Here is a 115,343-nt window from a genome sequence, read left to right on the forward strand (position 1 = left end):
TGGTAAAGGCCAGTCTTACCGGTTCCATCATCGGTAATCTGCTGCTGGTGCTCGGAGCAAGTCTGTTCGCTGGCGGTTTGAAGTACAAAGTGCAAAATTTCAATGTATCGCTGGCTGGATTAAGTGGTTCTCTGATGATTGTGGCTGTTATTGCCTTGTTCGTTCCAGCTGTCTTTCTGAACACACACGTTATCACAGATAGCGAATCAGATACGCTCAGCCTGATTGTCGCAGGCACGCTCATTGTCGCGTATATTGCGTGGCTTATTTTTTCTATGATTACGCATAAGGACTATTTAGCTGACGTGACCGAACAAAAAGATGAAGAATTGCCACATGAGCATGCCCCTGTGTGGTCCAGAAACAAATCCATTGCCTATTTGGTACTCGCTACCGTCATGGTCGCTTTTGTCAGCGAATGGCTGGTAGGTACACTTGAGGTGTTTACGACCCAATTTGGGCTCAGCGAATTGTTCGTAGGTGCCTTCCTCGTCGCTATTATTGGTAATGCAGCCGAACATAGCGCTGCTATTTTACTGGCGATGAAAAACAAAATTGGTGCATCGGTCGAAATAGCTGTCGGCAGCAGTTTGCAAATTGCACTATTTGTTGCCCCTGTGCTGATTTTTGTCAGTTACTTTATGGGAAACACGATGAATATTGTTTTCACCACTATTGAGTTGGTCGCCATTGCTGTCGCTGTATTTATCGCCAAATCCATCACCCAGGACGGCTCAACCAACTGGTATGAGGGACTCATGCTACTGGTAGTGTATGTATTGTTAGGTGTATCCTTCTTCCTTGTGTAGCTTTTAAGGTTTAAAATGTGCATTAGGATGGTCGAAGGGCGAGGCGCTTTTGCCATCCTAAAGGAACTTTTTTTAAAAAAAGGCATCAAAAAAAGCATGCTCTCAAACTCCGCATGCTCTCATCAATTCAACCGTCTTCCTAATTGGCCTTATTATTCATGGCCTCATATAGAATAGCCAGATTGCGTTCCAGCTCACTGACCAGCTGTTTACCTACCATTTCCGGAAGTAGTCCAGCGCGAACCGCAAAATCCACTTCCTTGGAAAATCCGTACATCTGAGTATCCAGCACTTCCTCATAGAGAGGGCAATAACGGGTTGCCAGATTCTCCATCTGTACTTCAATAAGCTTCTTTATTTTATCTGCATCTTCCTGAAGCAGATTAATAGCCTTGATATTCAATTGTTCCTGCAAATCAGATGAAGTCATGGATTCTTCCCCCCTATGTCTCAATGTCGCACAAGACGTCCTATCCTTAATATTAGACCAAATTGCAGGCTAATACAAGAACCTGACAAAAAAAGCATCCCTACAGTTACAGGTAGGGATGCTTTTGCTTCAAGAATAAAGTTAGCTGGCTACTGAAATATGAAGTCCGTGCTTCTCGAATACCTCGATGATCGCTTTCTTAGCTTCCTCCGCATCTGGTCCATGAACGTGTAGTTCATAGCTATGGCTGCTGACTAGGGTCGTAAACAAGCCCAGTATACTTTTCACATCAATATACTTATTTTCGGAATGAAGGACGATGGAAGAGGTGAACTTGCTCGCCGTCTGTGCAATTTCAACAACCGCCGCGTTATTATTGGACATAGAGATCCCTCGCTTTACTGAATTGTCATGTATCGTTACTCACCCATAATAATACATTGAAATCGCTTTCTCAGCAAGAACGGATATCGTTATTTTAAATTCTCAGGGTTTAATGGCTCCAGCTCAGGCAGTACAAAGATGCCGTCTTTACGAATCAAAACATCGTCAAAATAAATTTCACCACCGCCATATTCTGGACGCTGAATCAACACCAAATCCCAGTGGATCGATGAACGATTACCGTTATCCGCTGTTTCATAAGCTTGACCCGGTGTAAAATGCAAGCTGCCGGCGATTTTCTCGTCAAACAAAATATCCTTCATTGGATGTAAAATGTGCGGATTAAACCCGATGGCAAACTCGCCAATATAACGTGCTCCCTCGTCAGAATCGAGAATATCATTCAGCCGCTTCGTATCGTTACTCGTCGCTTCCACAATCTTACCATTTTCAAAACGGAATTTAACATTTTCAAAAGTAATACCATTATACAAGGTTTGTGCATTGTAGCTGATAGTTCCGTTAACGGAATCACGTACAGGCGCGCTGTATACTTCGCCATCCGGGATATTGCATTGACCTGAACACTTGATAGCTCCGATTTGCTTAATAGAGAAATTCAAATCCGTACCCGGTCCGCTGATCCGTACCTTGTCCGTCCGATTCATCAGGTCTGCCAATGCATCTTGAGCTTTGTCCATTTTTGCATAATCCAGATTACACACATCGAAATAAAAATCTTCGAACGCTTCTGTGCTGATATTTGCCAATTGAGCCATGCTGTCATTCGGATAACGCAGCACTACCCATTTAGTGTGTTTCACCCGTTGTTCGCTATGTACCGCATGCTGATAAATGGAATTATACATTTTCATTTTATCTTCCGGCACATCTGACAGATCATTTACATTTTCACCTGCACGAATTCCGATGTAGCAGTGCATTTGCTTCATCCGGTTAAGGTCAATCTCAGCCCAAGTCTCCAGCATCTCCTTTGTCGCGTGACGAAGCATAGCGCTCTGTACCTTACGGTCTGTAAGTTGTACAAAAACATTTCCACCTTTTTTACCAACTTCATGAATGATGGCGTTAAGCAAGTCGCGCTCTGTACCAATCATTTCGATCAATACATTTTCTCCAGGCTGCACTTCAACAGAGTAACCGACCAGATTTTCCGCCAGCTTAAGTATTCTAGGATCTTTCATGTAGTGTCTCTCCTTCTCTATTTCATTCTTTTTGAACAATGGTTAATTCAAAATTCATTGTATCACGCCCGCCACGTTACTTGTAGTCCTTAAAAGTAACTCTGGTTATCAAAGCCTCTTGATGCAGTTCTTCATTCGCTCCCTGTCGGGAAATCCTGCATTCCGATGAAAGCTTTAAGGGTAAACCTGTTTGGCGATCTATAGTCAGATGATACACAGTACGCACAATGGATTGCTCCAGCTGGTTGCTCATATCCTCACAACTTTGTGCCCATATTTGGCTCAACTTCTTTTGCAGTTCTCGATTCGTTCCTGTATGCTGCGTTTTTAATATCCCGATTTGAGGGTTTAAAGTATTCATTTCTTTTATTAAACGATCTTTCAACCAGCGCTTTGCCGAAGCAGATTCCGGTTCAATCCTCAACACCCAAGTTCCCCGGGCAGCTCCCGTTTCCATACGAATGCTCTTATTCAGTGTATTTAATTCCTCAAGCTCCTGAATCGGATTGAAGCGATTTAACATACCATTTCCAACCAGAGGGGGATAATCGGATGTCAGCGCAACCCATTTTCCACTCTGACGAAGAAAACGTTCTTGTGTAACATCATGCTCGGACTTACCTTGTTGCAGAGCTGCGTAGCCACCTTGCTTACGAAAAGCCACTGCAGAGCCCCAGTGCATGGTCAATTCATCGTGATTTCTTAGCCTACCGCGATATTCAAACTGCTTATTCGTCGGCAGACCACTGTCAGCTCTAATTGCAGTCCGTCCAGTAAACGTTACCATCTCTTTGCCGGCCATTCCTGCAACAGCTCTCTTAAAAATCTGCTCAGGAGTATATTGTCGATCCAGTGCACAACCACTTAACACACCTATTACAAGGAACACACAAACCTGCATCACCCATTGCTTTCTCCAATGCATCCATCATCCGTCCTATCCTGAACATAACTGTACTCATGAGCAATAAGCCTGCTTCAAAGTAGTTATGCTACCTGGTTCACTTTATCGTGTTTTCCCTATAATTCAATCATACACACGATATAGCTACGTTTAGGATTACCTGTCTGCAATGGGTTATGCAAGACAAAAAGAGAACATTCCCTATGGAATATTCTCTACACATTGGCTACATGATCAACAACTATTCGATTGCGTCCTTCATTTTTCGCTTCGTACAAGGCCATATCAGCCCTATAAAATAAAGATTCAATACTGATCTGCTCATCCAGCCAGTTCCATTCAGCAATCCCGCAAGAAACCGTCACCTGAGGCTCGGTTTCATGCTGCACACGGTAACGTATTTTTTCTGCATATTCGAGCGCCTGCTGAACCCCCAGCTGCGGTAAATAAATGGCAAGCTCCTCGCCGCCCCATCTTGCACATACATCCTCATCGCGAGTCGCCGAACGAACGATATTGCTGACGCTTTTCAAAATTTCGTCACCCGTCTGATGCCCATGCGTATCATTCACCTGTTTGAATTGATCAATATCTACCAAAATAAGAGATCCACAGAAATCCTTTTCCTGATGTTGCTGAATGATTTGGTCCACATAGTGACGTACATACAGACCTGTTAACATATCCATATTAGCCAACCGCCGCACTTCAGCGTGCAGCATAGCATTGGTTACCGCCAATCCGATATGAGGGGCTAGCATTTGCAGCATTTTGTAATTATCGTAAGAGAAAGAGTGTGGAAGCTTGCTGGACAATAGTATAACCCCTTTAGGAGTACCGCTGGTCTTCATAGGTACAGCCATCAAAGACTGGGAGTCTGTCGCATCCATAAAATGAGAGGATATCTTTCCATCCTTTCTATAGTCCGACACAATCACTGGTTCTCCTGTTAAGCGTATCAGCCCAGCAAATCCATCTTCAAGAGGGTAACTTTCCAGTCTTAAACTTTCCACATTACTCGACATGACTTTAAAACAGTTTCCATCCTGATCAAGCTGTACAATACAACAAAAGTCCGCCATGAACATTTTTAATAACTCCTGCACAGCAAATTCAAATATTTCATTTAACTTCAGGCTCTGATTCAAGCGCTGAACCAGTTCATTAATGAGACGCAATTCATGGATAAGTACATTCGATTGCTCAAGCAGCTTCGCATTTTCAAATGCAGTACCAGCCGTATCCGCCATCATGGCAATCAGCTCTACATCCACTTTTTTCATACTGTCCGCACCCGATGGAAGAATCATATGGAAAACACCGTATACACCCTGCTTGCCACGTAATGGGATGGCGATTTCAGTTATTTCATCTTGTGTACCGACAGGCTCGTTCACAGCCATTTGCCCTTTCATAAATGCACGGACGCATACATCTTCATCCCGTTCATGCAGCAGCAAAGGTTTGACCTGCGGATTGCGACTGTGTCGATCCTGACTCATGTACAAGGTGATATCTACATGGGGAAACAAATAGGCGATGCTCCCGAATACCTCATCCAGCACGCCTTCCACGTCAATTTTGTCATGCATCCGTTTTACAATCTGAAATAAAATAGAACGGCGTCTACCTTCACGATCGCTTCGATTCTGCATCCCAAGGATATCTTCCATAAATATGTACTCAAACTTCGAGTAAAAGCAGGATTTAAAATGTAAAGCAGCTACTAACAATGTGTCCTGATTTGAGACAGAATGTTGAGCAGGCCGTGTAAAACGAAGAGCGGCAAAGGGCTCCCTCTTATAATTACGGCATAGTATGGGAACCATATACACAAACGCAAGGCTTCCATCACGAAGTTTGCGCTGGCTCACTTCCACCTCTCTAGATATGCAACAACGTTCGACCAAGTCCAAATCCTCGTCATCATCTTCTTCCCTACCAGCAACACGAACACCTATAAAATTAAAAACAGCAGTATACTCTTCGTTAATCCAGGATATACCATTGCTCTGCTGTAACCAACTCCGATATCCTTGGACAAGAAGCTGATTAATATAGGGGAAATCATAGGGTGTCATATCCATGTTCTGGAGCCAGGCAAAAGACGTATATCCTTTATCATCAAACAGCGGAGCACCGCTAGCCTGGACTGTTTTACTGTCAAGCATTTGCTGATCCGTTGTTGAAAATTCCGACATATTAAGGCGCTCCTTCACAGCAAAGTTAGCTGTACCAAGACAGCGGCTATACACCACTATAGCTCATAATATGATCTATTTTACTCTCAACTTTAGAAATTTGCATCCATTTTTCAGAAATTCGTCCCACTTTTTTAGTTCTAAAGCCCTATCGACAAATTTTGACGTTTTCATTCTTTTTCTCTTCTTGACATTGACCTACTCTTACATATAGTATATATTATTGAAAAAGACTGTACGGCAGAACTATCTACTGTGCGGATCTTAAATTTTGGGCGTAACAGTTTGTGTCACCCTCATCTTTTTTGTTGCTGACAGGACAGCGGCTGAACTTTTCTGTCAGTAGTGCGTCTTACCTTAATAGGTAGCGCCGAACAAATTGGAGCGCAAAGAGAGCCCCAACTCAAATTTTAATTATGAAGGAGTTAACTCTATAATGGCACGTTACACTGGTCCTAAATTTAAATTGAGCCGTCGTCTCGGTATTTCCCTGAGCGGCACAGGTAAAGAATTGAAACGCCCTTTCCCTCCGGGACAACATGGTGCAAACCAACGGAGAAAAATCAGCAACTACGGTATGCAGCTTCAAGAGAAACAAAAGCTGCGTCACATGTACGGCTTGGGTGAAAAACAATTCCGTACCCTGTTCAACAAAGCTCAACACATGCACGGTATCGCTGGTGAAAACTTTATGTTCTTGCTGGAAAGCCGTCTGGACAACCTTGTATTCCGTCTTGGCTTTGCTAATTCCCGTGCAGGCGCACGTCAATTGGTAGCTCACGGTCACGTTACTGTGAACGGTAAAAAAGTTGACATCGCTTCTTACCAAGTAAGCCCTGGCGACGTGATCGGTCTTCGTGAAAGAAGTCGTTCCCTGTCTTCCATCAAAGAAGCTTTGGAAAACCGCAACCACTTGGCAGCTTACCTGGAGTACAATGACGCAGCTCTGGAAGGTAAATTCATTCGTTTGCCTGAGCGTGGCGAATTGTCCCAAGATATCGATGAAAAACAAATCGTCGAATTCTACAACCGCTAATCCTTGCATTAGCACCAAAAAGCACCCGAATTTATTCGGGTGCTTTTTTATATTCTCTGTGCATCGAGCCTGAGGGTTTTTATTCAATGGGGATGTATACCTTCATACTCAAATGATCTGGATAGGAGGAATTCATCACGTCCGTAATTTCAAAATCAGGCCCCTCCCTCCGTTCAAAATTAGAATTAGGAAGCCATGTGCCATAGATAAAGTCTCGTATATTCTGAACCCGTCCATCTGAACCCGAAGCGTCAAACTCAGCATACTTCCCTGCTGGAATCTCCATATATATGAAACCCTCTGCCAGTTCTTTTGACTCTTTTTCAACTGCCTCGCCCACCACAAATGAAAATGCACCGTTGTCTTCAAATTGACAGGCAACCCCATATGACATTCCCGGTGCAATTTTGTTCGGGATACACATAAAATATTCATTTGCTCCAAAGTGTCCATAAAATCCTGGGATTTCTTTATAGTGCTGCTCATTATTCAGATTTGTTTTATATTCATATCCTACAATTTTGACCGTTTCGAGCTGCAATATCACCGGCTTATTCACATCCAAATCCCCCATCGTATTTTTTTGGTAATCCAGAAAATTGATTTTACTTTGCCAAGGAAGCTCAATATCACCGTTACGATACTTCCCAGGGGTGATCCCAAAATTCTTTTCAAAAGCGCGGGTAAAAGCCTCTTGTGAGTTGTACTGATACTCAATAGCAACGTCCAACACTTTTTGATTGGATTGTTTTAGCTGTTCAGCCGCCTCGGACAATCTTCTCCTTCTTATATATTGTTGAACCGTAAAACCCGAAATGGCCTGAAAAACCCGCTGGAAATGAAAAGCTGAAAAGCATGCCTGTGAAGCAATATCGGCAATTTTTAGATCCTCCCGGAGATTCAATTCAATAAACTCAATCGCACACTGAATTCGTTTAAAGTAGTCCATATAATCCTTCCCCGCACTTGTAATTGTTTTGGTTATCGATCCTACACCCAAATTGTGCAACCCACGTTTTCATTATGTATAACTCTTTACCTACATGTTTGATTATTTGTGCTAAGTTTACCATGACTTTTCACTTTGCAGAAATAAAAAAGCAGCGCTGAGATCGATACAATCTCAGCGCTGCTTTTGAATATATTTTCATTATCCAAGCTTGATTTTAGCAAATTTCCGTTTACCTACCTGCACAATGTCGCCTTCCTTCGGCGTGTATGCTTCGTTCACATCCGTCCATTTCTCTTCGTTAATTTTGACCGAACCCTGCTGAATACTGCGCTTGGCTTCACCGTTAGATGCTGCAAAGCCCAGATGAGTCAGCAACTGGATCACACGAATGCCACCTTCTTCTAACTGATCAGCCGTCAAGGTGAACTCTTCAATATCGTCAGGCAGCGCACGTTGCTGGAATACGGTCACAAAATGCTGCTTCGCTGCTTCCTCTGCTTCTTCACCATGGTACATGCGCACTAACGTTCCAGCCAGCTTCATTTTGGCATCACGTGGATGCACTGAGCCGTCCTTAACACCTTTCGCCAGCTCTGACAGCTCCTCGTTGTTGATATCCGTTGCAAGCTCAAAATATTTCAGCATCAGCTCGTCAGGAACGGACATGGACTTCCCGTATATTTCGTTCGGCTCCTCATCAACACCAATGTAGTTCCCCAAACTTTTGCTCATCTTCTGGACGCCATCCAGCCCTTCAAGCAATGGTAATGTAATCGTAGCCTGCGGCTCAACTCCGTATTCTTTTTGCAGGGTTCTGCCCATTAGCAGATTAAACTTCTGATCCGTCCCCCCCAATTCAATATCGCTTTGGAGAGCCACGGAATCCATGCCCTGCATCAGCGGGTAAAAGAACTCATGGATGCTGATCGGCAATCCGTTTTGGTACCTTTTTGTAAAATCATCCCGTTCCAACATACGGGCAACCGTTACTTTGGCCGACAGGGTTACTACATCAGCAAAAGACATTGGCCCTAACCATTCGGAATTGTAGAATACCTTTGTTTTTTCAGGATCGAGAATTTTAAAAATTTGTTCCTTGTACGTTTGAGCATTACGCTGTACATCTTCCTCAGTCAGTTGCTTACGAGTCTCCGATTTACCTGTCGGATCACCAATTCTGCCTGTAAAATCTCCGATAATCAGTTGCACTTGATGGCCTAATTCCTGGAACTGGCGCAGTTTGTGCATAACAACCGTATGTCCGATGTGAATGTCAGGCGCAGATGGATCAAGACCCAGCTTAATTTTGAGTGGCTCGCCGCTAACGACTGATTTGATAACCTTACGCTTCAGCTCATCCTCCGGTACAATTTCCGCCACACCCCGCTGTATCATCTCTAACTGTCGCTCGACCTCTACCTGTTGCTCCGGCTTCAATTCTTCCCACTTCATGCTGTATACCTCCTATTTTTCATCCAAAATATTACATATTAGACAAACCAAAAAGCCCCTTTCATCCCAAGGGACGAGAAGGAGCTGCTCGCGTTACCACCCTAATTAAAGAAACGCATGTCAAAGACAGACATTTCTTTCACTTCATTCCTATAACGGGCCTACACCCGGTACTGGATTACTATGGCAGCTTCGCAAATCTGCAAATGCTTTCCATTCATCCAGACAGCTCCAGACGGTAATTCAAAGGAGGGACGCTACCGATTCACACCACCCATCGGCTCTCTGTACAACGTGAATCCGCCTTCTACTGAAGTCTTTCTCTGCTTTTCACGATATTTACTTTGACCTATTTATAACACACTGCTTTTATGTAGTCAACGACACCAAAAGACAGGCTTTTTAGCATATGGGTTCATTTTGTAATTTTATGCTATAATAATGGCTGTTATAAAGGAGGAAGACTTAATGGTTGAAGAAAAAAACAATGTATCAGAGCCAAAGCCTTCCCGCTTGCGGACAACCATGCGAAGGCTCGGCCGTGTCATAAAGTGGGTCGTCATCATCGGTTTTATGGGGGCACTATTTGCAGGAGGAGCCGCCGCCGGCTATGTTGCTTCTATTGTAAAAAGCGAACCCGTGCGTTCCAGATCCATGATCCTACAGGAAGTAGATAAGAATGCAATCACAGGCTTCGCTTATTTCAATGATGGCTCTCCCATCGGACAACTTCGGACAGAAGAAGATCGAAGACCTGTCACGTTTAAGGAGATTCCACAACTCGTCATTGACGCAGTCATTGCCATTGAAGATAATCATTTTTACGAGCATAAAGGTGTCGATCTGTCGGGAACGCTGCGTGCTGTGAAGCAAAAGGCGCTGCATGAATCCGTACAAACCGGGGGTAGTACCCTCACCCAGCAGCTTGCACGTCGTGTCTTTCTAAATCTCGATCGCACGGATGACCGCAAGGTCAAAGAAATTTTGCTGTCTCTGCGCCTTGAGCGCTTCCTAAGCAAGCAACAAATTATTACGGCCTATCTCAATAAAGTACCTTTTGGTAATGGTTCAAGCGGTTACAACGTCTTTGGCATTAAAGCAGCGGCCAAAGGTATCTTTAATGAGAATGATCTGAACGAGCTTAATATAGCCCAGGCTGCCTATCTAGCAGGTTTGCCACAGCTTCCTTCTTCTTATTCTGCTTTCAACGGTAAGGGTGAGTTTAATGAAGCTGGCTTTAAAAGAGCCATCAACCGCCAGCACCTGGTACTCAGTCGAATGCTGGAGGAGAACAAAATCAATAAAGCACAGTATGATGAAGCGATGGCTTTTGATATTAAAAAATCTCTCGCACCACGCACTGTTAAAGCTTATAACACCTATCCATACCTTATGATGGAAACAGAACGACAAGCTGCGCAGGCACTCATGTCTGTCACCAATCCGGGTCAAGCAGCTAATGCCAGTGCAGATACCAAGACCAAGGATGATAACGATTTACTCAAAGAAGCCGAACAGCAGCTTCGCACAGGCGGTTATATGGTGTACACCACCATTGATAAGAGCGTATACAAATCTATGCGTCAAATTGCAGAAAATAAAGACAACTTCTCTGCCACTAGTAAAACCAAGGGTGACGAACAAGCAGCGGCTATTCTGATTCAGCATAAAACAGGCGCCATTCTTGGAATGATGGAAGGTCGGGACTTCCAAAAGGAGCAGATGAATTATGCCACCCAGATGGTACGTCAGCCGGGTTCGGCAATGAAACCGATTGCTGCCTATCTCCCTGCATTGGACAGCGGTCTTGTGCAGCCTGGTAGTATCGTGGATGATGCCCCTATTATTTTGAAAGATGGCAGTAATGGATATCACATTCCGAAAAATTCTAACAACCGCTATCAAGGATTGGTCACGGCGCGTTATGCACTGAATCAATCGCTAAATACGATAGCACTCAAGCTGTTTAACGAAAAAGTAGGGATTAGCAATGCTTGGGCTTTTGCTAAAAAACTGGGTATCACCACCTTGGAATCCAGTGATAACAACGCCCAAACGGGTGTACTTGGCGGCTTAGCCCACGGGGTGACCGTCGAGGAACTCACGAATGCATATGGAGCCATTCCAAATGGCGGTGTGTTTAATGATGCCTATATGATCGAAAAGATTGTGGATTCGCAAGGCAATATTGTATATAAGCATCAGTCTAATCCTGTGCAGGCCTTCTCACCGCAAACCGCCTACCTGATGACAGATATGTTGCGTACAGCCGTGTCGGAAGGCACAGGCAGACTGGTGAAGCGGAACTTTGATCAATCCGGTAAGATTCCGATTGCCGGCAAGACAGGCACTACGCAATCCTACACTGATGTTTGGTTCGAGGGCTTTACGCCTGACGTCACACTGGGTGTATGGGTTGGTTACAAGCAACCTGTCAATAAGCTTGAAACGAAAGTCCAAAAAGAGCGGGCTCGCCGCTTATGGGCTCTGATCATGAATGAAGTAACAGCTAAAGATGCTCAGCTGTTCCAAACGGACAGCTTCAAGAGACCTGACGGCATTGTAAGCCGTACAGCATCCGCGTATGGTTCGGACATTTATAACAGTAAGTATCCACCTAAAAACAGTGAAAATGGTGTGAGCCGTGCGAAATATATTACCTACCAAGGTGTGAATTATATTCCACGCGATGGTACACCGGATGATATGTTATATGAACGGACCGTTAGAAAACGGGAAAAGTCAATCTCAGAATTGGTTAAAGAGCTTCAGCAAGCCTTTAAGGTGATGAGACGACATAACTCGTTGTCCTATTATCTGCCTCAGGATGCAGATAAGGAAGCTCCTACTCAGATTGATCCACGCAAGGACGATGGAGCAGCCCCTAACGCTCCATCTAGCGTCAACGTAAGCTATAGTGACGGTAAAGCCATAATCAGCTTTAGCCCAAGCGGAAACAGCGACGTCGTAGGATACCGTCTGTATCGTTCTACAGATGGGGGTAGCTTCCAACGGCTTGGCAGGGTCGTTATGGCTGACGGCTCCAAGGTGTTCTCTGACAGCCCTGGAGGCAGCAGCTCCAGCTACTACGTGACTGCCGTTGATGTGGGCGGTCATGAGTCAGGGCCAAGCACGAAAGCAAGCGCAGCACCTGTGGTGCCACCTGCAGATTCTGAGTCTCCAAACGTTCCGGGCGAGGGAGATGGAACAGGTGCGCAGCCTACAGAGGTTCCTACTGCCCCTGGACAGCCTCAAGCTAAAGCCGCTGGCTCATCCGTAGCGCTCCAATGGAGCGCAGGTAAGTCTGCGGACGCTATTACAGGCTATAACGTGTATTACAGCGAAAACGGTGCGGAGCCTTTTACAAACATAGGCTCTACCGCATCTACCAGCTTTGAATATAAGTCGGGGAAAAAGCCAAAAGGCTGGTTTCGTGTCACTTCCATGAATGCCATGGGGGAATCGGCTCCTTCCGGAGCCGTCCGTCCATAACTGAAGACAAAAGCAGAAAGTCATAGGTTGGGTGAAGATGAGATTCGCCCTAACAAAAAGGGAGTTCCCTTAGCCATTAAGGCTTTGGAGACTCCCTTTTTTAATTCTTATATGCAGAGCACTTCAATCCTCTATGGTGGATAAGTCACCTGCAGGAAGGTTAAGCTCCCAGGCTTTCAACACGCGTCTCATAATTTTACCGGAACGGGTTTTGGGTAACCTTTCCTTAAACTCAATTTCGCGTGGAGCAGCATGAGCAGACAGCCCTTCCTTAACGAAGCGATAGATGTCCTGCTTTAAAGCTTCAGACGGTGCATAGCCTTCACGCAGTGCAACAAAAGCTTTGATAATCTCTCCCCGCACGGTATCTGGTTTTCCAATAACTCCGGCTTCCGCTACAGCAGGATGCTCCAGAAGCTTGCTCTCCACCTCAAAAGGGCCGATTCGTTCCCCGGAGGAGTTAATGACATCATCAATCCTACCCTGAAACCAGAAATATCCGTCCTCATCCATGTAAGCTGAATCACCCGATACATACCAACCGGGAAAGCGGAAATATTCCTGAAACTTGTTCGGATTGTTCCATATACGATTCATCATGGATGGCCATGGTGTACGGATCGCCAAGTGGCCCATCCGGTTAGGAGGCAACACCTGCCCTCTGTCGTCCAAAATAGCAGCCTGGATACCTGGGAGTGGCTTTCCCATCGAACCCGGCTTAATCGGCAGCTCAGGGTAATTACAGATCAACTGTGCTCCTGTTTCTGTCATCCACCAAGTATCATGAATGCGCTGTGTATACACTTGCCATCCCCATCGCACCACTTCTGGATTCAGCGGTTCCCCAACGGATAAAACATGCCGCAGACTGCTAAGATCATATTTGGAAACAACCTGCTCCCCTGCGCTCATCAGCATCCGAAACGCTGTAGGAGCACTATACCATATGGTCACTTCGTGACGCTCAATCGTGCGGTACCAGTCTTCCGGGCTGAAACGCCCCCCACGAATGACATTCGTCGCTCCATTTAGCCATGGAGCAAAAATACCGTATGATGTTCCCGTGACCCAGCCAGGATCAGCAGTACACCAATACACATCATCTTCCCGCAAATCCAGCACCATTTTCCCAGTATAGTAATGCTGAATCATTGCATTTTGCACATGATACACGCCTTTGGGCTTGCCTGTTGAGCCTGATGTATAGTGAATAATTAATCCATCTTCACGATTCAACCATTCTGGCTCAAGTTCCTCTGAGGATGTGAGCATTTCTGTCTCAAAATCGATAATTCCCTGCTCGCGTTCATCCATATCACCAACCACAAAAATATGTCGCAGCTCAGGAAGCTCCTCACGTTTTACCCGTGACAGAAGCGCAGGTGTGGTCACTAATGCTACTGCCCCACTATCCTCCAATCGATCCTTAACCGCAGTTTCCATAAACGCCTCAAACAATGGACCGACAACAGCCCCTACCTTTAGAACACCAAGTAAACTAATAACCAGCTCGGGTGAACGCGGCATGAAAATAAACACCCGCTCCCCTTTACCAATACCGTATTTGCGAAGCACATTTCCGAACCTGTTAGAGCTAGCACGAAGCTGAGAGAAGGTGTAGGTTTCATGACGGTTTGCGTCACAATACAATAGTGCCGCTTTCTCCCCTCGTCCTTCCTGTACATGTCGATCAATGGCTTCATGTGCCATATTTACCTTGCCTGTTTCATACCACGTAAAATGACGCTCTGCATCCTCCCACTGAAAGTTGTTGTAAGCTTGTTCATACGGGCCCATGTTGGATGTGGGAACTACAGTCTGGAGTTCTTCAATCTTCATACGTTCAGCCTCCTCACAATGGATTAATGAGAATCACACAGAACAAGATAACGCTTACAAAATCAATAAAGCAGATGAAGTCCTTTGGTTTACTGATTGATTTAAATTGTGAACATTTTATGTCTAAAACAGTATATCATAGGTCAGGATGTGACGACCATCCTTTTCATTTAATTGTTTTTTTGCTATAAGTAGGGGATATGAGGAACGAGCTTATGGCGAACAAGGAGGGCGTACGCATGCAGCATTTAAAACTGTACCACTTGGATACGCTGGATCATAACGGACAAACAATCTATGTAGAAGGCCCCGTATCCGCGGATCAACTGCGTTCATTTCAAATGCACAAGCAATTAGATGCCTTTCGCAAACCAAAGGAACAGTTCGATGCATTAGTGGATATTTCGGAACTGCCAGAAGGCAGAATTATCATTGCCCACAACGGGGAAACTCTCCTGGGATATGTTACTTTTCATTACCCAGATGAGATGGAGCGCTGGTCGGAAGCTGGCATGAAGGATTTACTGGAACTTGGAGCTGTTGAGGTAGCCGATGACTATCGTGGTCTGGGCCTGGGTAGCCGAATGATTCGGATTGCCTTTGAGGACGGCCAGCTTGAATCCTATATTATTTTTACGACCGAATACTATTGGCATTGGGATTTAAAAGGCAGCGGTCTCTCCGTATGGGAATACCGCCGCATGATGGAACGTCTGATGAAAACTGTAGATATGGTCTGGTACGCCACGGATGATCCTGAAATATGCTCACATCCTGCTAACTGTCTGATGGTACGAATGGGAAAGGATGTGCCCCTTGCATCACAAGAGCAGTTTGACCATATCCGGTTTGTCCGAAGATTCATGTATTAAAAAATTATGCCATTAGCCCAAATGCTTGAGCATGAACTCCACAATACGATGCGAACGATGTGAAGCTTCTACCGTAAATTCAGCATAATTAACGTGAGCCGATCCATCAGCCTTATCTGACATAGACCGTAGGACAACATAAGGCACAGCGTTCATATGAGCTGTCTGAGCCACAGCTGCACCTTCCATTTCGGTACAAGCACCGTCCATTTCCTGATGCAATGCAGTCACTAACTCACGACTTGCAACAAATTGATCGCCAGAAAGTACCTTGCCGACAATATAACGATCGCCAAATGATTTGCAGGCTTGCTCAGCTAGACTTACAAGCTCGGGATCAGCCACAAACTCTGAGGTGTCCTGATAAGGAATGACCCCTCTGGCATAACCTAAAGGCGTTACATCCATATCATGCTGCATACATGTTGATGAGATGACAATATCCCCAATGTTTAAATCGGGATGAACGGCACCTGCCACTCCCGTAAATATAATCTGTTCTACACCAAAATGATCAATCAGGATTTGTGTTGTTACCGCAGCATTAACCTTGCCTACACCGGATTTGCAGACAACGACTCTTTGCCCGTGAATGATTCCTGTAGTGTACGTGATTCCAGCCTTGACCGTCTTGCTTGCTTCCGTCATCGCTGCCAGCAGCAATTCAATTTCTTCATCCATAGCACCCATTAATCCGTAAAGTCGGCTCATTACGCATCCCTCTATTCTTGGTTTGATGATGATGTCCATAAGAAGCTTTATATCCGCGAAAAAAGCTCCATCAAAGGAGCTTTCATCGAAGGTATATCCTATTCAGCACTGCGTCTAGTCTAAATAATTAACTGACAACCGCAAAATAGTTTCATGCGGCAAAATAACGCGAGGGTTCTCCACGTTTTCCTTTTTCATCAGCTTGGTCAGCAAACGCATCGCTACCGCACCCAAATCGTACATCGGTTGCGCGACGGTTGTCAGCTGAGGACGAACCATAGAGGCCATACGAATATTGTCGACACTGATTACCGAAAAATCATCAGGAACTTTCAATCCCTCATCCTGAATACTGTGGATCGCACCAATTGCCATTTCATCCGTAGCAGCAAAAATCGCACTTGGCTTCTTCTTTAGGCCGAGAAAATATTTCATTGCTTCGACACCGGATTCATAACGGTAGTTCCCGATTCGCACGAGATCCTCCTGATAATCAATTCCGGCTGTTTCCAGTGCTCTCTTGTAACCTTGGAAACGTGCATAGCCGTTTGCAGGGTCTTGAAGCGTACCACTGATCATTGCGATTTGACGGTGTCCATGGCGGATCAACGTGTTTACTGCATCATAAGCAGCGGCTTCATGGTCGATATCGACCGAAGGATAGCTTCCTTTTTCATCACTCGTTGCACATAGAACAATAGGGACCGCAGCTGTATGGAACGCCTGAATATGCTCGTCCGTTACTGTACCCCCCATGAACAGAAGACCATCCACTTGCTTTTCAAGCAATGTGTTGATGACACGAATCTCTTTTTCTTTTCTTTTGTCGGCATTACACAAAATAATATTATAGTGATACATATTCGCTATATCCTCAATACCGCGCGCAATTTCTGCAAAAATTGAGTTCGATATATCCGGTATAACCACGCCGACGGTCGTTGTCTTCTTGCTGGCCAGACCTCTAGCGACCGCATTTGGACGATATCCCAATTGTTCAATCGCTTCGTACACTTTCTTGCGGGTCTGAGGTTTCACATTAGGATTATTGTTAACTACGCGGGACACTGTGGCCATTGAGACGCCAGCTTCGCGAGCTACATCATAGATCGTTACCGTCACATTCCTTCTCTCCATTGCCAATAAATTTTCAACCGAATCCTAGATCAACTAATTAGAACCATGATACGACAAAATACTACTTTATGCAACGACAGCACACATTCTATCTATGTGAGATGATCGTGGAGTGCACGGGCTGTAATATTCGAATGGGATGTATGCCAAACAGCCTCTCCGTCCTTGATTAAAATGGCCTGCGGGGATTCATGCTTCACCTGAAGCCTGTCCGCGGTTTCATTGGACACCGGCCGATCTTCTACTACATAAATGATACCGTATTCAATATTTTCGTTGGGAGCGCCATGCAAATAGGACTCCACTTCCTGATATGCGCCTGCACTTATCGGACAACGTGTGCTATGTTTAAAGAGAAGCAACGGCTTGTCTGATGACGCTTCCAGAGCCGTATTTAATTGTTGAACAGTAGTCATTTTTGTCATCGTCGCCATTGGATATACATTCCTTTCTGTGTCTTGTCGTATGGCCTATTCTCATCGTAACAAAAAGAACATGTAAAATCCAATGGTGACCATGAAAATTTTCATATTTTTTAGTTTTTTGTATTCGTAAATACCGATTTACTGGTAAAACCGGATAATTGAACCAATTTTTTCTCTACATCATTCATCCAATCTTCGTCTCCCAGACTTCTCGCATATCGATAAAGATCCAATAAGAGATTAATTCGAAGCTCCATCCGCTCCTCCAAAGCAGATTGCCAATCCACATTGGGATTGTCCGCTTCCTCCAGTACAAGCTTGCGAATGATTTCTGCCAGTTCATTGTTGCGAGCAAAAGATATTCTCCGTGCCGTAGGTTTGCTCCCTAGACTTTGTAATAGTGCCTTAATGTCTTTCGTCACATGATGCAAAACCTCACTGGAAAAACATGACGAGCATGAGAATACAGGGACGTGCAAAATTTCAACCTTGCCCGCATAGATTACCTTTCGCAGTTCCAGCCCCATCGGTTTGCCACATTGACATTGCTTATGCATTTAACCACCTCATTACGTAGGATCAAACTATACGAGGACCTCGTCAGAATCCAAATATATCTATCTACTAGTCTAATAAATATTTGTTAACTCCATTAAATCTATCATACCTTAGTTTTATTTCGACTTTGGGACCTCAAATCCTTCCACAGATTGCAGCTATGAACAAATTACCAAAGCTTTGGCGGGTCAGAAAATGACGACAATTGCTGTCAAAAAGCAGACTACTAACATAAGAATCTGCGAAGGAATGGACTTTGGGCGTTCTTTTTCTTAAGATGTAAAAGTACAGATTACAAAACAGAGGTGTCATCATGTGACGCACGAAAGGATGGTTGGATGTCAAGACTTGCCGGAAAAAAGGTTATCGCCCTAGTGGATGAGGAATTCGAGGATCTGGAGCTGTGGTATCCGATTTACCGTGTTCGTGAAGAAGGCGCAGAAGTGCATTTAGGCGGTGCGGAAAAGGGTAAAAAATATATTGGAAAATATGGCGTACCTGCTGAAGCGGAATATGCCTTTGAGGAACTGAATAGCAGCGATTATGACGGGATTCTCGTCCCTGGGGGTTGGGCACCTGATAAACTGCGCCGCTATCCCAAAGTAATTCAACTCGTACAGGAGTTTCATGCTGCTCATAAGCCAATTGGACAAATCTGCCATGCAGGCTGGGTACTGATCTCTGCTAAAATTTTGGATGGTGTTACGGTAACCTCCACACCAGGTATTCGTGATGATATGGAGAATGCAGGAGCTATTTGGAAGGATGAGGCAGTTGTAACGGATGGACATATTGTATCTGCTCGTCGGCCGCCTGATCTTCCACCTTACGGAAAAGCATTCTGCGATTTGTTAGCAGATAACACCCGGAAATAAGAGAATAAGTCCTGACACTCAGGGCTTGAATAACCCAATCTAATGGAATGAGGATAATTGCTAATTATGAATTTTTCATAATCACAAGAGGTTGTCAACAAGATGAAAAAAAGAACCTTCAAAACCATGAATAAAGTGGTGTTGAAGGTTCTTTTTCATCTAAACCATGCTACGCCATTAAGGTTTGCTACGACAAACCTAACAGTACGGAGTTCGGTTCCTCCTGAAGATGTATACGGACATTAGATATTACTGCCGTCCAGGCCCGGCCGGAGTGCAGCTGACATTAGCTGCGGTGAGCTTGTCTTCGATCGCTGCACCAGTGGACATGCCAAAGCAAACCTGAGCGACTGTCTTTGCCTCAGATGCAGTCGTATTCAGCACACGATGTTTGACCCGCAATAAAGATTGGGGAGACATGCTGAGTTGATGTATCCCCAGTTCCAGCCAAAGAGGAACGGACCGTTCATCTCCAGCCATCTCACCACATACACTCACATCAATTCCTGCTTGATGTGCCGCTTGTGCAGTCATGCGCAGCATTCGAAGTACAGCTGGATGGTATGGATGGTACATATGTGCAATCTGCTCATTCATACGGTCTACAGCCAGCACATACTGAACCAGATCATTCGTTCCGATACTAAAAAAATCTGTTTCAGCTGCCAATAGATCAGCGATCATCGCCGCAGCCGGTACCTCAATCATAATTCCTCGCTGAATGTTCGGATTATAGGCAAGCCCTCTTGCATCCAAATCCGCCATAGCCTCCTTCAAAAGAGCATCTGCCTGGCGGACCTCCTCCACGGATGAAATCATCGGATACATTACCTTGATATTTCCCATTGCACTGGCTCGCAAAATTGCAGTCAACTGGGTTTTAAACAATTCCTTCCAATCCAGACTGATCCGTATAGCACGGTAACCTAGAAAAGGATTTTCTTCCTCTGGTAGTTGAAGATAGTCCAACGGCTTATCTCCACCGATATCCAATGTACGGATGACTACGGAGTGGTTTCCTGCCTTTTCCGCTATCAGCCGATATACTTCATACTGTTCCTCTTCATCTGGAGCAGATTTGCGATCCATGTATAAAAATTCCGTGCGGAACAGTCCTACACCTTGAGCGCCATGCTTCAAAGCTGCCTCCAGCTCTTTAATCGAACTAATATTGGCCGCCAGCCTCAGGGTGGTTCCATCCTTGGTCACGGCATCTACAGAAGCAAGTACCTGAAGCTGCTCTTTTCTGCGTCGCTGCTCGTCGCGCAAAATTTTATAATGATCAGTTACCGTTTTTTCCGGATTCACATAAACTTTGCCCAGGTCTCCGTCCACAACCATCATGTCTCCCGTTTGAACGGGCAAATTCAGATTGCTCTCTAGTCCTGAAACAAGTGGAATACCAAGTGCACGGGCCATGATCGCAGAATGCGAAGTTTTACCACCATTCATAGTTACAATCCCTAAAACATAGCTAGGATTCAAGTGTGCCGATTGGGAAGGTGAGAGCTCCTTGGCTACCAGAATATAGGGCTGTGTGTCCTTGGGAAGAGTCACCTCCGGTGCACCCAGCAGATGCTTGAGCAGCCGGTTCCCCACATCTTTGATATCGATTGCCCGCTCCTTCATATATTCATCGTCCAGTAAATCAAACATTGTCACAAAATGATCAATGGCTTCCTTCACGGCCACCTCGGCCGCCTTGTACTGACGCTCAATAATTCCACGAATTTCATTCATGAATTCCGGATCTTCCAATATCGCAAGATGAGCATCAAAGATGCTGGATTCTTCTGGCCCCACCATCTCTCGAAACTCATCCTTAATAAACTGGATTTCACTTTTGGATGTGCGTATCCCTTCATACAAACGTTCAAATTCCTTTGCAAGATCTACCGCATCCATTTTTTGATCAGGTAAATCCCACTCCCAGCTCGGCAGGACAAATGCCTTCCCGATTGCCACACCTGCTGCGGCGCCGATGCCTTCTATCATGTTTCTACCCCTCCAACATTCCTGTCATGCAGCACAACGGACATTACCGAGGCCTGACCTTTTTTCACTGTTTTAAACGGAGCAAAGCTCCACGACTTGACGCGATCCGGATTCGTGATGACCATAGGAGTCACCAGCGATGGAGCTTGCTCTCGCAGCGCCTGCAAATCAAATTTGATCAGCAATTGCCCCGGTTCCACCGTATCGCCTGCTTCTACCATAGCAGTAAAATTCCCTTTTAGCTGTGAAGTATCAATCCCGATGTGAAGTAGAACTTCAAGTCCCTCTCGTGTGGAGATGCCTAAAGCGTGCATAGTCGGATACAAGTGCATCACAGTACCATACACCGGAGAAACAAGTTCACCGCGTTCAGGAACAAAAGCAACACCGTCCCCAACCAGCTTCGTCGCAAAAATTTTGTCAGGCACTTCATGAATCGGTAGCATTTTTCCATGTACAGGAGCGTTGAACAAAATTTGAGGGAGATCACGCTCCATCAGCTTCGCGATTTCCTCACGAATCAGTTCTGAATACGTTCCGAATACAACCTGCAAATTACCCCCACCCAGATTGATAAGCCCGGCCGATCCCAAAGCCTTCATCGCTCCGGTATCAATCAGCCTGTCATTGTGGACGGTCAGCCGCAAACGTGTGATGCAGGCCTCTACCTGCACAATATTTTCCTTCCCGCCAAGTGCTTCCAAAATAAGCGGAGCACTATAAGGAATATTGCCGGCCCAATCCTCCAGAACCGAACCTTCCTCGCGCCCAGGAGTTGGAATACGGAACCGCCGGATAGCCCATCGAAACAGTACATAATACACAAGCCCGTACGCCACCCCCACTGGAATTAACAACCAGGCGTTATGTGAGAGATGAAAATTAAGGACATAATCTATAAAACCCGCCGAATAGGAAAATCCGTGATGAATATCCAGCTCAAAGGTAAGCCACATGGCCAGCCCAGACATAACTGCATGAACGAGGAACAAATAAGGAGCAGCAAACAAAAATGCAAACTCAATCTGTTCCGACACTCCAGTAAAAAAGCAAACAAGCGCAGCTGTCAAAAATGTTTTTTGCACCTTTGGCTTCAAATCTTCACGCGCTTCCTGAATGATCGCTAGCGCAATGGCAGGGATGGCAAACATCATAATGGGGAACAACCCGGACATGAAATAGCCCGCTGTCGGATCGCCAGCAAAAAACCGGGGTAAATCGCCCTGCACAACGTTGCCAGACGGCGTTTTATATGTACCCAGTTGAAACCAAAAAATATTATTAAGCAGATGGTGCAGACCAAAGGCCGCCAGCAACCGGTATAGAATACCGTAGATAAACAGTCCAAAGCCGCCCAAGCTTGATTCCAGACCTACTATAAATTGCAGCCCTCTCTGTATGAGTGGGGCAATAATTAGCATGAGTCCTGCAAACACAGCCGAGAAGAGGCCAATAAGCAGCAGAACAAATCGGGTACCTCCAAAAAATTGAAACACCTCGGGCAATTTGATGCTTTTGAAGCGATTATAGGCCACCCCTGAAATGACCCCCAAAATGATACCAATGAGCGTCGCCGGTTGAATGAGTCCGTTTCCAAATCTCAATGTGACCTGATCGTATATAGCCATACCAGCCAATGCTGCCAGTCCCGCCTGACCTGCCTGATTCGACATACCCAGGGCAACACCAACCGCAAATAAATATGGCAAAAAATAAAAAATCCCGTGTCCAGCCGCATTTGCCATATCAGACACCATAGGGAATCCCCATGTGGACCAAGGAAGGCTGCCGAGACTTAGCAATATTGCAGCGGCTGGTAGCACCATCGTCGGGAGCATGACAGCACGACCGAGCTGTTGTAAGGATCCGAGCCAATTCATGGCATTCCTCTCCTTTCTATCCCTGATGGTAAGCCGAATAAATACTTTTGTCAAAGCAATGATTCCATCTGCCAAAATATTTATTTACGCTACTACAGGTCAAAAAATTTATCATCACAACAGATAACACTATGAATCCGTTTAGAGCAATTTCATTATCAAGACATACATACATTATATGGATTCCTGAAAGTATAATATACTGTACCATATTCCTCGTTTCGCACCAAAAACCTTCAACCCTGTGAAGCAAGGGAAGAAGGTTTTTATTCATCTGCGTATAGCACAGATCACTGATCCATGTTTATCCTTTACGTACAGCTTGGGTCACTGAGTCCTCCACCTTAATGCAACGATCCATAATAACTGTCATTCCATGCTCCTGCGCAATGTCAGCGGCTTCCTGGCTTATAATTCCCTGTTGAAGCCACAAAATCTTAGCTCCAATAGCAGCTGCTTCACGCGCAACCTCTGCACAGTATTCACTGCGGCGGAATACATTGACCAGCTCCACAGGCTCAGGTACTTCAGCAAGACTGGCATAACAAGTCTCCCCAAGAATCGTTTGCCCTGCCACCGCAGGGTTAACCGGAATAATCCGGTATCCCCGCTTCTGCATGGCATAAGAAACCATGTATGAAGTACGGTCTGATTTATCAGACAAACCAACAACCGCAATATTGCCTACTTGTTCCAAAATGCTTTTAATCTCTTCTCTCGACGGATTTTCAAAAGCCATTCTGTTCCCTCCTATTCGCATCTTCGTTTGTTTTTATTTTACCCATTCTACAGAAGCACCAAGCGTCATTAGATGGTCAAAATACTGCGGATACGATTTGGCGACATGATGTGCATCCTTGATTACTAGCGGCTTCTGTGCGCGCAAACCTACAATCGTCAAGGCCATAATAACACGGTGATCAAAGTGCGCGTTAATTTCCACGCCACCTTCGACACCCTCCGGTCTGCCATGTACGATAATTTCTGCTTGACGTTCTTCTACCCGAGCACCAGCCTTGGTCAGCTCATTCAAATAATCGGTAATGCGGTCACATTCCTTATACCGTAAATTCTCCACGTTATAAAAACGGGACGTGCCTTCAGCAAATACAGCCGCAGCCACCATTGCAAGCACAGCGTCTGTTGCAGCATCACCGTCAAACTCAACAGCTTTCAATCGGCCATTGCCCTTCACAACGACGGTATCGTTCTCATGTGTCAGTGGCACTTCCATCATACGCAGCACATCTACGATAGCGCGTTCTCCCTGTTTGCTCTGCTCTTTAAGACGATGGATGGTAACATCGGAATTCGTTACTGCAGCCGCCGCCAGCACCGCTGCACTCCCTGGATAGTCTCCCTGTACCGTATACGTACGTGGCTGGTAGGATTGCCGCCCCGGGACACGGAAAGACATGTAATCATCGCTTGCATGAATGATAATACCAGCCTCTTGCAATACCTCCAGAGTCTGCCCAATGACCACCTTAGATTTCAAATCATGCAGCACTTCGATTTCACTGTCTTCCTCCAGTAAAGGCGTAAGGAATAACAGGGCGCTCAAATATTGTGAGCTAACCGAGCCGGACACCTGAATTTTACCGCCCTTCGCCTGACCACCCTGAATACGAATTGGCAACTTACCTTCACGATGATCTACTTTCACGCCCAGTTGCCCCAGTGCATCGATTAAATCATCATGTGGTCTCTTGCCCAATGAGTCGGGATATGTATTAACAAATGTAACATCCGGACATAGAGATGCAATACCCATCAAAAAACGGAGCACCGCTCCTGCGTTTCCCACATTCAATTCCTTCACAGCTTGAGGATGGCTACCAAAACCTGTAATCACTATTTTTTCATCATCCTCTTCCAGTACTGCACCCAGATCGGCGATACAACGGCGCATAGCATCACTATCTTCACTATGAGCTGGATAATAAATGGTACTTTGTCCTTCAGCAAGTGCCGCAGTGAGCAGATAACGAGTAGTGTAGTTTTTGGAGGACAGGGCCCCAATCTCTCCTTGCAAGGAAGGGGTAGGTCTAACGATAACATCCATAATGTACATGCTCCTTTTCGGTTCAAACCATCCTATTTTACGTTAATTATACAAGTTGTAGCATTCATTTCTCCACCCAAAAAATAAGAAATATTAATCTAAGTCCCTCAAGTTGAATTCCGTCGGTTAATTAATCTTTATCTGCCTTTAGGATTAAGTCGATTGACAGCCTAGAGATAGCTTAGCTATCATACATAGAGTGTGTGTGACATTTTGCACACGTCAAAAACATACGTAGCACCCAATATATATCAGAAAAGAGGTCCGGCCATGACGCAAATCGCCCTGATTGAACCTTCTGAGTTGCGCGCACGTCTGCAAGCAGGAGAGCAATTGCAATTAATCGACGTCCGCGAAGCGGAAGAAGTAGCGGAAGGCATGATTGAAGGTGCCAAGCACATTCCGCTCGGACAGCTTCCGGGTCGTCTTGAAGAAATTGAACGCACCGGTGAAATTATCTTTATTTGCCGGAGCGGTTACCGCAGTGAACGAGCCTGCGAATATCTACAGCAGCTAGGTTATGAAGGCTGTACTAACATGACTGGCGGCATGCTGCAATGGTCACAGGAGCAATAGAAAACCTACTTAACAAAAGAGACGGGAACTTCCCGTCTTTTTTGTTTTGACTCAAAGCTTAGACGCGGTAATGCATTAAAATATTTTGTCCCTATCATACCATAGCCTCAAAAGATTACACAATCCTCTACTGCCATCATAATCGTGTCCATAATTATAAATTAAAAAACGGAAGCTTCTTCTACCCATAGGGCGAAAAAGCTTCCGTTGTATTACATAATGCTATTCATGCATATCCGTCCGTTCATTAGAACCATTGATGATGGAATACGCCTTCTTTGTCCACACGTTTGAACGTATGGGCACCGAAGTAGTCACGTTGTGCTTGCAGCAGATTTGCTGGCAAACGCTCAGTGCGGTAGCTGTCATAGTATGCAAGCGCGCTGGAGAAGCCAGGCACTGGAATACCTTGGGATACAGCCACGGAAATCACTTGACGCCATGCATCTTGATACGTTTCAACTACATTTTTGAAGTAAGAATCCAGCAACAGGTTTTTCAAGGCAGGATCGCGGTCATATGCATCCTTGATGTTTTGCAGGAATTGCGAGCGGATAATGCAACCGCCGCGGAAGATCATAGCGATTTTTCCGTATTTCAAATCCCAATCATATTCATCGGAAGCTGCACGCATTTGAGCGAAACCTTGAGCATAGGACACGATTTTACTTGCAAACAGTGCTTTACGTACACTTTCGATAAATTCTTTTTTGTCGCCGCTGAAGGACTCAGCATTAGGACCGCTCAGCACTTTACTTGCCGCAATGCGCTCGTCTTTCATAGCAGACAAGAAGCGGGAGAATACGGATTCGGTAATCATGGACAATGGCACACCCAGATCCAGCGCGCTTTGGCTTGTCCATTTACCTGTACCTTTTTGACCAGCAGCATCCAAGATAACGTCTACCATTGGCTTGCCTGTTTCAGCATCATACTGGGAAAAAATGTCAGCTGTAATTTCAATCAGGTAGCTGTCCAGTTCCCCTTTATTCCATTCCGTGAAGATTTCATGAAGCTCTTCCGCATTCACATTCAGGACTGATTTCAACAAGTGATACGCTTCACCGATCAATTGCATGTCGCCGTACTCGATACCGTTATGCACCATTTTTACATAGTGACCAGCACCGTCAGGACCGATATATGTACAGCAAGGGTCGCCTTCCACTTTAGCAGAGATTGCCGTTAGAATCGGCTCTACCAGTTTATAGGCACTTTCCTGTCCACCCGGCATGATAGCAGGACCATTCAAGGCACCTTCTTCACCACCGGATACGCCTGTACCAATAAAGCGAAGTCCTTTTTCCTCCAGCTCCTTGCTACGGCGCTGTGTATCAGGGAAGTAGGCATTGCCTCCGTCTATAATAATGTCGCCCTTGTCCAGATGAGGCACAAGCTGTTCAATCGTGGCATCTGTTGCTTTACCAGCTTGAACCATGATCAGGATTTTACGGGGGGATTCCAATGAGTTCACAAATTCTTCAATAGAGAAAGTACCCGTCAGTTTTTTACCTTCTGCTTCTTTGATAAGATCGTGCGTTTTTTCTGGAGAGCGGTTAAAAACCGAGACGGTGAAGCCTCTGCTCTCAATGTTAAGGGCTAAATTCTTACCCATTACCGCCAGGCCGATCACACCAATTTGCTGTTTTGCCATCTGGTTCCTCATCCTTTGCAACATATTTTGTCTTCTATATCGCCGCTTTACCGCATTACACTTTATGTGAATCGGAACACGTGCACTTCTATTTTAACGTTTTTGATGTAAGAAGTGAACCCCTGTCTATTCACAGATCAAAACACCCCATTTACATGAGGTGTTCAGATGTACTACGCTTCCATCATCAGCAGTTGGTGGGATAGCGTTTGCAGGCGTTCATGGCAATTCCCGATTTTAGCCTTATCTCCGTCTGTCATCGCTATGAACAGCTTCTCCAATTCATCGTCCACTTCCATTTTAAGCAGCAGCAGTCGGGTTTCTCCTTCATTGGAAGCGTACATATCCTCCATTTCCTGTGCGGACAGCACCGGTCCCTTCTGATAAATGACACGCTGCTTAAAGCCTGTAACCTCGACCAGACGAATGACCTCACCAAACAAAATATTTTCTACCAAAATATGATGATCCTTGACTCTTTTGACAATGGCATGACCTCGGGTGCTTCCAATCAGCTTCTCCAACCACTCAGCCAGCTTGGCATCGCGGATTACATAATCTCCAGCCAACTTGTAGTGTCCTGTGCGCAGCTGTTGAAAACGGAGCTTCACCAGCTTACGCCCGGTTCTCACCGACAAAACCAGGTACGACTCATCCTCGCTCCAGTACAGCGAATACCCTTCCGATATCAAATCCTTGATCAGATTATGGATATGCCGACGGCTAAACCGGAGCTCTAGATTGCAATATTCTACCTCACAGCCCTTGTTCACGGCATTCCCTCCTTTTTCAAGTCCGATTCAAGAAGTCCGGCTACAGCAAGCCTGCGGCTTTCCCGCTTGATCTTCCCTTGCTCTATTTTATACTTCATTTTATGTAAGGGTACTTGGTTATTTGACCTATTTTTATGAGTAACAGCGAACAATCCTACTTTTGCCTTATATGCTTGTTTCAAACCTAGTCTAAAGTCGGCCAAGCCCGGCGGCATTATGCTATAATTGGACATATTACGCCACACGTTATGGCTTAACCCAGTTACAGGAGGAAAAGGAATGACATTTAGTGGATTTACTGCAAAGGACTTCGATGTTTTTGAAATACCGGGATTGGAGCCTCGTATGGAAGTGCTGATTCAGCAGGTTCGGCCCAAGCTGGAGGCAATTGGCGAGGAATTAGCCCCATTTCTGACGGACTTATGTGGAGAGCCTATGCACGTTCACGTCGCCAAGCATGCACGACGCAAAGTCAATCCCCCCAAAGATACTTGGGTAGCCTGGGCGGCAAATAAGCGCGGGTACAAGGCGCTGCCGCATTTTGAGGTAGGTATGTTCGCTTCCCACCTATTCGTTATTTTTGCAATTATTTATGAAAGTCCTAACAAAGCTACATTTGCCCAGGCACTCGAAGCCAATCTGAGCGATGTGCGCTCTAACCTGCCTGATCATTTTTACTGGTCCATGGATCATATGGCTCCGGAAGGCACAGAACAACAACATATGGATAATGAAGATTTTCAAACGATCATCCATAAGCTGCAACAGGTAAAAAAAGCGGAGGTCATGTGTGGAATCCGTATTGACCGAGAAGATCCACTTGCCAGCGACGGGGCTGCATTATTACAGGCAGTGCGTTCTACCTTTGAGCATTTGCTGCCGCTGTACCGAATGTCTTTCTCGAAAGAGTAGCCCTCGCCGCTTTTCAAGGCGCTGTTCAGGCCTCCACATTCTTCCTGCGTGGATTGCGCGCCAGAGCCAGGTGGCAGCCAAACATGAGCAGCATCACGACCCCACTGATGATAAATGGAGCGGTGTGTCCGACACGGTCCCATAGCACTCCTGAAACGAGCGGGCCTATAACCATGCCGGAGCCTTGAAGTGTTAAAAAAAAGCCCCACACCGTTGCTCGCTCGCTTTCCGGAATCAATCGGGCAAGAAAGGTGTTCCATGCAGGCAAAATGAGCGCATATCCCAAACCAATAAGCGCCACGGATACAAACACCAGCGGAATAGATCGAACGATTGAGAAGAAAAACAGCGTAATTCCGGCTAGCAAAAAGCCAACATGTAGAAAATACTCCGTTCCAAGTCTGTCGACCAACTTGCCACAAGGGATCAGTGCCAGCACAGTCACCCCACCGCCTGCAATCAGAAGCACGCTGTACAGGTTTGGTGAAATCCCGAGGTCCGTCCGAGCGTACAGCGTCAGTACGGGGCTGATCAAACCGATAACAAAAGACTGCAAAAATAGCGCCGGGTAAATTAACGGATTGACGTTAAGCTTTGTTTTGAGCACACCGATCGTCTCCTGGATTCCTTTCAGAATTTGCTGTTTCTGCTTTGTGTACCCATCAGACGACACTAGAGCGCTCTGTTCGAGGTCACCTTTATCAGGAGACCTTTTCGGTCCTGGCAGCATAAGAGCAACCAACAACAATACAATACTGCATCCTATCAAAATCATGAACACCATGCCGTAAGAATGCCCATAGTGGGATATGGCAAAGTTCATAATGAGCGGACCCAATCCCGTTCCACCCATAGACGCAATTTCCAGTGTGCCCATCGCCGCGCCATTGCTGTTATTAGGCCCGGACATTTCGGTCGTTCCGGTCATAACACAAGGCCAGAGCGGAGAAGTACCCAGACCGAGCAGCAGACACGCAACGACGAGCCACACGGGCTCTGTCAATACGCTCAGCATAATAATCGCTACAAGCGTAAACAACAGTGCGGTCGACATCGTTCCACGGTAGCCGAGCCGTTCAGCCATCCAACCCGCCGGTGCCCGAAACGCATTGTCTCCAAAATACTGAAGCGAAAAGGCCAAACCAATAATCCCGGCCGACAAACCAAGCGTTTCTCCCATATATACCGGCAGGATGGATACCAGAAGAGATCCTTTCATAAATTCGACCAGAAATACCAATACCCACAATTTGCTAAAAAAAGGAGTCCACAGCCGCTTTGGAGCTTTTTTTCGTCCATTTTGCCTCATCTAATCCACATCCTCCACCTTCGTTTTTTGGCTGTATAGACCGGGTTCTCAGCCTACTCCACTCTTTCGCAAATAAATGCGCCCTCAATCGCTTGCATTCCTACTTCAAACTGCTATACTCAATTTTGTTCTATTATCACTTGCACAGGATTGTCGAAATCCTGCACGAAAGGTTGTGACAACACTAATGAATCAAAGCAACACCCCGCTTTTTACTGCTTTGAAAAAGCATGCTCAGAGCAACCCGGTTCAATTTCACATCCCAGGTCATAAAAAGGGAGTGGGAGCAGATTCGGAATTTCGCGAATTTATGGGGGATAATGCCTTTTCCATAGATATGATCAACATCGCTCCATTGGACGATCTGCATCAGCCATCAGGCGTCATCGAAGAAGCTCAAAAGCTTGCAGCAGAGGCCTTCGGAGCTGATTATACGTATTACAGTGTACAGGGGACAAGCGGAGCCATCATCACCATGATTATGTCCATTTGCTTGCCAGGTGATAAAATTATTGTACCCAGAAACGTACACAAATCTATAATGTCTGCCATTATCTTTGCTGGTGCAAAACCAGTATTTATTTCTCCAGTCAGTGATGAGAATCTCGGTATTCACCACGGGGTTACAACCAAGTCCGTACGCCGGGCATTGGAACGTCACCCTGACGCCAAGGGCGTCCTTGTTATCAACCCGACATATTACGGTGTGTGCGCCGATTTGAAGGAAATTGTAGATCTCGCTCACAGCTATAATGTGCCGGTCCTGGTCGATGAGGCTCATGGAGTACTGATTCATTTTCACTCTGATCTACCGATGTCCGCCATGGAGGCGGGAGCAGACATGTCAGCTACAAGCGTTCACAAGCTGGGTGGTTCCTTGACTCAAAGCTCAATTCTGAATGTAAATACGAAAAACGGATACGTTAACCCACAGCGTGTACAAACGATTTTCAGTATGCTGACAACAACGTCGACTTCGTATATTCTGCTGGCTTCGTTGGACACATCCCGACGTAATCTAGCCCTTAACGGTCATGAAATAGCACAACGTGCTCTGGAATTGGCTGAATATTGTCGTTCAGAGGTCAACAAGATTGAAGGGCTATATTGCTTTGGCAGCGAAATTCTTGGCACGGAAGCTACCTATGATTATGATCCAACCAAAATTACGGTTCATATCCGCCATTTGGGCCTTACCGGATACGATGTGGAAAATTGGCTGAGAGATCACTACAATATCGAGGTTGAGCTTAGCGATATGTACAATATTCTCTGTTTGGTGACCCCCGGTGATACCAAAGAGGAAATTGAAATTTTGTTGAAAGCTCTGCGTGAGCTGGCTTCTCTGCACTATTCCACAGGTCAGGAGCATGAGCTAGTTGTAAAGATACCGGATATCCCTCAGCTCTCCCTCATTCCAAGAGACGCTTTTTATGGAGATACGGAAATCGTGCCTTTCAAGGAATCTGCAGGTCGCATTATTGCAGAATTCATCTATGTGTATCCACCTGGTATTCCAATCTTACTGCCAGGAGAAGTTATTTCGCAGGACAATATTGATTATATTGTTGATCATGTAGAAGTAGGCCTGCCTGTTAAAGGACCTGAGGACCGAACAGTACATCAGGTGAAGGTTATCGTCGAAACTGACGCTATTTCATAATATTGAACTGTCAATACATGCTTAAAAAACATGTTGATAGTCAAGAAAAAAAGCCCCCATTCGGGGGCTTTTTTTCTTAAAGAGCTATACAGCTGCTACATCCAATTCTATTCGTATTGCGCAACAAGCTCGCTATATGCAGCTTCTACACGTTTCCACTCATCTTCGTCCTCAATATTGTAAAGCACCATTTCTTCGTTTTCTTCTTCCATACGAAGAATAATGCCATCCGCTTCGGGATTGCCTCGCTCAAGCAGAAGAGCATAAATGTGATCCTCTACGTCAAAGGTCTCTACCAGCACCATTTCTACATCTTTACCATTTTCATCAGTTAGCGTAAGAACCATTTCTTCATGTTCGTGGTCATGATCGTGGTTGCAGGCTTCACCGTGTTCATGTTTGTGATCACTCATGGAAATACCTACCTTCAAATTGTTTTATTTTCCCCCGTATCGTAACATGATCAAGGGTGCAGGTCAATTTGTGGTATGCCTAATTTATCGCTGTAATGACTTTTTCGGACACCAAGGTATAGCTGCCGTCTTTGCTCTCTTTAATATAGAAACCAACCCGGTAATTCCCTGCTGTTTTGAAATCATACGTAAAGTCGTTCGTACGGAACCAGAAGTTATCCTTTTGCGCTCCTTTGATATCTTGAGACTGAATATCCTTCACGTTGCCCGAAGGGTCGGTGATCGCTACCTTCACTCCGGAGATATCTGTTTTCAAGGTATCAATTTGACTAAATACATTAAATTTCACTTTATTGCCTTTATTCACGTTACCAAACACAGTATCTCCCTTGAACAGGAACATATGCACGTTCGGCTGGTCGAAAACAACTTTTCCACCGGATGGATCAAAATTGACAAGTCCATTAAAATCACGGATGGGCACATAGGTTTTCCCATCAATGACAACTGCACCATCTTTTGACACTTCTCCATTAATAATCAACTGCACTTGGTCCTTGGCGGATTCCGCCGAAATGGCGGTCCCTCCCATTATTGAAAAGGCCATCATCAGGGCCATCACTCTTCTCCATTTCATAACTACTAATCCCTCCATCGTCATCTGTTTAAAACCTTCTGTCGTACATTTATACCTAGCTCAGCCGCACAAGTTGCGCTGTGTTTCACAAATTGTCCAAAGTTTTTACATAAGGAGCCAAATCTTTAGTTCCGGTAGCATAGGTGATAAAATACGACTGTAGAAGTCCTAGTACACAAAGTCTGGAGGATAAATCCATAATGAGCCTAACGATACAAATGCTTGGCACAGGCAGTGCCTTTGCCAAGCATTATTACAACAACAACGCGCTGCTGGACAGCGGAGAAGGCAAACTGCTGATCGATTGCGGTACAACCGCTTCTTTAGCATTACACCAAATGGGCGTCCCTCTGCCTGATATTGACGCAATTTTAATCACACATATTCACGCAGATCATGTCGGAGGTTTGGAGGAATTCGGTTTTCAAATGAACATTCTTCATCGTCGCAAGCCTCTACTTTATATCGCCGAACCACTAATCTACCCTTTATGGGAGCATACACTCAAGGGCGGAATGTCACAGCAGGGTATGATTGACAAGCTTGAAGATGTATTCGAGGTAAACGTAATAACGCCTGGTGCACCCACTACATTAGTATCCGGTATTCAGGTGGAGCTAATCCCTACAAGGCATATTCCTGGTAAAAACAGTTATTCCATATTCATTAATGACCGCCTTTTTTATAGTGCAGATATGGTTTTTGACCCTGATTTGCTTCATCATCTGGTGCATGAACGAGGATGTCGGAGTATTCTCCATGAGGTTCAATTACAAGGCGCTGGAGAAGTCCATACGACATTGGACGAGCTGCTAAGCTTGGCGCCATCTCTTCAAGAACGGATTCATCTAATGCACTATAGTGATGATATGGAACAGTTCAGGGAGAAGGCAGGGGTCATGTCCTTTCTGGAGCAGCAACGAGTATATCAACTTACAGAGTTGGAACGTGCAGAGTAGCATACTAAATACAGCTTGAACAATTAACAAAAGCCGCCTAGCTTTCCTACAAAGGATAGCCAGGCGGCTTGCTGTTCTTGAATATAATGATGAACTTGCATTCTAATGTTGCGAATTAAGGTCAGAACAATGGCAGTTGATCCAGGTTGTTAGAAGGATCTCCATCGGCATCTCCCCGAATTCGTTTGCTTCCATCCTTGGCCTTGAACACGTTAACGCCTGCAATTGAGCCTGCCTCAATCTCGTTCAATGCTTGGCTATAATCTAAAATCCGACCGGTAGATGTCTGAAAAGACGTAAGGTCGCCATCCCCGTTTTTACGTACTGCTGTAATTTGCTCCCGTTCTGTATTAGCCATGCTGTATCGCTCCTTATCCATAGTATAGTGGAGGAACTTTTACTAGCATGCACATTGTACAGATTTGTATGCACCTTACGCTGTCGACTACAACTTTTTGCGCATACGTACATGCGGTATTCCCGCATCGTCAAAAGGTTCATCAGAGATCGTCTCATAACCGAGCTTTTCGTAAAACTTCTCGGCTTGACATTGGGCATCTAGCAGCGAGTATCTTAGCCCCAATTCACGTGCACGTTCCTCCAGTGCTAGCAGTAATACACGTCCATAGCCTGCGGCACGATGCTCCTTGAGAACGGCAATACGTTGCATTTTAGCTGTATCTTCCTCATAGTATGTCAACCGACCAGTGGCCACCATTTCACCATGTTCACAAATTAGCAAATGATGGGCCGTATCTCCCAGCTTGTCATAATGATCAACTTCTAAATCGAGAGGAACTTTTTGCTCTTCGACAAACACTTTGGTACGGATCGATATTGCCTCCTGTAGCTGCTCCTCTGTTGTTACACTTATAATTTCTGCGGCCATCATCTGTTCCCCCTATCATTAATTCCAGATTGCAAACTCACTAAATTCGAATTATATATATAAATGCTCATGAAGTACAGGCTGACTTCTATTTTTCCACTTTACATATATGGTTAATACATGATATTATCTAGTAACCGCAGGACGGTAGCTCAGCGGGAGAGCATTATCTTGACAGGGTAAGGGTCATGGGTTCGATCCCCATCCGTCCTATTCGTCAAAAGCCTTGATACTCAAGGCTTTTTTGTTTGTCTCGAGATAAATCCAGTTATCCTGTGAAAAGAAAATAGGTTATTGACTAAGATTTAGTCAATAACCTATTTTTCAATCAAAATGATGCCTACTTCTTCAACAAAGCCTTTCACCTTGATCCTTCTATTATATAGAAGAAAAAAAAGCAGAACCTCCAGCACAATACGCATAGAACTCTTAGATTACGATATAAACCTCCCCGCTCTCACTGTCAATCTCCGTGGGGTAAGCAGTCACACATCCAGTATCCGGCTCTTGCACCCGGCCAGTGGAAAGGTCGACTTTCCAGTCATGGAGCGGACAATGGACCGATGAGCCACATATCATTCCTTCGGATAACCGCCCCCCTTTGTGCGGACAACGATTCTCAAGCGCATGCACGCTGCCATCGCTCAGACGGAATACAGCTATCTCTGTATTATGAATGCGAACTGCCCTTGCTCCACGTCGGTCAATTTCGTTCAGATCAGCTATTCTGATTCTGTTGGTTGTCGTATTAGTCTCCATTTTGTCAGCCCCCTATTCCATTACTGGCTTAAGTTCCGGCAGTTGCACAAAATTTTTGCGCAGCTCTTCGTTGTGAATAATTTCGTGCCACGGATCAGTCGTCGTGCTTAACGTCTCCTCAATTCTGGTCACCAGTTGCTTCCTCGTCTCTGCATTCGCGAGTGCGTGTTTGATGGATTCAACTCCGACCCGTTCCACCCAATGGGCTGTGCGTTCGTTCCAATTGGCCTGCTCGCGATAATACTGCAGATAGGCACCGGTCCATTCCATCACTTCATCCTCAGTTTTAACGGTACAAAGCAGTTCAGCTGCCCGAACCTTAATACCGCCGTTACCTCCAACGTAGATCCCCCAGCCACCGTCAATAGCAACGACGCCCAAATCCTTGATCGTCGCTTCAGCGCAGTTACGCGGGCAACCAGATACAGCCAGTTTGACTTTGGATGGCGCATTCAGACGTTCAAATGCCTTTTCCAACCGGATGCCCATACCCATAGCATCCTGAGTGCCAAAGCGACAAAAGGTGTTACCTACGCACGTCTTAACCGTTCGCAGCGTCTTTCCATAGGCATATCCAGAAGGCATATCCAACTCGGCCCAGATCCCCGGCAAATCCTCCTTCTTCACACCAAGCAGGTCAAGACGTTGGCCACCCGTAAATTTCACCAGAGGCACATTGTATTTCTCTGCGACAGCAGCAATTTTCTTCAGGTCGGCAGGTGAAGTAACTCCTCCATAAATGCGGGGCACGACAGAATAGGTGCCATCTTTCTGTATATTGGCATGGTACCGTTCATTCGTGAATCTGGATTCCTTCTCATCCTCATAATCCAGCGGCCATAGCATACCTAGATAATAATTGAGGGCCGGCCGGCATTTGGTACATCCTTCTGTCTCGTTCCAGCCCAGCACATTCATCACTTCTTTGACGCTCTTCAATCCCATCTCCCGAATGCTATCAATGATCGCTTCCCGGTCAAGCGTCGTACAACTACAAATTCCCTCTTTCATCGTTTCTCCGGCTTCTGCGCCTGCGTATAGCTGTAAGAGTCCCTCCACTAATGGCTTGCAGCCGCCACATGATGCCGATGCCTTTGTGCATGCCTTAACCTCCCCGACACTCCGGCAGCCAGCCGCAACCGCCTCTCCAATGTCACCCTTGGATACACCATTACATCCGCATACAATTTCGTCATCAGGCATCTGCTCTAGCATCATGGCGCCACTAGCTTCAGGTTGACCGGGATTGAAGCCTAGTAATAACTCTTTCTCTCGGCCGACCACCGACTCGCCACTTTTGATCAAAGAAAACAGCATGGCTCCGTCAGACGTATCCCCAAACAGAACAGCTCCGATCAGTTTTTCTTCCTTGATCACGATTTTTTTGTAGACGCCGCCAATATCATCCTGATACCGCAGGGAACGTGTTCCCGGTTCATCCTTGTAATCCCCTGCTGAAAACACGTCGACACCCGATACCTTCAACCTTGTCGAGGTAACAGAACCACTGTAGCCGGGAATCTCCATTCCCGCGAGCCGCTGAGCCAGTACACCACCTTGCTCATATAATGGAGCAACCAGCCCGTAAGTGATTCCCCGGTGTTCTGCGCATTCTCCAACGGCGTAGATTCCGGGGATATTCGTTTCCATGTAATCATTTACGATGATGCCGCGGTTTACAGGGATTCCCGCCGACAGCGCCAGTTCAATGTCTGGTTTGATGCCTACCGCCATAACGATCAGATCTGCTTCCAGCTCGCTGCCATCGGCAAATTTCAACCCTTCCACGCGGCGACGCCCCGTAATAGCCGCCGTCCGCTTATTGACCAGAAAAGTCATTCCCTGCTCCTCCAGCTCGCGCCGTAGCATAAGGGAAGCAGCCTCATCCAGCTGCCGATCCATAATATATCCGTTAATATGAATAACCGTGACGTCCATCCCCAAGTTAAGCAGCCCCCTAGCTGCCTCCAGCCCAAGCAATCCGCCGCCGATGACGGCTGCTTTTTTGTGCGTCTTTGCGGTCTCCATCATCGTTTCACAGTCACGAATATCCCGAAAACCGATAACACCTTCCTTGTCGGCTCCTGGAAGCGGCAGAATAAAGGCTTTAGAACCTGTTGCCAACAACAACAAATCATAAGAGATGCATACGCCGGAGCGCGACGTCACCTGCTGCTTTTCCGTATCGATAGCTGTGACAGGATCATCGGTATACAATCGAATATTGTTGTCTTCATACCAACTCCAGTCGTTGATGACAATATCCTGCAAACCAGCCCCTCCCGCCAGAACGGAGGACAGCATAATCCGGTTATAGTTTGGATGGGGCTCTGCCCCGAATACCGTAATTTCATAGCTACCTGGTGCAAGCTTCAGCAAATGTTCGAGAGTGCGTATTCCCGCCATTCCGTTGCCGATCAACACTAACTTTTGGATATCGTTCATCAGGTCACTCCCCTTCCATTTGTATCCTTAAAACATAAAAAGCCTGCTTCACATATGGGGATTCAAAATATCCCTCACATGAGAAAACAGGCTCCATTGCCGTTTCATCGAATACGCCGTTGTATCCATCAGAGTATGGAATTAAAAAGTACTGTAGCTAATATATAATGGTTCAAATGATATGTCAACATTCCTTACGCAATATCTTATAAAAAATTATATTTTATCACCATGTAACATATCTATGACGTATAAAATATCACTCTCCTACAAAATTAGGATTGATTTTCAGACCAAAACACGCCAAAATGGTTTAAAAGTCCGTTTTAATTTGATGATGGTGAAAAAAATAAGCAAACAGATAAAATTTCATGTCATATTTGTTATCAATGAATACCATCCCCATCCCTAACTACCCTTCATGTTACAGAGAGGAGGAGCCCGCTTGCGTTCCTTGTTGGTAATTCACTTACATTCTGACCATGTATCTGAGCAGACACACGCCGTTTCCTCATGGCAGGCAGGACCTGAGTACCTTTTAGAGTCCAACGGATACCTAACTCTGCCCTGCCGCAATGAATCCGAAATCAAACAGCTAATCCTTAATGCAGATGCGGCGGTACTAAACATACCTGTCGGCACTATCAGCATATGGAGTGACAGGCTGGAGCAAGCCAAAGCGGTCCCATTGCTCTGGTGGTGCAGCGCAGAATCAGCGCTATCATCGACAGAGGCTTGTGAAGCTGATGTCACTGTCGATGGCATTCTAACCCCTTCAATGGCAGCCCATGAGCTGAATTGGGCTCTTCATTTTAGTGCCAAACGCTTTTTTGAACGCCAGCATTGGCAAAGTGAACGCAAGCAACTGACCGCTCGACTGGAAGAACGCAAATGGATTGATATGGCCAAAGGAATACTGGGGGAAGTAAACGGCATCCCGGAAGCGGAAGCATACGATGTGCTACGCAAAAAAGCAATGAACGAACGCAAACGTATCGTTGATGTGGCCATCTCCATCGTCAAAGCACAGCAAATGCTAAAAGCATAAATCTGAAAGGGGCCTGAACATGAATATCATTGAAATATTAAAAGAAGTGGGTCGCGGCAAAAGAGGCGCCCGAGATCTGAATTATGCCGAAGCCGAAGCTGCTGCCGAGCTTATTATGACCCAGTCGGCAACCCCTGCTCAAATTGGAGCTTTCTTTGCCGCGGAGCGCATTAAAATGGAGAGCGTTGCCGAGCTGGAAGCATTCGTAAACGTTTGCCGTAAATATACCCATCGCTTCCCGATGCAGGAAGGTATTGATTTTGCCGGTCCGTACGATGGCAGGAAGTCATCGTTTATCGCCACCTTCGCAACAGCCTTCGTACTCGCCTCATGCGGAATACCTGTAACGATGCATGGCAGCGCACCTCTCCCTCCCAAATGGGGGGTTACGCTACCGCTTTTACTGCAGGAAATGGGGGTTACGTCCGGGAACATGACACGCGAAACCGCCATTCATGCCGCGAAGCTGGCTGGTGTACTATTCATAGCCTCCGAACAGTGGTGCGCGCCCCTGCGAGATCTGCGGTCCATTCGCGAAGAGCTGGGGCTTCGCACGGTGCTGAATACTGCCGAGAAACTGGTTGATTACGGTTCATCCCCCTATATTGTATTCGGCGTTTTCCACAATACTGTGTTCGAGAAGACGGCGAAACTCATGCAAAATCTCAATTACCGCAGGGCTCTGATCGTCCAGGGGAGCGAAGGATCCGAGGACCTGTTCATCGATCGGCCGACCCGGACTTACCTGCTTGCTAACGGCGAGGTGTCACTACAGGTTATTGATCCAGAAATGTACGGGCTGGATTCGGTGGTACCAGAGCATAACTGGACCCCCGCTGGACAGCTGCGCATTACGGAGGAAGTGCTACAAGGTACAGCTTCTATAGCCTTTTCGAATCAAGTGTTACTCAACAGTGCGGTCCGACTGTTCGTTGCAGGACGAGTCGACTCCATAGAGGAAGGTTTGTATACCTGCAAACCGCTGCTAGAAAACGGGGACGCCTGGAATTTGTATAAACAATGGCGGGAAGCTATGCTCAGAACAGAAATAAAAACGGGAGCAAACATATCCGAAACCCGATTGCAATTATAATATCGGCCTCACGCAGTCTGTGATTGCAGGCCATTAACTGTCCAACCCAAAAAGGCCAGCCCTCATTCATACAATGAGGGCTGGTCTTTTATGCAAAGAAAAAGTCACTTACTTCGTCCTGCTCTAGAACTCAGACCATTCCCCATTATCTGCACTTGTTGCAACTGCAGCCAGATGAAGGGGACGAATACGTACAGCTGCCGTTTTGAAGCCAGGCATCCGGCAGAACGGATCAAGATCGGGTCGGGTCGCCCGATTTACATTTTGTATCCCACCCCAATGCATGGGTACGAAAAGCGTGTCTTCGCGGATATGTGGTTTGATTCGGCTGCGGACAGTGAAGTTGCCGCGCTGTGATGCTATTTCTACCCACTCCCCGTCCCTGATATGCCAGCGTCTCGCTGTCCGCGGATGAATTTCCACATAATTTTCAATCTCTCGCGCGGCCAGCGACGGACTTCTGCGCGTTTGTGCACCGGTCAAATAATGAGCCAGTACACGGCCGTTCGTCAAAATAAGCGGGTACTCCTCTGATATCTCCTCTCCTGCTCCACAGCTTTCAACCACCGTAAAAACAGCCTTTTGATCGGAATGGGCAAAGGTTTCCCGAAACATCATATCCATACCGGCTCTGTCCGTAGACGGGCATGGCCAATATACTCCTTCTTCACGACGCAGCCTGTCATATGTGATCCCATAATAATCGGCAGGACCGCCCCGGCTGGCGAGCCGCAGTTCTTCAAAGATATGCTCAGCATCCCTGTAAGAGAAATAGGTGCCCTTGTTTAGCTTTGCAGCCAACTGACACAAAATGTTCCAGTCATCTCTAGCCTCGCCCGGTGCGGGCCTCGCCGCTTCCCGTAACAGAACGCGGCCCTCCAGATTGGTCATCGTCCCCGTATTCTCCAAATAAGACGTCACAGGTAAAACAACGTCGGCCATCCGCGCGGTTTCAGTGAGAAACATATCCGCCACAACCAGCAGATTCAGCTTTTTGAGGGCTTCCTCCACCAGCCGGACATTCGGGTTAGATACAACAGGATTAGAGCCCATCACGAACAGAGCTTGGATTTCTCGCTGATGAACAAGCTCCATCATTTCATATGCGGACACCCCTTTTCCCGGCAAACTGCTTGGTTCAACTCCCCACACGGACGCCACATAGAATCGATCTTCTTCATTCTCAATCGATCTGTAGCCAGGAAGCTGGTCAGCCTTTTGGCCGTGCTCTCTCCCCCCTTGCCCGTTTCCTTGTCCTGTGATAGCCCCATAACCACATCCTTCCCTTCCTATCTTGCCAGTGGCCAGCACCAGATTAAGAAATGCACGCACCGCCATATGTCCATCTGTCTGCTGTTCGACACCTCTGGCCGTAAAAACGATGCCAGTCTCCACACTACCAAAGGCACGTGCTGCCTGCCGGATCATTTCTACCTCAATTCCGCACAACGCAGCTGATTCGCTCAGATCCACACCCTTCAAATGAATCAACAGCTGGTCATAGCCGTTGGTCCGCTTGCGGATAAACTCTTCATTCGCAAATCCTTCATCCACGATGACCTTTAGCATGGCATTGGCCAGCACAGCATCCGTACCCGGCTTGATTTGCAGGTGCAAATCGGCGGCCGCCGCCGTTGGTGTCGCGCGCGGGTCAATCACGATGATAAACGCGCCGTTTTCCTTCGCCTCGTGAAAATAAGGCATTAACGTCGGCTGGCATTCAGCGATATTTGTACCTGCGAGTACAATACAACGAGCTAATGGAATATCAGCCAATCTGCAGGTCAGTCCGCGATCAACGCCAAACACTTTACTGCCAGCGGATGCCGCTGCCGACATGCAGAAGCGCCCGTTATAATCGATATATCGCGTACCTACAGCCACTCTTGCAAATTTACCGAGTAAATAGGCCGTTTCATTGGAGAGTGAACCTCCACCGTAAATTCCGATTGCATCGGCACCCTGTGTGGACAGTAGCGTAGAGAAACTGCTACCTATAGTATCCAATGCCTCCTCCCACTTGACGGGAACAAGTTTGCCCTCTTTGCGTATGAGAGGCTGTACCAGCCTTTCCGCATGAGTCGCATGCTGATGCGCATTCATTCCCTTGATGCACAGCCTACCCTGCGAGGCTGCATTAGGCTTCCCTTCCGCCTTATACACTGTACGGATGATACCCGCGAGTGTCTCTGTACCCGTGCTAACGGTCATCTTACATTGCACGCTGCAAAACGGGCACTGCGTATCCATTACTGACGATACATGTAGCCCAGCTTCCGGTTTGCTTTCTCCTGACTGACACATCAAAGTCACCTCCCCTTCGCCATTTTTCGTAATTTTATTGTCTGCACACGCTAGATATATCGCCACAACTCCAACTCAACCCGTCATCCTGTCAGCATTGTGGTCCGTAGGCTGCCTGCCAGTTCACTTCGAAGAGCAGTATCAAGCACACTTTCCCGTAGTGCCATAACACCAGTCCTTTCAATCCACTCCCACATTTTCTCCCCGTACCGGGCACTATGTCGGTATATTCGCAAGCAAACTGCAGCCAGCAGGACTGCTTCTGTCGGGTCCTCCTCCAATCCAAGCAGCTGCCCCTGGCGAACCGGATGCTCAGCATGACCACCGGCATAAACCTCCCAGCCTGCTGGAGATCGGGATATTCCAATATCGTGGACAAGTACACCTCCGGGATACTCCGATCCTGGACAAACAGTAACTGTAACCAACGAGGGCAATGCGAGACTTCCCCATAAAGTTGCCAACCGCTCTCTTAGCCAGGCTACTTCTACAAATGCCTGATCCATCAGGTCCGACTTAACAAAAGCCTGATTCTCGGCATTTAGGTTCGTAAAGCGCAGACCCGCAGAGGGCGCTTCTCCTCCGCACTGCGCGGCGACCTGAACCGCAACGCCAGCGCCTAATGGATTTGTCGCAGATCTGTCTCGCAACCCGAGAGATTCCAAATAATAAAGTACAGCCGGACGACATAATTCACACCCCTGCTGTCTGGTCCAACCGAGACGGGACACTACTTCCTTTGGTGTCTGACAGGCTGCGTCCACCATAGCTGTCTTAAGCGAATCATGATCGTAGTGCGTACATCCACACACAGGGACAACTTCTTGGGCGGTCGGAGTAACTACAGGCCCGGAAACTGTCGATCGGGACAAACTATTTTTGACCAGTGCAGCCACCAGCGGCCGACAGCCCCCACAGGAACCAGATGCTTTGGTCCGGCTTTTCACTTCTTCCACCGTCTTCAGCTTATCCGTAGCAATCGCTCGCAAAATAGCCCCCTTACTTACGCCGTTGCATGCACATACCGTCTCCTCTTCCGGCAGTGCGGCTACCGCATCCTCTGCTCTGCTCTCGCTGTTATCCTGGGATGCAAGCTCTGTAGCCGACGCGCCGCGCCGTACCATACCGAGCAGGGAGTTACTTTCCGCCGTATCTCCGAATAAAATGGCACCAGTGACAGCACCGGCATGCATCATCACTTTTTTGTAAACCTCCTGCATCCCGTTATACTCCATGACCGCTATCTCGCTTCCCTCTTCGCGAATGTCTCCTACGGAAAACAGATGAATCCCTGCTACCTTGAGCTGCGCATACGGAACCGTCCCTTCATAGGGAGCCGTTTCACGACCACAAATAACTTTTGCCAGCACTTTGCCCTGCTCATATAGCGGCGCCACTAGCCCGTATGAAATCCCGCGATGCTCAGCACATTCGCCGACGGCATAAATACCGGGAATACTCGTGCGCATATAATCATCCACGACAATGGCACGGTTTACGGTCAGACCGCTGTCCTGAGCTAATTCGATATTCGGTCGGATACCAACCGCCAGCACAACCAAATCCGTTTCCAACCTGTTCCCGTCCGCAAATATCAATCCTTGCGCCCTGTTTCGGCCTATGATGTTGACCGTTTCCTTCGCCAAATGAAACCTCATGCCCTGTTGTTCCAGCTTTCGCTGCAGAAGCACAGCCGCCGTCCGATCAAGCTGACGGTTCATAAGATACTGCGCATTATGAACAACCTCAGTTTCCATCCCTAGATTCAACAGGCCTTGAGCGGCTTCAAGTCCTAACAGCCCCCCTCCGATAACTGTGGCCTTACGGTATGTTTTGGCATATCTTGCCATGGTTTCACAATCATTCACATCACGAAAAGCGATTACCCCCTGTTTTCGAGCTCCGGGAATGGGCGGCATGAAAGGCAATGAGCCCGTTGCCAATATGAGTATGTCATAAGGTTCTTTGATGCCGGATTCCGTTTCCACCATCCCGGCTGCAACATCAATACGACAGACGCGTTCACCCGCGTACAACTTTACCCCGTTCTCTTCATACCAGTCCCAGTCATGGGTAACGATGTGCTTAAATGAGCTCTCCTCCTGAAGCATTTTGGACAGGAGCACTCGGTTGTACCCGGGACGGGGCTCTGCACCAAATATCGTGATTTGGAACCGCTCTGGCTCCAGATCAAGTATTTCCTCCACACATTTAATGCCTGCCATACCGTTGCCGACGACGACCAGTTTTTTCATCATATTAAACCAGCCCCATTCTCCGAATAAAATAAGACAGAAAAAGCCCTTCTCCATTCAATGGAAAAGGGCACCGTTGCCGTAAATGTCAGCACATCGTTGTGCCGATATGTATCTAAGATTACTGAATTGTGAATGTCATGTCAATATTTAATACATGAAAGCTATATTTTCACCTTATATTTAATTTTTTTACGATTTTGTGTTATGTATATTGACATAAAACAGATCCTTTTTTATAATTTGATTAAAATCACTCCAACGTGATCATACCAAGTCGACTCACAATGAGGTGTGTCAACCACGGCAATGAGGCCGCAAACCGTTTCCTAGATACCATGTAGGGGCGATTTGCGGCTTTTTCATGTTCAAATTACATTTTTCAGACAAAGAACAACAATGAGAACAGGAGAGATGGAGAATGAACAAAAAAAGTTTCTGGAAAAGCGGACACAAGCCCACCCTATTTGGCTCCTTTCTGTATTTTGATATCAGTTTTATGATCTGGGGAATGATCGGCCCATTGGCCGTTGTAATTGCTAATGATTATCCAATGGACCCTGTACAAAAAGCCAATCTTGTCGCCCTACCTATACTTGGTGGTTCCCTGCTGCGGCTCGTGCTCGGATTCATGTCGGATTATATCGGTCCGAAGCTCACGGGACAGATTGGTATGCTTGTCACGATAATCCCTCTCTTGCTCGGCTGGCTGTGGGTTGATTCGCTAGAGCACATGTACGTTGTTGCCCTGCTCCTGGGCGTAGCCGGAGCATCATTTGCAGCTGCGCTGCCGTTGGCCAGTCAATGGTACCCCAAAGAGCATCAAGGCTTGGCTATGGGAATTGCCGGTGCCGGGAATAGCGGTACCGTCCTTGCGACATTGTTCGCCAACCGCATTGCTCAACATTTTGGTAGTTGGGAAGCCGTTTTCGGATTGGCCATCCTCCCCATCTTAACCGTCTTCGTTCTGTTCAGTATTTTTGCCCGCAACAGCCCTCACCGCCCAGCACCAAAAAGTCTGTCGCATTATGCTTCGGTGCTCAAACAGAGGGATGCCTGGGTATTCTGTGCCTTTTACTGCGTGACGTTTGGCGGATTCGTTGGCCTTTCTAATTATTTGACTATTTTCTTCAATACCCAATATGGCCTCTCCGCGGTACATGCCGCCGATTTTGCGACCATTTGTGTGATTGCCGGAAGCTTCTTTCGTCCTGTAGGTGGCTTTTTGTCTGATCGGATTGGTGGTTCACGCATGTTAATGTACTTGTATGCGGGAGCCGGGATTATGCTCGCCGGCATTGCGTTTTTACCGCCACTTGCCGTGGTAGTTGTGCTGCTGTTCGTAGGCATGATGTGCCTTGGCGCTGGCAACGGCTCCGTATTCCAGCTCGTTCCGCAGCGGTTCGGCAACGAAATCGGGCTCATGACCGGTATCGTCGGCGCTGCTGGTGGCATAGGCGGGTACTTCCTTCCCCTTATACTGGGTCATCTGTACAAATCAACGGGTTCCTATATGCCGGGCTTCATCTCTCTGAGCCTAATCACGTTCTGTGCCTTTACCCTCGTCATCATAATGCAATTGAAATGGCGTAACAGCTGGATGCGACGCTCTGCTACAGTTACTGATGAAGCCGTCAAGCGCATCGGAGAATTAAATGCCTGATGTTCATTAAACATAGAGCTGCGAAGCATTGAATTGTCCCTCAGCCATCCCTATAGCCAAAAAAATAGCTTAACTTCGTTTATATAAAATGAAGTTAAGCTATTTTTCATGCACACTCAATCGAATCGCACCTATAAAAACTATGATAATTATCATATCAGATCAATATTTTCCGAAAATATTATGAAAATTAAATGAAATTTTCTTTCGAAAAACATTGAAATTCGCTTTCATTTTCATAATTTTTCTTATGTAAACACTTATATAACCATTTTTCACACAACATACTTGTTCACTTGGTTTAAAATAAGGCGTATACTTGTTCACGAATTGTTCAAGGATTAACAAAATGTAATTTTTTAGAAAGAAGGAATTGAAAATGCGTGCTTTTCATTTTACGGAAGACGGATCTATCGAAACTAAATTAACCGGAAAAGATCTACTTGCCAACCCCCTGCTAAATAAAGGAGTGGCTTTTACCCTGGAAGAACGGAAACAGCTTGGACTTGATGGTCTCCTTCCTCCTACGATATTAACTATTGAGGAGCAGGTTCAGCGGGTTTACGAGCAATTTCAGAGCCAACCGGATAATTTGCGTAAAAATGTTGCGTTAAATGATCTTTTTAATCGGAATACCGTTCTTTATTATCGTTTGCTCTCTGAGCACCTAAGCGAAATGCTCCCGATTGTTTATACACCAACAGTAGGCCAGGCTATACAGGAATACAGTCATGAATATCACAAGCCTGGTGGTATGTATTTATCTATCGATAATCTTGCGGGTATTGGAGAGGCTTTTAAGAATTTGAACCTAGACCCTGATGATATCGACCTGATCGTAGCCACAGATTCCGAGAGTATTTTGGGAATCGGGGACTGGGGAGTCGGAGGTATTAATATCTCTATTGGTAAGCTTGCTGTGTATACAGCTGCTGCTGGTATAGATCCTAGCCGGGTGCTGGCAGTTGTTCTTGATGCAGGTACAAACAACGAGAAGCTATTGGAAGATCCTTTATACATGGGGAATCGTCATAAACGTGTACGTGGAGAACAATATGACCAATTTATTGACACTTATGTTCAAGCTGCACTTTCCTTTTTCCCGAATGCCCTGCTGCACTGGGAAGATCTGGGCAATGTCAACGCACGGAACATTATCAATAAATACGGTAATAGTATTCTGACTTTCAATGACGATATTCAAGGTACTGGAGCGGTTACGCTCGCGGGTGTGATGTCTGGTGTTCAATTGTCCGGAATCCCACTGAGCAAGCATCGGGTGCTAGTCTTTGGTCCAGGAGCTGCCGGAATCGGCAATGCAGACCAAATTAGCGCCGCCATGATGCTGGAAGGACTGTCAGAAGCAGAAGCAAGACGTAACTTCTGGGCTTATGATTACCGCGGCCTGCTCACCAACGAAACAGAAGGACTTTTTCCATTCCAGGTCCCTTATGTGCGTGATGTTGCAGAATGCCGTGACTGGGAACATGCTGAGGATGGCAAAATCCCTTTGCTTGAAGTCATTCGCCGCGTGAAACCGACGATTATGATCGGTACTTCCGGTGTTACTGGGGCATTTAGTGAGGAAATCGTTAAAGAAATGGCCAAACATACAGAACGTCCTATTATTATGCCTATGTCCAACCCGACTCCACTGGCAGAAGCAACTCCGCAAGATTTGATCCACTGGACCGAAGGAAAAGCCCTCATTGCAACAGGAAGTCCTTTTGAGCCAGTGATCTATAACAATATTAAGTTTGAAATTGGGCAATCCAACAATGCTTTCGTATTCCCGGGTCTGGGTCTCGGCGCAATCGTGGTAAAATCCAAAATTATAACAGATAGCATGTTTGCAGCAGCTGCCCATGCAGTAGCTCAAATGGTTGATTTGTCGCAGCCTGGTGCTTCCCTGCTGCCAAAAATCAACGAGCTACGAGAAGTATCTGAAGCGGTAGCCGTGGCTGTAGCTAAGGCAGCAGTTCAGGATGGAGTAGCGCGTCATCAACCGGACGATATCGCACAAGCAGTTCGAGATGCGATGTGGGACTGCAAATATAAACCCATCAAACAATATGGTCAGGAAACGGTTCTGGTTTAAAAAATAGCGAACAACATCAAATGTGTACTTGCATATGCAAAGTGATTATTTAACTGATGTCCGCCATTTTTGGCGGACATCTTCATTGGAGGCGACATCATGGCTACAGGTCATATTTTTATTATCTTAATTCCTATTTTCTTTGTCATTTTAATTGGTTATTTCGCAGGATTGTTTAAGGCCTTTAACCCTGCTTCTTCTAAGGGATTAAATACACTCGTGACGAAGTTTGCTCTACCTGCACACTTGTTTATTGGTATTACGACGACACCCAGAGAGACGTTGATTCAAAAGTGGCCCTTTCTTGTGGCTTTGCTACTTGGTGTAATCGGCTTTTATATTGTATTGCTCATTGTTTATCGCTTAATTGCCAAAAAAGGCCTGACTGAATCCTCCATGTTCGCATTGAATTCGACACAGCCTTCTTTTGCATTCATGGGAATTCCGGTTCTGGGCAGCTTGTTCGGAAGTGCGGCAGTCGCCATCCCGATTGCGATTACTGGGATCGTCGTTAATGCCATTCTTGATCCGCTTGCAAGTATTTTGGGAACGGTCGGTCAGCGCAAAACAACAGAATCCGACGGCACTAAAGGCAACTTATTTAAAGTCACTATGAAATCAGTCCTTCATGGACTCAGCGAGCCGCTTGCCTGCGTACCCTTGTTTGGTGTCGTATTGACTCTATGTGGATTCCACGCTCCGAAACTTTTGCAATCCATGTTTGATCAAATCGGCAATATTACTGCTGGTACAGCCCTATTTGCCATCGGGGTAACCATTGGTATCAAAAAGATTACGTTCAGTCCAAAAGCACTTAGCATCGCTGTGCTGAAAGCCATCGTGATGCCTATGGTTATGCTCGGTATTGCTGTTCTGATAGGACTATCCCATGAAGATGTAACCAAGGCCGTATTGCTTGTCGCTTTTCCCGGCTCGGCTGTGGCCGCTATGATTGCTACCCGTTATGAAACACTGGAAACGGAAGCTGCATCTGCATTTGTTATTAGCTCAGTCTTATCGCTCATTTCACTACCCTTACTCATTTCACTTCTTTTATAGGGACAGAAACTTAAGAACCCTCAATGCAATCCAGGTATTTATAGGTATAAAGTATACCCGTTTGCTCTCATTTATCTTATTTTTTAAATATTGTTTGAACAATAAAGTGATTTAGTAAGAATTGAGTTGGAAAAACAACATAAAATCCAGTTTTGCCGACAAGCGGCGGTCCCATCGTTTCATTTACTAGGGGCCGCCGTTCTTTTTGAATAACCTTCTACTCTCCCTTTTAATAAATACCTAACATTTAGAAAGCAAATTGTCGAAATATATATGGGGTAGGTTGTATATGAAACTAAAATGCTAATTCAAAGGAGAAGAAAACGTGAAAAACTTGAAGTGGAGAACTATGTCCTTTTTTGGTAAAAATCTATTAATCTCTTTTCTTAACATCGTATTAATAGGTGCTATTCTCATCACATCCAGCTATATACTTCAAAAGAACATTCTCACCACGCAGCTGCAAGACCAAGTTAAAGTATTGACTAAAAAATGGGCAGAAGATGTTGACAAAACAAAAGTACAACAAGCATTAAGCGAAAAAGATTATAACGGTTCTGCTCAACAGGATTTACGCAAATTCCTAGATTCTATCCACACATTTTATCCTAATGTTGCCCAAGCTTACATATTTGGCACAGAACTAGCAGAAGGAAATCAAACCTCCATTATTGGCGTTCCTACAAATTTAGTCCAAGCTTTCCAAGACTCAAAGATGAACATTGGGGATATGTATACTCTTCCAGACGAAAATGTACAAGGTGTAAATAAAATGCTTCAATCTAAAGACTCAGCGTTTAGCAGCTTTTATACTGACGATTTTGGCACATGGACGACCATTGTTTACCCAATTACAGATGAAAGCGGTAAAATCACAAGTGCGATATACTTTGACGTAGACGCGAGCTCTGTACCTAACGGACTTCATAAATTGCTTGTATATGGTGTTTCATTGCTCATTCTGTTCCTTGCGATCTTCTTAACGGTCCAATATTTACTGGTAAAACGTACCCTCTCCCCAATTCGTAGCCTGATGAAGGGCATTGAAGAAGTCAGCGAGGGGAATCTGAATGTAAAAATCAAGACAGGTGAGGACGACCTTGGCATTATCAATCAAAAATTTAATTCTATGATCAAACGCCTTAACGATACCATGGTGAAAGTACAGGATACGACGCAAGAAGTTACGGGATCTGCCCAGGAATTGTTAAGCATTAGCGAGAAAAACAGTACGAATACGAACGTCATTAACAGCAATATTCAGGAAATAACCCAGGGGCTTGAAGCTCAGGATCACGCAGCACTTGAAAGCTCCAGAGCTATGAATGAAATGTCGACAGTTATCCAAACGATTGCCGAAAGCTCCTCTTCCGTAGCCGATCAAGCTTATTCTATGGAAAAACGCTCCGTTGAAGGCAATCAGGTAGCCCAAAAGCTTTCCGCTCAAATGGACTCCATCTCCACTACAATGGAAAGTACAGCTGATTCCGTTAATGCGCTGCAGAACCGTTCTAACGAAATCAGCAATATCGTCAGCATCATTACAGGCATTGCCAGTCAAACGAATCTGCTTGCACTGAACGCTTCTATTGAAGCTGCCAGAGTCGGTGAAGAGGGCAAAGGTTTTGCAGTCGTAGCGGGAGAGGTGCGTAATTTGGCTGAACAGTCTCAAGAGTCTGCCAAACAAATTGCAGAGCTTATTGAAGAAATCCAAAAAGAAATTGAGCAGACTGTAAAAGGCATCAGCCTTGGTACAAAAGAAGTTCACATTGGGCTAGAAGTTACGAAGCAAACAGGCGAAATGTTCTCTGAAATTTTAGATGCGTCTAATAAAGTGTCGTCACAAATTCAAGAGGTATCCAGCGCAACGGAGCAGATTTCAGCCAGCACGCAGGAAATGTCAGCTACCTCTGACGAGCTCTCTTCGACAGTTAGCAAAACAGTCGACAGCAGCAAACAAATCGAGCATACCATTGGAGAACAGGCTGAGTCTATGGCTTCTATTGTCCAAGCTTCTGACAAGCTTACATTGATGTCCGGGGAGCTGGAAGAGCTCATTTCGTTCTTCAAGGTGAACCGGGAAGCCTAATTTTATAACCTCCAAGTAACTCAAGATAACAATAAAGAACCTCTAGTCTGCATAGAATGCGAACTAGAGGTTCTTTGATATACTCTTACGTACTTCTTAATTTATAAATCCTTCCAAAGCTGAGGTTGGCTTACCGTCAGCCTGCCAAGCACCTTTGTTATAACCTTGATTATAACCTGGGGTTGCAGCCGGCTCCCAATAAAATACCCCTGTTCCCTTGCCGCCTCCAATGTTCCGAACCTTTGTTTTGATTGCAGAAATAAATGCCTTGGAAGCTGCAGGTTCGTTATATTCCATCCCGATTTCACTGATGACAATGCCTTTACCGTATTTGGCAATTAGGTTATTGGCATTGGTAATCGTCTGATCCACCTTGCCCTGCCAGTCAGTAGGAGACGGATACAAAGACAGCCCGATGAGGTCAAACTGAGCTCCATTATCAATCAGTCCGCCGATATTCCAGTTCAACATGGAACCGTTATCCCCGTTGGCTAAATGTACGATCGTTTTGGTACTGCTGCTTACCGATTTTACAGCATTATTACCTGTATTGACGAGCCAGGCATAGTTTTTCATGTTCACCGAAGCTTTGCCGTCTTCCCAGAGCATTCCATTGTTCGTCTCATTACCGATCTGCACCCAGTCCGGTGTTACCCCCTTGCTTTTCATCGTGTTCATAATATAGACCGTATGAGACCAGACTGCATCCATGAGTTGTGTAAATGTGAAATTGCGCCACGCATAAGGTTTGTTCTGTTGCCCTGGATCTGCCCAGGAATCACTATAATGTAGAGTCAGCATAACGCTCATACCCAATTTTTTAGCTCGCTGCGCCAGTTCTGCTGCCTTTTCGGCATTCATGTATCCGCTTGCATAATCTTTCATGTCAGGGTTTACCCACACACGGATACGTACCGAGTTGATCTGATAGTCATCTCGCAAAATTTGCAGTATATCTCGACGAACACCCTTTTTATCCTTCCAAGTCATACCTTGCGCTTCCATTCCTGCTACCCAGCTTATATCTGCTCCTTTGGCGAAAGCAGGGGCGGCCGAAGCCGCACCCAACCCTACAGAGCCGAACGGATACAATAAGCTGGATAGCAAGATCAACATCGCAAATATCATCGTGCGGTTACCTGTTTTCATAAGTCATCTCCCATCCGAATTGTATACTTCTCATTGCCTCTGACCAATCTACCAGTTCCCTCACTCGGGAAAACGACAGAGATCACACTTTAATATCATGTTCTATTTATTGCGCTCTGTCTTTAAAACCTTAACAGTGTAGGCATCCAATTGAACGCTACCATCTTCTATCGCATGATTTTCAAGCATATCCGTATAAGTTCGTCCATCCAACGTAATCTTTTGCGACTCATGCGTGAAATTTAGTATAAAAATATAATCATGAACCCCATCGGTACGAATCGCCGTATTCACTCCATGAGGCAACTTCACATTGAGTGCTTTACTGATTCCTGCATCATCAATTAAACTTCTGTAAAAATGACTGTGGAACAGTCCGGTGTTGCGTGACGCGATGTAATAAGCCTTTCCTTCTCCCAAACGGTTCACCGTCAAAGCCGGGCGTCCTGCATAAAAGTCTGACCCGTACACAGCCAGTACCTCTGCACCCTCCGTATGAATGAGATCACACAATTCTACAGCTTCATACTCCCCTTGCAGATCCAGCTCATTGCCTTCAACCGGCAAAATGTGATTACGATCATGATCATGCAATCCGTCAATCTCTTCCGACCAGATCCCCAGCGTCTTACGAAGCGGGCCCGGAAAGCCTCCAAGGAAGCACAAATCATGTTCATCTACGATACCAGACCAATAGGTTGCTACGAAAACGCCGCCATTTTCAACAAATTTCTGTATACGCTCCCCCACACCACTGCGGACCATATACAACATCGGAGCTACCAAAAGTTTGTATTTGGAGAAATCTGCATCCATATGAATGACATCTACAGGCACACCCTGCTCCCAAAGTGCCAAATAATGCGCTTCAGCTGTCTCCTCATATTTCACACCTTTGTTCCGCGGTCCCTGTGAATCGTTGATTCCCCAACGGTTCTCCCAGTCAAAAATGACTGCGGCCTCCGCCGGTACAGTTGTACCGATAACCTCCTCCAGTTTTTCCAGCGCATTACCGACATGGGTCACATCCCCGAATACCCGAGTGTGCTCATGTCCGACATGATCGACGACCGCACCGTGCAGCTTTTCACTCGAACCCCGACTTTTCCGCCACTGAAAATATTGAACGGTGTCTGACCCGTGTGCTACAGCCTGTAAAGACGATAGCAGATGCATTCCCGGCCGCTTCAGCTTGCTGACGTCTTGCCAGTTTGTCAAACTCGGCGTACTCTCCATGAGCATCCAAGGCTTGCCTCCCTTGATTGAACGAATAATATCGTGCATCATAGCCACTTTCGCAGCTTGACGGCTATCATCTCCCTCACGGTCATGCCACGTCGGGTAACTATCCCAGGATATAACATCGAGCAGATCAGCAAACTTCCAGTAATTCAATCCTTCAAAAAACTCCATTAAATTGGTTGTGACCGGAATGGCTGGATTTGCAGCCTTGAGCGGCACAATCTCATGTTTGATAAAATCTGCGGTCTGATCGGTCACAAACCGTCTCCAGTCCAAATTCATAGCATGAACCTGTGTCTCACCATGAGGTGCCGGAGACTCAATTTGGCTCCAATCTGTAACTGTATGACTCCAAAAGGTCGTCCACCATGCGTGATTAAGCTTGTCCAGCGTACCATATTTATCCTGGACCCAAGCGCGAAATGCCTCCTGACAATAATCACAGTGGCAATCTCCACCAAATTCATTGGAAATATGCCAGCCAATAACAGCCGGATGGTTAGCATAACGCTCGGCTAGCTTCGTATTCATGATACGTACTTTTTCCCGGTAAACAGGCGACGTAGCACAGTGATTATGGCGAAACCCGTGCAGATTACGGACACGGTTAGCCTCCACACGCAGCACCTCAGGATATTTTTGTGACATCCAGGCTGGTCTTGCTCCACTAGGAGTGGCCAAAAATGCATAGATTCCGTTCTCAGCAAACGAATCCAGAATACGATCCAGCCACTCAAACGTAAATACGCCTTCCTCAGGCTCCAATGAAACCCATGAGAAAATACCGACAGACATCACGTTACATTTGGCTAGTTTCATTAGACGGATATCCTCCGCTAACACCTCAGGGTAATGCTGCCATTGCTCCGGGTTATAGTCCGCTCCATGCAGCATACGTGGAACTCGCTCACTAATGGGAGGGTACTTGATTATGTTTTGCTTCGTCACTACAAATCATCTCCTTCAATTAATTCTGTTACTCTTTGACGGAACCTAGCGTCATACCTTTAACAAAATACTTTTGTAAAAATGGATATACAATGAGAATAGGCGCTGCACCAATGAAAATTTGCGCAGCATTAACCGTCGTTTGAGAAAGTGATTCCATCTCTTTGGGACTCATGCTCATAGAACTCATGTCCTTCTGAATAATTACAGTTTGCAGGAACGTCGCCAGCGGATAGTCCTTTGCATTGCTCAAATAGAGCAGACCGTCAAACCAGGAGTTCCAATGAAATACCATACTAAACAGCGCAATCGTGGCAATGGAAGGCAGGGATATCGGTAAAAAGATACTAAACAATGTCCGAAAATGTCCTGCTCCGTCGATCAATGCGGCCTCTTCCATCTCTTTGGGAATTCCTCTAAAAAAGTTCAACATAAGGATGACCAGAAATGTATTGACCGCTCCTGGCAAAACAAGTACCCAGAAGCTGTCCATAAGATGGATCTTTTGAATAACCATATAGAATGGAACCAGACCACCGTTAAAAATCATGCTGAATACGAACAACCATGAATATACGTTTCTGCTACGGAACACAGATGTTTCCTTTGAAAGTGGATAAGCAGCTAAAAAGGTAATAAGCAGTGTCAAGCCGGTTCCCAATACAGTCCGACAGACAGAAATCCAGATGGAGTGCAGAAAAATCGGGTTATTCATCGTCTTCTTATAGGCTTCTAATGAAAATTGCACCGGCCACAGTCCAACCAGATTGGCATCTGCTGCTGATTTAGCACTAAATGATACCGCCAACACATGAATCAGCGGAACGATACACATGATGGACAAAATCACAAGCAAGCAAATGTTAAACACATTGAAGATGCGATATGGCGTTGTTTTATGATACATGACTCTCCCTCTTTCAGCCTCGTGGAATCAAAATATGCGGTAACCTGCCCATTTGTAAGCAAGTCGATAAGATATCAGAATGAGAATCATGCTGATAACGGATTTGAACAAGCCGATAGCAGTAGCAAAGCCCATTTCTCCATTGATTAACGCTGTCCGGTAGACGAATGTATCAATAATATCGCCTTTTTGGTAAACCAGTGGATTATAAAGGTTGAAAATCTGGTCAAAACCGGCATTCAGTACATTGCCAAGTGCAAGCGTTCCAACAACGACTACCATCGGAATTAACGAAGGTACAGTGATGTGTAGCGTCTGTCTCCAGCGGCTCGCTCCATCCATTTCAGAAGCCTCATACAACGAAGGATTAATTCCCGCCAGTGCGGCAAGAAATACGATGGTGTTGTAGCCGAACTCCTTCCATATATCCGATACAATGACAGTAAACCGAAACCAGTTATTATCTCCCAGAAAAAAGATAGGCTGAATCCCGAAACTACCGAGAATACGGTTCATAAATCCATCTGAAGCCAACAGGTCAATCAGAATTCCGCCCAAGATGACCCACGACAGAAAGTGTGGCAGATAAACCAGTGTCTGAATGGATCGCTGTAGTCCGACCTTACGAATTTCATTCAGCAGTATAGCAAAAACAAACGGAACCACCAGATTGAAAAACATCTTTAACACAGCAATAATCAGCGTATTCCAGACGACTTGTAGACTGTCCTCCCGTTGAAACAAAAAGCGGAAGTTATCCAGTCCAACCCACTCGGAACCAGTTATGCCTAGCCAAGGCTTGTAATTTTGAAAGGCCATCACGATGCCGCCCATCGGAATGTAGCTGAATACAATTAAGAAAATGATGGCTGGCAGCAGCATGATATGAAATGGCCACGTACGTTGCAGACTTCTCATTGCAGTTCCTCCTGTAACTCTCATGGTATACTTCAATTATAAAAGCGTTTTCGCTGTCCCAACAGTTCAAAAAACCAACATACATGGCACAAAAGCAATCATTTTTCAAGCTCGCCAAACGAATAAAACTTTTTTTCAAACACACAATGATAGCGCATTCATTTCCACTCGATACGGGTGAAGCTGTAGTAAAAAGGCTGCCCACCTCGGGACAGCCCTCCTAACTATTACAACATCATGATTTTACTTTTCGACACTTTTATACCATTCGTTTACTTCATTTGTAATTTGTTCGCCACCAGCTGTTTTCCACGTCTGTACAAAGGTATCAAAAGCAGAGATCGGCTGCTTGCCATAAATAATTTCATTGAAGGTCTGACTTTCAATCTTATCCAGATAGTCCTTTTTAGCCTTCATGGTTGGCGTAGTAGGGCCTGTGAACTGATCTTTCATGGAGATATCCTTCTGTTCCATAAGCACTTTGGCAGCTGCGGGAGTATCTTTCCCGTAGTTCACCATTACATCTTTCTCCAGACGGGTCTTCGGTTCTGCGCCGTTAGCTAAACTTAACAAAGCCTTCATTTGGGCATCAGGTATACGCGCACCATCACGAACCAGCAAATAACGAAAAGAGTTTACATAACCGCCTGGTATTTTATCGATAGACATTAGCTTTCCGCCCGCATCCAAATCATAATCGTAGCCCTTAAACAGCCCATTCGACAAATCGCCGTCTTGTTTGGCATTAGCATAATGGTCAAACAAATAATTTTGATAAGTGAAAAAAGCTTCAGGATGCTGCATTTGTTTGTTGATTAATACAACACCATTGGTATATTGCGTTCCGTGACGCATGGCTTTATTGTCAGGACCTGCTGGAATCTTGATCGGCTTCCACACGGCACCCGGCGCATTTTTGACTGTATCCTGAAGCGGCCAGCCGCTCATCCAATATGGTCCAGGAATCATACCGGCTGTTCCTGCGACTGTAGGTTCTGACGTTTTATTTTCATCCCACAATGCTGCTTCCTGAGGAATATATCCCTTTTTGAGCCACTCGCTCAGCTTTTGCAAACCCGGCTTCATGCCAGGCTGCACGGAGCCATATTCCAAACTGCCATTTGTGCCTTTGTTCCACTGCTGAGGTAGAGTGCCATATGCCCCGAAAATCCAGGATGGGTCACCCATCCAAGTGTTCATGGATGTTTTAAAACCGATGCTGAGCGGAATCACTTTGTTCGGAGCCAGTCCGTCCGGATTTTTATTTTTAAAGGCATCCATCACTTTTTCCAGATCATCCATCGTCTCTGGAGCCTTCATACCCAGCTTATCCAACCAATCTTGTCGTACCCACAATACATAATCATGGTTATAGGCGAAATCAAGCACAGGAATACCCATTTTTTTGTCATCTCGGCTATACTGATTCCATACGTTTGTATCCTGATTCATCGCCTGCTTCCAGGAATCCGAAGCGTACTTGTCAAACAACGGACCCACCTCTGCAAACATACCAGAATCGATCATGTCTTGTGCCAGTTGCTCATTCTCCGTCCCCAGTACAACGACGTCCGGCATCTCCTGACCGGAGGACATAGCCAAACGCAGCTTTGTAGCAAATGCGCCATTCGTATCCGTGACGGACCAGAGTGATTTGATATTAATACCGAATTTCTCTTTAGCCCATTTGGTCGCAATGTTATTTTCGATAGATTCACCATTTTTAAATTTTAAGGCGGGATCTACACCCCATACCGTGGAAATTGTGACTTCTGGATTGTATTTTTCTTTGTATACGTTTTCAGTTTTAGCTGTGCTGTCCCCATTTCCATCATTCCCCGTACCTGAGCAGCCCACAAGGCCCACTCCTAATACCATAGTTGCGGCGAGCAACGACAACAGCTTTTTCTTCGAATGAACTCGCATATTGTTCCCCCTCTAAAAATCATTTTCTACTCTTTTATTATAAGAGGGCTTTTCTTCACAGCCTATGTCACAAAATAAATATTTCTGCACCTTTCCCAACTGATCTTTGCTGGTTTCGTCCTTACTGGTCCCGAAATTCATGCGGAGTCATTCCGTAATGCTTTTTGAACATCTTACTGAAATATTGGGGATTCTGGTAGCCTAGTTCCGTCGTAATTTCGTATATTTTTTTGTTGGAATATTTGAGCAAATAAAGAGCCCGCTCCATTCTCATTCGGATAATATAGTCACCCAGACCTTCTCCGGTTTCAGCTTTATAAATTTTAGACAGATAGACTGGATGAAGATAGACCTGATCAGCAATCGTCTTAACAGACAGCTCCTGGCCTCTATCCTGGGAGATGAGCTCCTGAACCTGCTTGACCACATAGCTTTTAGCGCTTTGCTCGCTTGCGGACCATTCAGATTTAAGTTTGTTCATCATGGAAAATATCCACTCTTTGAGGTGGGGGAACGAATGAACCATTTTCTGCGCATGTAACGGATCGAAGCCTACTTGATCCATCTGTGTAATGAAACGTCCTTGTTTGTGCGCTGTATACATAAAGGCGCTCGTCACCGAAATAAACAGCTCATATAAATGCTCGCGTGTATATCCCACCTCTTCCATTTTTCCAAATACACGGCTCACTTTCGCTTCGGCCTCGTCCCATTGCCTGGATTCAAGCAGATGAGTAAGCGTTGGGTGCATATAAAGCCCCTCCAGTGACTTAACTGAGCTGTGTGGCTGTTCTGTCTGCTCTTCTATGAATAGCAGTGTATCCGTCTCCTCCTGATGGTTCCAGTATAAGGATCTAATCGCTTTCTGATATAGCTTAGATAGCTCCTCTGGAAACTTAAACCATCCGGTCAATGCAACGTAAATTTCCCCTTTCAAGTAATTGCTCACATTTTTTCGAAAGGTCTCAATCGCCGCACTCAAAAAACGATTCTGCTCATCCGCGCTCCGTTCAGGGAATGAATTCCAATTCCCTTCTATTAATACAATTAAGCAGTCATGCGGCGCTTTGCAATGCCAAACGTGAAAATCAGGTGCGAACACTTCTTCGGCAATATTTCCAATCGCATACTCAATTAAGGAGACTGAATGATAGTCCATATCAGAAAAATGCTTTCCTAGCTGAATAAGCAGCATACTGGCAGGATGTCCCGTGCGTAGCTTGATTTCGTACTCGGACATTTTGCTCTCTATTTTGGGTACTGGTAAATCACGCCCGAGTAGTAAATCATGCATCAAATGGGTCCGCAGTACACCAAAATCGTTTCTGCGGCTATATTGTAATTGATGAACCTTGTCAAATGCTTCCCATTCTTCCTTTAGCGAATCCATGGCGGCTGACACACATTTGATAAACTCTTCATCATCCACCGGCTTTAAAATGTAATCAAAAGCCTTAAGCTGAAGCGCTTTTTTAGCATATTCAAAATCGGCATAGCCTGTCAGTAACAAACTTCGGATATGCGGCCATCGCTCGTTTACTTCAACAATCAACTCCAGTCCCGTCATACCAGGCATACGAATATCCGTAACCAGAATATCAATATCGTACGCTTCCAGCACATCCACTGCTGCTAATGCGGAAGCCGCTTGATGAACCCTCTCGATGCCTAGCGTCTCCCACGGAATGGTAGCTGCCAGACTTTCTGTTACATAACTCTCATCATCTACTAGTAATATCTGAACCATCTGTTCCCTCCGTTTTAACTATATTCGAATTTGGCGAAGGCTCAATTAAACCATTCGCATGCTCTCCTTCTGTTGAGATCGACCATTTTAAAACTGCACGCAATCCTCCCAATGGAGACAAAGAGAATTCCAGTCCTGCATCTTCCCCAAAATGTAATCGCATGCGTTGATGCACATTCCATAGACCATATCCATGTTCCTCTTCCACTGGCTTGTCAAGCGTTGATGTCAGGGCAGTTATAGCCTCTCTACTCAAACCGAGTCCGTTATCATCCACAATCAGGTACATATACGAGCCAACACGCTCGGTTAAAATATGAATTACACCATCCTCCGCTTGAGGCTCTATCCCATGCAGCACCGCATTTTCCACCAGTGGCTGCACTACAAGCGGCGGAATCAGCAGACTGCTAGCCTGTGAAGAAACATGAATTAAGAACGTTAGCCTTGGCATACGCATCTGCTGTATGTTCAAATAATATTGAACAAATTCGACTTCCTCTGACAATGGAACCAAATCCCGCTCCTGTCTGGTTGTATATCGATAATACCTGGATAAATTATGAGCCATGGCCACGACCGCCTCATGATTGCGCAGCTTCGCCATACTTGTAATAAACGAAAAACAATTATAAAAAAAATGCGGATTGATTTGTGACTGTAGCTGCTTTAGTCGCGCTTCCTTGACATGCAGCTGCTCAACATACACCTTCTCAAATAGCTCCTGAATCTGTTCGACCATCAGATTAAATTGACTAGACAGGAAAGCAAACTCGTGACTCCCTCTTAGACTTAATCGAACAGCATAGTCTCCATCCTTTAGTCTCCGAAATGCCCGCACAAGCTGAAGAATCGGCACTTGTACCTGTGAATGAAGCAAGTAAGCGCCAATCAAGCCTACCAGCAGCGAGCCAACAACAGTTATATAAAACAGTCGATTCGATGAGTAAATCGGAGACATCATATCGGACAAAGGCATATAATCAATCAAATACCACCCCGTCGTTTGCGAAAGAACGGCATGAACCAGGTAGCTTTCTTCTCCAATTTTCACAGTCAGATTATCAACTTCATGGAGCCCCATTTTTTCTAATTTTGAAATCAGCTGTCCAGACAGCTCTTCATTGGCAGTACGATTATAGATCGCTCCTACGCCTTTTTTATAATAAAAAGGCTCCTTTCGACCATCACCTTTGAAGCGGTCAAGCATATCCTGAATATTACTGCTGTCAAATTCAACTTTAATAATCGTGTTAGCGGTTTCTGGATTACCAAGCGAAGAAAACGGGGATAATGTATACAATGAAAATATAAATTGGTCTTTCCCGTATGATCTTTTTTTGGATACCTGCCAGCCGTCTTTTATCAGCTGATTTAGTTTTTTCTGGTCATATAAACCTGCTCCATTCTCCGATACAACCCGTCCAAGCGAAGGAGAATAGATACTCAGCCCGGTTCTCCAATTAGAAGAGCTTTCCTGAAGCCCAAGCTTGGTTTGAATCCGTTTGACAAGGTTAATTCCATCCAGATTGAGAACCTTGTCCTTCAAAAAAATCGCTTGAAAACTGGCTACATCGGGATCATGAATCAGCAGATGCGGCCAGGAGGAAATCATTTCAATATTCGTATTCACCTGGTCTTGAAAAAAAGTCAGCTGATTATAATTAGATTGATTCAGCTCCTCACGTAATACGCCTGTTGTTGTCTGATTAGAATAGACATACAGGATCAGCACAGGTATAAGCAATACGATAACGATGGAAACGATTTTAGTATAAAAATTAAATTTAAACATGAGTTCTACACATCCTCTGCACAAAAAACAGGCATACTTAAATGGTATGCCAGAGCCCTGACCTTCGTTGCCGTCAGTACATACTATACATTATCAATGGTTGGCGGTGATAATATGTTTGATGCTAAGCAAATGGAATGGTTTAACCAACTATCCGCTGAAGACTTGGCCATTTTAGGTGCCGGCTTCAATACACTAGGTGATTTTTTTGATTTTCTGGCGTTGATTAAGGCCAGACAGGAAACAGCCCAAGGTAATAAAAAGTAATAGCACTATTTCACAACAAATTTCACACGAGTTCCATCCTCATACTCATCCAATTGGTGACTGACCCATGATCCTGCCCCACGATTATCCTTAGGGGCTATGTATTTGATATTTGCACCTTTGCCACCTTCTGAGCACATAGCCATCGGCCATTCGTCACGATCGTATCCTTTACGAGTGGGAACACCTGCAAGTGAATGCTTGCGATTTTGCTCGGCTCCTTCACGGTCAATTGTGCATACCGGTGATTTTCCCGCCTGAATGGCTTCCTTAATATGCTGCGCCGTTTCAGGGTAACGACCTGACGGGAATTGCAGCGTAACCTGAGCCGATGAAGGCGGGTTCTCTCCTGTCGTTTTCGTAAGAAGATTGCCTCCTTCAAACCAGTACGCGCCCGCAGCTAGCAGTACTAAAGCTATAAAACTTAGCAATTTTTTCTTCAATTTCCCTCTTCCCTTCAAGCTATTCCAGTAGATGCCTTCAACTAAGGTAATCCCCGGATTTTATTTTTTGTAACCCCTTACTGACTATAAAAAAAGGTTGAATATTCGACGACAAATAGTATAGAGAGGAGGTTGTACGAATGAACGATGAGATCAAACTGGCCGTGAGCCAAATGCAAGCCGTTGTTATCCGGTTACTGAATGGAAGTACCGTAATTGGCTGGCCTAAGCTCCTATCTGACCAAGAAACTCAGCAATTCAAGCTCTATGATGACGAACACGTATATACGATTTCCGTTAATGATGTGGATACAGTCGCAAGAGTTATTGTATAAGATACAGGAAGCGACTTAATGAGACATCCAGTGGACAAGCCCGAACAAAGCACACCACAGGAGAAGACTGATCAGAATCCCCCAAAATAAACCTTTAAAAAGCTTCATACCATACTGACAACCTTTCGACTGGGCTTTTTCCCCATTATAACATGTCAGAAAGACAGCTGTCGCAGCTTGCTCTTATATCATCTTCGTATCATATATATTAAATTTTAAAATCATGACACAAAGGAAATAATGAAATAATTCCGAAAATTATGCCTGATCACCAGTGAAAATGCAATCATGACATAATAAAAGTCACATTTTAATCAAAATTTAATGAAAATTTTCCGAAAATGATGTATAATTATTGACATAACAAAACGCACGAGGTGATCATCATGGCATTATTAAACAGAGTTCATGAATTAAAATTGCAACTGCCTAACGAGCATCATAGCATTTCCCAATACGTGGAGCATGCATTGCATTCGATTGACAGTTTTGTGGAGCAACATCGTCAATTTATAGCCGCTCAGGCTCTATATGGTGAAAAAATTAATGGTACGGAAGAAAGACTGTTCCGAGACACAATTTCTGAGATTAAAGCCCAACTGGTAGCTACTTTGGAAAAGACAGTTGAAGACTTCGCACACAAAGGCGATAAGCACTGGAAAAATCATTATCAGGACGGCGTAGAATAAGCTGAAAATAACCCCCGGTCTTTGGACCGGGGGTTATTTTGTATAAGTGGATGAGGCAATATGCGTAGACTATTTTAACACTCTGGCCGATGTCGCTACAGTCTTACCACCATAGACTACTTTGATACTGGAACTTCCGGTATCAATCGCCTTCACCTGACCGCCAGTAACCTGTACGATCGACGGTTTGGAAGATGTCCATACCGCTGAGCTTGTCACATTGGTAGTTGCACCTGAATCATAAACTGCATTCACACTAAGCACTTGAGAGGAGCCTTTAGGCAATTTCAGGTTTTTATTGCTCAATACCAGTTTGAGCAGCTTAGGTGTGACCTTGATCTCAACGTTAAACGACTTATCCTGATATGTGCCCGTAATCGTTGCGTTTCCAATTCCAACGGCTTTAATGGAAGAGCCTTTTACGATCGCTACGGAAGCATTCGATGTTGTCCATTTCACTTTACTGCTCAGCGTAGCTTTTTTACCATCCGTATATATGCCGATGACTTTGATGGACTTACTTCCTTTCAAATTCATATCAGCACTCGAAAAGCTTGGTGTCAATGTAGAGATGGCTCCTTCCACAATGACAGGTACTTTCACATATTTGTTCATATACATAGCCTTGATTCCAGAGTTACCGCCATTCACCGCTTTTACTTTACCATTTGCTACTGTAACTGCGGCTGTTGTACCTACCCAGCTTACCTGATTGGTAACATCCAGGATTCCACCACCAGCCATGTGTGCTTTTACTGTCGGAATACTTGCTTCTTGGCCTGCAACCAATACATATTTTTTCTCAGAAGCGGTCAGCTTGAGCACTTTGTATTGCACAGTCACTGGAATATCCAGTTTGAGCGCACCTACCGTTGCTGTCAATGTTGCACTGCCTGGGTTCACTGCAACTAGCTTACCATTTGCTATTTTAACTGCACTTTCACTGCTTAAGCTCCATTTTACATCGGATTGAACTGCTTTTTTTGCCCCATTGACCAAATAAGCAGATATACTCGGAAGAGAAGTTTTGCCTCCTGTTTCGAGAGTCAGACTGGCTTTGCTCGAAACCAGTTTTTCAACCGTTGGAAGTACATTAATCTTCAGAGTCTTGCTCAAACCGTGATAGGACGCTGTAATCGTCGAATTGCCTGCATCCATTGGTGTGATTTTACCTTGCTCGACTGTGGCAACCAGCGGATTGGAGGAAGTCCATTCTGCCGTGTTGGTTACATCTGTTTTGCCGCCAGTCAGGTTGACATCGGTTGCACTAACCTGAATTGGGGAGCTACCCAGAAAGACCGATTTGGCCCCAGTTGCACTCAATACTAACGCCTGAGAAGAAGAACGCACATACACAATCGTTTGTGCTTTAAGTTCATCTTTGCTCGCTTTAATGTAAGTCACGCCTTTGGCAAGTGGACGAACAAGACCATCTTCAACGGTAGCAACAGCCGCATTCGAAGAAGTCCATTCGACACCGGATACATTTTCCGTCCCACCTCCAGTAAGTACACCTTGAGCAGTCAATTGCTTTGATTCTCCGCCAATCGTCAAATTAATGGGACTAGACGGATTTAATTGCAGCTTGCTGTAAGGCGATTTTACTGTAATCGTTGTACTTACCGTTTGCTGCTCATATGTGGCAACAACCTTAATCTGCCCTTTTGACACAGGAGTAATGAGCCCCTTATCAACCTTTAAAATGCTTGAATCCCCAGAGATCCATTCTGCCTTTTGGGTAACATCTTCTTTGCCCTTTTCAGTCAATGACCACACTTTTAATTGAGCGGGGCTTCCACCCAGATTCAATGTAGTCGGATTTTGACTGTCCCACTGTACCGTGGAGGTCGTGCTCTCCTCAGCCCGGATCAAACCCGCTGGCCATGCTGCAAATACAAACATCAGCAAAGCAAGTAAGAAGGTACTCCGTTTGCTCATACGTTTCATACGCTCCATTCGTTTCTCTCCCTTAGTTTCATCTCTATAAAATAGGATATAATTAACAATCCCATTACTTTTATCGGTTAGCAGCTTACTAAATTGAACCCTTCATCAAAAAAAGGTGAATAATTACAGTTAAAGTTCTCCACGCAGTGACCTTACCACAAACAAATGCTCTTCTTTAGATAAGGTTTGTCCATCTTCAAGGATTACATTGTGTGCCGAGTGACTAACCAGCTTTACATTATAAGCAATCAGCTGATCTTCTCTCCAAATCGTCACCGCCGACTGAAAATGAATGGCATTATCAAACTGTAACGGAACACTCATTACATAACCGATAGCGTTGAGCTTCGCCGGATGGCGGCTTCTACGCTCACGCCCCGGAGGTAGCATGGTAATATACGTAATATTTTCAAAAGGAATAGCCAGCATTTTCGGGCCTAAAATAACGCACTTTCGTATATCATCCCATTTTTCAAGCGTGCCGCGCACCTTCTGGGTATGATCGTTGTTGCCGTGATATAAAATGACCTGACGTCCCTTCCATTGACGCATGTCCTCACCTCCAGTGCTAGCGGTTAGGAATCTCCCACCGAATCGGCTCCATTCCATGCTCCTGCAAAAATGCATTGGTACGCGAAAAAGGCTTGCTGCCAAAAAAGCCTCTGTGAGCCGCCAATGGACTCGGATGAACGGATTTCAGCACCAAATGCTTGCTGGTATTCACGAAGCTTGCTTTTTTCTGAGCATGGCTCCCCCACAAAATAAACACTGCTGGCTGCTCGCGCTCATTAATCGCTTCAATGACAGCATCCGTGAAACGTTCCCAACCTATTCCCTGGTGAGATTGCGGTTGTCCTTCACGTACGGTTAACACGTTGTTTAGCAGCAGCACGCCTTGCTCAGCCCAAGGAACGAGGTATCCCTGATTCGGAATGGGAGTACCGATATCATCGCGAAGCTCCTTATATATATTTAGTAGAGATGGCGGTGTTCGCACACCAGGTCTAACAGAAAAGCTCAAACCGTGAGCTTGTCCCTCTCCATGATATGGATCCTGTCCCAATATAACCGCTTTGGTCAGATGAAATGGCGTTAATTTAAGTGCGGAAAACAAGTCTTCTTTTGGAGGATATACCTTATGTAACTTGTACTCTCGGGCTAACGTATACCTTAATTCATTAAAGTATGGCTTTTCGACCTCTTCTCGTAGTACATCATCCCAGTCATTCCCAAACATACCCCTGTCTCCTCTCAATATGTAGATCTGTGAAAACGGTAAGCTTTTTGATCCAAAAAAATAAGCTGAACTCCTCATCCGGAGCCAGCTTATTTATTCGTTACCTGTGTTATATGCCGAAGGACCAGGAAAATATCCTTACGGTAATCAGCTACCGCAGGTCTAAATTCGATTTCCTTATTATAACATTAACGATAATGATGTCAAGTAACTGAAAGCTTAATTCCCTCAGAAGAAAAGCTCTTTATTGCTGTATTTATTACGATTTTGTATGAGCATTCAGGTATTCCAATGCATTATATAACATAACAGCAGCTTCGGCACGTGTAATCTCTTTTTTTGGATGAAACTTTTCATTTGCATCCAAGGTATTGACCTTGTAGACTAGCGAGCGTTGAATGCTACCTTGGTAAGAAGGCTCCAGTTCGCTGTCATCCGCAATATTCGCAGGTGCGATTTTAATCATCGGAAGAGCGCCTGCTTTTTCCATGCCCTGAATCAGCATGTGGGTGAACTGTTCCTTAGTCAGAGCTTTGGCAGGATCAATATCCTTTGGAATAACCACACCATTATAATGAGCGTTGATAAAGGCTTCAGCGTACCATGCGGTATCCCTAACATGGGTGAACAGTCCACTGGCCTGTGGCGCTTTATTAAAATCAATCGCGGCCAAACTGAGCTGGAGTCCGCCGGAGATCAACTGAATGCCTTGGGCAGCGGTCACTTTAGATGACGGAAGAAACTGCGTGTCAGAGACACCTTTGAGTAGACCCTGATCTTTAAGGGATATGATTTTTTCTTTGCCGCTTACGTTGTTCAAATCCTTGAATTGACTGTCTGCCGCAGACATTTGACCTCCAATGGAGAAGGACAAAATGGCTACAGTTGTAATGGCTGCGAATGCACTTTTTCTCATACTCATGTTAAGTTCCACCTTGTAGTTGAATTAGGCCGCTTGGCCATTAACAACTTCATTGACGTAGTATAAGCTGGAAAGGTTGCAGGCAGACGCTGTTGCTTCTTATGCTACATGCCTTCCTTTTTAATATAATACCTTCTCCAGACTGCGTGCCAACTCATCATCGGGAAGGGGCTTGCGATGCGTATTCTCTAGGTAGATATATTTCTCTGTTTCTGGCATTAAATATTGTTTGGACCACAGGAACATATCCGGACTGTCTCCCTGAAGACGAAGAAATCTCCGCAAAGTGTCCGCATGAGAAATAGTGTTATCTAGATTGGTTAACCAATCTGCCCGGTAGAAATGCTCCCATCTTCCAGTTCCTGCGAGCGATAAAGCTTCTTTACCCATTCGATAGCTCCAAACGGTATGAGAAGCTTGTATAAATGCTCGTGGATAATCTTTTTCAAGGAACAGCCCATAAGCGCTACATAAGCTTGCCAGTCCACGTGAGCCACTTAGATGCAGTTCAATCTGCACAAGCAGTTGATTATACAGCCTTCGACATTCATCTTTTGACAACTGCTTCATGATTCGTAGACACCGCTCTCGCAGTTCAACCCAGTCCGGGATTACCGACTCGGCTTTTTCCTTGAACCAGCGTACCTGTTCAGGAAAAGCCCTTTCTCCAGTGGCCCAGTACAGTCGTTCATCACTGCCTTCTTTGCCTTGTAGCCAATACCCCATAATCTGCCGAGCCGGATGGTGATAAAACTCCTCCCCTGCCCGATCATCCTTATGCGGGCCATAAACGATCGTATAACGGGAATAATCCCGGTATAAATCGGAAATCTCTTGATGCTGACTACTGTACAGCCGTCCGATAAAATCAGTAAGCTGCTCTTCAGCATCCACTTCACCCTTCGTCCATAAATTTGCTACTAAATCCAGCGTATATACATGTGGCAAAATATTACCTGAATTGACCAGCAGGTACTCGTCCGCCCCTGTAGTAAACGCTGCTGTTAATTCCTCTACAATCAAGCTGGCTGAGGAGGGAAATTGGGTAAGATGGTTTGACGCTTGCAAGTCGTGGAAAGTCACATGGTAATATACTCCATTCTTGCCCCCATCCTGCGCCTCAGGCAATGCTGGTACACGATAATTAAGATTCCCATGGCGCCGAGATACCATTTTACCGTAACCATTGTCCGCCCATATTTTGATCACCCCTTCGGGTACTTCAATATGCCCCTGCTTGTATAACTCGGCAATCTCACCATACATCGCCATGCAGCACACGGGATGCTCCACAAATTCACAGATCATATGGTACTGCTTGCGAACCACATATGAGATTAATTGTCCACGTTTGTCCGGCGTATTAAAGGAAGGATCATCTTCCCAAAAAGGCTTGTCACCCTGCCCGCGAAAAGATAATACCCATACAATCTTCTCTTCCTTTTGCCGTTCAATCGCTTCCTGCCACAGCTGTTCAAACAGCTCGGGATGCTCTCTGTAGCTAGCTTGTTTACCCGGAAAGGCGCGCAAAAACATCTCCGCCCCCAACGGTTCAGCATGATGATGTGTGATCCATAAGCCCATGTCTGCTGCAAGCTTATGATGGATACCTGTGCGTGGTAAATCGGTTCCGGGAATCACCATATTTCCACCACAGCGCAGTAACGCTTCAAAAACGGGCTGCCACACCTGCTCCGTCGGTGGATAATCATCCTTCCAGCCAATCAAGCATACCTCATCATTGACAAACCATCCCCGATATCGGACCTTGGACGGTATACTGTCAACATTCTGACTCGGCAAAACTATGGTATCCCGCTTAGGCGGTAGAATCTCCGCCCAGAACCAGAACGGCTCCACACCCAGAGCGAAACGGCTGTAATGAAGCAGTCCATAAATAATTCCTAATTCATCACGGCCAATAATATGGAGTACCGTTCCCTTGCTACCAGCAACAAAACGCAGACAATAGCCCTCTGGCCAATGCGGACAGCTATCTCCTTCCTGCGCATAACGGATAATGATCGAGGGCTCTACTTCTGTTAGCAATGGCTCGCAGCCAAACACTTGCTTATGATCTCGCACAATCATGTTCCAGGCGTGGGCAATTGGCACACTTTCATCAGTTTGAAGATTGTATCCGCTTTCAGATGAAATAGTCAGAGGTTCACAGGCTTTCATTTATTGTCATCTCCTATTTTTTTCAACTATGAGGATTCTTCTTGTCTTTATTTTATAGGTAGTCAACATACATATAAAGCTGTACCAACGTAAATATTGCTTTTTTTCGGTAAATCATTTGAGAGTTGAAGCTTCATTTGAGAAAGAAAAAAGTAAGGAACAGGAGAGAAATAAGAAAGACTTGACTGCTACACTAAAAATGTTCCAAAAAACAGACTGCTCTTAAAGATTCAAGCGCAGCAAAAAGGAGACTTGATATGAAATTGAAAAAACGATTTGCCTCTTTGTTCCTGTTGGCATTGATGGCATTTATCCCGGTCCAGGCATATGCTTCTGGGTCCGTTCCAACCACTCCCTCTGGAATTCCGATTTCCGAAATCGAAAACAGAACAGATCAAATTATGAAAAAATATATAGGAACAGCGATTCCTGGTGCTGCGGTTTCCATAGTAAAGGACGGAAAAATTGTTTTTTCAAAAGGTTACGGATACGCAAACATCGAGAAACAAACACCCATGAGTACGGAAACAACCTATATGGAGGCCGGTTCCGTATCGAAATTGTTCACCTGGACGGCAGTAATGCAACTGGTTGAGCAAGGAAAGCTGGATTTGAATACGGACATCCGCACATACTTGCCTGACGGCTTTCTCAAGCCTTCTTTTGATAAGCCTATTACCCTGAAATCATTGATGAGCCACACGGCAGGTTTTGAGGAGCGCCTGGAAAAACTTTTGGTTCATGACGCTGCTGATCTTAGGCCTCTCAAGGAGCATATCGCACCCGGAAATCAGCCTCAACAGATTTATGAGCCTGGAACAGTGATTGCTTATTCCAACTATGGGACCAACCTGGCCGGTTATATTATAGAACGTGTATCCGGAATACCTTTTGAAACCTATATTCAGAAACATATATTTGAGCCTCTAGACATGAAACATTCTTACTTTACACAACGGTATGATCTTATCCCAGAGGTTATCGAACATAAAGCAACAGGCTACTCCAAGAAGGATGGAAACTGGGTGGCAAAGCCGAATGTTTTCTTTAATGATGTGCCGGCTGGTGCGTTAAACATTACTTCGGAGGACATGGCTCATTTTATGCTTGCTCATCTGAACATGGACCATTCCTTAAAACATTCGCTGTTCAACAAGAATGAAACCTTGCGAGAAATGCATGAGGCTTCGTATACCCACTATCCCGAGCTTCCGGGGAATGCCCATGGCTTTTGGGAACGGTTCGCGGGAGATTATCGTGTTATCGAGCACGGTGGAAATACAGATTCATTCTCCTCTCTGGTCTCTATCGTGCCGGATCAAAACTTTGGGATCAGTATTCTGACTAATGTGGAAAATGAAATGTCCGGGGCGAGAAGCGAACTCATTGACCTGTTTGTCGGGGGTTCCCACGCTACTCCGCAAGCGGACAGCACGTTGAAGCATAGCGGGGATGTGGCGGGAAAATACCGTTCTGCTCGCGCAGTATCATCTGGTATATTGAAGCTTATACCCGTATTATCCAATGCGGAAGAAGTAGTCACAGCCAACGGCAATGGCGGAATCACTCTGAGTATTCCATCCATGAATATTAATGTTGATTATGTAGAAACCAAACCCTATTTTTTTGAACGCGTGACTCCCGGGAGCACTCCTTATGATCATGCGGGCCTAAATATCAGCCGTCTTTTTTTCTTAACCAATGCCGATGGTAAAGTGACGCAGTTGTCATATGGAGTGATCGATGACCAATTGCCGATATCCTTCCTGCAAACATCCATTTTTAGTTATATTCTGGTCGGGGGATGCGGTATTTGGTTTGCGCTTGGTTCTATTTTCGGTATTATTGGATGGCTGCGGAAGCTCAAGGACGCAAGAAAGCAGAAGAGTACTTCGCGGCTTCCCTTGCCTGACAGTGTAACCGTAATACCATTGCTGGGTCTGCTTGTGATCGTCAATCTCATTGCTTCCAGCATCCAATTGATAGGCGACCCCTTTCAGCCTATGTCCAATTTCAATTTGAATATTATCTTTTTCTGGGTACTGGGGCTTGCCTTTGTACCGGCCACCTATCTTGCTGTAAGAAGATGCAGTGTTACCCAAACTACATTGTTAAGAAAGGTATACACCGCGACGCTGATTCTTTCGTTTCTAGCTATTTCGATTTTCCTGTATTCCTATAATTTCTACTTTTTGGTATAGCTCCACTCGATAAGCCTGCTATACCTTCCAGTGTACCGATGAAGATTGCATAGTGAACAACCCCAATCTGAGCTAAATAAAAAACTCTCCTCTGCATCTAGCAGGGAGAGTTTTTAACACACTCAATGAGATTTAAATACGTGCCGGATTGAGCCTTTGCTTTCAGTATGTTGTTGAATCTGTTTATTCTGTTTCTGGCTGAGTATTTACCAATTTTATATGAACATCTCTCAATTGTTTTTCAGTAACCTCCGAAGGTGCTCCCATTAATAGATCCTGCGCTTTGCTATTCATTGGAAAAGCAATAACCTCGCGGATATTCGATTCATTTGCAATGATCATAACAATCCTATCAATTCCAGGTGCTATACCTGCATGAGGCGGCGGCCCAAATTGAAAAGCATTAAAGAGTGCAGGAAATTTACTCTTGATGTCTCCATATGTATAACCTGCAATCTCAAAGGCTTTTACCATAATCTCCGTATCATGATTCCGGACAGCACCCGAGGACAGTTCAATCCCATTACATACAATATCATATTGGTACGCAAGGATATCAAGAGGATTCATATTCAGTAGCGCATCCATACCACCTTGTGGCATCGAAAAAGGATTATGACTAAACCCAATTTTATGAGTATCAGGATCCAATTCAAACATAGGAAAATCAACTATCCAGCAAAATTTATATATATCCTTTTCCAGCAAATCCAGTCTTTTTCCTAATTGATTTCTGACAGCACCGGCTATTTTTTCGACATTTTTAAGTTGGTCAGCAGCAAAAAACAGTGCATATCCTGAACTAGCTTGCGTAACATGTATTAATTCGTTTTTCACCTCTTCAGAAATGAATTTTGCAATAGAGCCACTAAGAGACATATCATCATTGAACTTAATCCATGAGAGGCCTTTCGCTCCAGCCTCAACAGCAAAGTTTACTATATCGTCATAAAAGCTTCTTTGCTGTGCTCCACAACCAGGAACAGCAATAACTCTTATCGTTTTATTTTTAAATACTTTAAAATCAGTCTCTGTAAACAGCTCTGTAACATCATGGATAATTAATGGATTCCTTAAATCAGGTTTATCGCTCCCGTATTTGAGCATGGCTTCTTGATATGGAATCCTGGTAAAAGGCTTTGAAATTTTAAAATCTGTAAATTCAGAGAAAACTTCATATAGCATATTTTCAACTACATTAAAGACATCTTCCTGTGTTGCAAAAGCCATTTCCAAATCCAGCTGATAAAACTCGCCGGGTGATCTGTCTGCCCTTGCATCCTCATCTCTAAAGCAAGGAGCAATTTGAAAATATTTATCAAAGCCCGAAACCATTAATAATTGTTTAAATTGTTGAGGTGCCTGAGGCAATGCATAAAATTGGCCTGGATGTACTCTACTAGGAACTAGATAGTCTCTGGCGCCCTCTGGAGATGAACTTGTCAGGATAGGTGTCTGGATCTCTAAAAAATTCAAATCGATCATCTTTCTTCTGATACTTTGAATTACTTTAGAACGAAGTATAATATTATTGTGTATTTTTTCATTCCGTAGATCCAAGAAACGATACTTTAATCTTAAATCCTCCCGAGCTTCATTTGCTAAAGATACTTCAAAAGGTAATGGATTCACTACCTTCCCTAAAACTTTTATCTCATTAGCAGCTAACTCAATATGCCCGGTTTTCATAGTGGGACTAATCGTATTTTCAGATCTGTTACATACAGTACCTGTAACAGAAATAGTTGACTCTCTGGTGATCTTTGATACAAAATCTTTCAATTCGTTATTATCAGAAACAACAATCTGCGTTACTCCATAATGATCCCTAAGGTCAATAAAAATAACCCCGCCATGGTCACGCATATTTTTTATCCATCCTGCAATTCTCACTACTTCACCGACATGTTTTTGATCCAATTCTCCACAGTTATGAGTCCTATAACTATGCATGAAAAACCCCACTTTCTTTTTTTCCCTATCATCTTAATGATTTCTATTTTTCTCCACACATATACTCACATTATCGTTAAAGCTTTATACCTCTCATTCAGGTATTCCGCAGTTTCAACCATTATTTTTTGTCCTATTTCGTCAACATGCCTGTTCTTCCAATTCTCAAAGACTGTTCCCTTAACCCATTGGTTAAAAGCGCCGAGTGCTGGTCCGCAGTGTACTTGATAATCAACCTTACTGTGTTTGTCTCCATTCATTGCAAGTCGTGTAGAATAAGTAAAGTACCATCTAAATATCAACGCCATCTTACGTTTAGGAATTCTTTCAGCTTTTTCAATGATCTCAGCCGGGTAATAAGCTTTAATATCTTCATATACTTGTTCAATACTCTTCTTAAAATACTTTTCTTCAATATATTTTTTGGTTCCGCTATCAATTTCATCTATGGAGTTATAATTACGGTAAAGATCATATAATTTATTCGCCCTGGCCGGGAAAAAAACTCCTTTTTTCATAACCTGAATTTTCGCTCCTATTTCAAACATATCCCCTGCAGGAGCGTAGTCTGTATCCTGTATATTTAACTGCTGGAGCAAATCTTTTACATCATCACTTGTCCCTGCTTCAACCGTACATTGGTTGATTGAGCCTGTCATGATAAAATCCGCACCCAGTATAAACGCTGCCGCAGCTGCTTGTGGAGTCCCTATCCCCCCGGCTGCCCCTACCCTTATACTTTTATTGTATTTATACTTAAGTAACGCTTCATCCCTCATTTTAAGCATTAACGGAACCAGTACATATGCAACCGCATGATCCGTATGCCCGCCTGAATCAGCCTCGACGCACAGATCGTCTACCATAGAAATTTCCATCGCCATCCGGGCCTCATCCCGGCTTATCCTATTTTCCTCGAGCAGTTTATTTACGATATTCTGAGGCGCAGGACTTAAGAATGCCTCCACAACCTCGGGTCTTGATACTTTCGCTATAATCCTGTTCTGCGGTGTTACGATACCCTTTTCATTTCGTTTCAAACCTTTCAATCTGTACCTTACCAAAGAAGGCGTTATACTCATAAAAGCAGAGGCTTCAATAGTTCTAACACCGTATTTTATGTACAAATCAACGATGTTATTTTCTATTTCCAGGTGATCGGGAACATGAATAAGATTCATTCCATAGGCTTCGCCTTGGTTCAATTCTTGCTGAATATACTTTATAGCTTCCTCAAGGGCCCCAATCTTGACTCCCCCTGCCCCAAAGAATCCCATCATTCCTGCCTTACCTGCTTTTACGACCATCTCTTTTGAAGATATTCCCTTATACATCGAACCCATAAGATACGCGTATTTAAGTCCATAATATTGTTTGAATTCGCTATGACCAAGAGACTCTGCCGTAAATCGTTGGCCGGATATACTATTCTTCGACTTTACTTCCTGTACCTGCTCGCTACGTTCCTCATCCTCCCTCACAATCAGCGGTTCTGCGTCTCGTTGTATTGCGTTAACCAACCCTGTTATGACTTTTCCAGGCCCAACCTGTATGAACTGGGTTACATTTTTACCCATTAGATATCTTATACTTTCCGACCATTTGACTGGACTTACGATCTGGTTGATCAGCGTACTCCTTACATCTTGCTGCCTGTAGGGTCTGGCATAGATATTTGAAATGACTGGTATTTTCAATTTTGAGAATTCGAACTGTGACGCATAGGCCTCAAATCTCTGTCTGGCATCTTCCAAATACCTGGAGTGAAATGCTCCACTTACATTTAAAATCACATAGTTTGTGGCTCCTGCATCCTCAAAAATTGGCTGCGCCTGCTCAATCATGTCCTTCGGTCCTGAGATGACAATCTGGCTTGGCGAATTAAAATTAGCAACATCAATCTCCCTTAAATTATTTTTCTCGATAACTTCTCTAAATACTTCCTCGTTCAAGCCTATGACCGCTGCCATACCACCACCGGCAGCCTTGACCATCAGTTCTCCTCTTTTTTTAACCAGCTTCAAGCCCGTTTCAAAGTCAAATGCCTCTGCGGCAAATAAGGCATTGTATTCACCTAGGCTATGTCCTGCAACATAATCGGGTTTTCTTCCAGTCTCTTTTAATGTATTAAGATAACTCAAAGCGTTTACGACAAATAGCGCCGGTTGGGTAAAATCCGTTTGTCCTAGTTGATTGGCAGGATCTTCAAGACACAGTTTCTTAATAGAATAACCAAGAATAGCATCCGCTTTTGCAACCAATTCCTGAAATTCGTCAAATAGTCCTACTCCCATGCCTTTGGCTTGAGCCCCTTGTCCAGGGAACAGATATGCGATCATTTGTGTCCTCCTTTTTGCTAGTAAATGCATATTAGTCGAATATTTCAAATAGACGATCCAAATTTTTCATATCGTTTTGAAAAGGTGAAAGAATAGAACAAATACTTGCCATTTTCTTGATACCAAAATTGTACTTCACAAAATTAGCAAGAGTGCCTGAGGGGCCAAGGTCAATATAGATAATCCCTTCCCCGTCTCCCAGACATTTTAAAGCGTTCCGAAAACGGATAGGTTTTCTAGCAACATCCCAAAGAAAACGGTTGTCAAGGGATGTCGCCTTGCCTCCGAACATAGATGAGACCATATTTATGGTCGGATTTCTTAGAGTTTTAAGCTTTAAAAACGCTGTATATTTCAAGGCTATAGGGTCCATTAAGGAAGAGTGAAAAGCAAACTGGACCGGCAGTCTTTGACATATAATCTCATTAGCTATCAAGTAGCGTTCAATTTTTTCCAGTTCCTCACAGCTGCCAGAAATGACAAAATGCGAGTCGTAGTTGATTGATGCTAACTCTGAGCTGGCATTCAATACGGATATTTGGTCATACAAACTGAGGTCGCCAATTACGGCCAGCATGCCACCCTTTGGACAGTAGTTTTCTACCATTTGTGCTTGCTTGACAAGGCATTGAAGAGTATCTTCATAACTCATACAGCCAGCCACAGCAACAGATGCAAATTCACCGAGGCTGGAACCCAAAATATAATCAGGATAAATCCCCTTTTCCAGTAATACCTGTGTGAGGGCATACTCCACCATGAAAATTGCAGGGTGAGTATATAACAGGCTATCAAACACGTCCCCCCTCCCACGGTTGTCGTCGTACAGCATTTTTAATACGGACCTGCCTGTAATATCCGTATGAATCTCATCCAGCTTGGTCATCCATTTCCGAAAAACTGAATTTAACCTATATAATTCTCTTCCCATGCCGTAGTATTGTGAGCCTTGGCCTGAAAACATAAAAATCACAGATCTGTCCATTCTAACCTCCCACAACATACTCATTGATAAAATCCTAATAAAACCATTTAAAATAAATATTTCACAGTAAATTGCGAACTAATTGCATTTGGGAAGGTGTAGGATTGCTTTCGTTAAGAACATTCTCCATATGTTGTCTTATTGCAGGTTTGAATTTCGGCTCTGTTATGATATATAGCTGCCCTTTTTTGATTCCCTCAAACATCTGATTTGCTACATCCTCTGGAAGTATTCCATTCTGGACAGCCTTGCGGGCCAATTGATTAATGACTTGTCTTTCCGGGGGAAGATTTCCTAGTCCGGTCTGCTTACCCAGCTCCGTCGGTCGGTTCCGGTCCGCATCCATAATTTGGGTACGTACGAACCCAGGGCAGACAACCGAAACTCCTACATTGGAACCTATCAATCTGAGTTCTTGGTGTAGCGTTTCAGACAAGCTTAAAACGGCATGTTTTGACGCGCTATATATTCCATTACCGGGGCCGGACAATAGTCCGGCGATGGATGCTGTATTCACAATATGACATGCGGTTTTCTGTTTCAGCATAATAGGAACAAAAACTTCAGTTGCAAAGAGAATCCCCCATATGTTTACGTTTATTACCCACTGCCAATCTGCCACCGTATTTTCCCACAATAAGCAGCCCGTGCCGGCGTCCACCCCTGCATTGTTGAACAAAAGATGCACAGCTCCAAATGTCTGAACCGTTTTTTGCGCTAATGCACGTATATCAGCTTCTTTGGAAATATCCGTCACCACGGATAACGTTTCTGCACCCATGTCTTTCAATTGTTTTTCGGCCCTTAGAAGGGCCTCCTCCTCAATATCCGCGAGGACGACCTTCATACCCTCATTTACACATCGGTCCGCAATAGCACGGCCAATCCCACTGGCGGCTCCCGTAACTACGGCTATCTTATCTTTAAATTCCCTCATGATTTACCTCCAGAATATTTTGTATTTTCCATCTGATAGTGATCGGTTCCCTGTTTATGTTTAAAACTGGGTTATCGGTAGGGGGATCCTGCGGACATCTTTATCCTTATGGAGTGCCTCCCATGAAATCCTGCCCCCCTGGGTCCAATACATCGCTATATTCTCCATGTTTTTCTCCTCTAGCAGCAATTGAGAAACAGTTTCTCCTATTTTCCCTGAGAGAAGCGCACTCGTGTTTGAGTCTTCTGCACTTTCTCCTATAAATAAAGGAATAGATGCCCCTTCGGGCCCGTTGCCGCTATCGGCTATTTCGAGAAGTTCCCTAAGACCCGTGAGTAGATCCTGCCGCGTACTCGCTACGATTGCCGCCCGGCATGTCATCGCTTCCCGGCCTGTCTGAAGTGTAAAGGCAATATCTTGTAAGGCATCATCGCTCTGCTGCTCCAGATATCCCAGTAATTGATTGGCAAGCGCCATCAGTCTCTCACGATTTATGTCCGAGAGAATCACCACTTGGGGCTGATCTGCCACTCGTAAATGAATGTTGTCTTTTTCTGAAGGGATATATTCTTCCAGAATGAAATGCACATTAGAGCCTCCTGCACCAAAGGAGCTTACGGTTGCCCGCAACGGGAACTCCCGTTTTTCTCCCTGCATCTCAATCACAGGCCGCTCCCATTCCTGAACTTCCCGCTGCAAATAAAATGGAGTATTACTGAAATTAATATTAGGGTTAAGCTTCTCGGCCTTAATGGTAGGAACCAGTTTTCGATGCCATAATTGCAATATGACCTTGGTTAGCTGTGATATCCCCGAAGCCGCTTCTGCATGCCCAATATTGGATTTGACTGAGCCAATGGCACAAAATTGCTGCTCGGTCGTGAATTTCTGGAATGCTTTATTCAAAGCAGCGAGTTCAATAGGGTCTCCCAATGTAGACCCATTTGCGGCTGCCTCTACATAACTGATCGTCCGGGGGTCTATACCGGCTTTCAAAAAGTTTTCTTCGACTAGTTGCGCCTGCGCATTGGGGTTAGGGATTGTATATCCATTGCTATGTCCCCCATGATTGGTTGCCGTGGATTTAATAACCGCTAAAATGCAATCTCCATCCTGTACAGCCTTATGAAGCGGTTTTAAGAGTACCGCTCCAACTCCTTCCGCTGGAAGGTACCCATCCCCATCTGCAAAGCTTCTGCTATCTTCATGACTTCCAATCAACTGATTTTGGCTGGATTCAATATATTTTTTGGGACTGGTTAATAGATTCCCCCCGCCAGCTACCGCTATTTGACACTCTCCCCTGATCAGGCTTTCACATGCCATATGGACAGCTACAGCTGAGGAAGAGCTCATCGTATCAATGGATATGCTCGGTCCCTGGAAATTGAAATAATGCGACATGGGGTTTGCGACTGCAACAGACCCAAATGATGTTACCCGTTGAGCAGAGTCCGGTTCGGTATCACAGGAGCAGTATTTGTGATACGTAGCGCCCACATAGACGCCAACCTTGTTCTGGTGTTTCTTCTGTAATGCCTCTCGCGTATATCCTGCACTTTCAAGCAAATTCCATATTATCCCCAGGAAGAGTTGCTCCATCGGGTCCATTAAACTGATCTCATAGGGGGTGAGATGAAAGAATGCTGGCTCTGACAGGCTTATTCGTTCCATGAAACCGCCCCACTTGCAGTAGGTTTTTCCCGGCTTATTTCTCTCCTTGTCAAAATAAAGATCATGCTCCCAACGATCTTTTGGAACTTCGGTAATGCAGTCCTTGCTTTCTTGGAGATTGCTCCAGAACTCCTGAAGATTTTCCGCACTTGGATATTTCCCGGACATCCCGATGACAGCAATGTCCATCGCTCCTGTTTCTTGTTTCTTCTCCTCTGGAGGCTCTCCCTCAGTTGCCGAAAATTGGGGATGACGGAATATCGGAGAAGGGGCTTTTACCTGCTGCATACCAAACCATTCAATTAATTCGCCTCGATGCGATTCCAGGAAATATTCTATTAAACTCTGAATATTCGGATATTCAAAAAGTAAGGTCCTCGATAGCGGTCCGAAGTTTTTTTCCAGCTCATCGGTTAATTCCATTGACTTTATGGAGTCAACACCGTAGTTTTCCAGATTTTTGTCCTCTTCAATGCGGTGTTCCGGCAGTCCAGTGGACGAAGAGAGCAGGCGCTTTAGGTAACTTATCATTTTTTCACGTAGTAGCTCTTCTTCCTGGCTGGACACTGCCTTATTTGTTATAGAAGTTGTGTCGGCTTTTGCACCGGCAGCTGCTGCCTGATCTATACCAAACAAAGCGATCAATTGGTCTCGATAGGCTTCCATAAAATATTCCGTCAAACTCCTAATATCTGGATATTCAAAAAATAGAGTCCTCGACACCTGATCGAATGTTTTCTCCAGTTGGTCGGTCAACTCCATAGACTTTATAGAGTCAACCCCATAATTTTCAAATGGTGTATCCTCTTCGATTCGATATATTGGCAGTTCGATGGACGATGAAAGCAGGGTCTTCAAGTAATGGACTGTCTTTTCACGCAGCAGGTCCTCTGCTCTGCCGGACACTTCCTTGTTTGCTGCAAAGGTTGTGTCAGCTTTCGCGCCTGCCACCGCTACCTGATCTATACCAAACAAAGCAATCAATTGGTCTCGATAGGCTTCTACAAAATATTCCGTTAAACTCCGGATATTCGGATATTCAAAAAATAGAGTCCTCGACACCTGATCGAATGTTTTCTCCAGCTGGTCGGTCAACTCCATAGACTTTATAGAATCAACCCCATAATTTTCAAAAGGTGTATCCTCTTCGATTCGATATACGGGCAGGCCGATGGACGATGAAAGCAGGGTCTTCAAGTAATGGACCGTCTTTTCACGCAACAGGTCTCCTTCACGGCCGGACCCTGTCTTGTTTGCTGTGGAGGAAACGATGTATGCCTCAGCTTCTGATCCGAGCGCCTGATCCCGGGATGCTTTGCCGCTTTCTTCAAGCTGTCCCTCCATGATCATCATGTTGCTGATTAGCTCTACGTCTCCTTCGATCACCATGACCTGATCCGGTATGCAGGCTATGCTTTGGTACAGGGCGCTCATGCCTGTCTCTGTCCTCATTGCATACATACCCACCTTCTGCATGGCCTTCTCCGTCTCTTGGTCAGGGCGCATTCCGCCTTCTTTCCATAACGGCCAATTGATGGACAGCGTTTTGCCTGTACGCTCCATGGAGGATACCAAGGTATTGCGGTACCAGGCATATGCGTCCATAAAAGCATTCGCGGCAGCATAGTCAGACTGACCTGCATTACCACCTACTCCCGAACCTGACGAAAAAAGGATAAAGAAGTCAAGAGCAATGTCCTTACTGGCTTGGTCCAGATTTACCAGTCCCGCAACCTTGGGCGCCAGCACTGCCCTGAATTCCAGGCTAGTCTTTTTAATAATGTAGTTATCCTGGATTATTCCAGCACTGTGTAGGATGCCGTTGATTCCGCCGTATGTCTGTTTGATATCTTCAATTAAGCCAACCACAGCTTCCTTCCGCGTGACATCCACCTGTCTGTATTCCACCCGGGCGCCCAATGCCTTCAATTCCTCCAATGAGGTCTGCTTGTCCTGGTCCAGTAGGGAACGTCCACTAAGAATCAAAGTCGCTTCCTTGGCCTGACGCGCAATATCTTTAGCAAAAATAAGACCTAAACCCTTTGCTCCTCCAGTAATCAAATAAACCCCGCGGTCTTTCCATGGAATATCCGGTGTCTCTGACGGCATTTCTGCTTTACTCCAGACAGGAACCCAACGTTTGCCTTCTGCAAACCGGATGCGGCTATCCGCAGGGTGTCGGCTGCTCGTCTTTAGTATTTCGATGAGCCCTTCCATTTTTTCTGTACCCTCAACTTCAATTAACTGACCATGGATCTTTGGATTTTCCTTTTGCGCAGTTTTGAGTATGCCGCACAGCCCAGCGAAGAGCAGCTTTTCATGTTGAGGCATCGTTACAATCTGCACCAGCACCTTGCCTTTGGGTTTGTCATTCAGGATACTTTTTATTTTTTCAAAAACCTGGACAGCATACATTTCGAAGCGGCGATCGACCTCCTCCATACCGGATTGCAGAGTGATACATTCCACTCCTGCCAAGGAGGACTCGATATCTCCTGCAGCAATGGTATCTATTTCGCAAAGCATTACTACATGTCGTTCGTAAATGGGAACCTCCGTGTCCTCCGCAACAACCGCCTGTTCTTTCCAGAAGGGTTGGAGCATCATTGCACCAGGTGTTTTCTCACATGCGCCCACTACCTTATAGGAGCATCCTTTTATACGCACGCAGACCTGGCCTGCCTCATCACACAAATCAATGTCATACTTCTGCGTATTATGACCAGCCCCGCTTCCTCTGCTATACCGGATCAACGCCCACATTTCACAGGGACATTCCCGAAATATTTCGAGTCCCTCAATGGCAGTCGGCCGTATTTTCTGTAGAGGATCAATGCCTGAAGGCCACATGATATTTTCATCATTCGAAAACAAGTATGCCGGCGGCATTTGCAAAGCAGCGTTTATTATAAAGGGATGCAAAACAAATAAGCCCTCAGTATTCCTAATACCGGAAGGCAACGATAGCTTGGCCAGCACTAACCCCTGTCCTATATGCACTTGTTCATTGGCCTGATGCCCCAGACTGTCGTCGGCTCCCATGTCCCACACTGCTTCGTCGTCTATCCCAGGCGAAACATGCTGAAAGCATTCCATCTGCAAAGCCTGTATATCCCACGTTTCCGCTGCATTCAACATCTCCAATTCGGCATTACCCTGGCTGTGTAAGACAGGGTCCCCGACTTCTGTTAATCTGCTGTAGATTTTGAAGCCAATCGCTCCTTGATCTCCCGGAAAGAGCCCTATATGTATTTCTAACGGCTGATCTCCTATAGCGGGAGCATGTGTCCATACAATATCTTTAATAATGATGTTTGCCTGCCCCTTCTCCTGTACTGTTAACGACTGCTCAACCGCTGCCCGCACCATTTCAAGGCATGCCGCTTCTGACAGGACAAGCTTTCTGTCAATTACGGAGTTTTTCAGATAAAACTCCTGGCCGCTAAAGGTTGAACTAAATCTTTGCTCAGAAAGTACGGAGGTGTTTTGATGCAGTAATGGATGTAGATGTGCAGCCGTATTGGCGACAGGCTTTTCTTCATCTACATGTATCCAATATCGTTCTCTGGCAAAAGGATATGTGGGTAAAGGGATACGCCGGGGCTGGACATTACCGTAAAGTCTGCTCCAGTCCATATGGACACCCTTGACCCACAAGTCTGAGATTCTGCCGTACTTTTCCGCTAGAATCTGTAAATCAACCGTTTCATCGAGCGTTTTCTCCTCTGAGGCCATGTTCAAGCTCTCCTTGTCTCGCTTGGCCTGTCCCCGGTAAAGCTGTGCAATACTCTGTCTTCCTCCAATAAAGCCCCGTAACTTGTTTCTAAGTTCCTCCACTGACTCAACGACCACAGCGAGGCGCTCTTCCATCGCCTCACGTCCTGTCTGCAAGGTATAAGCCACATTCACCAGATCATGATCGGAAAACTCATTCCGATCCATTACAGTAGCCAATTGGCTTACCTGCTCCTTCAATGCTCCATCACTTTTTGCCGACAGAACTACGACGACTGGTCTTGGAGGAGTAAAGGCATTTTGAAAGTCATCCTGTTCCGCAGGGAGGTATTCCTCAAGGACGATATGGGCATTAGCCCCACCGGCTCCAAAGGAAGATATCCCGGCGATCCTCGGGTATTCCCGTTGTTCGCCGTCCTCCTCCACTATCGGACGCTCCCATTCAGAAAGCCCCTGTTGGACTACAAATGGCGTTTTGGAAAAGTTTATATTAGGGTTCAGTTCCTGGGAATGCAGGCTAGGGGCAATTTTCTGGTTTTTCATTTGCAAGATGATTTTAGCGATGCCTGCAATCCCTGCGGCCGCCTCTAAATGGCCTATGTTTGATTTTACCGAGCCGATAGCGCAAAACCCCGTGTCCTGCGTATCTTTCTTAAATGCCTGGGTAAGCCCGGTGATTTCAATAGGATCGCCGAGCTCCGTTCCAGTACCGTGGGCCTCAATATAACTGACTGCCCGGGCATTTACGCCTGCTTTATCAAAAGCTTCTCTAATCAGTTCACCCTGTGCTACCGGGTTAGGCACGGTATACCCGTTTGTTTTTCCTCCATGGTTGATACGGGTTCCCCGAATAACGGCATAGATATGGTCCTTGTCTGCAATGGCTCGTGATAAAGGTTTGAGCAGCACGACCCCTGCACCTTCGCCAGGGACAAATCCATTCCCGCCTTCCCCAAAGCTTTTACACCGTCCCTCAGGCGATAGCATTCTCATCGTACTGAGAAAGATATAGCTTGAAGGATGAAGATATAAGTTGACTCCTCCAGCAACAGCCATTTCGCATTCACCGTTAAAGATATGCTCACAGGCCTCGTGGATTGCAGTTAATGAGGAAGAGCACATGGTATCAACCGGGATACTGGGCCCCTTTAAGTTCAAGAAATAGGATATTCTGTTGGCTACCGAGCTGAAGGAGGTTCGCGGAAAGACGGGTTGTCCTTGTTCCCACAGCTTTGGTCCATATAGATTGAACCCCGTTCCGGTGATTCCTGCAAAGACGCCAATCCGGCCATTATACTGTTCGGCGAGCTGTTCCCTACTATATCCTGCATCCTCGAAAACCTTCCAGCATTCTTCCAGGAATATTCGCTCCTGAGGATCCATACTCATCGCTTCCCGGGGAGATATATTAAAGAAGAGAGGATCAAAATCCGCAAAATCCTCCACAAATCCTCCATATTTACTATAGCTTTTGCCCTTCTCAACCGCTTCTTTGATGTCGGAACAGTAGAAACCTTCCCTCTTCCAGCGTTCCGCAGGAATTTCTGTTATACAGTCTTTGCCCTGTTCCAGATTACTCCAGTACTCTTCCATATTTTTGGCCTGCGGATATCGTCCGCTTATACCAATAATCGCTATTTGCTCGTGTTTCACACGGTCTCTGTTAGTAGCCGTGTTGCAGATACGATTGTTTGCTTCCTTTGGCAGGGGTGACAAAGAAATCTCGCTGGCAGCATGCAAGGTTGCGGAAATGGAGACGGATTTCTCTTCCGTCTTCATCGGGCTTCCGAGTCCTGTCCACCGTACGCATTCCTTGTGATAATCAGCAATAAAATATTCGGCCACTGCTTCCAACGTCTGATATTCATAAAACAAGGTCATTGATATTTCTCCAAAAATCCCCTGCAGCTTTTGATTAAGCCTTGTAATCATGATGGAGTCTATGCCATAGCTCTCCAAAGGCTCGCTGACATCAATCTTGTCAATGCTCAGCTTGGTAACTTCTCCAAACAACAGTTTTAGCTGATGTAAGGTTTTTTCCAGAAGCAGTTCAAGATTCACCTCTGAAGAAGCTGACTCTTCAACATATTCTTTCTCCTGCGATTGGGACTCCAAGAAATACTTTTGCAATCTGGATTGCTCACCTTCTATGACCAATAACTGATTTAGACCAGCGGCCAGACCGTTATATAAAGCCTGGATACCGTTTGAAGCTTGCATAGCTACCATGCCAATACTTTGCCAAGCCCTCTCCGTGTCATCGTCCACATGCATCCCTCCGTCCTTCCAGAGAGGCCAATTGACAGATAGCGTCTGCCCTTTGCGCTCCTTTGAGGATACAAGGCTGTTTCGATACGCGGCATAGGCATCCATAAAGGCATTTGCGGCAGAATAGTCGGCTTGACCGGGGTTCCCCATAATCCCAGCTATTGAGGAGAAGAGAATAAAGAAATCAAGATGTAGCTCCTTGGTCGCCTGATCTAAGTTCACCAGTCCGGCAACCTTTGGTGCCATTACTCCCGCGAACTCTTCCTGTGATTTATTCACGATAAAACGATCCTGTATTACTCCAGCACTATGAAGGATACCATCAAGGCCTCCATACTCTTCCCTGATCTCAAGGATCAATTTGGAGACTTCTTCCTTCCGTGCTACATCTACCTGTCTGTACTCAACGCGCGCCCCCAGCGCCTTCAACTTCTCCAATATGGCCTGTCTACCTTCGTCCAGATTTGAACGGCCTACAAGAACTAGCGTGGCTTCCCTGACTCGCTGCGCGATATCCTCCGCAAAAATAAGTCCTAAACCTCCTGCACCGCCTATAATCAAATAAGTCCCCCGATCCTTCCAGGGCACTCTTCCCATTGTCTCGGTGGGTTTCATCTCGTTCCAGCCGAGGACCAGACGTTTGCCATCCTCATACCGTATCCTTTTATCCTTTGGATATTGACTGTTCTCTTTTAATTTCTCAATCACCTCTTCCAGACCTACAGATTCCAATTCTACGAACTGCCCTACGATTTTCGGGTTTTCTTTCTCAGCTGTCTGCAGTAATCCCAATAGTCCTGCGAAAGGTTGCTGTGCGCTTTGTGCGGAAACTGCAATCTGTATCAGTACGCTACCCTTGGATTCCTCTGTGAGAACCATTTGCACTTCCGTGAGCAGCTGGAGGGCATACGCCTGAAAGCGTTCATCCATGCTGCTTTGGCTGGCATGCAGCTTGATGCAACGGGTTCCTTTCATGAGCAATTCAATGCTTCGCTCCGCGAAATGATCCAGTTCGCAAAGTACCACTAGATGCTGGCTAAATTCAGGGCGTGCCACTTTCTGAAGAGCAACAACTTTCTCTTTCCAGAAAGGCTCAAGCATAAGGACTCCCCTATCCGCCAGGGACCCCGCAGTCCTTGTTCCGCTTTGCGGGGCCTCATGCGAAGCCATTTGAGCTTGAAATTGGCGTATTTTTACAATGGCATCCTCTTTCTGTATCCGTCCGCTTTTTACCTCGCCTAGAATATATTGAAAAAAGTCCTTCATCTTCTTTTGCCTCCCAGCACGTAGAAACTTCTCATTTACGTATACATATATTGAGGATTTCACTGGCAGCCTCATCAACAGACAGGGTATCGTTCATCATTTCATCCAAGAGTCTGCCGCACAATATATCATCAAAGTCTACATCGCTCTCACCTTGCGAAAATAATGCATAGGCTTTTACTTGATCCTTGCTTTCAGAAGTCCAGTAATGCTCTTTAGCAAAAGGGTAGGTAGGCAGGCTGATACGGTGAGGCATCTTCCCTGTGTAAAGTTTTTTCCAATCCAAATTTATCCCTTTAGCCCACAGCTCCAAAAGCTTGGTATATTTCTTTTTGGAAATCCAAAGATCGATCATTTGTTGCAAGTCTTCGTCCCCCGAAAAAATAGACAACGATTCTCTGTTGCGTTTAGCCTGTCCCCTATATAGGTTGAGCATGTTATGACGTCCATCCACAAAACTCTTTAATTTTTCCTCAAGCTCTGCGGTAGATTCCACAAGTACGGCTAAACGCTCCTCCATCGACTCGCGCCCTACCTGAAGCGTGTAAGCAATATCCGATAGGCTTGCGGAGAATAGCTGACCCTGAAGAGCATTCAGCAGCTGCCGTCCCTTTTCCTTAAGCTGCTCCTCGCTCTTGGCTGACAATACGATCATAGCAGGTCCCTGAGAGTCGGATTCTGTTCCAGACTGTTCTTGATACTCGGGAATATACTCTTCAATCACGATATGGGCGTTTGCCCCGCCTGCACCAAAAGAAGATATTCCAGCTCGTCTTGGATATTCTTTTGTGATTCCATTGCTTGTAATTACCGGTCTCTTCCATTCCTCCAGGCTTTGCTGAACGATAAAAGGAGTATTGTTGAAATTAATTTCAGGGTTCAACTTCCTTGAATGTAAGGATGGTACTAGCTGGCTGTGCTTAAGCTGCAACAATATTTTAGTCACTCCTGCAATGCCTGCTGCACTCTCACAATGGCCTATATTCGATTTGACCGCCCCTATGGCGCAAAACTGCTTATCCTTTGTGAATTTTTCGAATGCTCTTGTCAATCCTGCAATTTCAATAGGATCTCCCAGAGCTGTACCGGTTCCGTGGGCTTCAATATAACTAACTGTCCTTGCATCGACATCCGCACGCTGGAGCGCTTCTTCAATCAACCAGGATTGAGCTTGAGGGCTAGGTACTGTATAACCGCTGGTTTTACCTGAAGCATTTAGCATGCTCCCTTTGATAACTCCATAAATATGGTCGCCATCTGCAATGGCCTTCTCCAGCGGCTTCAACACAATCGCGCCGACACCCTCTCCGTCGACAAATCCATCTGCCTGGTCTCCGAATGACTTACATTCACCCGTTTTAGAAAGCATCGTCATAGCCGACAGCTTGATATAGTGGATAGGATCTACAATTAAGTTGACTCCCCCGGCAATGGCACACTCGCTTGTACCGCTATACAGACTTTCCAAAGCCAAATGGATCGCCGTCAATGAGGAAGAGCAAGCGGTATCTAAGGACATACTCGGACCTTGGAAATCCAAATGATAGGAAACCCGGTTCGAGATGGAATTATATTGAGGTCCCAAACCGTAATTTCCGTTCATAACACCTGCAAATACACCGACTCTTCTACTCTCACAAAGATTGGCAGGGGTATACCCAGCATCCTCTATGCTTGCATATGCTGCTTCCAGGAACAGTCTTTCCTGCGGGTCCATTGTTTCGGCTTCTGCGGGAGAAATTTTGAAAAATAGCGGATCGAATAAATCAATGCCTTCGATAAAACCACCCGATTTCGTATAGATTGTGCCCCTTTTCCCTTTTTCTTGGTCAAAGTAGGTCTTCCAATCCCAACGGTCTTTCGGAATTTCAGTTATGCAATTTTTACCTTCTCTTAGATTGTTCCAATATTCCTCTATATTACGAGCTCCCGGATAGCGTCCTGACATCCCAACAATCGCAACATCCCTGATATTGGAGGATCGTGTCGTTGGCTTTTCCATTGTGCTGTCAGAAGGCTTAAGGAAACGCCCTCCCCGGTCAAACCTCATCGGGACAGTAGCGAGTAATTGCGAAGCAGGGCCCTCTTCAACTCTGGAAGTCTCTTCGATCAACTCCTGTTCCTTCATTCCTACCAGCTTCTTTAACGAGTCCTTTTGCGTTTGAAGAAGGTATGCTACTAGATCATCTATGGTGTTGTACTCAAAAAACAGCGTGCTGGCAAAATCCTCGATGACTTCACGCAAAACATTTGTGATTTGCACTACCAATATCGAGTCAATTCCATACTCTTCCAGGGCTACCGTTGAGTCGATACTTCCCGGTTCCATTTTTAGCGTCTCACCAAGCAAATGTTTAAAGTACGCCGTACTTTTTTCACGCAGCACATGTTCTACCTCTGCTTGTGCTACCTCTATTTGGGGTTGAGTTCGTTGTTTCACTGATACCGTTTCTACGGTTCTTTTCTCTATCAATATTGATCTTCGTTTGTGCTGTCGCTTTTGCCGAACCAAGCCATCGCTTTGGGCTGCAACAATCTGCTGGCCCCAATCATGCGCCTCTTGCGCCGGGAAGAACGCTGCATGGAAACCTTCTTTGTCCAATACGGTTTCCCATATTTGAGGGTGGAGCCCTGGGCATCCAGGAATACGCCATTCCGGATCCTCATACGCCCACCAGCCATCTAGCAATCCGAAGGTAAGGTGGGTAAACACGCTACTACCTGTGATTTCATTGAGCAGGAGCAAGCCGTTGCTTTTCAAAACCGCTTTTGCATTACGTAATGCCTGACGGATGTCTTTTGCGGTATGAAGCACATTAGCGGCAATGACAATATCATATTTCCCCGTCTCAATACCTTGCCCTGCAATAGGTTCTTCAACGTTAAAAATCTGATAGCTGAGATACGGATTATGCGGCCCATACTCTTTTTCCGCGTGCATCAAAAAGGCTTTAGAAATATCGGTATAGCAATATTCCTGAATGTGTTTGCGATATGGGCGTAATTTCAGGAATAGCGTAGCACTGGTCCCTCCGGTGCCCGCGCCGATTTCCAGAATTCTGATTTCTGCAGCGGCGTCGGCCATAATCCTCTCCTGGATATAAGCGGCAGTAGTATCGGCAAGTACCTCATTAAAGTAGTCCACAACCAGATTGTTCTTATAAATTCCTTCCACTAGTTCCATTGAGGAATTGGGGAAGATGATTTCGGTCGCAGGCGATTTTCCGGTAAGCACTTCCGGTAAAGCTCGTAGCGTTGTCTCAACCAAATTGACCCTTGCTCTCATCTGCGGATATTGCAGCCAAGTACGCTTGCGCTCTTCCCATTCCTGCCAGACATCATCTCGATCCGTCAAGCTGGAGTTTCTACCTGATAGGTCGTTATCCATCTGTGCCAAAATCTCCATGCTCTCTTTCAGCCATTTGCCATATAGCTCAGGAAGTCCGAGTTTATTTTTGAACTCGTCGACAGACTGACGATCTGTCCCTGATAACCCCATGGACAAGAGCTGCTCCCGTAACAACCTGTGTAGGAGATGTTCCATCTCCCTTTCCTGGAGGTCGCCCATATCGTCTGCGGCATAGTTTTCAATAAAATGGCTTCTTGATTGTATTGCTGTAGCAATATTTTCCTGTATATCCCTGAGATTCGGAGCCGAATTAGGCGAGTAGAGATCAATCTCTTCCGTCGGATTAGTCCCTTCCATCTCCAGGTGTCTTGTTGTTTTCATAAGCCCCATTTGGTCTATCGGTGAGGCAAGAAGCGTCTCAAGCGCCTCCATCCCCTCCTGCGGGTCAATGAGCCCAACACCTATTTGCGCCAGTCTGGAGTAGTTTTCTACCTCCTGCCCTCCATTTTGGGAGGCATTGTTTTCGCCGCTCCCCCAGTATCCCCAGTTCATGACCTTCACTGGACAACGCCATTCCTGCGAAAGACGATGCGCAAACGCGTCTTTAAAGGTACTTCCGGCAGCATAGCTACTTTGTCCCTGATTCTTTACATAGGTAATCATGGAAGAGAAGAACAATACGAAATCCAACGGCTCATTTTGGAAGACCTGAGCCATGCGTACACTGACATCAACCTTTGCTGAAAGCCCTGACCGGAACTCTTCCTCCGTCAAATCTTCCAAGCCCTTCTCCAAAAATGAAATGGCTGAGTGGACCACACCGTTTATGTTGGAGTACCGCTGTTTTATTTCCTCATATGCCCGCTGCAGCTCCCTTTCGTCTGCTACATCCGCCGTGATATAGCATGGAACAGGTCCCAGGCCTTCAAATCCGTCCAGTTTGGCCTGGATAGAAGCATCCTTTTGCCTTCTGCCTAGCCACACCGTCTGGGCCTGGTAGGTACAGGCCATATACTTGCTCCAAGCCTCTCCGATAGTGCCGGCGCCCCCGATGACCACATAGACGCCTCTGGCTTTGTATAGCGTCTGTCCTTTTAAACCTGAAGTCTGTTTGAATGGAATCAATTGCTGCCGATACCACTGCCCATTTCTGAAAACCCACATCCGTCCTTGCCGGTCCGAAGGCAGCGTAATTATATCGGATAGTGGCCAGTCATCATCGGATTGCAGGTCAAGGATACGGATTTTCCAGTTCGGATATTCTTTGGCCATGGTGCCTACCAGCCCATGAAGACTTGCGTGAGTCGGGTTGACTATATCGTTCTGATCCATCGACTGAGCTTGATTGGTTATCGTTGTCCAGCCTAGCTTTTTCGTCCCGTATCCCAATAAAAGCATCGCTTTGACCATTCTAAAGAAGAGTAGGACTCCCTGCTCCTGTTCCTTGATCAAAGATTCGGCAATCACCGATTCGACGGGAGCACAGGGTGCAATCCACAGAATATGGTCAACGGCTCCATATTCTTCTACCTTTGAGGCAACTGTTTCAATGGAATCGTGCGCTTGAAGCTCCAAGAAATGCGCCCTAGGATAATACTCCCGGATGGCCTGTCTGTCTTTGTCAGTACCACCCACAATGACCAATCGGTCTGTCGGTGAGGGGGAAACGACATCTTTTTTTACAGCAGCCGGGTCCCATTTCGGGATGAGCATTACGGATCCTACAAGCGGGTCGGCGGCACTTTCTCCTTCTGCTGCGCCTTGTGCATTTTCAATGACGACTTCTCCGTCCAGCGCCCGGGTGGATAATCCTGTTATTCTGACGCAAATAGTTCCTTCCTCATCACACAAGTCAATATTAAGCTTCTGTACCTTGTCTTCTTTCTTGCTGCCCTCGCTGTATTGAATCAACGACCACATGGTCGGGGTGCATGCCCCATAAATCTCAATCTCTTGGAGGGCAAACGGCATATGAGGCGTAGCTGGTACAGCGCTACCCGGTAGCCCTTCTTTCTCTTGGCCCATGATTAGCCCGATGGATGCATGCAAGGCCGAATCCAGCAAGCTGGGGTGAAGGACCAAGCTGTCCGCCATATTAGAAATGAAGGAAGGCAATGCCAGCTCGGCTAGCACCCTGCCCGGATGTGTATATACCTTCTCCACACATCTGTATGCCGGGCCATAATCCATTCCCATTTCCTCGAAGATTTCGTAACATTGCGATCCGTTAAACCTGTGTTGACCAAAATCTGCCTGTAACGCCTTAAGGTTTAGTCTCGGTTTTTGCTCTACGCAAACCTGCACCGCATCACCTTGGCTATGCACGGTATGCCCTCTTTCGCTTCCTACTTGCCCGCTATACACTTCAAAGCTGATTTTTCCGGTGTCTTCCAGGGATAGCCTGGTGTGTACAGGAACTGGCTGGTTGTCCACCACAATGGGCCGAATCCAGTTTACATTTTTCAAACGGATTCCTGTTGTGCTGTTGTCCATATCTCCTGTGGAACGTTCTACAGCCGCTCGTACCATCTCAAGATAGGCTACGCCAGGCAGAACCTTTTGGCCTTTCACAACATGATCCTTGAGGAAAAATTCCTCGCCTGTAAACGTTGAACTGAACCGCTGCTCCAGAAAGTCTGAAGTGTTCTGATGCAGTAAAGGTGTCAAAAAGGAAGATTGGGACGAAGCGGCTTCTGTTATTGCGGCGCTCTTTCCCTCATGTACGGGTATCCAATAGCTTTCTCTGGCAAAAGGATAGGTTGGCAGACTCATCCTGCGAGGCTTCACATCCTCATAAAGCTTGTTCCAATCCAAAATCAGTCCCGTAACCCAAAGTTCAGCGAGCTTTCCATACTTCCCTTTGTCCACCCATGCATCAATCATTTTAGCCATATCTTCATCGACTTCCTGAGTGACAAGCCCTCCTCTATTACGCTTTACCTGTCCTCTATACAGCTCTTCTACGCCTTCCTTTTTTTGCAGGAAGCCTTCCAATTTCCAATCAAGCTCTTGGATGGATTTTGCAATGATCGCCAGACGTTCGTCCATCGCTTCCCGCCCAATTTGCAGCGTGTAGGCGATATCTGAGAGACTTGTATGCGGGTCATTCAGCTCTCTGATTGCAGACAGCAATCTTTGCACCTGCTCGTCCAGCCTTTCCTTATTTTTGGCCGACAACACGACCATGACAGGATTCAGGGATGTAGGATCAGCTTGCTGCTGACTAGCTTCTTCTGGAATATATTCTTCGATGACCACATGAGCGTTAGAGCCCCCAGCACCAAAGGCTGATACTCCTGCTGCCCTTGGGTATTCTCTGGTTTCACCGTTGATAGCAACTACTGGTCTTTTCCACTCTTCTAACCCCTGCTGAACTTTAAAGGGACTATCGCTGAAGTCGATATTGGGATTTAAGGTACTTGCATGTAGCGAAGGCACGATTTGTTTATATTTCAACTGCAACAGCACCTTTGTCACCGCGGCGATACCAGCAGCACTCTCACAATGCCCGATATTAGACTTCGCCGACCCGATTGAACAGAACTGCTTATCCCCGGTATATTTCCGGAAGGCCTTCTGTAAGCCTGCAATTTCAATCGGGTCTCCCAGTGGAGTTCCTGTTCCATGGGCTTCTATATAACTGATGGTTCTGGGGTTGATTCCTGCCTCCTTAATTGCCTGACCAATCACACGGGCCTGTGCGTTGGGGTTAGGTACGGTATAGCCGTTGGTTTTTCCCCCGTGGTTCACTGCAGTTCCTTTGATAACTCCATATATGCGGTCTCCGTCTGCTATGGCTTTGGCTAATGGCTTGAGCAGCAAAGCCCCGACTCCTTCTCCCGGTACATATCCGTCTCCCTGTCCGAAGCTTTCACATCTCCCATTGCTTGATGCAAAACTTCCCTGTCCCAACAATAGGTATTTGTTAGGATGGATGGAGACGTTAACCCCTCCTGCTACTGCCAGTTCGCATTCTCCATGCTGTAGTCCATGACAGGCCATATGAATTGATGTCAGTGACGAGGAGCACATAGTATCTACAGCGATACTTGGCCCTTGAAAATTACAAAAATACGATACCCGGTTGGCAACCGCCGAGGCATTCCCGAGAAGTCCAATCATCCTTCCCTTGGCTTGTTCCTGGGCTCCATAGAGTTGATACTCATGGTACATCACTCCGACGTAAACCCCGACATTGCCTTCTATGCCGCCAAGCTCCCGCTCTGCACAAAGGGTTTCTCTCGTATAACCTGCATCCTCTATCGTTTCATAAACGCATTCCAGGAATAAGCGCTCCTGCGGGTCCATCGTTTCCGCTTCCCTTGGCGAAATATTGAAAAACAACGGGTCAAACCAGTCCACTCCATCGATGAACCCTCCCCACTTGCTGTAGGTTTTCCCAGGCTTGCCTCTGTTTTCATTAAAGTACAGACTGTGATCCCAGCGCCCCTTGGGAATCTCTGTAATGCAATCCTTTCCATCCCTTAGGTTTTCCCAAAACTCTCGGATACCTAGTGCTCCCGGATATCTTCCTGACACGCCGATAATTGCAATGTCTAGTGCCTTCTTCTCCTGATGTGGCTGTATACCTGTCGGGAGAAGCCATGGGCGCCTACGATTAGTCGATATCGAAGTCAAAGGCTCTATGGTTGCTTTTATAGGTGCTTTCGGGCCTGCATCAGGAGCCATATTCTTCTCTGTCGCTTCTACAGCATCAATCAGCCGACCGCGATACGTTTTAAGGAAATAATCCGTCAATGACCGGAGATTTTGGTATTCAAAAAATAATGTTTTCGGTAGTGAGCCGAAAGTCTTTTCCAATTCATTGGTAAGCTGCATAACCAGTATGGAGTCAATCCCATACCTGTCCATTGGTGCATTTACATCTATACTTTCAGCGGGCAGCTTGATCACGGTTGAAAGTACCGTTTTCAAATAACCCTCCGCTTTTTCCCTTAGCCATTCTTCTCCGATAAGCGGTGCTCCCTCGCTTTCCATTACAGATCGGCCTGAGACATCAGTTTCCGAGAGCTGGCCTAGAATTGCCGCTTTAATCCTTTGGGGATATCCTTCGATCACCATAACCTGACTTCTGCCGGAAGACAGGCTTTGATACAAAGCTTTGATTCCACTCTCCGTTTGCATGGCAATCATGCCTAGGCCTTGCATCGCCCTTTCCGTTTCCAGGTCGACATGCATACCTCCATCCTTCCACAGAGGCCAGTTTATCGACAGCGTTTGCCCCTGGCGCTGCTTTGCTGTCACCAAAGCATTTCGATAGGAGGCATAGGCATCCATAAAGCCATTAGCAGCGGAGTAGTCAACCTGTCCTACATTGCCAAGGCTTCCTGCGCCCGAAGAAAATAAGATAAAGAAATCCAGGGGCAGGTCTCTGCTGGCCTGGTCCAGATTCATCACCCCTGAGACCTTCGGAGTCAGCACTTCTCTAACCTCTTCTTTAGTCTTCTTGATGATGAAGTTGTCCCGAATCACTCCGGCTGTGTGCAAAATACCGTTAAGGCCGCCAAATTGCTCGACGATGCCATGAATTAGCCCGGTAACCGATTCGTTGTGGCCCACATCCGCCTGTTGGTACTCTATATGACCACCCAGCGCTCTCAGTTCGTTTAACAGAGCCTTTTGGTCCGCAGAAAGTGATGACCGACCCACCAATACGACGGTGGAGTTTTTCACATTGCGCACAATGTCTCTGGCAAAAATAAGCCCTAGACCGCCTAAGCCACCAGTAATGAGATAGATCCCACCATCTCTCCACGGCAGGTCTGCATCTTCACGTAAGGCTTCAATTTCTTGCCATATTAAAGCCTGTCGTTTGTCCCCTTGGTACCGTATCCGTTCGTTATACCGGCCACTCTGGTTCCCTTGTAGTTTCTCAATGATTCCTTCGACATCATCCTCCACATCAAGCTCAAGCAACTGACCCATGACATTCGGATTTTCTTTTTGAGCGGTTTTCAGCATTGCAAAAAGCCCGGAATAAACCTGTTGGTCCTTCCGAGCGTGGGTTGCCAGCTGTATCAAAACTTTCTGTTTGGGTATGTCTAGCAGGATACTTTGCAATTCTTCAAATATCTGAATGGTATAATCTTCAAACCGACCGTCCATATCCGCGCTGGAAGACTGTAAAACAAGGCAGCGAGTACCATCCATGTGGGCTTCAATATCCTCCCCGGCGATACCATCCACTTCACACAGGATCACAACATACCGGATATCTTCGTTTGCGTTCACCCCTGCGGTGACAGGCATCTCCTGCCAGACAGGTTCAAGCATCAGTGTACCCATATCCTCAGTGATGCTGGCTTGCCCCACATCTCCTTCCAACGCTCTGGATAAAAGTCCTTTGAGCTGCACGCAAATCTTTCCGTTCTCATCGCACAGATCAATATCCACCTTACTTAATCCATTCGACGTCTCTTCACTCCCATCGTGAGAGATCCGGGCCCACATCTCTGGAGTGCATTTTTCGGATATCTTCAGTTCCTCCAAAGCAAAGGGTAACGCAGGCTTGCCTACAGGCAAATTTTCTTCCGAACCCATTACCAAGCCGATTGTGGCCTGCAAAGTTGAATCCATCAAAGACGGATGCAGAACAAATTCAGTTTGAGTATGGAGTACAGAGGATGGTAAGGACAGCTTGGCCAGCACGTAATCCTTTCCTCGGAAGATTGCCTCAATACCACGGTGTGCCGGTCCATAGTCTATCCCCATGGCTCTGAAAGCTTCATAGCATTGGCTTGAAGAAAGTGGTGTACGGGTACATTCTGCCCGTAAGACATTCAGGTCCAGATACTGTAGCTCGCCCGCCCTCTCCAACACAGCGACTCCCTGACTGTGTATAATGCCCTCAGCATCGGCTCCTTCCATCCCGCTGCATATTTCAAACGCAATCTCTCCATTGTCCTGGGGATATAGACTGATGAGTACCCTCACCGGTCCGTCTGCTACAACCACAGGCCGGGCCCATACGATATTTTTTAGCCGAATATGGGTCTCGCCTTCTACTACAGCCCCCACTGCCTCTTCTACAGCTGCTCGCACCATTTCGAGGTAAGCCACCCCGGGTAATGTTTGTTGACCCTTGATTCTGTGGTCTGACAGGAAAAATTCCCGGCCCGTAAAAGTAGAGCTATAACGTTGTCCGGAGAGGTCGGAAATATTCTGATGCAACAAAGGATGAATTTGGGCAGTCATAGCTGGATTTACACTGCCTTGTCCAGTGTCTGTTTCGGATAACCAATAGCGTGCCCTTTCAAAAGGATAGGTCGGCAGACTGATTCGTCTGGGCTTGGTATCTCCATAAAGTGTGTCCCATTCAATGCTTGCGCCATTGGCCCACAATTTGGCTACCTTATCAAGTCTTTTTTTCTCAGTCCAGGCCCGAACCAGGGTTCCGGTGTCTTCGTCCGAATCCAAGAGTTCGATTCCGCTACCTGCATAGTTCACACGGCCGATCAGCACTTTTTCCGACGAGCTTCCGTTAATAAAAAGTTCAAGTTCATCTATCAGATTTTCTCTTGAATCCGTCAAAAACGCGAGACGCCAGTCCATAGCCTCTCTTCCCACTTGCAAGGTATAGGTCAGGTCCGTCAGATTAACGCTTTCGTGCAACTTAACAAAATTCATCATATCTGCTGCATAGGTTTTCAAGGATTGTTCACTTTTAGCGGACAGCACAAATAGTCCCGGGTTGGCTTTACCCACTGGGGGTAGATTCACCGCAGAGACTACAGGAACATATTCTTCAATAACCATATGAGCGTTAGTGCCGCTAAATCCGAAGGAACTTACGCCCGCACGCCGGGGTACTCCCGGTTCGGGCTCCCAGCTTTGTAGACCGGTGTTAATGTAGAACGGGCTATTCTCCAGAGAAATATGCTCATTTAAGGATTCGAAATGGATGGTAGGCGGCAATTGGCGATGCTTCATGGCCAGCAGCACTTTCATCACACTGGCCACCCCGGCCGCAGTCATCATATGACCCATATTGCTTTTCAGTGACCCCAATGCGCAATAGCCCTTCTTGCTTGTATAGGATCGGAATGATTCCGTAAGTCCCTCCACCTCGATAGGATCACCCAGCTTTGTTCCTGTCCCGTGGGTCTCGACCATGGAGATGGTTTCGGGATGAATGTTAAACCGTCGATATACGTCTTTTTCCAGCGAGATTTGTGAATTTACACTTGGGGCAGTTATTCCGTTGGTTTTTCCATCCTGATTCATTCCCCATCCCCGAATAACTCCATATATGGAGTCCTTGTCTCTGACTGCATCAGAGAGCCGCTTTAATAAAATGACCCCAACTCCTTCTCCGGGGACAAACCCGTTTGCACGGGCATCAAAGGTAAAGCACCGTCCATCCTTGGACAGCATTCCTGCCTTGCTAGTCATAACATGCATTCCCGGACCAGCCATAATCATGACTCCGCCTGCCAAAGCAAGGTCACTTGTTTCTAAAAGGAGACTGTTGCAGGCTTCAGCAATGGCCACCAGAGAGGAAGAGCACGCGGTATCAATAGCCAAAGAAGGACCTTTCAAATTTAGCAGATACGAAATCCGAGCGGATAGAATTGAAGGAGACCCTCCCATGAGAACCTGCGCATTTAACCCCTGCCCACTCATGGACCTCCCATAATCACTGGCTGCACAACCTACAAAAACACCGCATCGGCTCTCCGACAGTGAGGCTGGATTTAATCCGGCATCTTCAATGCATTTCCAGCTGCTTTCAAGAAACAGGCGCTGTTGAGGGTCCATCATCTCTGCTTCTGCAGGGGATATATTAAAGAACAACGGGTCAAATTTATCTACATCCTCTAAAACACCCATCCATTTGCTATAGGTTTTTCCCTGAGCCTTGGGATCGGTATCGTAATATTCATCGATTGACCATCGCGTTGAAGGGATTTCCGATATACAATCCCTTCCCTGAGCTAGATTGTCCCAAAATTCAGCCAAAGTCCTGGATTCGGGGAATTGCCCTGCCATACCAATAATCGCGATAGACTCCTTATGTTCCTGACCGCGCGGCATATCTGGCATAGCTTTTTTAGAATCAATATGCTTGACCGTTTTGTGGGAATCATTGCTATTCGGCAGCTGTCCATAGGCGAATTGAATCCGTTCTTTAACTTCTTGCTGATTCACAAACGTTTTATCCTGCATTTTTATTTCTTTTTCAATAGTAGCCGCCAGCTTTTCTCTTATCGATTGAGCCATATGGTTTTTCAGCTCAATTAATGACTCCCTGGGAGACTCGGACAATTTTCTTGCCAGCTGCATGGCGTACGGCACCACTTCATTCCTCGGTACAACTGGAAAAGGAACCCCTTTGGTTTCCAGTTCCGAACCGCTATATCTAGTACCTGTAAATAAAATTTCCTGTGCCATACTAACCCCGAATTTCTCAGGGAAAATCAGGGTTGAACCCGCTCCGGGGGTAAAGCCGTACTTCATAAAGTTAGTAGTATAGATGCTTTCCCGACTCATCACGATAAAATCGCAAAACATCCCCATGCACCAGCCAGCACCAATCCCATGTCCCTGCATAGCAGCGATGACGGGCAGTTTGCAATCCAAAGCAATCTTGTAAACATTGGTATCGCTATATTTCGCCTTTCCCTCATGGATAGCCAGCAATCCCTCTTGGGTGCCTCCTGTGGCAAAGTAGGTGTCATATCCCGTCAGAATCACAACTTTATAATTCTCGTTAGCCTGCACTGTCTCAAACGCCTGATTCAGGCCAATAATCAGTTCATCGGAAAATGTATTTTTGTGCGCCGTGTCCTTCATTTTCAACAAGACAATCCCGTGCTCAAATTCCTGCAATTCAACCACAGACTGTACCTTTATTTGGGGGGCGCTTATCTCCTGCCCATCCTCCGGCGTGTGGAAGCTGTCCAATGGTTGCAACGTGAAAGCCAGTCCTTCTGGTAATTCCTGTGGACTGGCTTCCAATGATTCATCCGGGAGCTCGCCAATAAATTGAAGCAATTGTTTTTCAGCATCTTCATAATTTATTTCCCCTGCTTGCACCGCACGAAAAATATCTTTTGAATCCATAAACATGTCCTCCTAGCTGTATGAAATAGGACAAATACCGTGTTGGCTGTCTACGAGTGTAATTGGTTGAATAACTGGTCGGCCTGTTCAAAATCCAACTCACCCTGCAGTACTTTCTGTAACAAGGCTTGCATGGGCTGCTTAGGCTTCGGCTCTGTAGGAGCCTGATTCGTATCTCCCGCCGACTTGTTCAATTCCTTTGCCAAAAATTTGGAAAATTCTTTAATGTTAGGATAGTCGTACACTCTGGTTGCTGGAATAGCTGTTCCAAAACGTTTATTCACAGCCTGTACCCACTCTACGCCTATAATGGAGTCCAGTCCCATATCAATAAATTGATCATCCCGGCCAATATCCATTTCATTCATACTCAAGGATTTCGCAAGACTTTCTACCAGTTCCTTCTCCAATGCTTCTATCCGTACAGCCGTTGGCGCATATGTCGAACGCTTTGCCTCATCCCTGGCAGCGGGCGGCGGCGAAGAAGGCTTGGCCTCAGGTTGCGGCGGGGCAGGCTTGGATTCTGCCAGCGCGGCTGACTTTTCTGGCTTATCTGCTACCATCTGGATGTTGGAAACGGAGCTCAGCAAAATGCCCTGCGGTTTTTCAGGTACTTTCGCCAAAGTCTGTCTCTGCACATTATCGTTGCTATGGTTAACTGCAGGAGGGCTGGAAACGAGCTCTTGTACCGACACCTCGGCTACAAGAGATTCCGCCTCGACGTCCCGGGATTCGCCCCCACGCGCGAAGATCCAATAGCTCTCCTTGGCAAATGGATACGTAGGCAGACTAATCCGACGAGGGCTGGTATTCTCATAAAGTCTAGTCCAATCGAAGAGCAGCCCCTTAACCCAAAGCTCCGCCAGCTTTGTATACTTACCCTTGCTTATCCAACTATCCACCATTTTTGCCATGTCTTCGTCCGCCTCAAGAACAGCTAGGATGTCTTTATTCTTCTTTGCCTGACCCAAATATAGCCCGTCGATATCCTCATTCCCCGCTAAAAAGCTCTCCAGCTTTTCTGTAAGCTCACGAGTAGACTTAACTATGACTGCTAACCGTTCTTCCATGGCTTCCCGTCCCACCTGCAGAGTAAATGCTATATCCTCCAGGCTGGTTTGCGAGTATTCCGGCTCTTTGAGTTCAGCCAGCAGCCTGTGTACCTGTTCATCCAGTCGCTCTTTATTCCTCGCCGACAGCACGATCATTACCGGATTTTGCAGTGAAGTGGCAGCCTGTCTAGTCTCCTGCTCCTCAGGGATATATTCCTCAATGAGCACATGTGCGTTGGAGCCTCCGGCGCCAAAGGAGGAAATACCTGCGATTCTTGGGTATTCAACCGTCTTCCCATTCATTGTGACGACGGGTCTTTTCCACTCCCCCAGCTCCTGCTGAACTATAAAAGGACTATCGCTAAAATTGATATTCGGGTTTAGTGTTTTTGAATGCAGCGAAGGCACGATTTGTCCGTATTTGAGCTGAAGGAGCACCTTTGTAACTCCGGCAATCCCTGCCGCGCTCTCACAATGCCCAATATTTGATTTTGCCGATCCGATTGCGCAAAACTGCTTGTCCTCCGTGTATTCCTGGAACACTTTTTGCAATCCGGCGATTTCAATGGGGTCACCTAAGGATGTCCCAGTGCCATGCGCTTCGATGTAACTAATGGTTCTGGGGTTAATTCCTGCTTTCTTAAAGGCCCTTCCAATGACACTGGCCTGCGCATGGGGATTCGGAACTGAGAATCCGTTTGTCTTTCCTCCATGATTCACCGAGGTCCCCTTTACGACCCCATATATATGGTCGCCATCTGCAATAGCTTTGGCCAGTGGTTTGAGCAGTACGGCTCCTACGCCTTCTCCCGGCACATATCCATCTCCGCCTTGTCCAAAGCTTTCGCACCGTCCTTTACTCGATACAAACCTGCCTTGCCCAAGCATCAGGTATTTGTTCGGATGAATGGATACATTGACGCCGCCAGCAATGGCAAGCTCACACTCGCCTTGTTGCAAGCTTTGGCAGGCCAGATGAATGGTCGTCAATGAAGAAGAACACATGGTGTCCACAGCCATGCTCGGACCGTGGAAGTTACAGAAATAAGATACCCGATTTGCGATGGAAGCCGGATTGCCAGGAACGGCAATCATTCTGCCCCTAGCTTGTTCCTGCGCCCCATAAAGCTGGTATTCTTCATACATGACCCCGACAAAAACGCCCACATTCCTATCCAGCCCAAGGCCCCGCTCCAATCCAATCGATTCCCGTGTATAGCCTGCATCCTCTATCGTTTCATAGACACATTTCAGAAATAGACGCTCCTGAGGATCGATGATCTGTGCTTCTCTAGGAGAGATATTGAAAAACATGGGATCAAACTGATCCACACCTTTAATAAAGCCTCCCCACTTGCTGTAAGTTTTCCCGGACTGGTCCCTGTCCTCGTCAAAGTGCATACTGTGATCCCAGCGATCTTTGGGGATTTCCGTAATGCAATCCTTCCCATCGCGCAAATTGTTCCAGAATTCCCGTATGTTTTCTGCCTCGGGATACATGCCCGACAAGCCGATAATGGCAATTTCCTCCGGTCCGCCTGCTCTTTCCGGTTGCGGTTGGAAACTTGCCTGAACTGGCATGAAACGCGATTGCTTCCGACTATCAGAAAGTGACCTTACCGGGTCGTTTTCCACCGACGAAGGCTTGAAATCTTTCGTAGCGTCCTCTGTCTCGATTCCAAGTAATTTAATCAGCTGCTTCTGGTGGACTTTGAGGAAATATTGGGTCAATTCCCGGATATTCTGGTATTCAAAAAATAAAGTTTTGGGCAGTGTTCCAAACGTTTTCTCCAACTCACGGGTTAGCTGTTTAATCATAATGGAATCAATGCCATACTTCTCCATAGGGGCATCGGTTTCAATCTGCCTTGCTGGCAGCCTGATGGATGTAGCGAGCAATTGCTTTAAATAATTTGCCGCTTTTTCGGCAAGCAGGTCTTGTCCGATGACCGAACCCATCTCGCTTTCCCTTATCATAGAGGAGGCATCTCCAGCCTGATCCAGGGACGGTTGCTGCAGGAGCGTTTCTCTTAGCTGACTGGCATGCCCTTCCAACACCATGACTTGATTCTTTTCGGAAGCCAGGCTCTGATACAAAGCCCGAATTCCTGCACCAGTCTCCATTGCAAATATCCCCATCCCTTCCATGATCTTTTCTGTTTCCCCATCAATACGCATTCCGCCTTCTTTCCAGAGCGGCCAATTGACTGAAATCGTCCGCCCCTGGCGTTGTGCTCGCTCTACCAGCGTACTGCGGTACTTGGCATAGGCGTCCATAAAGGCATTGGCAGCAGCATAGTCAGCCTGTCCTATATTCCCGAGACTCCCTGCAACGGATGAAAAAAGGATGAAGAAGTCCAGCGGAATTTCCTTACAAGCCTGATCCAGATTCACCAAGCCCGTAACCTTTGGTGCCAAAACGTTTTGCAATTCCTCCCGTGTTTTTTTAATAATGAAATTATCGCTAACCATTCCTGCGCTATGCACAATTCCGTCCAGCTTCCCAAACTCTTCCTGAATATCCCGAATCAAAACTTCAACCGCCCTTTTATCGGCGACATCGACTTGCCGGAATACTACTCTTGCACCTAAAGCCTCTATCTCCTCAATCCTTGCTTTGGTGTCACCTCGAAGCGGGGAGCGTCCGACAAGAATTAAAGTAGTATCTCTGGCCTGTCGTGTAATTTCTTCGGCAAAAATCAAACCGAGACTTCCGGTTCCGCCGGTAATCAAATATACTCCCCTGTCCTTCCACGGAATGCTGATCGCTTCCAGAGAATCTTTAATTTCCGTCCATACAGCAACATGTCGTCTACCCGATTGATAGCGGATATGTGGTTCTATATAGCTGCGACTGTTTTCTTGCAAGATATTTATCAGACCTGCTGAATCCTGCTCCACATCCATTTCTATCAGTTGGCCAACCAGTACTGGATTCTCCAGCCATGCTGTTTTTAAGAGTCCGGAAAGTCCCGAGAATACCTGTTGGTGATCCTGCACCGGAACGACAAGCTGAACCAATGTTTTGCCTTTGGATTCCGTTTTAAGAATATGTTGAATTGCCTCAAACACCTGTGTCGCATAAGTCCTAAACCGTGCATCAATGCTCTTCTCTTCGGATTGGAGAATGAGGCACTGCACCCCGTTCATCTGCGATTCAATAATTTCCCCGGAAATATATCCCGGTTCACATAGAATTACCAGATGCTGTTGATAGTCAGATGCTGTTCCTTCCAGAGCAATCGCTTGTTCTTCCCACACAGGCTCAAGCATCAAAGTCTCAGGTGCAGTCCATTCCTCTGGTGCCCCTGTCCCTCTTTCAGCAACTCGTGATAAAAATCCCTTCATCCTCACACAAACATTCCCCTGCTCGTCACACAAATCGATATCTAACTTTTGCAGCGGGCCATCCTGCCTGCTGTCTTCACTATTACGAATCCAGGCCCACATCTCTGATGTGCATCCGTTAAACACCTCAAGCTCTTCCAATGCAAATGGTAAAGCTGGCTTAATGGAAGCTTTGCGATCACCTGTACTCATAATCAAGCCTATCGTCGCCTGAAGAGCAGAATCCATCAAGCTAGGGTGCATCACAAACTGTTCCATCGTAGGGTAGACGGAAGAAGGCAAGGACAACTTGGCAAGCGCTTGACCCACCCCGATATATATTTTCTCAATTCCCTGGTGTCCCGGCCCATAGGAAACCTGCATCGCTGCAAACGCCTCATAGCACTGACGGGATGAGAAGGAGCCCAGACTGCACTGCTCCAGCAAGGTTTCAATATCTATAGCGGGGATCTCTGCCACCGGAACAATTACTGCCCTGCCTTCACTATGCACCACCAGCTCCGTGTCCGTTGCTCCAGACTTGCTGTAAATTTCATAGGCGATCTCCCCGCCATCTTGCGGATAGAGCCCAATACTGACGTCCACCGACTCCTCCCCAACCACAACAGGCCGGATCCAATCCACATCTTTTAACCGGATGGACGTCCACTTGTCTTCTGGAGATCCTGCAACCTGCTCTACTGCCGCCCGCGCCATTTCAAGGTAGGCCACTCCAGGCAAGAGCTTCTGCCCCCTTATCACATGGTGAGACAGGAAAAATTCCTTCCCCGTAAAAATGGAGCTGAACTGCAGTCCATAAATATCGGACGTATTACGCTGAAGTAAGGGATGAATGCCGACTGCTGTCTCCCGTTCCAACACAACACCGCTTGCTCCCGTCCGTTTATTGATATCGGTTATACAATATCGTTCTTTGGCAAAGGGATAGGTTGGCAGACTGATACGGTTTGGTTTAGCCTCTCCGTACAACAGGGCCCAGTCAATAACGGCTCCTTTTACCCAAAGGTCTGCGATTTTGCCATAGCTGCCTTCGCTAACTAACACATCAATCGCCGTGCCCGCACCCTCTCCGTCTTCACGAGCTCTATTTTCTTCTCTATGGCGTTTGGCGTGTCCCACGTATAAGCCGTGGATACCATCCCGGCCTTCCACAAATCCTTTTAATTTCTCTTCTAGCTCCCGGAGAGAGCCTGCAACGAAAGCCAAACGTTCTTCCATCGCTTCGCGCCCCACCTGAAGGGTATACGCTATATCTACCAGACTGCTGTCTGTGAACGGATGCTCCCCGATTGCAGCTAGTAATAGCTGCGCTTGCTCTTGCAGTTGTCCTTCACTCTTGGCTGACAACACCACAATAGCCGATTTTGGAGTGGTAAGGGTAATAGAATTCTGCTCCTGCTTTCCAGGAATATATTCTTCGATTACCAAATGGGCATTGGCACCCCCGAATCCAAAGGAGCTAACACCTGCTCTCCGAGGAATATCTTCCCCTAGAATATCCCGCTGTGGCTTCCACTCCTGCGCCTCCTGAACGATATAGAACGGACTGCCTTCAAGTTTTATATAAGGATTAATTGCATCACAATGAAGGCTTTTGACCAGCTTTTTATGCTTTAACTGAAGCAGTACTTTTATGACACCCGCGATTCCAGAAGCCAGTTCCAGATGTCCGATATTGGTCTTCACCGAGCCCAATCCGCAATGGGATTCTGTGATTCCGGGCCCCTCTGTGTTCTCATAAAGCTCTTTGAAAGCTGCTTTCAGCCCGTTAATTTCAATCGGATCGCCCAGCTCGGTGCCTGTCCCGTGGGCCTCAATGTAAGAGACAGTCCTTGGATCGATTCCGGCCTTTGTATATGCATTTACCAACACATCCGCCTGAGCCCTCGGATTAGGAGCTGTCAGGGAATTGGCCCGGCCTCCGTGATTGACGGCAGTACCCCGAATCACACCATAAATATGGTCTCCATCCTTCTCTGCATCCTTCAGCTTTTTCAGGAAAAGCATGCCGGCCCCTTCACCACGCACGTAGCCATTGGCCTTATTGGAGAAGGTTTTGCATCGACCGTCCTCACACAGCATTCCTGCTTTGTTGAAGCTGATATGGAGTTCAGGTGTGATAATCACATTAACACCGCCCGCAATCGCCATCTCGCAGCTTCCATCCTCTATGGCCCTAACGGCTCGGTGAATGGCCACCAGTGAACTGGAGCAAGCCGTTTCGACAGGCTCGCTCGGACCATGAATATTAAGGAAATAGCTCATTCGATTGGGCCCAACAGACGGTGCCATACCGCTGGAGGAATACGCCTCGACACCCATATTTCCCTGATAGATCATACCGCTGTAGCCACTGTTCGCGGTACCTACAAAGATTCCTGTGCGGGTTCCCGACAGACTCCCAGCCTGAATGCCTGCATCTTCAATCGCCTTCCAGATATAGGTCATCAACAGACGTTGCTGCGGGTCCATGAGTGCGGCTTCCCGCGGTGAAATTCCAAAGAATAGCGGGTCAAACTCATAGATCCCGTCAATAAACCCGCCCCACTTGATGTTTGTTTTATTGGCCTCCTGCTCAGGGTCACCGTAATACGTCTTCCAATCCCAGCGATCTTCAGGGATTTCAGTGATGCAGTCCCTGCCTTCCTCAAGATTTTTCCAAAACTCATCCACATCCCGGGCCATGGGAAATACACCGCTCATTCCCACGATGGCAATGGGTTCAGGAGCAGCCTGAGTCAGTTGCGGATTGGACAACACATTCCCGCCTGCAAACCGGAAACGCTGCCGTCTACCGCGGGTACTGTCTTCCCTACCATCCTCCACGGCCTGCACAGCAGGCTCAGTCCGGGCATGCACGGCAAACTGCTCGCCAAGCACGGCATCATATTCGTCCACCAAATACCTGGTGAAGTCATGAATCGTTGTGTATTCAAAAAATATGTCCGGCGTCAGCTCAAGCCGGTATAAGTGATTGATGTTGTTGGTAAATTGTGTGAGCAGAATGGAATCGAAGCCATACTCACTCAGTTCTACATGTTCATCAATATCTTCAAGTTTGACTTTCAGCAATTTTGACACGGCCTGTATCATAGCGGCCTGCACCTTGTCCAGCAGATCTGGTACGGCATTGCTTTCAGAGGAAGCTTCTGAAATTCCTGTCACCTTTTCAGGCTGCCTAGTCTCTGGAGTCGTGATTAAACCCATGGTTTTCTTCATTTTTGCAAGATTGCCTTCCATCACCATAACCTGATCAACGCCTGCGGTCATGCCACGGTACAAGGCCTGAATGCCGGAAGAGGTTGACATGCCGCTCATGCCTGTACGCTGCCTTACCAGCTTCTCCGTCTCCTCATCAATACGCATCCCACCCTCTTTCCATAGCGGCCAATTGATGGATAGCGTTTGACCCTGTCGCTGCTTAGATGCTATCAGAGTGTTCCGGTATCCGGCATAAGCATCCATAAACGCATTAGCTGCAGAATAGTCTGCCTGTCCCTGATTACCTAATCCTCCGGCTACAGACGAAAATAGAATAAAGAAGTCAAGCGGCAAGTTCTTGCTCGCCTGATCCAGATTCACTGTCCCTAATACTTTGGGAGCGAGAACCCGCAGTATCTCCTCGCTATTTTTTTGGAGTATGCGGTTGTCGCGAATGACTCCTGCACTATGAATGATGCCATTGATGTTTCCGAATTCCTCCTGAATTTCCTGGATTAAATCGGTCACCGCCTGCTCCTGAGTCACATCGACCTGTCTGTATATGATTCGTGCCCCTAATGCCTCCATTTTCTTTATCTCAGCCCGTTTGCCCTCATCCAGCGTGGAACGCCCCGTTAAAATCAAGACGGCTTTATGAACTTTATCCGTAATCTCTCTGGCAAAAATGAGTCCCAATCCACCGGCACCGCCGGTAATCAGGTACACTCCGCCATCCTTCCACGGGTTACCCGTTGCTTCCTGAGAGATGTGAACTTCGTTCCAGCAGGAAACCCACCGTGTGCCTTTCTCGTACCGAATCTGGATATCCTCGAGGCTACGGCTGTTTTCTTTTAAAATGTCTATGATTGCTCCCCAGTCCTCATCCTGTCCCAGTTCTATTAACTGACCTACCAGTTTTGAATGCTCAAGCCGGGCCGTTTTTAAAAGACCGGAAAGTCCCGAGAAAAGCTGCTGCTCCTCCTGTCCGCTTATGGCAATCTGGATCAGCACCTTACCATTGGGTTTTTCCCTGAAAATGCTTTGAATCTCTTCAACCACCTGGACGGCGTAACGCTGGAACTGTTCCGCGATTCCGTTTCGGTCGGGTTGCAGTACAATGCATTGCACGCCGTCCATCCGAGCTTCAACTTGTTCACGGGAAATCCCGGACGGCTGGCAGAGTAACACGACATGGCGATCATATGCAGGCATTTCGGCCTCTAGAGCAATCCCTTGCTCTTTCCATACGGGTTCAAGCATCAAGTTACTAGAATTAGACTGAACATCCGAGGAAATCGAGTCCCTATTCAGGATTCTTGATGAATATCCTTTTATCCTGACACAGATGGCTCCGGTTTCGTCGCTCAGGTCAATATCCAGCTTCTGTGCCTTTTCCTCAGCTATACCGTCTGCATTATAACGAATCAACGCCCACATGATGGAACTGCAATTTTTTATAATTTCAACTTCTTGAATGGCGTAAGGCAGAGAAGGTTTGATCTCGCTAGACCCCAGCGTCAAGCCTATGGTTGCCTGCAAGGCCGAATCTATCATACTTGGATGCAGGACAAATTGGCTTTGGTTGTCAGAAACGGAAGACGGCAAGCATAACTTAGCCAGCACTTGACCCTCTCCCGCATACACCATCTCAATCCCTTGATGTCCAGGGCCATAATCCATTCCCATATCCCTGAAAACTCTATACAGTTGTGTGGGATCGAAGTTCCGACTACATACATTCTGCAAGTCTTTAATATTCAGTGCTGGGACTTCCGCAGCCGATCTTCGTGCAGCACTGCCGTAGCTATATATCACAATCCCTGCATCAGCTTCTTCGCTCTCCCCATATATTTCATAGGAAATCTCTTGATGATCATCCAGGAAAAGTCCGATGTGTAACTGTAGTGGCCCATGCTCTACGATAATAGGCCGTGCCCAAACCACGTTTTTAAGGCAAATTCCGGTTGGCCCGCCCTCATCAGATCCTGTTGCCTGATCCACGGCCGCCCGGACCATTTCAAGGCAAGCAGCCCCGGATAGAACTTTGCGTCCATTCACCACATGATCCTTCAAGAAAAACTCCTGGCCTGTAAAAGTCGAACTGAACCGCTGTTCCGAGAAATCGGAGGTGTTTAGATGCAGTAAAGGATGGAGCGAAGCAGTGACAGAAGTCATGCCTTTGCCTGCCTTGCTGTCAAGCTCAGGCGCCCAACAGCGTTCTCTCGCAAAAGGATAGGTCGGTAGACTGATCCGGTAAGGTTTGATATCCCCGTACAGCTTGTTCCAGTCAATAGTTAGCCCCTTTACCCACAACTCCGCTATTTTTGTTAGTTTTCTCTTCTTGATCCAGGTTTCAAGCAACGATTTGGCATCTTCATCCGCCTCAAACATCACAATCCCGTCTTTGCTCTTTTTCACCTGAGCCGTTAGGACGCCAGCAAGCGGATCATGATTCACAAATCCTTCCAACGCTTTTAGCATTGCCTCTTTTGAATCTGCCACAAAAGCCAGCCGGTAATCCATCGGCTCGCGGCTCACTTGCAGCGTATACCCCATATCCGAGAGGTTAAGATTTTCCTGGGATGCAATAAAGCTCCTCATTCTTTCGGCATACGTTTTTAGTTGCTTTTCACCTTTGGCAGACAAAACGAAGAGAACGGGATTATGGATATCGGCGGCTGTTGGTGATGTCGCAGATGTTCCCGTCCCGGGACGATATTCTTCAATAATAAGATGGGCGTTCGTACCACTAAAACCGAAAGAGCTCACAGCGGCGCGCCTTTTGTCCCCGCGGGAAGGTTTCCACGCGTTCAATTCTGTATTGACATAAAAAGGAGAATTATCAAAATCAAAATGCTCATTCGGGTTCTTGAAATTCAGTGTCGGTACTAGTTTTCTATGCTTCATGCATAGCAACACCTTTTGCACGCTTGCTATGCCCGCTGCTGCAGAAGTATGCCCGATATTGCTTTTTACCGAACCTATGGCACAGTAGTTCTTCTGATCGGTTTTTTCTTTAAAAGCGGTTGATAAAGCTTCCAGTTCAATAGGGTCGCCCAGCTTGGTTCCTGTCCCATGCATTTCAACATAGCTAATGCTTTCAGGCTCAATCTGATATTTGTTGTATATTTCCCGCTCCAGCTCAATTTGGCTGTTAGTGCTTGGAGCGGTAATCCCGTTGGTTTTTCCATCTTGATTGATTCCGGACCCGATAATAACTCCGTATATATGATCCCGATCAGCTTCAGCATCCTTCAGCCGCTTCAGAACCAGCGCCCCTACTCCTTCCCCTGGAACAAAGCCGTTGGCGCTATTGTCAAACGCTTTACACCGACCATCTGGCGACAACATTCCGGATGCAGACATACCTACATACGATTCAGGAGTCAGATATAACGACACCCCGCCAACCAACGCCATTTCTATCTCTCCGTTAGATAACGCCTGGCATGCCAGATGGGTTGCCACCAGCGATGAGGAGCATGCCGTATCTACGGATATGGCCGGACCTTTCAGATTGAGGAAATAAGAGATGCGAGCCGCAGCAATAGCGTTACTGTTCCCGGTAGTATTGGTGAACTGCGCTTGATGCTTGTACCGCAGCATACTATATTCATTATTTAAAATTCCAAGGTATACCCCGCATTTTTTATTTCCCAACTGTGAGCCACTATAGCCTGCATCCTCAATTGCCTTATATGCTTCCTGCATAAAGATGCGCTGCTGAGGATCCATCCCTTCCGCCTCGGTAGGAGAAATATTGAAAAATAACGGATCGAAATATTCCATATCCTCTAAAGCACCCAGCCACTTGCAATTGATTTTCCCCTCTTGCGCTGGACGAGGATCATAATATTGGCTTACATCCCAACGGTCCTTCGGGATTTCAATAATGGAATTTTTGCCTAGAGAGAGATTATCCCAATATTGCTGCACATCTTCCGCACCAGGATATCTTCCCGAAATCCCGACAATTGCAATTACGTCTTTATTTTCCGAAGGTAAAGGCGATGAATCCTCTGCTACCTTTACCAGGTGGAATGGCTCGGAATCCTCCTTAGGAGATAGCCTTGGGGAACATTGCATCGTGTCAGGTCTCTTCGAATGGACTTTCGCAATAGGCTTGTCCGTGTCCGGGACTGCGTTCAAGGACTGTTGATTGAAGCTTCCTCCATGCTTATTGATTTCTTGTGCCAAAAATGTAGCGAATTGGCGAATGGTCGGATAGTCGTAGACCTTGGTCGCTGCTATGGATGTGCCATATCGTTTATTTATGTTTCGAACCCACTCTACGCCTATAATGGAATCTAGTCCGGTATCTATAAAGTTTTTATCCGCCTCGATCTCGCTCCGTTCCATGTACAAAGCCTCTGCCAGGCTTACCGTCAGTTCTTCCTGCAACAGCTCTGCAGAGGCGCTACACTCAGCCATGCTGGCCTGCGCCTGCTTTTCAAACGAAATCGGCATCAAATTCACCTGAATGGAAGCCTCTGCCGATTTCTCCGGCTCTAATGCAACGGATGACGGTGAATACTCTGCTGGAGAATGATCCGAAATAGACTGGGTAGAGAATGGCGCAATTGATTTGCTCAACAATTCCTTCTCTACAAAATTGCTAAAATCCCGGATGGTTGGATAATCGTAGACTTTTGTCGCTGTTATGGATGTATTGTAATGCTTATTAATGCTACGAACCCACTCTACGCCTATAATGGAATCCAATCCAAGATCAACAAAGTTCTTATCCGAATCGATATCGCTCCGATCTATATATAAAGCCTGCGCCAGGCTTGTTGTCAGCTCCTCCTGCAATATTTCCACTGATATTGTAGAAGGAATAGACGACAGCGCTTCCGTCTTCTTCTCATCCTCTAATGTGTGCGATGTCTCCTCCAGTGAAGTTAACATGATCGTTGTCCCCTCCTGGTTGGCAGACTTGCTTAGATGCGGCTGACGGTCCAACAAATTCGGTAAGGATATAGCGCTTGGTTTTTCAGAACTATTCAAAAAAACGGATTGCATTAGGGCTGTTGGCTGCATCGCATGAGTCTGGACGGGAATTGCCTTTTCCTGAGCTTCCGTAACGGCTCTTTCTACAGAAGAGACTCTTTCTACAGAGGGACTCATAATATCCGTGATCCAGTACCGCTCCCTCGCAAAAGGATAGGCCGGCAGGCTAATTCGCCGCGGCTTGGCATCCCCATAAAGCATGTTCCAATCCATCGACAATCCCTTGACCCAGAGATCAACAACCTTCGAATATTTCCTTTTCCCTATCCAGGCAGCGATCGTTTTGTCCATGTCTTCATCTTCTACCAGCGCCGTCAGCGCCTCCTTATTCCGTTTGACCTGGCCCCGGTATAACTCAGGGATTCCGTCCCGTCCTTCCAGGAATCCTTCCAGCTTGTCCACCAGCTCCTGCATAGACCCTGCAATCACTGCCAGCCGCTCTTCCATGGCCTCGCGTCCCACCTGCAGCGTGTAGGCCACATCGGCCAGACTGCTTTCGCTTTGCTGTCCTTCCCGCATAGCAGCTAGCAATCTCTCGGCCTGCTTTTTCAGTCGTTCTTCATTTTTGGCCGACAATACGATGATCGCAGGCTTTTGAGCCGTAACGCTCATCGGCATCTTCTCTTCCGCAATGTACTCTTCGATGATGACATGTGCATTGGAGCCTCCCGCTCCAAACGATGAAATCCCAGCAATCCTCGGATATTCCCGCGTCTCTCCATCGATCTCAACCACTGGCCGCTTCCATTCCCCCAACTCCTGCTGGACGACGAACGGCGTCTGACCGAAATGGATGTTCGGATTCAATTCTTGGGCATGCAGGCTGGGAACCAGCGTCTGGTTTTTCATCTGCAAGATGATTTTCTCCACCCCGGCGATGCCCGCTGCTGCCTCCAGATGTCCGATGTTGGACTTCACAGAGCCTATGGCGCAGAATCCCGTATCCGGCGTATCCTTCCTGAATGCCTGGGTCAGGCCCGTCACTTCAATCGGGTCTCCCAGCTCCGTGCCTGTCCCGTGGGCTTCAATATAGCTGACCGTCCGCGCATGTACCCCCGCTCGCTCCAGGGCCGCCCGGATCAGTTCTCCTTGGGCTGTCGGGTTCGGCACCGTATAGCCGTTGGTCTTACCTCCATGGTTAATGCTCGTCCCCCGAATCACCGCATGGATAAGGTCCCCATCAGCGATCGCCTTGGACAGCGGCTTTAATAGGACGACCCCCGCGCCTTCTCCAGGGACAAACCCATTGCCTCCTTTGCCGAAGCTCTTGCATTGCCCGTCTGCTGACAGCATGTGGTTGGCGCAAAGTCCCACATAACTGAGCGGATGGAGATACAGATTTACTCCGCCTGCAATAGCCATTTCGCATTCTCCGCGGTACAGATGCTCACAGGCTTCATGAATCGCGGTCAACGAGGACGAACACATCGTATCGATCGGCATGCTTGGCCCTTGCAAATTAAAGAGAT

At 46.1% G+C, this 115,343-nt stretch carries 66 protein-coding genes, 1 tRNA gene and 1 other annotated feature (2 of these 68 running past the window's edge); of the genes, 20 read left to right on the forward strand and 47 right to left on the reverse strand.

Going from position 1 to position 115,343, the window contains the following annotated elements; translation table 11 throughout:
• Positions 1–809, forward strand: the 3' portion of a protein-coding gene (gene cax / locus MHB46_RS24930) for a calcium/proton exchanger (protein WP_254325333.1). The gene continues 262 nt to the left of window position 1, outside the view; the window shows 809 of its 1,071 coding nt (coding positions 263–1,071); its start codon lies beyond the left edge, outside the window; it ends in the stop codon at positions 807–809.
• A gap of 139 nt (positions 810–948) precedes the next feature.
• On the opposite strand, the gene MHB46_RS24935 is transcribed toward cax, so the two are convergent.
• From MHB46_RS24935 to MHB46_RS24955, 5 genes are all read right to left on the reverse strand, one after another.
• Positions 949–1,239 carry a YlaN family protein gene (locus tag MHB46_RS24935; RefSeq protein WP_007431028.1) on the reverse strand — a complete coding sequence of 97 codons (291 nt, stop codon included), beginning with the start codon at positions 1,237–1,239 and terminating at the stop codon, positions 949–951.
• A 141-nt stretch (positions 1,240–1,380) separates the two neighbouring features.
• On the reverse strand, positions 1,381–1,623 hold the full coding sequence (locus tag MHB46_RS24940) for an HPr family phosphocarrier protein (protein ID WP_013310915.1): 243 nt from the start codon (positions 1,621–1,623) through the stop codon (positions 1,381–1,383).
• 89 nt (positions 1,624–1,712) lie between these two features.
• A complete protein-coding gene (locus MHB46_RS24945; RefSeq protein WP_013310916.1) occupies positions 1,713–2,828 on the reverse strand; it encodes an aminopeptidase in 1,116 nt (371 codons plus the stop codon).
• Positions 2,829–2,904: 76 nt separating this feature from the next.
• Positions 2,905–3,729, reverse strand: coding sequence for a hypothetical protein (locus MHB46_RS24950; protein ID WP_341163886.1), 825 nt, complete (start codon positions 3,727–3,729; stop codon positions 2,905–2,907).
• A 218-nt stretch (positions 3,730–3,947) separates the two neighbouring features.
• A complete protein-coding gene (locus MHB46_RS24955) occupies positions 3,948–5,933 on the reverse strand; it encodes a sensor domain-containing diguanylate cyclase (RefSeq protein ID WP_341163843.1) in 1,986 nt (661 codons plus the stop codon).
• 436 nt (positions 5,934–6,369) lie between these two features.
• Here MHB46_RS24955 and rpsD point away from each other — a divergent pair, with 436 nt between their 5' ends.
• On the forward strand, positions 6,370–6,969 hold the full coding sequence (gene rpsD, locus MHB46_RS24960) for a 30S ribosomal protein S4 (RefSeq protein WP_061829003.1): 600 nt from the start codon (positions 6,370–6,372) through the stop codon (positions 6,967–6,969).
• A gap of 79 nt (positions 6,970–7,048) precedes the next feature.
• Here rpsD and MHB46_RS24965 read toward each other — a convergent pair whose 3' ends face one another.
• Positions 7,049–7,918 (reverse strand): AraC family transcriptional regulator, encoded by an 870-nt coding sequence (locus tag MHB46_RS24965; RefSeq protein WP_341163844.1) that lies wholly within the window; start codon positions 7,916–7,918, stop codon positions 7,049–7,051.
• Between the two features lie 201 nt (positions 7,919–8,119).
• Positions 8,120–9,373 (reverse strand): tyrosine--tRNA ligase, encoded by a 1,254-nt coding sequence (tyrS, locus tag MHB46_RS24970; RefSeq protein WP_341163845.1) that lies wholly within the window; start codon positions 9,371–9,373, stop codon positions 8,120–8,122.
• A gap of 66 nt (positions 9,374–9,439) precedes the next feature.
• Positions 9,440–9,706, reverse strand: a binding site (T-box leader).
• A 135-nt stretch (positions 9,707–9,841) separates the two neighbouring features.
• Between tyrS and MHB46_RS24975 the strand changes: the two genes are divergently transcribed.
• A complete protein-coding gene (locus tag MHB46_RS24975; RefSeq protein WP_341163846.1) occupies positions 9,842–12,865 on the forward strand; it encodes a transglycosylase domain-containing protein in 3,024 nt (1,007 codons plus the stop codon).
• Positions 12,866–12,988: 123 nt separating this feature from the next.
• On the opposite strand, the gene acsA is transcribed toward MHB46_RS24975, so the two are convergent.
• On the reverse strand, positions 12,989–14,704 hold the full coding sequence (acsA, locus tag MHB46_RS24980; protein ID WP_341163847.1) for an acetate--CoA ligase: 1,716 nt from the start codon (positions 14,702–14,704) through the stop codon (positions 12,989–12,991).
• Between the two features lie 239 nt (positions 14,705–14,943).
• On the opposite strand from acsA, the gene MHB46_RS24985 reads away from it, so the two are divergent.
• Positions 14,944–15,576 carry a GNAT family N-acetyltransferase gene (locus MHB46_RS24985; RefSeq protein ID WP_061828998.1) on the forward strand — a complete coding sequence of 211 codons (633 nt, stop codon included), beginning with the start codon at positions 14,944–14,946 and terminating at the stop codon, positions 15,574–15,576.
• 12 nt (positions 15,577–15,588) lie between these two features.
• Here the strand turns inward: MHB46_RS24985 and MHB46_RS24990 are convergent, their stop codons facing one another.
• From MHB46_RS24990 to MHB46_RS25005, 4 genes are all read right to left on the reverse strand, one after another.
• Positions 15,589–16,287, reverse strand: a complete 699-nt coding sequence (locus MHB46_RS24990; RefSeq protein WP_061828997.1) for a 5'-methylthioadenosine/adenosylhomocysteine nucleosidase — start codon at positions 16,285–16,287, stop codon at positions 15,589–15,591.
• 114 nt (positions 16,288–16,401) lie between these two features.
• On the reverse strand, positions 16,402–17,409 hold the full coding sequence (ccpA, locus tag MHB46_RS24995; protein WP_061828996.1) for a catabolite control protein A: 1,008 nt from the start codon (positions 17,407–17,409) through the stop codon (positions 16,402–16,404).
• Positions 17,410–17,516: 107 nt separating this feature from the next.
• Entirely contained in the window at positions 17,517–17,858 is a 342-nt protein-coding gene (ytxJ, locus tag MHB46_RS25000; protein WP_061828995.1) for a bacillithiol system redox-active protein YtxJ, read from the reverse strand.
• Positions 17,859–17,959: 101 nt separating this feature from the next.
• On the reverse strand, positions 17,960–18,406 hold the full coding sequence (locus MHB46_RS25005) for a hypothetical protein (protein WP_341163848.1): 447 nt from the start codon (positions 18,404–18,406) through the stop codon (positions 17,960–17,962).
• A gap of 339 nt (positions 18,407–18,745) precedes the next feature.
• Here MHB46_RS25005 and MHB46_RS25010 point away from each other — a divergent pair, with 339 nt between their 5' ends.
• Positions 18,746–19,282, forward strand: coding sequence for a type 1 glutamine amidotransferase domain-containing protein (locus MHB46_RS25010; protein WP_341163849.1), 537 nt, complete (start codon positions 18,746–18,748; stop codon positions 19,280–19,282).
• A 249-nt stretch (positions 19,283–19,531) separates the two neighbouring features.
• Here the strand turns inward: MHB46_RS25010 and ptsP are convergent, their stop codons facing one another.
• The 4 genes from ptsP to aroA form a co-directional block, all read right to left on the reverse strand.
• Entirely contained in the window at positions 19,532–21,277 is a 1,746-nt protein-coding gene (gene ptsP / locus MHB46_RS25015) for a phosphoenolpyruvate--protein phosphotransferase (protein ID WP_254329784.1), read from the reverse strand.
• A complete protein-coding gene (locus MHB46_RS25020; protein ID WP_061828992.1) occupies positions 21,274–23,157 on the reverse strand; it encodes a glucose PTS transporter subunit IIA in 1,884 nt (627 codons plus the stop codon). The genes ptsP and MHB46_RS25020 overlap by 4 nt, the downstream gene beginning before the upstream one ends.
• Before the next feature lie 304 nt (positions 23,158–23,461).
• On the reverse strand, positions 23,462–23,896 hold the full coding sequence (locus tag MHB46_RS25025; RefSeq protein WP_341163850.1) for a CoA-binding protein: 435 nt from the start codon (positions 23,894–23,896) through the stop codon (positions 23,462–23,464).
• Between the two features lie 33 nt (positions 23,897–23,929).
• Positions 23,930–25,222: a 3-phosphoshikimate 1-carboxyvinyltransferase gene (gene aroA / locus MHB46_RS25030; RefSeq protein WP_341163851.1), complete on the reverse strand. Its 1,293-nt coding sequence runs from the start codon at positions 25,220–25,222 to the stop codon at positions 23,930–23,932.
• 270 nt (positions 25,223–25,492) lie between these two features.
• On the opposite strand from aroA, the gene MHB46_RS25035 reads away from it, so the two are divergent.
• On the forward strand, positions 25,493–25,798 hold the full coding sequence (locus MHB46_RS25035; protein ID WP_010345522.1) for a rhodanese-like domain-containing protein: 306 nt from the start codon (positions 25,493–25,495) through the stop codon (positions 25,796–25,798).
• 247 nt (positions 25,799–26,045) lie between these two features.
• Here MHB46_RS25035 and gndA read toward each other — a convergent pair whose 3' ends face one another.
• Both gndA and MHB46_RS25045 read right to left on the reverse strand, forming a co-directional pair.
• Entirely contained in the window at positions 26,046–27,452 is a 1,407-nt protein-coding gene (gene gndA, locus MHB46_RS25040; RefSeq protein ID WP_013310934.1) for an NADP-dependent phosphogluconate dehydrogenase, read from the reverse strand.
• Between the two features lie 173 nt (positions 27,453–27,625).
• A complete protein-coding gene (locus tag MHB46_RS25045) occupies positions 27,626–28,225 on the reverse strand; it encodes a hypothetical protein (RefSeq protein WP_165177417.1) in 600 nt (199 codons plus the stop codon).
• Between the two features lie 279 nt (positions 28,226–28,504).
• On the opposite strand from MHB46_RS25045, the gene MHB46_RS25050 reads away from it, so the two are divergent.
• Complete coding sequence (locus tag MHB46_RS25050) at positions 28,505–29,137, forward strand: YktB family protein (RefSeq protein WP_025724011.1); 633 nt, start codon at positions 28,505–28,507, stop codon at positions 29,135–29,137.
• 25 nt (positions 29,138–29,162) lie between these two features.
• Here the strand turns inward: MHB46_RS25050 and MHB46_RS25055 are convergent, their stop codons facing one another.
• Positions 29,163–30,446, reverse strand: coding sequence for an MFS transporter (locus tag MHB46_RS25055; RefSeq protein ID WP_165177419.1), 1,284 nt, complete (start codon positions 30,444–30,446; stop codon positions 29,163–29,165).
• 187 nt (positions 30,447–30,633) lie between these two features.
• Between MHB46_RS25055 and MHB46_RS25060 the strand changes: the two genes are divergently transcribed.
• Positions 30,634–32,109, forward strand: a complete 1,476-nt coding sequence (locus MHB46_RS25060; protein WP_165177421.1) for an aminotransferase class I/II-fold pyridoxal phosphate-dependent enzyme — start codon at positions 30,634–30,636, stop codon at positions 32,107–32,109.
• Positions 32,110–32,216: 107 nt separating this feature from the next.
• Here the strand turns inward: MHB46_RS25060 and MHB46_RS25065 are convergent, their stop codons facing one another.
• Positions 32,217–32,522, reverse strand: coding sequence for a DUF1292 domain-containing protein (locus tag MHB46_RS25065; RefSeq protein ID WP_061828984.1), 306 nt, complete (start codon positions 32,520–32,522; stop codon positions 32,217–32,219).
• 79 nt (positions 32,523–32,601) lie between these two features.
• Positions 32,602–33,159, reverse strand: coding sequence for a hypothetical protein (locus tag MHB46_RS25070; RefSeq protein WP_013310940.1), 558 nt, complete (start codon positions 33,157–33,159; stop codon positions 32,602–32,604).
• A 200-nt stretch (positions 33,160–33,359) separates the two neighbouring features.
• Here MHB46_RS25070 and MHB46_RS25075 point away from each other — a divergent pair, with 200 nt between their 5' ends.
• Entirely contained in the window at positions 33,360–34,118 is a 759-nt protein-coding gene (locus MHB46_RS25075; RefSeq protein ID WP_165177423.1) for an MBL fold metallo-hydrolase, read from the forward strand.
• A 121-nt stretch (positions 34,119–34,239) separates the two neighbouring features.
• Here MHB46_RS25075 and MHB46_RS25080 read toward each other — a convergent pair whose 3' ends face one another.
• Both MHB46_RS25080 and MHB46_RS25085 read right to left on the reverse strand, forming a co-directional pair.
• Complete coding sequence (locus MHB46_RS25080; RefSeq protein ID WP_013371899.1) at positions 34,240–34,476, reverse strand: DUF3892 domain-containing protein; 237 nt, start codon at positions 34,474–34,476, stop codon at positions 34,240–34,242.
• 87 nt (positions 34,477–34,563) lie between these two features.
• Entirely contained in the window at positions 34,564–35,007 is a 444-nt protein-coding gene (locus MHB46_RS25085; protein ID WP_069289898.1) for a GNAT family N-acetyltransferase, read from the reverse strand.
• Between the two features lie 141 nt (positions 35,008–35,148).
• Here MHB46_RS25085 and MHB46_RS25090 point away from each other — a divergent pair.
• Positions 35,149–35,220: transfer RNA gene (locus MHB46_RS25090), tRNA-Val, on the forward strand.
• A 216-nt stretch (positions 35,221–35,436) separates the two neighbouring features.
• On the opposite strand, the gene nirD is transcribed toward MHB46_RS25090, so the two are convergent.
• Both nirD and nirB (MHB46_RS25100) read right to left on the reverse strand, forming a co-directional pair.
• Complete coding sequence (gene nirD, locus MHB46_RS25095; RefSeq protein WP_165177425.1) at positions 35,437–35,766, reverse strand: nitrite reductase small subunit NirD; 330 nt, start codon at positions 35,764–35,766, stop codon at positions 35,437–35,439.
• A gap of 12 nt (positions 35,767–35,778) precedes the next feature.
• The gene (nirB, locus tag MHB46_RS25100) at positions 35,779–38,211 is read right to left on the reverse strand and encodes a nitrite reductase large subunit NirB (RefSeq protein ID WP_341163852.1); all 2,433 of its coding nucleotides are present in this window, start codon (positions 38,209–38,211) and stop codon (positions 35,779–35,781) included.
• A gap of 445 nt (positions 38,212–38,656) precedes the next feature.
• Between nirB (MHB46_RS25100) and MHB46_RS25105 the strand changes: the two genes are divergently transcribed.
• Positions 38,657–39,259: an ANTAR domain-containing response regulator gene (locus tag MHB46_RS25105; protein ID WP_061828979.1), complete on the forward strand. Its 603-nt coding sequence runs from the start codon at positions 38,657–38,659 to the stop codon at positions 39,257–39,259.
• A gap of 19 nt (positions 39,260–39,278) precedes the next feature.
• On the forward strand, positions 39,279–40,352 hold the full coding sequence (locus tag MHB46_RS25110; protein ID WP_341163853.1) for an anthranilate phosphoribosyltransferase: 1,074 nt from the start codon (positions 39,279–39,281) through the stop codon (positions 40,350–40,352).
• A gap of 123 nt (positions 40,353–40,475) precedes the next feature.
• On the opposite strand, the gene nasC is transcribed toward MHB46_RS25110, so the two are convergent.
• Both nasC and nirB (MHB46_RS25120) read right to left on the reverse strand, forming a co-directional pair.
• Positions 40,476–42,656: an assimilatory nitrate reductase catalytic subunit NasC gene (nasC, locus tag MHB46_RS25115; protein WP_341163854.1), complete on the reverse strand. Its 2,181-nt coding sequence runs from the start codon at positions 42,654–42,656 to the stop codon at positions 40,476–40,478.
• A gap of 83 nt (positions 42,657–42,739) precedes the next feature.
• The gene (gene nirB, locus MHB46_RS25120; protein WP_341163855.1) at positions 42,740–44,914 is read right to left on the reverse strand and encodes a nitrite reductase large subunit NirB; all 2,175 of its coding nucleotides are present in this window, start codon (positions 44,912–44,914) and stop codon (positions 42,740–42,742) included.
• 418 nt (positions 44,915–45,332) lie between these two features.
• On the opposite strand from nirB (MHB46_RS25120), the gene MHB46_RS25125 reads away from it, so the two are divergent.
• The 4 genes from MHB46_RS25125 (at position 45,333) to MHB46_RS25140 (ending at position 51,820) form a co-directional block, all read left to right on the forward strand.
• Positions 45,333–46,574, forward strand: coding sequence for a nitrate/nitrite transporter (locus tag MHB46_RS25125; protein WP_341163856.1), 1,242 nt, complete (start codon positions 45,333–45,335; stop codon positions 46,572–46,574).
• Positions 46,575–46,953: 379 nt separating this feature from the next.
• On the forward strand, positions 46,954–48,672 hold the full coding sequence (locus MHB46_RS25130) for an NAD-dependent malic enzyme (RefSeq protein WP_165177433.1): 1,719 nt from the start codon (positions 46,954–46,956) through the stop codon (positions 48,670–48,672).
• Positions 48,673–48,771: 99 nt separating this feature from the next.
• Positions 48,772–49,731, forward strand: coding sequence for an AEC family transporter (locus MHB46_RS25135; RefSeq protein ID WP_341163857.1), 960 nt, complete (start codon positions 48,772–48,774; stop codon positions 49,729–49,731).
• Between the two features lie 325 nt (positions 49,732–50,056).
• Positions 50,057–51,820 carry a methyl-accepting chemotaxis protein gene (locus tag MHB46_RS25140; RefSeq protein ID WP_165177437.1) on the forward strand — a complete coding sequence of 588 codons (1,764 nt, stop codon included), beginning with the start codon at positions 50,057–50,059 and terminating at the stop codon, positions 51,818–51,820.
• Between the two features lie 96 nt (positions 51,821–51,916).
• On the opposite strand, the gene MHB46_RS25145 is transcribed toward MHB46_RS25140, so the two are convergent.
• The 7 genes from MHB46_RS25145 to MHB46_RS25175 all read right to left on the reverse strand — a co-directional run bounded on the left by MHB46_RS25145 (position 51,917) and on the right by MHB46_RS25175 (position 62,452).
• Positions 51,917–52,969: a glycoside hydrolase family 53 protein gene (locus MHB46_RS25145; protein WP_341163858.1), complete on the reverse strand. Its 1,053-nt coding sequence runs from the start codon at positions 52,967–52,969 to the stop codon at positions 51,917–51,919.
• A gap of 102 nt (positions 52,970–53,071) precedes the next feature.
• The gene (locus tag MHB46_RS25150) at positions 53,072–55,159 is read right to left on the reverse strand and encodes a beta-galactosidase (protein ID WP_341163859.1); all 2,088 of its coding nucleotides are present in this window, start codon (positions 55,157–55,159) and stop codon (positions 53,072–53,074) included.
• Positions 55,160–55,187: 28 nt separating this feature from the next.
• Complete coding sequence (locus MHB46_RS25155) at positions 55,188–56,066, reverse strand: carbohydrate ABC transporter permease (RefSeq protein WP_341163860.1); 879 nt, start codon at positions 56,064–56,066, stop codon at positions 55,188–55,190.
• Positions 56,067–56,093: 27 nt separating this feature from the next.
• Complete coding sequence (locus MHB46_RS25160; RefSeq protein WP_103048599.1) at positions 56,094–56,984, reverse strand: ABC transporter permease; 891 nt, start codon at positions 56,982–56,984, stop codon at positions 56,094–56,096.
• Positions 56,985–57,227: 243 nt separating this feature from the next.
• On the reverse strand, positions 57,228–58,910 hold the full coding sequence (locus MHB46_RS25165; protein WP_341163861.1) for a sugar ABC transporter: 1,683 nt from the start codon (positions 58,908–58,910) through the stop codon (positions 57,228–57,230).
• Positions 58,911–59,031: 121 nt separating this feature from the next.
• Positions 59,032–60,657, reverse strand: a complete 1,626-nt coding sequence (locus MHB46_RS25170) for a response regulator transcription factor (RefSeq protein ID WP_341163862.1) — start codon at positions 60,655–60,657, stop codon at positions 59,032–59,034.
• Positions 60,632–62,452: a sensor histidine kinase gene (locus MHB46_RS25175; protein ID WP_341163863.1), complete on the reverse strand. Its 1,821-nt coding sequence runs from the start codon at positions 62,450–62,452 to the stop codon at positions 60,632–60,634. Before MHB46_RS25175 ends, MHB46_RS25170 begins: the two co-directional genes overlap by 26 nt.
• A gap of 114 nt (positions 62,453–62,566) precedes the next feature.
• On the opposite strand from MHB46_RS25175, the gene MHB46_RS25180 reads away from it, so the two are divergent.
• Positions 62,567–62,719 (forward strand): hypothetical protein, encoded by a 153-nt coding sequence (locus MHB46_RS25180; RefSeq protein ID WP_023989363.1) that lies wholly within the window; start codon positions 62,567–62,569, stop codon positions 62,717–62,719.
• 5 nt (positions 62,720–62,724) lie between these two features.
• Here the strand turns inward: MHB46_RS25180 and MHB46_RS25185 are convergent, their stop codons facing one another.
• A complete protein-coding gene (locus MHB46_RS25185) occupies positions 62,725–63,162 on the reverse strand; it encodes a NucA/NucB deoxyribonuclease domain-containing protein (RefSeq protein WP_165177450.1) in 438 nt (145 codons plus the stop codon).
• Positions 63,163–63,302: 140 nt separating this feature from the next.
• On the opposite strand from MHB46_RS25185, the gene MHB46_RS25190 reads away from it, so the two are divergent.
• Together MHB46_RS25190 and MHB46_RS25195 are read left to right on the forward strand one after the other, a co-directional pair.
• A complete protein-coding gene (locus tag MHB46_RS25190) occupies positions 63,303–63,497 on the forward strand; it encodes a hypothetical protein (protein ID WP_013310963.1) in 195 nt (64 codons plus the stop codon).
• Between the two features lie 386 nt (positions 63,498–63,883).
• Complete coding sequence (locus MHB46_RS25195) at positions 63,884–64,186, forward strand: hypothetical protein (protein WP_013310964.1); 303 nt, start codon at positions 63,884–63,886, stop codon at positions 64,184–64,186.
• Positions 64,187–64,255: 69 nt separating this feature from the next.
• Here the strand turns inward: MHB46_RS25195 and MHB46_RS25200 are convergent, their stop codons facing one another.
• The 5 genes from MHB46_RS25200 to MHB46_RS25220 all read right to left on the reverse strand — a co-directional run bounded on the left by MHB46_RS25200 (position 64,256) and on the right by MHB46_RS25220 (position 70,473).
• Positions 64,256–66,142: an Ig-like domain-containing protein gene (locus MHB46_RS25200; RefSeq protein WP_341163864.1), complete on the reverse strand. Its 1,887-nt coding sequence runs from the start codon at positions 66,140–66,142 to the stop codon at positions 64,256–64,258.
• 120 nt (positions 66,143–66,262) lie between these two features.
• Complete coding sequence (locus MHB46_RS25205) at positions 66,263–66,685, reverse strand: hypothetical protein (RefSeq protein ID WP_061828460.1); 423 nt, start codon at positions 66,683–66,685, stop codon at positions 66,263–66,265.
• A gap of 16 nt (positions 66,686–66,701) precedes the next feature.
• A complete protein-coding gene (locus tag MHB46_RS25210; RefSeq protein WP_013310967.1) occupies positions 66,702–67,370 on the reverse strand; it encodes a uracil-DNA glycosylase in 669 nt (222 codons plus the stop codon).
• Positions 67,371–67,629: 259 nt separating this feature from the next.
• Entirely contained in the window at positions 67,630–68,292 is a 663-nt protein-coding gene (locus MHB46_RS25215; protein ID WP_165177454.1) for an S-layer homology domain-containing protein, read from the reverse strand.
• 120 nt (positions 68,293–68,412) lie between these two features.
• Positions 68,413–70,473, reverse strand: coding sequence for a glycosyl hydrolase 115 family protein (locus MHB46_RS25220; protein WP_341163865.1), 2,061 nt, complete (start codon positions 70,471–70,473; stop codon positions 68,413–68,415).
• Between the two features lie 257 nt (positions 70,474–70,730).
• On the opposite strand from MHB46_RS25220, the gene MHB46_RS25225 reads away from it, so the two are divergent.
• Positions 70,731–72,674 (forward strand): serine hydrolase domain-containing protein, encoded by a 1,944-nt coding sequence (locus tag MHB46_RS25225; protein WP_341163866.1) that lies wholly within the window; start codon positions 70,731–70,733, stop codon positions 72,672–72,674.
• Positions 72,675–72,857: 183 nt separating this feature from the next.
• On the opposite strand, the gene aspS is transcribed toward MHB46_RS25225, so the two are convergent.
• The 7 genes from aspS to MHB46_RS25260 all read right to left on the reverse strand — a co-directional run.
• Positions 72,858–74,627, reverse strand: coding sequence for an aspartate--tRNA ligase (aspS, locus tag MHB46_RS25230; RefSeq protein ID WP_341163867.1), 1,770 nt, complete (start codon positions 74,625–74,627; stop codon positions 72,858–72,860).
• Between the two features lie 65 nt (positions 74,628–74,692).
• Positions 74,693–76,966, reverse strand: coding sequence for an ACP S-malonyltransferase (gene fabD / locus MHB46_RS25235; RefSeq protein WP_341163868.1), 2,274 nt, complete (start codon positions 76,964–76,966; stop codon positions 74,693–74,695).
• A 31-nt stretch (positions 76,967–76,997) separates the two neighbouring features.
• Complete coding sequence (locus MHB46_RS25240; protein WP_341163869.1) at positions 76,998–77,975, reverse strand: acyltransferase domain-containing protein; 978 nt, start codon at positions 77,973–77,975, stop codon at positions 76,998–77,000.
• A gap of 37 nt (positions 77,976–78,012) precedes the next feature.
• Positions 78,013–78,888, reverse strand: a complete 876-nt coding sequence (locus tag MHB46_RS25245) for an SDR family NAD(P)-dependent oxidoreductase (RefSeq protein ID WP_341163870.1) — start codon at positions 78,886–78,888, stop codon at positions 78,013–78,015.
• Positions 78,889–78,948: 60 nt separating this feature from the next.
• Positions 78,949–87,831, reverse strand: a complete 8,883-nt coding sequence (locus MHB46_RS25250; RefSeq protein ID WP_341163871.1) for a type I polyketide synthase — start codon at positions 87,829–87,831, stop codon at positions 78,949–78,951.
• A 31-nt stretch (positions 87,832–87,862) separates the two neighbouring features.
• Positions 87,863–101,263, reverse strand: coding sequence for an SDR family NAD(P)-dependent oxidoreductase (locus tag MHB46_RS25255; protein ID WP_341163872.1), 13,401 nt, complete (start codon positions 101,261–101,263; stop codon positions 87,863–87,865).
• Between the two features lie 50 nt (positions 101,264–101,313).
• Positions 101,314–115,343, reverse strand: partial view of an SDR family NAD(P)-dependent oxidoreductase gene (locus MHB46_RS25260; RefSeq protein ID WP_341163873.1) — the 3' portion only. 5,665 nt of this gene lie beyond the right edge of the window; 14,030 of the gene's 19,695 nt are visible here — the last part of the coding sequence; its start codon lies beyond the right edge, outside the window; its stop codon occupies positions 101,314–101,316.

The sequence above is a fragment of the Paenibacillus sp. FSL H7-0703 genome, assembly GCF_038003485.1.
In the GTDB taxonomy this organism is placed as follows: Bacteria; Bacillota; Bacilli; order Paenibacillales; family Paenibacillaceae; genus Paenibacillus; species Paenibacillus polymyxa_B.

Bases quoted from the DNA above. Each gene is read 5' to 3' on its own strand.
- MHB46_RS25210 (WP_013310967.1), bottom strand. From the start codon at position 67,370: ATGTTTGGGAATGACTGGGATGATGTACTACGAGAAGAGGTCGAAAAG.
- MHB46_RS25110 (WP_341163853.1), top strand. From the start codon at position 39,279: ATGAATATCATTGAAATATTAAAAGAAGTGGGTCGCGGCAAAAGAGGC.
- MHB46_RS25145 (WP_341163858.1), bottom strand. From the start codon at position 52,969: ATGAAAACAGGTAACCGCACGATGATATTTGCGATGTTGATCTTGCTA.
- MHB46_RS24940 (WP_013310915.1), bottom strand. From the start codon at position 1,623: ATGTCCAATAATAACGCGGCGGTTGTTGAAATTGCACAGACGGCGAGC.
- nirB (WP_341163852.1), bottom strand. From the start codon at position 38,211: ATGAACGATATCCAAAAGTTAGTGTTGATCGGCAACGGAATGGCGGGA.
- nirB (WP_341163855.1), bottom strand. From the start codon at position 44,914: ATGATGAAAAAACTGGTCGTCGTCGGCAACGGTATGGCAGGCATTAAA.
- MHB46_RS25050 (WP_025724011.1), top strand. From the start codon at position 28,505: ATGACATTTAGTGGATTTACTGCAAAGGACTTCGATGTTTTTGAAATA.
- MHB46_RS25240 (WP_341163869.1), bottom strand. From the start codon at position 77,975: ATGAGTATGTTGTGGGAGGTTAGAATGGACAGATCTGTGATTTTTATG.
- MHB46_RS25005 (WP_341163848.1), bottom strand. From the start codon at position 18,406: ATGCATAAGCAATGTCAATGTGGCAAACCGATGGGGCTGGAACTGCGA.
- MHB46_RS24975 (WP_341163846.1), top strand. From the start codon at position 9,842: ATGGTTGAAGAAAAAAACAATGTATCAGAGCCAAAGCCTTCCCGCTTG.
- MHB46_RS25200 (WP_341163864.1), bottom strand. From the start codon at position 66,142: ATGGAGCGTATGAAACGTATGAGCAAACGGAGTACCTTCTTACTTGCT.
- MHB46_RS25020 (WP_061828992.1), bottom strand. From the start codon at position 23,157: ATGAATTGGCTCGGATCCTTACAACAGCTCGGTCGTGCTGTCATGCTC.
- nirD (WP_165177425.1), bottom strand. From the start codon at position 35,766: ATGGAGACTAATACGACAACCAACAGAATCAGAATAGCTGATCTGAAC.
- MHB46_RS25205 (WP_061828460.1), bottom strand. From the start codon at position 66,685: ATGCGTCAATGGAAGGGACGTCAGGTCATTTTATATCACGGCAACAAC.
- rpsD (WP_061829003.1), top strand. From the start codon at position 6,370: ATGGCACGTTACACTGGTCCTAAATTTAAATTGAGCCGTCGTCTCGGT.
- MHB46_RS25025 (WP_341163850.1), bottom strand. From the start codon at position 23,896: ATGGCTTTTGAAAATCCGTCGAGAGAAGAGATTAAAAGCATTTTGGAA.
- nasC (WP_341163854.1), bottom strand. From the start codon at position 42,656: ATGTGTCAGTCAGGAGAAAGCAAACCGGAAGCTGGGCTACATGTATCG.
- MHB46_RS25220 (WP_341163865.1), bottom strand. From the start codon at position 70,473: ATGAAAGCCTGTGAACCTCTGACTATTTCATCTGAAAGCGGATACAAT.
- MHB46_RS25125 (WP_341163856.1), top strand. From the start codon at position 45,333: ATGAACAAAAAAAGTTTCTGGAAAAGCGGACACAAGCCCACCCTATTT.
- MHB46_RS24955 (WP_341163843.1), bottom strand. From the start codon at position 5,933: ATGTCGGAATTTTCAACAACGGATCAGCAAATGCTTGACAGTAAAACA.
- MHB46_RS25080 (WP_013371899.1), bottom strand. From the start codon at position 34,476: ATGGCTAATACAGAACGGGAGCAAATTACAGCAGTACGTAAAAACGGG.
- acsA (WP_341163847.1), bottom strand. From the start codon at position 14,704: ATGAAGATTGAAGAACTCCAGACTGTAGTTCCCACATCCAACATGGGC.
- MHB46_RS25130 (WP_165177433.1), top strand. From the start codon at position 46,954: ATGCGTGCTTTTCATTTTACGGAAGACGGATCTATCGAAACTAAATTA.
- MHB46_RS25225 (WP_341163866.1), top strand. From the start codon at position 70,731: ATGAAATTGAAAAAACGATTTGCCTCTTTGTTCCTGTTGGCATTGATG.
- MHB46_RS25245 (WP_341163870.1), bottom strand. From the start codon at position 78,888: ATGAGGGAATTTAAAGATAAGATAGCCGTAGTTACGGGAGCCGCCAGT.
- MHB46_RS24945 (WP_013310916.1), bottom strand. From the start codon at position 2,828: ATGAAAGATCCTAGAATACTTAAGCTGGCGGAAAATCTGGTCGGTTAC.
- ptsP (WP_254329784.1), bottom strand. From the start codon at position 21,277: ATGATAGAAGGCATCGGCGCCGCAGCAGGTGTGGCAATCGGGAAGGCA.
- MHB46_RS25010 (WP_341163849.1), top strand. From the start codon at position 18,746: ATGTCAAGACTTGCCGGAAAAAAGGTTATCGCCCTAGTGGATGAGGAA.
- MHB46_RS25255 (WP_341163872.1), bottom strand. From the start codon at position 101,263: ATGGATTCAAAAGATATTTTTCGTGCGGTGCAAGCAGGGGAAATAAAT.
- MHB46_RS25035 (WP_010345522.1), top strand. From the start codon at position 25,493: ATGACGCAAATCGCCCTGATTGAACCTTCTGAGTTGCGCGCACGTCTG.
- MHB46_RS24950 (WP_341163886.1), bottom strand. From the start codon at position 3,729: ATGCAGGTTTGTGTGTTCCTTGTAATAGGTGTGTTAAGTGGTTGTGCA.
- fabD (WP_341163868.1), bottom strand. From the start codon at position 76,966: ATGATCGCATATCTGTTCCCTGGACAAGGGGCTCAAGCCAAAGGCATG.
- MHB46_RS24935 (WP_007431028.1), bottom strand. From the start codon at position 1,239: ATGACTTCATCTGATTTGCAGGAACAATTGAATATCAAGGCTATTAAT.
- MHB46_RS25060 (WP_165177421.1), top strand. From the start codon at position 30,634: ATGAATCAAAGCAACACCCCGCTTTTTACTGCTTTGAAAAAGCATGCT.
- MHB46_RS24990 (WP_061828997.1), bottom strand. From the start codon at position 16,287: ATGAGCCGACTTTACGGATTAATGGGTGCTATGGATGAAGAAATTGAA.
- MHB46_RS25055 (WP_165177419.1), bottom strand. From the start codon at position 30,446: ATGAGGCAAAATGGACGAAAAAAAGCTCCAAAGCGGCTGTGGACTCCT.
- MHB46_RS25175 (WP_341163863.1), bottom strand. From the start codon at position 62,452: ATGTTTAAATTTAATTTTTATACTAAAATCGTTTCCATCGTTATCGTA.
- aspS (WP_341163867.1), bottom strand. From the start codon at position 74,627: ATGCATAGTTATAGGACTCATAACTGTGGAGAATTGGATCAAAAACAT.
- gndA (WP_013310934.1), bottom strand. From the start codon at position 27,452: ATGGCAAAACAGCAAATTGGTGTGATCGGCCTGGCGGTAATGGGTAAG.
- MHB46_RS25155 (WP_341163860.1), bottom strand. From the start codon at position 56,066: ATGTATCATAAAACAACGCCATATCGCATCTTCAATGTGTTTAACATT.
- MHB46_RS24965 (WP_341163844.1), bottom strand. From the start codon at position 7,918: ATGGACTACTTTAAACGAATTCAGTGTGCGATTGAGTTTATTGAATTG.
- MHB46_RS25070 (WP_013310940.1), bottom strand. From the start codon at position 33,159: ATGAAATGGAGAAGAGTGATGGCCCTGATGATGGCCTTTTCAATAATG.
- ytxJ (WP_061828995.1), bottom strand. From the start codon at position 17,858: ATGGCGACGATGACAAAAATGACTACTGTTCAACAATTAAATACGGCT.
- MHB46_RS25170 (WP_341163862.1), bottom strand. From the start codon at position 60,657: ATGGTTCAGATATTACTAGTAGATGATGAGAGTTATGTAACAGAAAGT.
- MHB46_RS25085 (WP_069289898.1), bottom strand. From the start codon at position 35,007: ATGGCCGCAGAAATTATAAGTGTAACAACAGAGGAGCAGCTACAGGAG.
- tyrS (WP_341163845.1), bottom strand. From the start codon at position 9,373: ATGAAGTGGGAAGAATTGAAGCCGGAGCAACAGGTAGAGGTCGAGCGA.
- aroA (WP_341163851.1), bottom strand. From the start codon at position 25,222: ATGGATGTTATCGTTAGACCTACCCCTTCCTTGCAAGGAGAGATTGGG.
- MHB46_RS25165 (WP_341163861.1), bottom strand. From the start codon at position 58,910: ATGCGAGTTCATTCGAAGAAAAAGCTGTTGTCGTTGCTCGCCGCAACT.
- MHB46_RS24985 (WP_061828998.1), top strand. From the start codon at position 14,944: ATGCAGCATTTAAAACTGTACCACTTGGATACGCTGGATCATAACGGA.
- MHB46_RS25215 (WP_165177454.1), bottom strand. From the start codon at position 68,292: ATGAGTATGAGAAAAAGTGCATTCGCAGCCATTACAACTGTAGCCATT.
- MHB46_RS25160 (WP_103048599.1), bottom strand. From the start codon at position 56,984: ATGAGAAGTCTGCAACGTACGTGGCCATTTCATATCATGCTGCTGCCA.
- MHB46_RS25075 (WP_165177423.1), top strand. From the start codon at position 33,360: ATGAGCCTAACGATACAAATGCTTGGCACAGGCAGTGCCTTTGCCAAG.
- MHB46_RS25135 (WP_341163857.1), top strand. From the start codon at position 48,772: ATGGCTACAGGTCATATTTTTATTATCTTAATTCCTATTTTCTTTGTC.
- MHB46_RS25065 (WP_061828984.1), bottom strand. From the start codon at position 32,522: ATGAGTGATCACAAACATGAACACGGTGAAGCCTGCAACCACGATCAT.
- MHB46_RS25180 (WP_023989363.1), top strand. From the start codon at position 62,567: ATGTTTGATGCTAAGCAAATGGAATGGTTTAACCAACTATCCGCTGAA.
- MHB46_RS25195 (WP_013310964.1), top strand. From the start codon at position 63,884: ATGGCATTATTAAACAGAGTTCATGAATTAAAATTGCAACTGCCTAAC.
- MHB46_RS25250 (WP_341163871.1), bottom strand. From the start codon at position 87,831: ATGAAGGACTTTTTTCAATATATTCTAGGCGAGGTAAAAAGCGGACGG.
- MHB46_RS25190 (WP_013310963.1), top strand. From the start codon at position 63,303: ATGAACGATGAGATCAAACTGGCCGTGAGCCAAATGCAAGCCGTTGTT.